Origin of the sequence: Nostoc sp. (genome assembly GCF_036916975.1) — a bacterium.
In the GTDB taxonomy this organism is placed as follows: Bacteria; Cyanobacteriota; Cyanobacteriia; order Cyanobacteriales; family Nostocaceae; genus Nostoc.
In genome coordinates this window covers 1-115,343 of the sequence record NZ_JBALFF010000069.1, presented here as the reverse complement: position 1 = coordinate 115,343, position 115,343 = coordinate 1, and the positions used below count along the sequence as shown (strand labels likewise).

The 115,343-nt window shown below is 41.8% G+C and carries 102 protein-coding genes and 2 pseudogenes (1 of these 104 running past the window's edge); 50 read left to right on the top strand and 54 right to left on the bottom strand.

All coding sequences use genetic code 11. The annotated features are described in order from the left end of the window. The 6 genes from V7K73_RS17400 to V7K73_RS17375 form a co-directional block, all read right to left on the bottom strand. Positions 1-351, bottom strand: the start of a protein-coding gene (locus V7K73_RS17400; protein WP_334881845.1) for a hypothetical protein. 477 nt of this gene lie to the left of the window's left edge; only the first 351 of its 828 coding nucleotides appear in the window; its start codon is at positions 349-351; its stop codon lies beyond the left edge, outside the window. 288 nt (positions 352-639) lie between these two features. After that, entirely contained in the window at positions 640-1,701 is a 1,062-nt protein-coding gene (locus V7K73_RS17395) for a hypothetical protein (RefSeq protein WP_334881844.1), read from the bottom strand. 176 nt (positions 1,702-1,877) lie between these two features. Then, complete coding sequence (locus tag V7K73_RS17390; protein WP_334881843.1) at positions 1,878-2,771, bottom strand: hypothetical protein; 894 nt, start codon at positions 2,769-2,771, stop codon at positions 1,878-1,880. Between the two features lie 85 nt (positions 2,772-2,856). Beyond that, positions 2,857-5,604 (bottom strand): hypothetical protein, encoded by a 2,748-nt coding sequence (locus tag V7K73_RS17385; protein ID WP_334881842.1) that lies wholly within the window; start codon positions 5,602-5,604, stop codon positions 2,857-2,859. Beyond that, positions 5,558-5,929: a hypothetical protein gene (locus V7K73_RS17380; RefSeq protein ID WP_334881841.1), complete on the bottom strand. Its 372-nt coding sequence runs from the start codon at positions 5,927-5,929 to the stop codon at positions 5,558-5,560. The genes V7K73_RS17385 and V7K73_RS17380 overlap by 47 nt, the downstream gene beginning before the upstream one ends. Positions 5,930-5,954: 25 nt before the next feature. Further along, complete coding sequence (locus tag V7K73_RS17375; RefSeq protein ID WP_334881840.1) at positions 5,955-6,572, bottom strand: hypothetical protein; 618 nt, start codon at positions 6,570-6,572, stop codon at positions 5,955-5,957. A 1,853-nt stretch (positions 6,573-8,425) separates the two neighbouring features. On the opposite strand from V7K73_RS17375, the gene V7K73_RS17370 reads away from it, so the two are divergent. The 4 genes from V7K73_RS17370 (at position 8,426) to V7K73_RS17355 (ending at position 11,290) form a co-directional block, all read left to right on the top strand. Continuing rightward, positions 8,426-9,505, top strand: a complete 1,080-nt coding sequence (locus V7K73_RS17370) for a substrate-binding domain-containing protein (RefSeq protein WP_334881839.1) — start codon at positions 8,426-8,428, stop codon at positions 9,503-9,505. Between the two features lie 302 nt (positions 9,506-9,807). Continuing rightward, positions 9,808-9,957: a hypothetical protein gene (locus tag V7K73_RS17365; protein ID WP_334881838.1), complete on the top strand. Its 150-nt coding sequence runs from the start codon at positions 9,808-9,810 to the stop codon at positions 9,955-9,957. 468 nt (positions 9,958-10,425) lie between these two features. Next, positions 10,426-10,854, top strand: coding sequence for a hypothetical protein (locus V7K73_RS17360; RefSeq protein WP_190890924.1), 429 nt, complete (start codon positions 10,426-10,428; stop codon positions 10,852-10,854). A 202-nt stretch (positions 10,855-11,056) separates the two neighbouring features. Beyond that, positions 11,057-11,290: a DUF3134 domain-containing protein gene (locus tag V7K73_RS17355; RefSeq protein WP_334881837.1), complete on the top strand. Its 234-nt coding sequence runs from the start codon at positions 11,057-11,059 to the stop codon at positions 11,288-11,290. Between the two features lie 136 nt (positions 11,291-11,426). Here the strand turns inward: V7K73_RS17355 and mltA are convergent, their stop codons facing one another. Then, positions 11,427-12,698 (bottom strand): murein transglycosylase A, encoded by a 1,272-nt coding sequence (gene mltA, locus V7K73_RS17350; RefSeq protein ID WP_334881836.1) that lies wholly within the window; start codon positions 12,696-12,698, stop codon positions 11,427-11,429. Positions 12,699-12,778: 80 nt separating this feature from the next. After that, positions 12,779-14,128, bottom strand: coding sequence for a proton extrusion protein PcxA (locus tag V7K73_RS17345; RefSeq protein ID WP_334881835.1), 1,350 nt, complete (start codon positions 14,126-14,128; stop codon positions 12,779-12,781). Between the two features lie 78 nt (positions 14,129-14,206). On the opposite strand from V7K73_RS17345, the gene V7K73_RS17340 reads away from it, so the two are divergent. From V7K73_RS17340 to V7K73_RS17330, 3 genes are all read left to right on the top strand, one after another. Further along, positions 14,207-16,387, top strand: a complete 2,181-nt coding sequence (locus V7K73_RS17340) for a recombinase family protein (protein WP_334881834.1) — start codon at positions 14,207-14,209, stop codon at positions 16,385-16,387. Between the two features lie 245 nt (positions 16,388-16,632). Continuing rightward, a complete protein-coding gene (locus V7K73_RS17335; RefSeq protein ID WP_334881833.1) occupies positions 16,633-17,469 on the top strand; it encodes a sulfite exporter TauE/SafE family protein in 837 nt (278 codons plus the stop codon). Between the two features lies 1 nt (position 17,470). After that, positions 17,471-17,860, top strand: coding sequence for a DUF1634 domain-containing protein (locus V7K73_RS17330; RefSeq protein WP_334881832.1), 390 nt, complete (start codon positions 17,471-17,473; stop codon positions 17,858-17,860). 125 nt (positions 17,861-17,985) lie between these two features. On the opposite strand, the pseudogene V7K73_RS17325 reads toward V7K73_RS17330, so the two are convergent. Continuing rightward, a pseudogene (locus tag V7K73_RS17325) lies at positions 17,986-18,417 on the bottom strand (YidH family protein); the annotation flags it as partial. 103 nt (positions 18,418-18,520) lie between these two features. Here V7K73_RS17325 and msrA point away from each other — a divergent pair. Then, the gene (gene msrA / locus V7K73_RS17320) at positions 18,521-19,189 is read left to right on the top strand and encodes a peptide-methionine (S)-S-oxide reductase MsrA (RefSeq protein ID WP_334881831.1); all 669 of its coding nucleotides are present in this window, start codon (positions 18,521-18,523) and stop codon (positions 19,187-19,189) included. 493 nt (positions 19,190-19,682) lie between these two features. On the opposite strand, the gene V7K73_RS17315 is transcribed toward msrA, so the two are convergent. Further along, positions 19,683-19,880: a hypothetical protein gene (locus V7K73_RS17315; RefSeq protein ID WP_334881830.1), complete on the bottom strand. Its 198-nt coding sequence runs from the start codon at positions 19,878-19,880 to the stop codon at positions 19,683-19,685. Then, positions 19,855-20,310 carry a hypothetical protein gene (locus V7K73_RS17310; protein ID WP_334881829.1) on the bottom strand — a complete coding sequence of 152 codons (456 nt, stop codon included), beginning with the start codon at positions 20,308-20,310 and terminating at the stop codon, positions 19,855-19,857. The genes V7K73_RS17315 and V7K73_RS17310 overlap by 26 nt, the downstream gene beginning before the upstream one ends. A 3-nt stretch (positions 20,311-20,313) precedes the next feature. On the opposite strand from V7K73_RS17310, the gene V7K73_RS17305 reads away from it, so the two are divergent. Further along, positions 20,314-20,466, top strand: coding sequence for a hypothetical protein (locus tag V7K73_RS17305; protein WP_334881828.1), 153 nt, complete (start codon positions 20,314-20,316; stop codon positions 20,464-20,466). 37 nt (positions 20,467-20,503) lie between these two features. On the opposite strand, the gene rfbB is transcribed toward V7K73_RS17305, so the two are convergent. From rfbB to V7K73_RS17280, 5 genes are all read right to left on the bottom strand, one after another. Beyond that, a complete protein-coding gene (gene rfbB, locus V7K73_RS17300) occupies positions 20,504-21,565 on the bottom strand; it encodes a dTDP-glucose 4,6-dehydratase (protein WP_334881827.1) in 1,062 nt (353 codons plus the stop codon). A 52-nt stretch (positions 21,566-21,617) separates the two neighbouring features. Further along, positions 21,618-22,613, bottom strand: a complete 996-nt coding sequence (locus V7K73_RS17295) for a glycosyltransferase (protein ID WP_334881826.1) — start codon at positions 22,611-22,613, stop codon at positions 21,618-21,620. A 31-nt stretch (positions 22,614-22,644) separates the two neighbouring features. Continuing rightward, entirely contained in the window at positions 22,645-22,881 is a 237-nt protein-coding gene (locus tag V7K73_RS17290) for a hypothetical protein (protein ID WP_334881825.1), read from the bottom strand. A gap of 4 nt (positions 22,882-22,885) precedes the next feature. Beyond that, the gene (locus tag V7K73_RS17285) at positions 22,886-23,587 is read right to left on the bottom strand and encodes a DUF6391 domain-containing protein (RefSeq protein ID WP_334881824.1); all 702 of its coding nucleotides are present in this window, start codon (positions 23,585-23,587) and stop codon (positions 22,886-22,888) included. A 283-nt stretch (positions 23,588-23,870) separates the two neighbouring features. Further along, entirely contained in the window at positions 23,871-24,134 is a 264-nt protein-coding gene (locus tag V7K73_RS17280; protein ID WP_334881908.1) for a helix-turn-helix domain-containing protein, read from the bottom strand. A 364-nt stretch (positions 24,135-24,498) separates the two neighbouring features. Here V7K73_RS17280 and V7K73_RS17275 point away from each other — a divergent pair, with 364 nt between their 5' ends. Further along, a complete protein-coding gene (locus tag V7K73_RS17275) occupies positions 24,499-25,476 on the top strand; it encodes a carbohydrate kinase family protein (RefSeq protein ID WP_334881823.1) in 978 nt (325 codons plus the stop codon). Here V7K73_RS17275 and V7K73_RS17270 read toward each other — a convergent pair. From V7K73_RS17270 to V7K73_RS17260, 3 genes are all read right to left on the bottom strand, one after another. Further along, positions 25,473-26,237 carry an HIRAN domain-containing protein gene (locus V7K73_RS17270; protein WP_334881822.1) on the bottom strand — a complete coding sequence of 255 codons (765 nt, stop codon included), beginning with the start codon at positions 26,235-26,237 and terminating at the stop codon, positions 25,473-25,475. The two genes, V7K73_RS17275 and V7K73_RS17270, sit on opposite strands and share 4 nt — an antisense overlap. Continuing rightward, positions 26,234-27,145: a HipA-like protein gene (locus tag V7K73_RS17265; protein ID WP_334881821.1), complete on the bottom strand. Its 912-nt coding sequence runs from the start codon at positions 27,143-27,145 to the stop codon at positions 26,234-26,236. Before V7K73_RS17265 ends, V7K73_RS17270 begins: the two co-directional genes overlap by 4 nt. A gap of 64 nt (positions 27,146-27,209) precedes the next feature. Then, positions 27,210-27,890 carry a polysaccharide deacetylase family protein gene (locus V7K73_RS17260; RefSeq protein WP_334881820.1) on the bottom strand — a complete coding sequence of 227 codons (681 nt, stop codon included), beginning with the start codon at positions 27,888-27,890 and terminating at the stop codon, positions 27,210-27,212. 325 nt (positions 27,891-28,215) lie between these two features. On the opposite strand from V7K73_RS17260, the gene V7K73_RS17255 reads away from it, so the two are divergent. From V7K73_RS17255 to V7K73_RS17245, 3 genes are all read left to right on the top strand, one after another. Continuing rightward, the gene (locus tag V7K73_RS17255) at positions 28,216-29,151 is read left to right on the top strand and encodes an RnfABCDGE type electron transport complex subunit D (protein ID WP_334881819.1); all 936 of its coding nucleotides are present in this window, start codon (positions 28,216-28,218) and stop codon (positions 29,149-29,151) included. Positions 29,152-29,424: 273 nt separating this feature from the next. After that, positions 29,425-30,825, top strand: coding sequence for a DUF2330 domain-containing protein (locus tag V7K73_RS17250; RefSeq protein WP_334881818.1), 1,401 nt, complete (start codon positions 29,425-29,427; stop codon positions 30,823-30,825). Between the two features lie 248 nt (positions 30,826-31,073). Next, a complete protein-coding gene (locus V7K73_RS17245) occupies positions 31,074-31,724 on the top strand; it encodes a sigma-70 family RNA polymerase sigma factor (protein ID WP_334881817.1) in 651 nt (216 codons plus the stop codon). Between the two features lie 170 nt (positions 31,725-31,894). On the opposite strand, the gene V7K73_RS17240 is transcribed toward V7K73_RS17245, so the two are convergent. Then, the gene (locus tag V7K73_RS17240) at positions 31,895-32,833 is read right to left on the bottom strand and encodes an alpha/beta fold hydrolase (RefSeq protein WP_334881816.1); all 939 of its coding nucleotides are present in this window, start codon (positions 32,831-32,833) and stop codon (positions 31,895-31,897) included. 106 nt (positions 32,834-32,939) lie between these two features. Between V7K73_RS17240 and V7K73_RS17235 the strand changes: the two genes are divergently transcribed. Together V7K73_RS17235 and V7K73_RS17230 are read left to right on the top strand one after the other, a co-directional pair. Further along, positions 32,940-33,866, top strand: a complete 927-nt coding sequence (locus V7K73_RS17235) for a shikimate dehydrogenase (RefSeq protein ID WP_334881907.1) — start codon at positions 32,940-32,942, stop codon at positions 33,864-33,866. Between the two features lie 385 nt (positions 33,867-34,251). Then, positions 34,252-35,454: an alpha/beta hydrolase gene (locus V7K73_RS17230; protein WP_334881815.1), complete on the top strand. Its 1,203-nt coding sequence runs from the start codon at positions 34,252-34,254 to the stop codon at positions 35,452-35,454. 16 nt (positions 35,455-35,470) lie between these two features. Here V7K73_RS17230 and V7K73_RS17225 read toward each other — a convergent pair whose 3' ends face one another. From V7K73_RS17225 to V7K73_RS17215, 3 genes are all read right to left on the bottom strand, one after another. Continuing rightward, positions 35,471-35,989, bottom strand: coding sequence for a GNAT family N-acetyltransferase (locus tag V7K73_RS17225; RefSeq protein ID WP_334881814.1), 519 nt, complete (start codon positions 35,987-35,989; stop codon positions 35,471-35,473). Beyond that, positions 35,973-36,272, bottom strand: a complete 300-nt coding sequence (locus tag V7K73_RS17220; protein ID WP_334881813.1) for a type II toxin-antitoxin system TacA family antitoxin — start codon at positions 36,270-36,272, stop codon at positions 35,973-35,975. Before V7K73_RS17220 ends, V7K73_RS17225 begins: the two co-directional genes overlap by 17 nt. A gap of 72 nt (positions 36,273-36,344) precedes the next feature. Further along, a complete protein-coding gene (locus V7K73_RS17215) occupies positions 36,345-36,956 on the bottom strand; it encodes a hypothetical protein (RefSeq protein ID WP_334881812.1) in 612 nt (203 codons plus the stop codon). Positions 36,957-37,091: 135 nt separating this feature from the next. Here V7K73_RS17215 and V7K73_RS17210 point away from each other — a divergent pair, with 135 nt between their 5' ends. Continuing rightward, positions 37,092-37,523: a biotin carboxylase gene (locus tag V7K73_RS17210; RefSeq protein WP_334881811.1), complete on the top strand. Its 432-nt coding sequence runs from the start codon at positions 37,092-37,094 to the stop codon at positions 37,521-37,523. Positions 37,524-37,988: 465 nt separating this feature from the next. Here the strand turns inward: V7K73_RS17210 and tnpA are convergent, their stop codons facing one another. Further along, entirely contained in the window at positions 37,989-38,396 is a 408-nt protein-coding gene (gene tnpA / locus V7K73_RS17205; RefSeq protein ID WP_334881810.1) for an IS200/IS605 family transposase, read from the bottom strand. 24 nt (positions 38,397-38,420) lie between these two features. On the opposite strand from tnpA, the gene V7K73_RS17200 reads away from it, so the two are divergent. After that, the gene (locus V7K73_RS17200) at positions 38,421-39,665 is read left to right on the top strand and encodes an RNA-guided endonuclease InsQ/TnpB family protein (protein ID WP_334881809.1); all 1,245 of its coding nucleotides are present in this window, start codon (positions 38,421-38,423) and stop codon (positions 39,663-39,665) included. 11 nt (positions 39,666-39,676) lie between these two features. Here the strand turns inward: V7K73_RS17200 and V7K73_RS17195 are convergent, their stop codons facing one another. From V7K73_RS17195 to V7K73_RS17180, 4 genes are all read right to left on the bottom strand, one after another. Next, the gene (locus V7K73_RS17195) at positions 39,677-40,126 is read right to left on the bottom strand and encodes a shikimate kinase (RefSeq protein WP_334881808.1); all 450 of its coding nucleotides are present in this window, start codon (positions 40,124-40,126) and stop codon (positions 39,677-39,679) included. A gap of 82 nt (positions 40,127-40,208) precedes the next feature. Beyond that, a complete protein-coding gene (ccmS, locus tag V7K73_RS17190; protein ID WP_334881807.1) occupies positions 40,209-40,637 on the bottom strand; it encodes a beta-carboxysome assembly chaperone CcmS in 429 nt (142 codons plus the stop codon). A gap of 55 nt (positions 40,638-40,692) precedes the next feature. Further along, the gene (locus tag V7K73_RS17185; protein WP_334881806.1) at positions 40,693-42,501 is read right to left on the bottom strand and encodes an ABC transporter ATP-binding protein; all 1,809 of its coding nucleotides are present in this window, start codon (positions 42,499-42,501) and stop codon (positions 40,693-40,695) included. Further along, complete coding sequence (locus V7K73_RS17180; RefSeq protein ID WP_334881805.1) at positions 42,458-42,658, bottom strand: hypothetical protein; 201 nt, start codon at positions 42,656-42,658, stop codon at positions 42,458-42,460. The genes V7K73_RS17185 and V7K73_RS17180 overlap by 44 nt, the downstream gene beginning before the upstream one ends. A gap of 152 nt (positions 42,659-42,810) precedes the next feature. Between V7K73_RS17180 and V7K73_RS17175 the strand changes: the two genes are divergently transcribed. Further along, on the top strand, positions 42,811-44,118 hold the full coding sequence (locus tag V7K73_RS17175; RefSeq protein WP_334881804.1) for an Nramp family divalent metal transporter: 1,308 nt from the start codon (positions 42,811-42,813) through the stop codon (positions 44,116-44,118). 699 nt (positions 44,119-44,817) lie between these two features. Here the strand turns inward: V7K73_RS17175 and V7K73_RS17170 are convergent. Beyond that, on the bottom strand, positions 44,818-44,943 hold the full coding sequence (locus V7K73_RS17170; RefSeq protein ID WP_334881803.1) for a hypothetical protein: 126 nt from the start codon (positions 44,941-44,943) through the stop codon (positions 44,818-44,820). Here V7K73_RS17170 and rbsK point away from each other — a divergent pair. After that, a complete protein-coding gene (rbsK, locus tag V7K73_RS17165) occupies positions 44,942-45,880 on the top strand; it encodes a ribokinase (RefSeq protein ID WP_334881802.1) in 939 nt (312 codons plus the stop codon). The two genes, V7K73_RS17170 and rbsK, sit on opposite strands and share 2 nt — an antisense overlap. A gap of 225 nt (positions 45,881-46,105) precedes the next feature. On the opposite strand, the gene V7K73_RS17160 is transcribed toward rbsK, so the two are convergent. Next, positions 46,106-47,281 (bottom strand): hypothetical protein, encoded by a 1,176-nt coding sequence (locus tag V7K73_RS17160; RefSeq protein WP_334881801.1) that lies wholly within the window; start codon positions 47,279-47,281, stop codon positions 46,106-46,108. 63 nt (positions 47,282-47,344) lie between these two features. Beyond that, positions 47,345-48,832 (bottom strand): galactose oxidase-like domain-containing protein, encoded by a 1,488-nt coding sequence (locus V7K73_RS17155; RefSeq protein ID WP_334881800.1) that lies wholly within the window; start codon positions 48,830-48,832, stop codon positions 47,345-47,347. A gap of 830 nt (positions 48,833-49,662) precedes the next feature. Here V7K73_RS17155 and V7K73_RS17150 point away from each other — a divergent pair. After that, entirely contained in the window at positions 49,663-50,718 is a 1,056-nt protein-coding gene (locus V7K73_RS17150) for a glutathione S-transferase family protein (RefSeq protein ID WP_334881799.1), read from the top strand. 285 nt (positions 50,719-51,003) lie between these two features. On the opposite strand, the gene V7K73_RS17145 is transcribed toward V7K73_RS17150, so the two are convergent. After that, the gene (locus V7K73_RS17145; protein ID WP_334881798.1) at positions 51,004-55,452 is read right to left on the bottom strand and encodes a nitric oxide synthase oxygenase; all 4,449 of its coding nucleotides are present in this window, start codon (positions 55,450-55,452) and stop codon (positions 51,004-51,006) included. A gap of 100 nt (positions 55,453-55,552) precedes the next feature. Continuing rightward, positions 55,553-55,768, bottom strand: coding sequence for a hypothetical protein (locus V7K73_RS17140; protein ID WP_334881915.1), 216 nt, complete (start codon positions 55,766-55,768; stop codon positions 55,553-55,555). A gap of 340 nt (positions 55,769-56,108) precedes the next feature. On the opposite strand from V7K73_RS17140, the gene V7K73_RS17135 reads away from it, so the two are divergent. The 4 genes from V7K73_RS17135 (at position 56,109) to V7K73_RS17120 (ending at position 61,018) form a co-directional block, all read left to right on the top strand. Continuing rightward, positions 56,109-56,993: an aspartoacylase gene (locus V7K73_RS17135; RefSeq protein WP_334881797.1), complete on the top strand. Its 885-nt coding sequence runs from the start codon at positions 56,109-56,111 to the stop codon at positions 56,991-56,993. 663 nt (positions 56,994-57,656) lie between these two features. Next, the gene (locus tag V7K73_RS17130) at positions 57,657-58,640 is read left to right on the top strand and encodes a polysaccharide deacetylase family protein (protein ID WP_334881796.1); all 984 of its coding nucleotides are present in this window, start codon (positions 57,657-57,659) and stop codon (positions 58,638-58,640) included. 300 nt (positions 58,641-58,940) lie between these two features. Further along, entirely contained in the window at positions 58,941-59,180 is a 240-nt protein-coding gene (locus V7K73_RS17125) for a hypothetical protein (RefSeq protein ID WP_334881795.1), read from the top strand. Between the two features lie 239 nt (positions 59,181-59,419). Further along, positions 59,420-61,018 (top strand): Hsp70 family protein, encoded by a 1,599-nt coding sequence (locus V7K73_RS17120; RefSeq protein ID WP_334881794.1) that lies wholly within the window; start codon positions 59,420-59,422, stop codon positions 61,016-61,018. 207 nt (positions 61,019-61,225) lie between these two features. Here the strand turns inward: V7K73_RS17120 and V7K73_RS17115 are convergent, their stop codons facing one another. From V7K73_RS17115 to V7K73_RS17105, 3 genes are all read right to left on the bottom strand, one after another. After that, positions 61,226-61,789: a Uma2 family endonuclease gene (locus V7K73_RS17115; protein WP_334881793.1), complete on the bottom strand. Its 564-nt coding sequence runs from the start codon at positions 61,787-61,789 to the stop codon at positions 61,226-61,228. A 295-nt stretch (positions 61,790-62,084) separates the two neighbouring features. Continuing rightward, on the bottom strand, positions 62,085-62,624 hold the full coding sequence (locus V7K73_RS17110) for a L,D-transpeptidase (protein ID WP_334881792.1): 540 nt from the start codon (positions 62,622-62,624) through the stop codon (positions 62,085-62,087). Positions 62,625-63,559: 935 nt separating this feature from the next. Beyond that, positions 63,560-65,506 carry an amino acid transporter gene (locus V7K73_RS17105; RefSeq protein WP_334881791.1) on the bottom strand — a complete coding sequence of 649 codons (1,947 nt, stop codon included), beginning with the start codon at positions 65,504-65,506 and terminating at the stop codon, positions 63,560-63,562. Positions 65,507-65,773: 267 nt separating this feature from the next. Between V7K73_RS17105 and V7K73_RS17100 the strand changes: the two genes are divergently transcribed. Further along, on the top strand, positions 65,774-66,124 hold the full coding sequence (locus V7K73_RS17100) for a histidine triad nucleotide-binding protein (RefSeq protein ID WP_334881790.1): 351 nt from the start codon (positions 65,774-65,776) through the stop codon (positions 66,122-66,124). 165 nt (positions 66,125-66,289) lie between these two features. Continuing rightward, the gene (recR, locus tag V7K73_RS17095) at positions 66,290-66,847 is read left to right on the top strand and encodes a recombination mediator RecR (RefSeq protein ID WP_334881789.1); all 558 of its coding nucleotides are present in this window, start codon (positions 66,290-66,292) and stop codon (positions 66,845-66,847) included. Between the two features lie 564 nt (positions 66,848-67,411). Here the strand turns inward: recR and V7K73_RS17090 are convergent. Continuing rightward, positions 67,412-67,735, bottom strand: coding sequence for a hypothetical protein (locus tag V7K73_RS17090; protein ID WP_334881788.1), 324 nt, complete (start codon positions 67,733-67,735; stop codon positions 67,412-67,414). Between the two features lie 35 nt (positions 67,736-67,770). Further along, positions 67,771-68,883, bottom strand: a pseudogene (locus V7K73_RS17085) (IS630 family transposase). Positions 68,884-68,933: 50 nt separating this feature from the next. On the opposite strand from V7K73_RS17085, the gene V7K73_RS17080 reads away from it, so the two are divergent. Genes V7K73_RS17080 through V7K73_RS17070 form a run of 3 tightly spaced genes read left to right on the top strand, consistent with a single transcriptional unit; the run spans position 68,934 to position 70,222 of the window. Further along, on the top strand, positions 68,934-69,464 hold the full coding sequence (locus V7K73_RS17080) for a hypothetical protein (protein WP_334881787.1): 531 nt from the start codon (positions 68,934-68,936) through the stop codon (positions 69,462-69,464). Continuing rightward, complete coding sequence (locus tag V7K73_RS17075; protein ID WP_334881786.1) at positions 69,362-69,862, top strand: tyrosine-type recombinase/integrase; 501 nt, start codon at positions 69,362-69,364, stop codon at positions 69,860-69,862. Before V7K73_RS17080 ends, V7K73_RS17075 begins: the two co-directional genes overlap by 103 nt. Positions 69,863-69,898: 36 nt before the next feature. Further along, positions 69,899-70,222 carry a tyrosine-type recombinase/integrase gene (locus V7K73_RS17070; RefSeq protein ID WP_334881785.1) on the top strand — a complete coding sequence of 108 codons (324 nt, stop codon included), beginning with the start codon at positions 69,899-69,901 and terminating at the stop codon, positions 70,220-70,222. Between the two features lie 183 nt (positions 70,223-70,405). Here V7K73_RS17070 and V7K73_RS17065 read toward each other — a convergent pair whose 3' ends face one another. Continuing rightward, positions 70,406-70,813, bottom strand: a complete 408-nt coding sequence (locus tag V7K73_RS17065; protein ID WP_334881784.1) for a hypothetical protein — start codon at positions 70,811-70,813, stop codon at positions 70,406-70,408. Between the two features lie 238 nt (positions 70,814-71,051). On the opposite strand from V7K73_RS17065, the gene V7K73_RS17060 reads away from it, so the two are divergent. The 3 genes from V7K73_RS17060 (at position 71,052) to V7K73_RS17050 (ending at position 72,656) form a co-directional block, all read left to right on the top strand. Further along, positions 71,052-71,825 carry an AIM24 family protein gene (locus tag V7K73_RS17060; protein ID WP_334881783.1) on the top strand — a complete coding sequence of 258 codons (774 nt, stop codon included), beginning with the start codon at positions 71,052-71,054 and terminating at the stop codon, positions 71,823-71,825. Position 71,826: 1 nt separating this feature from the next. Beyond that, positions 71,827-72,039 (top strand): hypothetical protein, encoded by a 213-nt coding sequence (locus V7K73_RS17055; protein ID WP_334881782.1) that lies wholly within the window; start codon positions 71,827-71,829, stop codon positions 72,037-72,039. Between the two features lie 122 nt (positions 72,040-72,161). After that, the gene (locus tag V7K73_RS17050; protein ID WP_334881781.1) at positions 72,162-72,656 is read left to right on the top strand and encodes a hypothetical protein; all 495 of its coding nucleotides are present in this window, start codon (positions 72,162-72,164) and stop codon (positions 72,654-72,656) included. 142 nt (positions 72,657-72,798) lie between these two features. Here the strand turns inward: V7K73_RS17050 and V7K73_RS17045 are convergent, their stop codons facing one another. Both V7K73_RS17045 and V7K73_RS17040 read right to left on the bottom strand, forming a co-directional pair. Next, complete coding sequence (locus tag V7K73_RS17045) at positions 72,799-76,650, bottom strand: CHAT domain-containing protein (RefSeq protein WP_334881780.1); 3,852 nt, start codon at positions 76,648-76,650, stop codon at positions 72,799-72,801. 188 nt (positions 76,651-76,838) lie between these two features. Beyond that, positions 76,839-77,528, bottom strand: coding sequence for a hypothetical protein (locus tag V7K73_RS17040; RefSeq protein WP_334881906.1), 690 nt, complete (start codon positions 77,526-77,528; stop codon positions 76,839-76,841). Between the two features lie 404 nt (positions 77,529-77,932). On the opposite strand from V7K73_RS17040, the gene dnaX reads away from it, so the two are divergent. Further along, a complete protein-coding gene (gene dnaX, locus V7K73_RS17035; protein ID WP_334881779.1) occupies positions 77,933-81,301 on the top strand; it encodes a DNA polymerase III subunit gamma/tau in 3,369 nt (1,122 codons plus the stop codon). A 138-nt stretch (positions 81,302-81,439) separates the two neighbouring features. On the opposite strand, the gene V7K73_RS17030 is transcribed toward dnaX, so the two are convergent. Continuing rightward, on the bottom strand, positions 81,440-82,870 hold the full coding sequence (locus V7K73_RS17030; RefSeq protein ID WP_334881778.1) for a glycosyltransferase: 1,431 nt from the start codon (positions 82,868-82,870) through the stop codon (positions 81,440-81,442). Positions 82,871-83,502: 632 nt separating this feature from the next. Between V7K73_RS17030 and ebsA the strand changes: the two genes are divergently transcribed. Beyond that, positions 83,503-83,883, top strand: coding sequence for a type IV pilus biogenesis protein EbsA (gene ebsA, locus V7K73_RS17025; RefSeq protein WP_334881777.1), 381 nt, complete (start codon positions 83,503-83,505; stop codon positions 83,881-83,883). Between the two features lie 167 nt (positions 83,884-84,050). On the opposite strand, the gene V7K73_RS17020 is transcribed toward ebsA, so the two are convergent. Genes V7K73_RS17020 through V7K73_RS17010 form a run of 3 tightly spaced genes read right to left on the bottom strand, consistent with a single transcriptional unit; the run spans position 84,051 to position 84,862 of the window. Next, the gene (locus tag V7K73_RS17020; protein ID WP_334881776.1) at positions 84,051-84,194 is read right to left on the bottom strand and encodes a hypothetical protein; all 144 of its coding nucleotides are present in this window, start codon (positions 84,192-84,194) and stop codon (positions 84,051-84,053) included. 55 nt (positions 84,195-84,249) lie between these two features. Beyond that, complete coding sequence (locus tag V7K73_RS17015; RefSeq protein ID WP_442936771.1) at positions 84,250-84,453, bottom strand: DNA-binding protein; 204 nt, start codon at positions 84,451-84,453, stop codon at positions 84,250-84,252. Positions 84,454-84,484: 31 nt separating this feature from the next. Then, positions 84,485-84,862, bottom strand: coding sequence for a HAMP domain-containing protein (locus V7K73_RS17010; RefSeq protein ID WP_334881774.1), 378 nt, complete (start codon positions 84,860-84,862; stop codon positions 84,485-84,487). A gap of 483 nt (positions 84,863-85,345) precedes the next feature. Here V7K73_RS17010 and V7K73_RS17005 point away from each other — a divergent pair, with 483 nt between their 5' ends. The 4 genes from V7K73_RS17005 to V7K73_RS16990 all read left to right on the top strand — a co-directional run bounded on the left by V7K73_RS17005 (position 85,346) and on the right by V7K73_RS16990 (position 89,721). After that, complete coding sequence (locus V7K73_RS17005; RefSeq protein WP_334881773.1) at positions 85,346-87,256, top strand: GTPase family protein; 1,911 nt, start codon at positions 85,346-85,348, stop codon at positions 87,254-87,256. 171 nt (positions 87,257-87,427) lie between these two features. Further along, a complete protein-coding gene (locus V7K73_RS17000; protein ID WP_334881772.1) occupies positions 87,428-87,604 on the top strand; it encodes a DUF6888 family protein in 177 nt (58 codons plus the stop codon). Then, on the top strand, positions 87,601-87,780 hold the full coding sequence (locus V7K73_RS16995; protein WP_334881771.1) for a DUF6887 family protein: 180 nt from the start codon (positions 87,601-87,603) through the stop codon (positions 87,778-87,780). The genes V7K73_RS17000 and V7K73_RS16995 overlap by 4 nt, the downstream gene beginning before the upstream one ends. A gap of 261 nt (positions 87,781-88,041) precedes the next feature. Next, entirely contained in the window at positions 88,042-89,721 is a 1,680-nt protein-coding gene (locus V7K73_RS16990) for a hybrid sensor histidine kinase/response regulator (protein WP_334881770.1), read from the top strand. 45 nt (positions 89,722-89,766) lie between these two features. Here V7K73_RS16990 and V7K73_RS16985 read toward each other — a convergent pair whose 3' ends face one another. From V7K73_RS16985 to lpdA, 3 genes are all read right to left on the bottom strand, one after another. Next, on the bottom strand, positions 89,767-90,018 hold the full coding sequence (locus V7K73_RS16985; protein ID WP_334881905.1) for a DUF5340 domain-containing protein: 252 nt from the start codon (positions 90,016-90,018) through the stop codon (positions 89,767-89,769). 246 nt (positions 90,019-90,264) lie between these two features. Further along, complete coding sequence (trpC, locus tag V7K73_RS16980) at positions 90,265-91,155, bottom strand: indole-3-glycerol phosphate synthase TrpC (protein WP_334881769.1); 891 nt, start codon at positions 91,153-91,155, stop codon at positions 90,265-90,267. 188 nt (positions 91,156-91,343) lie between these two features. Beyond that, positions 91,344-92,774, bottom strand: a complete 1,431-nt coding sequence (lpdA, locus tag V7K73_RS16975; RefSeq protein ID WP_334881768.1) for a dihydrolipoyl dehydrogenase — start codon at positions 92,772-92,774, stop codon at positions 91,344-91,346. Positions 92,775-93,475: 701 nt separating this feature from the next. Here lpdA and V7K73_RS16970 point away from each other — a divergent pair. From V7K73_RS16970 to V7K73_RS16960, 3 genes are all read left to right on the top strand, one after another. Then, a complete protein-coding gene (locus V7K73_RS16970; protein ID WP_334881767.1) occupies positions 93,476-95,251 on the top strand; it encodes an SWIM zinc finger family protein in 1,776 nt (591 codons plus the stop codon). Between the two features lie 609 nt (positions 95,252-95,860). Continuing rightward, positions 95,861-97,666: a ShlB/FhaC/HecB family hemolysin secretion/activation protein gene (locus tag V7K73_RS16965; RefSeq protein WP_334881766.1), complete on the top strand. Its 1,806-nt coding sequence runs from the start codon at positions 95,861-95,863 to the stop codon at positions 97,664-97,666. A gap of 541 nt (positions 97,667-98,207) precedes the next feature. After that, positions 98,208-100,844 carry an EAL domain-containing protein gene (locus V7K73_RS16960; protein WP_334881765.1) on the top strand — a complete coding sequence of 879 codons (2,637 nt, stop codon included), beginning with the start codon at positions 98,208-98,210 and terminating at the stop codon, positions 100,842-100,844. A gap of 25 nt (positions 100,845-100,869) precedes the next feature. Here the strand turns inward: V7K73_RS16960 and V7K73_RS16955 are convergent, their stop codons facing one another. Both V7K73_RS16955 and ctpB read right to left on the bottom strand, forming a co-directional pair. Further along, positions 100,870-101,859: a glycosyltransferase gene (locus tag V7K73_RS16955; RefSeq protein WP_334881764.1), complete on the bottom strand. Its 990-nt coding sequence runs from the start codon at positions 101,857-101,859 to the stop codon at positions 100,870-100,872. 164 nt (positions 101,860-102,023) lie between these two features. Further along, positions 102,024-103,364 carry a carboxyl-terminal processing protease CtpB gene (gene ctpB / locus V7K73_RS16950; RefSeq protein ID WP_334881763.1) on the bottom strand — a complete coding sequence of 447 codons (1,341 nt, stop codon included), beginning with the start codon at positions 103,362-103,364 and terminating at the stop codon, positions 102,024-102,026. Between the two features lie 309 nt (positions 103,365-103,673). On the opposite strand from ctpB, the gene V7K73_RS16945 reads away from it, so the two are divergent. Beyond that, complete coding sequence (locus tag V7K73_RS16945) at positions 103,674-104,372, top strand: YdcF family protein (RefSeq protein WP_334881762.1); 699 nt, start codon at positions 103,674-103,676, stop codon at positions 104,370-104,372. Position 104,373: 1 nt separating this feature from the next. Here the strand turns inward: V7K73_RS16945 and V7K73_RS16940 are convergent, their stop codons facing one another. Both V7K73_RS16940 and V7K73_RS16935 read right to left on the bottom strand, forming a co-directional pair. Beyond that, positions 104,374-104,679: a Txe/YoeB family addiction module toxin gene (locus tag V7K73_RS16940; RefSeq protein WP_334881761.1), complete on the bottom strand. Its 306-nt coding sequence runs from the start codon at positions 104,677-104,679 to the stop codon at positions 104,374-104,376. Beyond that, entirely contained in the window at positions 104,676-104,915 is a 240-nt protein-coding gene (locus tag V7K73_RS16935) for a type II toxin-antitoxin system Phd/YefM family antitoxin (protein ID WP_334881760.1), read from the bottom strand. Before V7K73_RS16935 ends, V7K73_RS16940 begins: the two co-directional genes overlap by 4 nt. A gap of 102 nt (positions 104,916-105,017) precedes the next feature. On the opposite strand from V7K73_RS16935, the gene V7K73_RS16930 reads away from it, so the two are divergent. Continuing rightward, complete coding sequence (locus V7K73_RS16930) at positions 105,018-105,311, top strand: type II toxin-antitoxin system RelE/ParE family toxin (protein WP_334881759.1); 294 nt, start codon at positions 105,018-105,020, stop codon at positions 105,309-105,311. 13 nt (positions 105,312-105,324) lie between these two features. Next, on the top strand, positions 105,325-105,630 hold the full coding sequence (locus tag V7K73_RS16925; protein WP_334881758.1) for a HigA family addiction module antitoxin: 306 nt from the start codon (positions 105,325-105,327) through the stop codon (positions 105,628-105,630). A gap of 39 nt (positions 105,631-105,669) precedes the next feature. On the opposite strand, the gene V7K73_RS16920 is transcribed toward V7K73_RS16925, so the two are convergent. Further along, a complete protein-coding gene (locus tag V7K73_RS16920) occupies positions 105,670-106,872 on the bottom strand; it encodes a 3-dehydroquinate synthase (RefSeq protein ID WP_334881757.1) in 1,203 nt (400 codons plus the stop codon). Between the two features lie 726 nt (positions 106,873-107,598). Between V7K73_RS16920 and V7K73_RS16915 the strand changes: the two genes are divergently transcribed. The 5 genes from V7K73_RS16915 (at position 107,599) to V7K73_RS16895 (ending at position 113,793) form a co-directional block, all read left to right on the top strand. Beyond that, the gene (locus V7K73_RS16915) at positions 107,599-108,525 is read left to right on the top strand and encodes an EboA family metabolite traffic protein (protein ID WP_334881756.1); all 927 of its coding nucleotides are present in this window, start codon (positions 107,599-107,601) and stop codon (positions 108,523-108,525) included. Between the two features lie 101 nt (positions 108,526-108,626). Further along, complete coding sequence (locus V7K73_RS16910) at positions 108,627-109,535, top strand: TatD family hydrolase (protein WP_334881755.1); 909 nt, start codon at positions 108,627-108,629, stop codon at positions 109,533-109,535. A 320-nt stretch (positions 109,536-109,855) separates the two neighbouring features. Continuing rightward, positions 109,856-110,788: a UbiA-like protein EboC gene (gene eboC / locus V7K73_RS16905; RefSeq protein ID WP_334881754.1), complete on the top strand. Its 933-nt coding sequence runs from the start codon at positions 109,856-109,858 to the stop codon at positions 110,786-110,788. 238 nt (positions 110,789-111,026) lie between these two features. Then, the gene (eboE, locus tag V7K73_RS16900) at positions 111,027-112,253 is read left to right on the top strand and encodes a metabolite traffic protein EboE (protein ID WP_334881753.1); all 1,227 of its coding nucleotides are present in this window, start codon (positions 111,027-111,029) and stop codon (positions 112,251-112,253) included. A 163-nt stretch (positions 112,254-112,416) separates the two neighbouring features. Next, entirely contained in the window at positions 112,417-113,793 is a 1,377-nt protein-coding gene (locus V7K73_RS16895) for an alkaline phosphatase family protein (protein WP_334881752.1), read from the top strand. Between the two features lie 142 nt (positions 113,794-113,935). Here V7K73_RS16895 and V7K73_RS16890 read toward each other — a convergent pair whose 3' ends face one another. Further along, positions 113,936-114,364 (bottom strand): hypothetical protein, encoded by a 429-nt coding sequence (locus tag V7K73_RS16890; protein WP_334881751.1) that lies wholly within the window; start codon positions 114,362-114,364, stop codon positions 113,936-113,938. Positions 114,365-114,871: 507 nt separating this feature from the next. Between V7K73_RS16890 and V7K73_RS16885 the strand changes: the two genes are divergently transcribed. Further along, positions 114,872-115,237 carry a hypothetical protein gene (locus V7K73_RS16885; protein WP_334881750.1) on the top strand — a complete coding sequence of 122 codons (366 nt, stop codon included), beginning with the start codon at positions 114,872-114,874 and terminating at the stop codon, positions 115,235-115,237. Positions 115,238-115,343 lie beyond the last annotated feature (106 nt).

Below are 115,343 nucleotides of genomic sequence, written 5' to 3'. Positions count from 1 at the left end.
ACTCCCTTGAGGTGTTTGAATCAGAACTCCTAAATCTGGTTTAGGGTTTGCAACTTCTTCGATATTTTGTGCTGGTAAGGTTCCAGACCAGCTAAACATTGATATCATCGTTTTGCTGATGAATTGGCGAATTGCTTCTGGATCTCTTGCTAAATCATCGATATTAGCTACTGGTTTACCGTCTATTAATTGCACAAAGTTTGGAGCCTTTCTCAGACTGAGTTGGCGAATATTTAGCCCTTGTAATAAGAATAAAAATAAAACTAATATATGTAAACTGAAGGTTGCGATCGCAAAAATTGTCAAAACACTTGCCGTCGTTCTTTGTCTTTTTTCTAGTAAACGCACCATTTACTCACCTCTTCTGCAAAAAACTTCAGCTATTATTATATATTAATTATAGGTTCATTTTAGACATAAACCGCCCAGAACTAAAGTTCTAGGCTAATAGCTAAAGTCCGTTAAAACGGACTATAACATGAGTCTCAGTCATCTTTAGATGAATGAGTGCTATTAGACTCAGAATTCATTCTGAGGCGGGCTAGATGAGAATGAAATAGCCCTGATATTAATTACAATTTGCATATAATTCAGCATTTATGACACTTATCAAAACTTTATTCATTTTGAATTTTGAATTTATATCCTCTCCCTTACTAAAGAAGCTGTATTACTGATCCCACTAAAGACTGCAAAACCGCCAGCAGCAGCCACAAGTAACGATAAAATTGGTGCTAAAATTCCCAGAAAAATTATGAACCACATTAAGTCGGGATCAGCAGTAGGATTTTTACCTGGCCCATTTACAATAACTGCCGCAGTCAGCACAGCAATAATATTAAATGAAATCTTGGCGATTCCAATAGAGAAAAATCCGGTCAGCCATGCAAAAATGGGTTTACCAGCTACAGGCAGTAAAGATCCACCTATAGCTATTGGCCCTAAAAGTGCTATCAGCAACATACTAGCTTCTATTAGATTCTGAAAGGCATATTGCAACGAAACTAAAAAGTTTTTGATGCTTGTTTGGACTGTAGAACCTAACAAAGAATTAAATGAGGTTTCTGATATAAAGCCTTTGTCATATTTAATATAATCTATCTTAGTTTGTAGCCTATTTATCCAAGGTTCCTTTCCGTATGTATTTCTATATTTTTGCAATAAAATGTTGATTTTATCGGCACCGCTGACAAAACATTGATTTTGTTGAACGCCAGTAAGCGATTGACAAGGACGCAGAAAAGAACCAGTTACTTCTTCTGCAATACTCATACTTAGTGCTTGCTGATACATTTTGTTCGCATCTGCTGTTACCAATACTTGCTGATTCACACTATTTAAAAAATCCCGTAATCCCAGTGTCAGATTAGAAAGCATACTTCCTTTGCCTGAATTACTTAAGAGGATCACCACCACAAAAGGCCAGATTAAAGCTGATATTGGACGACTATATTCGTAGGATATTAAGTCTTTGAGGAATTGTATCATAAAAAATAACAGGGTTCCTACCGCAAAAAAAATACCCAGAGTTGTCAGCGCTCCATACAAGTTATTACTAGTGTTATTTAGTAATAAATCCTTCCATTGATAGTTCCAACCATCGGCAATACTTCGAGAAGTTGCGGCACCATTATCGAGAACCTCATCAATGCCTACTTGGGCACCTACTTGGGCAAAAATTAGTTGAATAGCAAGTTGCATTTTGAGTTGATGGGCTGTTTTTTTAGATTTCGTAGGGTGCGTTAGGAATGTAACGCATCATCCAAGATGCTTTTGATGCGTTACGCTGTCGCTAAGACACTCTACTAAACTGTTTTTTAGACTTGTTGTTGGTTTGTAAGAAGTTTAAGGATTTTAAAAATTGATTGTATGGAAAATTAGAGTTTTTTTATCGTCAAATCCGACTTCCCAACTTTTTCTCTGCCAAACAAATCTAGTTGAGAAGTAGCTCGTAAAAGTCGCGCCGCTTCTGTAGATGTATCTACTCTGCGAGCGCGATTCGCCTCTTCTACCTGCTGAGAAATGTTTGCTAAATTTAAATTAGAATATTGTAAAGACTGATTTGTTTGTATTGTCTGAGCAAATGTTTCACCTATAATTGCTGATTGTGCGCGTTGAATCTGAATAGTTTGCAATTGATTATCACCTAGTGTTTGTCCTATTAATGATAAAGCCTGAGTAAAACCTGCTGTAGACGCAGCAGCACCAGCAGCACCAGCAGCAGCACCAGCACCAGCACCAGCTATTTGGTTAAATTTGCTGTTAATTAGGTTGTTCTTTGCTCCCGCCGTATCGCTAATTGCGTCAATATCTTTTAGTGTGTTTTCAGTATTTTCTAACTTTACTTGTGTCCGATTTTGTCCATCTTTACCAAGAATAGCTTCTGCTGCTCCACGAGTAATAAAACGATTGAGTTCATTACTAACTAAATTTGCCCGTACTGCTGCATTATTTTCAAAGCGGCTTGCTTTAGATTCTGAACGATAAGATTCGTAGATAATGTTATCACGAATATTTTGTCCGGCATCGACGGGGTTAGGTATCTTCAATTCTGTATTCCCCTTGGCACTCTCAAGAGCATTTCGACTCTGTGCTTCTACAGGCTTTAAGTTTTCGCTCACATTATTTTGAAAATATTTTCCCATATCTGTGGAATATAATTTAAAATTAGCCCAAACCTCGCCTAATCCCGCTCCCAGCTGAACTTGTGCCATTGCTGGTAGAATTGCCAGAGATAGCAACGTCAGAGTAAAAATGGTAGTTTTTCGCATACATTTGTGCCTGAAAAAGGTAATTTAGCTTTTTAACTATGATTTATAACTTGTTGAATCACTGTTAACTGCTTACATAACCCGATTAACTACTACGCAGAGTAGCCACTAACTGACGGGCAAATGCAGAAATTGCTTCATATTTATCGCTATGAAGTTGCATCATTTTAGTCCGTGCAGTTTGTTCAGCAGGGTTATTAGCAACTGCTGCCAATTGTTCGTAACCTGGATAATAACGACAGAATGTATAAATACCGTTATCATCTAACAGCCATTGGCTATAAACGCCTTCTTTTCGGGGAAAGAAGCTTTCTGAGGCATTACGAGCAATAATGTGGCGGGGATATTTTAAGATATCTGCAAAACTATCGACTGCAACCGGTTGAATGCGTCCAATTAATCGTGTTGTCAAGTTTTGCAAAATCTTAGATGCAGCTTTAGATTTGGCAATTGTATCAGGATCTTGTCCTGATAAGATGACTCTGATCCCGGCTTTAGCGCCGTTTGCACAAACTCTGCCAACTAAGTCAGAAATTTGCTCGAATTCAAATAGAATTGGTGCTTCGTCAATAAAGAATATAGAAGCTGGACTACCTAATGCGCGTCGTAATGCTGCTGAATAAGCACTCAGAGATAGTACGGCTGCATCTTCACTATCTGATAGGTTTCTCAGAGCAAAAACTAATAGTTGTGCATCGGTAGGAAAGCTAGATGGTGAAGAAATGGCTTGTCCTACGCGACTGGAAAGCCAAAACCGCAAGCGCAGCTGAATTTGACTAAGCGCGTCTTCTACTCTGCCAGTTAAAGTACTTAGCTGCAAGTGTTCTGATGAACAGAAAAACAGAAAATCTTTTAAGGTAGGGGTTTTTTGCCAAGCCGGAGTGCCAAATCCTCCCGCCATCGCTTGCCGATATCGCTCTTTTATGCCCTCATCAGCAAAGAAGGCTTCTAATGCTAAATTGAGGAGCGATCGCACGGTTTGCGATAAAATTTGACTTTCAGTGGATGATCCTAAAACCATTGTCATCAAAGCTGATTCTAGGAAGGCGGTATAATCGTTAAAGCGATCGCGCTGTTGTTCTGGATCTAGCGATCGTAAGTCTGGCTGTTCAAATAAGTTATTGGATTGTTTGGAGATATCAAAGTACGCTCCATTAGCCCCCATAAACTCTGTGTAATCAGTGAAAGTAGATGTACCATCAGGTTTAGGGAAATCTAACGCCACAACCGGAATCCCATGTGCCAAAGCCTGAGTTAAAATCCCTGATACCAACACCGATTTACCAGCACGAGTTGTCGCAAACAAAGCTAAATTTTTGTGTTGATTAAACAAATCTAAATGTACCGGTGTTCCGCCTTCTTCAGCAATCAACTCAAAGCCTTGTTTATCACCCCGTTTAGTTAAAACTAATGGCATTAATCCGGGAACTTCACTAGTTAAATATAGCTGGCGACGATTAAAAGGTGTCGCTAACAAACCTTCCCAAACTATTGGGAGAGTTTGCAGCCAAATTTTCCAAGCGTACTCAGTTTCCCTAATTAATTTTGCTGGACGTTGAAAACAGTTTTCAATATATCTTGTTGCCTCATCTAATTTATCGACAGTTGGACGATGTACCAAAATAACGATACTCGTATAAATCGGGACTGCACCTTCAAATAATTGTTCTTGTGCTGCTACCGATTTCTTCAGCTTTAATTGCGCGTTGACATCAATAGTTTTACTTTTTTCTTGAGCCATGATTGTCGTCATGTTTGACTGCTTCAAGACTCGTTGCAAAGTAGTTTTCACCATTGCCGGATTTGCCGCAGTCAACTCACAAAAAATTTCTGTATCTACTACTGTTTCTCTGGCCAACAGTTCCCATAAATAGCGCAGTTGGGTAGATTTATTGAGCCAACCTCCGGGTTTTTCCAGAAATGACAGTGCGCCAATATAACGATTGTTAACATTAACCCAACGGCGATCGGCACAAGGTACGCTAGACTCCATCAGCAAAGTTGTGCCGTGGATATTATTTAAAAGTAATTTACTACTAGCTAAATCTGAATTAACTTCCTCGTGCAGTCCTTCTTCATCTAAAGTCATCAACTGGGGAATCGGGATTGGCTGCGTATCGTTAAACCTTTTCCAGATACCCTCCCAGAGTTCGTCAGCTTTCAAAGGCTTGATATCCAATCCCATTTGATTAGATAAAATTTGTTCCCAACGCAGAAAACCCTGCTTATAAGCATTTATTATCAGGGTTTCAATGCGCTGATTTTCTACTTCTGAAAGATCCCCTTTAAATTTTAACCACCATGATTCCGCTCTAACTAAAAGCTTCTCTATCCAATCATCGGCATTTTTGGAGTTAGATTCAATGGTGTAAGTCACATAAATACGTAAGAATTTCGGCTTACGAATCCCAGAAATAGTCAGTTCTTTGACTCTGGCTCTTTCTGCCATCAACAAATATTTGATATCTCGTGATGGCGCATTTCTGATTAGCGATACTAATTCTTTTTGGCGCTCTTTGTCGGAACTAAAAGATCCCAAATGCAGTGTCATTCTTTCACCGCTAGGAATGTCTTTTAATCCGGCTTCAATGTTATTAAAGAGTGTATCGATTTGTTCGGCTCTTAAAGTGGTATGAATTCCCTTACAGTCAAAACCAAAAACAAAGCAAAACCGATCTCTTTGAGTCCCTTTTGTCAAAAGATATGCGCCAATATCACGTCCATTCATTGCGACACGTAGCATTGTCGCCAAGTGTAAGGCATCTTCAAATGGTGTTAATCTACCTTCATTTCCGGCGACGCTGACGCTTTGTTTTCCGATTTTTTGCTTCATTGTTAACTTCCAATAAGCTTTGATAACGAGCAAAGCCTCTTGTCCAAGCGGGAACGCCTATAAATTTACTTAAAAAACTCCAACTCCTACCACCAGTTAAAATCCACCAAGTTCCGACTCCCCAACCTGTCATTAGTATTGTCCACAACCACTTTTGAAATTCTTCTTGGAAAATCCCACCAAAAACTCCATTGACAATAAAGTAGGATGCTAAGGCAATTACCGTCCAAGGAAGAATTTGATCGGCAGGGATTGGCCCTAATGAGGGTTGGCTTCCTAGAACCTGATTGACTGGACGAAAATCTTGTTCCCGCTCTTGAGACATTTGAAATATGAAATATCTGAATTATTTACTGTCCTTGTGGACCAATTACAAAGCGTGTGAGTACATCAGCAATGGTAACAGCAACAACGACTAATAGGGGAGTTCTGGCAATACTTTGCCAATCCTCATCCTTACGCACTGCGTTAATCACACCAACTAGAGAAATTGCAATATAGAGTAAGTAAATTGCCCGCAACACATTAAATATCAAACTTATTGCTGTCTCACTACCACCACCAGCTGTTGATGCTCCACCTAAGTTTCTTTTGAAAAACTTTTCAGCTTCCCCAAAAAACTGTGCTTGTGCAGGGGCTGCAAACCAGTCTAACCAATACAAACTCAAAATTACGGCTGCTGCTAAAATTTGTAATAATATTAGCGATCGCCTTGGTAAATTCACCTGCTGCCCCATTTGCTGGATGATGACTGCAATTAAACTACCAACTAGTAAACAAAAAAGCAGGATAGGACTTTTTAGACTGATAACGCTTATAAGTACAGCACAAGCAATCAAAAAGGGTACGGATTCCACCAGAATCATCAAGCTGGATTCCAATCCCAGTCTTAACTTCTGAGTTCCTTTGAGGGCGCTACCAGTTAAAGCTTTGAAAAAGTTTCTCTTGTGAGAACTTTGTCTAGACATTGCTAATTTTCCTATAGTGTACTTGAGTGTTTATTGTCTAAAAATTTACAATAAATTTACAATATTTAAATCAATTTAACATGATTTAACATTTTTTTTAAGAACATTATAAATTTTCCAGAAAAATGTTACGTTGGATACAAATTATTATTCATTTAAGTTAATGAAATATTAATTTTAGTTTAAAAGGAAAATATGCAGGGTTTGAGAAACTAGGTTTCCAGCTTTAAAGCAGAACTGCGAGAGTTCTTTTAAGCTCTTTCTATCCCAGCGTTGCCTCAATTAGAGGTTGGTAAATCCGGTAGAAACGCGAGACAATGCTTGGGAGCATTGTTACAAGTTCTATAGGAAACATTTTATTACTCCAAGTCACCGTTTTGTAAGGATCAGACCTTACAAAATATACTACATTAATTGCTACAACTTTGGGGGAGTTGACAGTGTTGTGATTAAAGTATTCCATCTGCCAAGGCTTTTGGGAATAATTATCGAGATTTATTATGTTAACATTACCATTCAGATGTGATTAATTTCAGTCTACCGTCACTAGCAGGAAATAAATAACGCTTTATCCTTTTGCCTTTGATTTGGGAGAAAATACTTAAAAAGGCTTAAGTTATGTTTGCGACTAAGTGCAGGGTGAGTCATCTGGATAAAATCAATAACAAAGTTTATTGGACTTACGCATTGACAAGAAATACTAAATTAATTTTAAAAACCACATCTTTACGTAAGAGTACAGCATTGCTTATTGGTGTCAAGAAAAGCCTAGAAATAGCTTAAATGTTAGCTTATTCACCCGCCTATAACTAAAGTTAAAGGCTACAACCTTTAGTCTACTGAAGGATACTAAAGACTTTTAGGTATATTTAATCATCAACAGAAGACTTTTGTTATTAGCAAGGAACTTCAATTCCTCATAGTATGGACTATTTGCGTAGTTTACCGCCGTAGGCATAGCACGATAATTAAAAAAAGCCTGAAACAACTTATTAGCTAAATTTATCAGCTATTTTTTGTGACGCGTGGGTTGGGCTACGCCAAAGCAACTAAATAAAATGTTGAAACAAAGTATTTTCCTTCATACACATGCTGACTAATTTGTAAACTACCTAAGCGCTATAAAATACTTATTAACACCTCTAATAAAAATTTTAATTAAAAAAAACCATATACAAGCGAAAAGTTCCCATTTTTTTCTGACCAGATTAATAAAAAACGCCACAAAACCCATTTTAAAAATACTTTTATTCAGGAATATATTTAAATTTCTTAATCATTTCATAATACAATCATGACTTGGACTTTACCTTAAGATTCTATTGTTGGTTTTGTTAGCGAAATTTAATAGCTATTAGCTATAAAAATCGGAAACGATCCCTAATAATCATGACTTTCTTTACTTAGCACCTTAGTAGTAGCTTGTCGCAAACTGCTGTGCATCTACATTAAAGAAAGTGATTTTCGCAATTGAGATAAAATTGCGATCGTAAATTAAGTTAAGTGGGTAAAAATAAACATGGCTTTTTAAGGAAGAATAAAAGACTGGCAATGTGAATTGAGGCACGATTCATAATACCCAGTAATCACTCCCTGATAAAGCATCTGAATGTTTATTTATACAAGCTTACTTTAAAATGTAGAGCTTTGGACTAGCAAACAATAATATGTAATTGAGTCGATTAGCAATAGCTAAATGCGCTCTATATATTATTTGCTTTTTAATTGTTTTGCATGTTTCAGTGGTTTGTGCAAGCTTTTTATTTATAAATAACCTTGTTAAGGTCAATTATTTCTGCTTAAAGAAGGTTATTTATAATTGCCAGTTTGACACTTGATTTGGATTGGTTGGTGTGTTTAACCCTAAAATTAACTTGAAGGAGCTTGATATGGTTTTCTATAGCGATCGCAAATTGACCCAATTGGCAAGTTCAATCTCTCTATTTGCCATCACAATTGGTTTAGTAGTAGGTCAATCTGTTACTCAGCAATCTCTAGCTCAGACCTCTAAAAATCTAGGTAATGGTGAAGGTGCAAGTACTGTAACTGCTTTATTTAAAGGTATTAAAGGCTTCACATTCACATATTCTCCAGTTGGTAGTGGCGCAGGGTTAAAAGCTTTTTTCACTCAAAAACCATCACCTGGTGCTCCTAGCCCAATCAATTTTGCAGATAGTGACGACCCCGTAGCAGGAACAGAAACAGTTACTGGCGGTCGTGGTTACGTTCAAGTGCCTGTGGTAGGTATCGGAATCACATTAGCTTATAACGCTACTGGTCTTACTATACCAGCAGGTGGAATTAAGCTTTCACCAGCTAGTTACTGTGGTATTTTGAACGGTAGCATCACAAATTGGAACGATCCCAACATTACTAAAGATAACGGTGGCCAAATAGCAGGCAATGTAGCCATCAAAGTTGTACGTCGTGCTGACTCAAGTGGTAGCACTTTTGTTTTAAGCAGTCATCTCAATACTGTATGTAAGACTCCAGGTGTTTTACCAGCTAATGTATGGAAAAATGGAGTGGGTACAACTGTTAATTGGCCAAGCACTTTCCTTAGCGCTACTGGTGGCGGAAAGCTAGCCGATACGATCACAAGTACTAAAGGTGGATTTGGTTATGTGGATAATGCTACCCGTTTAACTAAAAAGCCACTACCTGCCGCACTCTTACGTAACAAAGCAGGTAATTACATTGCTCCCTCACCAGCTGCAATTACAGCGGCTATTAAAGATGGGACTGTTGTAACATACGGTACGAATAAGAAGCTGACTAGAATTGATAATTTGACCAATCCCAGCAGTGCAAGTGCTTATCCCATTTCCGGAGCAACTTATTTGTTGTATTACTCAGATGAAACCGGATTTCAAGACTTCATTAAGGCTGCAAATGCTTTAGCTGCATCTCTCGGATATGGTCCTCTTCCATAGGTTTATAAATTAACCTGACTTTTCACGGCAAGTCCTCAAGCCTCGAAAAAGCGTGACTTTTTCCACAGGCTAATTCTCAATAGCCTTAAGTTAATGAAAATAGCTAACGGAAAAATCAGGGCTTGAAAAACCCTCAGAATGGTCTTTTCCACATGCCGTGAAAAGTCAGATAAATTAACCTAGCAGACTACCAGAGAATAGCTGTTAATTATGTTGAGAGACTTTAACAGCTACCAAGGGCGTTGCTGAATTTAAGTATGAAATTTCAAAGTTAAACGCTTGGAACCTTTGTTTTTGCTCCTGTGGGCGAAACAAAATTTATACACTTAATCAGCAACGCTCTATTTTACAGTTTGCTAAAAGATGTTGCCAAGGATAGCCGGAAAAACTTTGGCTCTGGTACTAAAGGCCAATTAACGACTCTACTTTATGAGATGATGCGATCGCAATGACTATTTATCTGCTTAGTAAAAATTAAAACTACTTAATAAATATTTTTTTAAACCTAAAAATCCCAATTGAATACAACCCCACCCTTCTTGGTGAGGCAATACGTATCCGTCAGAGGAGTAAAAAAAAGTTCAACGATCAACTATGTTATGATCGGGTATGTTGAGAAATATTTTCGGTCATGTGACTGAGTATATAGACGCCTCTCCGAATCTAAATCTCTACATAATTTGATTCTAGAGGTGTTTTATGTCAGTTTATATTGCTGTATTGAAATACACTGGGTGAAACTGGTACATATAATAACACAGAGTAAACTAGAATGCGACTTCACTTAAGCTAGATTTATATATATTTTCGACTTCTTGAAGAAGCCGGGAATGTGGGCAGTAACTTTTGCTTAAGTTAAGTGGGATTGGACACTAAAGTGGATCGCAAACCCAGACAACATACGAGTAGTACTTGAACTTATGCCAACGGATATAATTACCCGTCCTGAATCCCTGACAGAAGATTGTTTCTTTACTTACGCCCTTGGTACTGATTTGCACGATACAAATTCTACTGCCCAATACTTACGCAGAATCAGGAAAGAAGATAAACCCTATATCGACATAGCTGTTTCTCCCAGGCCGGGCTATCGATTTGAGGTCTGCCTTATCCCTGTTGAAGGGTTCGCTAAAGAAACAATACTGACAAAAGATGGATTCGCTAAAGCTTTAGCGATTATTTGTGCTGTATCTAACAAAGCTAGGAAGCGATTCCCATCAGGAAATGGACAAGAAATTGTCCGGTGTCAATTTAGCAACTTAGCTGATGCAGTCGCTGTAGCTAACAGATTGTCTGCATTACCATCTAATATGTATGAAACTCTCGCCAAGCTACCAAATGCTTTGTGAGATCGCGTCCGCTTGAAAATTTATTATTAAGGCTGACGCGAAGACATTTTAGTGGTAAATAACTAGACGGACAAGAAAATAAATTACCCAATGGTTAAGATTTCATCTGTTGAGAAAAGACTTGTGATCCAAGACTTTTAACCCTAGTGGACAATTTTCTTGTTTTTGCACACTGACCGATAATTCAAAGTGAGTTTTTTTTATGCCTATAAGCCCTTTGCGTGAAGAACCTCGTAACCAGCGAGCGCCTGTAATTCGTACAAGTAATGAATTTATTCTTTTAGAATGGTTAAAGTCAACTGGTCGTTTGATAGAGCGGGAACATCAAGAATCTGAGTATTTAAATCAAGTAGAAGAAATTTCAGAAATGATCGACCTTGATGATATCCCTTACGATCATGACGATGATGATTCTGATATGGACATAGAGGCGTAATTCGTAATTCGTAATTCGTAATGACGCTTGCGTATTGGCTCATAGTGTTGCTATGGCGAAGGCGTTACGCCGAAAGGTTAAGAATCCCGACTTCTCTAAAAAGTCGGGAATGTTTAGTATTAAAATGCAAGTGTGTTTAATTGTTGGACTTGAGTAATAGATAAAATAATTGTCCATTGCTGACTGTGACACCAGCGCGATCGCCTGCTAATTTCCCAGTACCTAAAAAATAATCTACCCTACCTGCACCTTTAATTGCACCTCCGGTATCTTGGTCAAGAACATAGCGACTAACAATCCGCTCCTGCATTTTTCCGGTAGAATTAGCAAAGGGAATAGAAGCACGAATCAACGCTAAAGCACCAGGAGGCATGAGGGATTTATCTGTAGCGATAGAACGCTCTGCTGTTAGTGGTACGTTGATAGAACCTTGGGCTGGTTCACCGTGGTTTTCTTGAAAAAAAACAAAACTGCGATCGCGCGGAATATAAATATTTAATTCTTGGGGATGCTTTTGAAAATAGTCGAGAATAATTGGTAGAGTTATACCTTCTAGCGGTAATTTGCCATCATTTACTAATTCTCGCCCAATGCTTTTGTAGTTATAAGCAGTATGACCAGCATAGCCGATTGTTGTTTGAGTACCATCGGGAAGCTGAAGTCTGGCTGAACCTTCAATTTGAGCTAAATATGGTTCGAGGCGATCGCTAAACCAAAACAACTCTAATCCTCGTAATTTTCCTTTTGCAGCTTGTAAACCATCTGCTCCTTCTAATTCTTCGCGGGTAGGATGAGGTTTAGGCCAGGAGTTTAAATCAGGAGGTAATCGATAAACAGGATAACGATATTCTGGTGTGGAAACGCGATGGGCTGCATAAAGCGGTTCATAATAGGCGGTGAACAAAACGGAACCTTTGGTGTCTTTACCAACTGACTGGTAAAGAACAAATTCTCGCTCGATGGCTTGATGTAATTCTGTTGCAGAATAAGTTGTTAGTAGAAGTTCGCGGAATCTTTTCAAGCTTTTGATGACGCGATCGCGCGTAATCTGGGCCACCGGATAGTTTTGATAAGCAGCCGCAGCATTAGCCGTTTGCAGGTATTGGAGACTGCGAGCGATCGCACTCAATAGCGCCTTTTTGTCTGGTATTTCTCCATAGAGATGTTCATCAAAACAAGAGATATCACCTTGACAACAAGTGATTGGTAATCTCTGAATTAATGGTACTTTTTGCTTTTGTGCAGTCAAAGAAACTGGTATATCCCACTTTTTCAGGCGACATTCAGGTGGGCTAAGTTCCTGATGCGTTAAAGATTGCATACGCACCAGGAAAATTGACAAAACTACAGGTAAGCTGATGGCGATAACTTTGTTAAACTTTCCTAACTCAGCAAGTGTCTTTTTCATCAAAATTCAAATTTTTCATATTATCCCACTTCCCTCAAATTCAAAAACAATCTAATTATTTCTTTCCCACTCCCTACTTCTTATTCATTCATATTCCGGTAAGTTGCAACTGCTGAAGGCGATATCCGATTCAAATATCGGAATATCCAATATTTAAAAATTGTATCTAAAATCACTGGAAATGTAGCAATAAATAAGAAGATAAAATCTCGATTTGCTGGTAATCCCCAATGACGCGATACACCTTCTAAAAGTACTTCCCAGCCATGAGGAGAGTGGAAACCTACAAATATATCGGTAAACAAAATGATGATAAATGCTTTGGCACTATCACTAAGTCCATAGACAATCCGATCAAAGAAATCTTTAATCACAGCAATAGAAGACTTGCTGACAAGTAAAAGCGAGATAAAAGCACCCACCGAGAAAATATCGGCAAAAACATTTTTGATAGCATTAGAGCTTTCGTGACGAAATTCTTCAGCAAGCTCAACCGCCCTCTTTTTCATTTCAACTTCTATCTGTTCAGGTAAAAGTGGCGGAGCATTTTTAATGAAATTTTCAAAGTGGAGTTTTTCTTCAAAGCTTTGTAATTGTCCAAGGGCTTCCTCTTCCATTTCAGAATTTAGAAATACTTGCATTTGCTCAGTACCTCTAAACTTCTCAACAATGGGACCGACTACAAAAGCTTTTGCTATTTGATGTGTCAGAAGTGGTACGATAATTAATAGTAAAATAAACCTGATAGATATTATTGTTCTTCTTTGAGCTTGACGAAAACTTTGAATTACCTCTTGTTCAGAATTAGGATCTAATTCAACTTGCAAACGAGTGATAGTACTTAAAATAGAGCGGGGTAAAACGCCTGTTGTATCGACTTTACCCTTTGCTTTTGTCTCCCAGTCTTGAGTGGGGATTTTGGGTAATAACGTTGGATTATTGACGAGCAATGATTTGTCGTCAGATATCACAGGGTTAGCTGCTAAATTTGGAGGTTGAACTATTAAATCTTTAGAACTTGTTTGATCGGAAATTGTTTTGTATTTGGATATAACTTGATCGATAAAGTTTAGCTTTTCCAAAACCAAAGAAGGAGTGAGATACTCTATACCTACTTTCTGAGCAGCTTTTTGATTTTCTTCATTTAGAAACCAACGGCTTGCTTTCAACTCTGTAAGCCGCATCCGCACAGTTTTTAATAGCTTTTTTAGGTCTGACTCAAAATAATCTATGACACTGTTACTGTACATGCCTGAGCTTATGTCTATTTTATTACCATTGAAATGCTTATCTTCTATTTCCTTAATTTTTAATGCTGCATCGTAAGCTTGATATAAAGAACGTTCAGGAGTTTGTAAGTACCATCGGTAAGTATCAAGTAAGAAAGAATAGATTTTTTGGCTAAAAACAGAGTTTTTCATTGGAGACAATCATCCAGCATTATTTGGTGACTATTAACCTTAAGTTAACGCACGAGGTATACTAGCAAATCTACAAGGAGAAAGTTTGTGGTTTCTCATTCGGTTTGGATTGTTGGCACTAGCCGCAGTGGTAAGACAGCTCGTTTGGTAGAGCAATTTTCTAGTTGGGTACAACTTGAGAAGCAGTATACTGAATCATTTTATACTAAAAAACCAGGACGGAAAAAAGGCGTTCATGTACCGGAATTTTTATATCTTAAACAAACAGAGCCAGGAGTTTTAGTCTTAGGTGCTAATGATGATAATCGGCGCGAATTGGGAGATATAATTGTTACATCTACATTAGGAAAATATCCGGTGCGTGCCAAGACACCGCTAGGTTTTTTCCAGGATGAAGTTATTTTATTTTGGCCATTGCTAATTAACTCTTTGAGCCTGAAAGCCCAGTTTCCGGTAAGATTGCGCCCAGAAACAGAGCAAGAGTTAGCAACCAAACTTTGGCGTACCCAATTAGACGAAGAAATTTTACGTATTGCGGGAGTGAATGAATCTCGCTTGGTGCGTCGCATTCTAGACTTATTGCAATTAGCAGCTTACAGTGGTGTACCTTGCGAAGATATTGCCCAGATTTTGACAAGGGGTCTGGGAGAAAATACTACCACTTTAGAGCCGGAGTTTCTCGCCTCTTTGCTTCTAGATTGGCGTAACTGGTGTTTAGAAAGGGGATTACTAACTTATGGGATTATTACCGAACTGTATAGTCAGCATTTGTTAAGCGATCGCAATTACCAACAGCATCTAACTAAACGCTATCAGGCCGTACTGGCGGATGATGTAGATGATTATCCAAGCGTAGCGCGTCTTTTGTTTGACTTGCTATTAGATCGAGGCGCAGTTGGGGCGTTTAGCTACAATCCCGATGGTGCAGTGCGATTGGGATTGGGAGCAGATCCCAACTACCTAGAAGGGCTAGCAGAACGTTGTCGCGTAGAAATCTTGAGTGGGCCGCCTCCAGAGTCTCTTGGTGAGCAAGCTAAAGAGATGGTGGAATTACTCACAGAACCAATGGTACTGTTGAGCTTACCAAAGACAATACATTCAATTCAAACTACCTCCCGCGCCCAACTATTGCGACAAACAGCAGAGGTAATTGCTAATACCATCCAATCACAACAAATAGAACCAGAAGAAATAGCGATTATTGCACCAGGTTTAGATGCGATCGCTCGTTATACTCTAGTAGAAATCCTGGTTAAACAAAACATCCAAGTAGAATCGCTAAATGACCAACGTCCCCTAATTAGTTCGCCCGTGATTCGCGCCTTACTTACCATGTTGGCACTAGTTTATCCCGGCTTGGGACGAATGGTAGATCGGGATGCCGTGGCAGAAATGCTGGTTGTATTGAGCAGGAAACAGCAACCATCAGAAAACTCCTCACTCCTCACTCCTAACTCCTCATTCACCACTGACATTGATCCGGTACGTGCTGGTTTGATTGCAGATTACTGCTTTGTACCGCATCCCGATCGCCCCAACTTGCTACCAGTATCAGCCTTCGAGCGCTGGGATAGAATCGGTTATGCAGCGACTACAGCATATAATCAGATATTAGACTGGTTAGAACAGCAGCGATCGCAACAAGAATTGCGGTTAATTCCCAGCCCGATTTCCCTCTTAGACAGAGCAATTGTGCGCTTTTTGTGGAATGGTAGTAATCTCCCCTACGAACAACTAGCAGCACTGCGGGAATTATTAGAAACCGCCCAACATTACTGGGAAATTGACACCAGATTACGACAAATTGCCCCAGCTGAGATAACGCCTTACACAACTATTATCGAATTCATTCAATTACTGCGACGTGGTACAATTACCGCCAACCCTTACCCAGTGCGTCCCATTGGTGGAGCGAGAAAGGCTGTCACCTTAGCAACTATATTTCAATATCGATCTAGTAGGCGATCGCACCGTTGGCATTTTTGGCTAGATGCTGGTTCACCCCTATGGGCCAAAGGTGGTGCAGCAACTTTATTTGGTGCGCCGTTTTTCCTGCGAGACAGATTAGGCGAACCTTGGACAGCAGAAGATGAAAAATTGGCAGAAGAACAAAGATTGCAAAGGATATTGACAGATTTGTTATCTCGTGTATCCGAGAGAGTTTATTTGTGTCACAGTGATTTAGCCGTCAATGGACAAGAGCAATTAGGGCCATTGTTACCTTTAGTAAATGCCTGTGTAACAGTTACTGAGGCTACTGTTAATTGAGTATCTTCTGATTGGGGCAAAGTTTTTGTTTATTTCTAGCAACTTCTTGATCCAAAAATCTGTTCTTAAAACCTCCGCCGTCAAAAATTATTAATTAGTTTTAATTATTAATTTAACAAACAAAAATATTTGTTTCTATTAGCGAAACTTTCTAGAATATTTGGGGGTGAAATCAACCAATTAGCAATCGGGTTTAGTTTCGCTTTCTAGTCTCAAGCAAAAAAGTTTGTGGCGGAGCAAGCAATTTGAACATCCTAGAATTTTCTCTATTAGTATGGTTTGGCTCATTTGTTGCCGGATTTTTGGGGGCACTAACTGGATTAGGCGGTGGAGTAGTAATTGTTCCCTTTTTAACATTGGTGTTTGGAGTTGATATTCGTTATGCGATCGGTGCTTCATTAGTATCTGTAATTGCTACATCTAGTGGAGCAGCATCTGCTTACGTCAAAGAAGGCTACACAAATGTGCGGCTGGGGATGTTTCTAGAAGTAGCAACAACCTTTGGCGCAATAGTCGGGGCAATTATAGCAGTAAAAATTTCCACGGGATCACTTGCTGTTGTGTTTGGAATCGTTTTACTCTACTCCGCCTACTTATCCCGCCAAACCCCACCCAAACACCTCAACAATTTGTCACTAAATTCTTTAGCAATCCGTCTTCAACTGAATGGTAGTTATCCAACTCCCACAGGAGAACAGTCTTATAATGTGCGCGGAGTACCCTTCGGATTTGGATTGATGTTTGTAGCTGGCATACTTTCAGGATTGCTTGGTATTGGTTCTGGAGCGCTGAAAGTGCTAGCAATGGATCAAGTCATGCACATTCCCTTTAAAGTATCAACCACCACCAGCAATTTCATGATAGGAGTTACGGCGGCGGCTAGCGCTGGCATCTATCTGAATCGAGGTTACATTGACCCAGGATTAGCAATGCCTGTGATGTTAGGAGTACTCTTTGGTGCTTTATTAGGAGCGCGGGTATTAGTCAGAGCCAACGTGAAGCTTTTGCGAAATATTTTCAGCGTTGTGATTTTGGTGCTAGCGGTGGAAATGATTTACAAAGGGCTAACGGGGAGGCTGTAGAATGGCAAAAGGCAAGCGTAAAAAATCCGAGCAGCACTTTGAGCAATTTATCGGCAATCTGTTAAGAGTTGGGGTGATTATTGCCACCGCTTTGGTTTTGGCAGGGGGAATTTTGTATTTAATTCACCACGGAACTGAGGCTGCCAATTATCACTTTTTTCGGGGAGAACTACCAGAGTTTCGTAGTCCATCAGGGGTGATCACATCTGTTGAATCTGGTCGTCGCCGTGGCATTATTCAACTTGGTTTGCTGATATTGATTGCTACGCCAGTTGTTAGAGTAGCCTGTTCACTATTAGTTTATGTACGACAACGAGATTTTACCTATATTCTTGTGACTCTAATTGTACTGCTTGGATTGCTATACAGTCTGATTGGAGGATATTTTTAACCATTTTACTGTAGTAATTTTTAATATAAATTTCGTTACCGAGAAAGAAAAGAATACAACCGCCTAAATTTATTAATGGGCATTATTAATTTTGAATTTTCTATTTTCAATTTGGAATTCGGAGCCAAGCGACGAGACTGTGGTTGAATTGGAACAGGAGTACGAAAAGGAATTTTATCACGCCATAGGATCAAAGGAATACAGAAAAGTCCCAAAATAATTACTACTCCAGTCATTATCCAAACCATTAACCGAGTTGGTCTATAATCGCCTTGTTCAATTTGCCAGAAAACTTGATTGTATCGCCACGCAGCTAACACAACTGTGAAAATTCCCGAAATTACCAAAGCAATACCCAAATTTTCGGAATTAGATAATGGATTTACATGAGGTTCTTGTTGAGTAATGGCAAGATTAAGCTGGCGCAAAAATATACCAAATCGGGCAATAGCAATTCCAAAGCTAATTAATGCAATAGAAGTGCGTAGCCAAGCTAGAAAAGTACGTTCGTTCGCTTGATGCTCCCTTTGACGGTCAATTTTTGGTATTTTATCCATGAGTATCTTTTGAGGTCAAGTACCTTTTGATGAATAGCATTAAGCAGTGAAAGAGGAAACACTACAATAGTAAATAAGGTAAAGATATATATCATCAAAATCAATGGCACTATTCGGATTTGGCAAAAAGTCAGTTATACCCACACCTGAAGAAGCTTTGTCAGGAAGGGCGCAATCTATGTCAGTACCCGAGGCTCATTATGTCAACAAAAATCCCTTACAACCTCCTTATCCCGATGGATTAGAGAAGGCGATTTTTGGCTTGGGCTGTTTTTGGGGTGCAGAACGTAAATTCTGGCAACTTAAAGGAGTTTACACTACCGCAGTCGGTTACGCTGCTGGGTTCACACCCAACCCCACTTATGAAGAAGTATGTAGTGGGCGAACCGGTCACAATGAAGTGGTGTTGGTTGTTTTTGATCCCAAAGTAATTAGTTATTCTGAACTGCTCAAAATCTTTTGGGAAAGCCACAATCCTACTCAAGGAATGCGCCAAGGTAATGATGCTGGCACCCAATACCGTTCGGGAATTTATGTATATTCCGAAAGTCAAAAGCAGCTAGCAGAAGCATCGCGGGAAGCTTATCAGCAAGCTCTCAACGATGCAGGTTATGGCAAGATTACCACAGAAATCTTAGATGCACCTGAGTTCTACTACGCTGAAGCTTACCATCAGCAATACCTGGCTAAAAATCCTAATGGGTATTGTGGTTTAGGAGGGACAAATGTATCTTGTCCCGTGGGTGTAGTTGAATCGCAAGTTAGTAGTTAGAAATCGAGTTGGTGGGGTAGTCAACTTAATATGAGTTTGACGAACTTCTGCCTGCGTTGAACTAAAGTTCAAGTCTTTCCCTCTCTGACTCGGAGAGGGATATGTTTTGTGTAGTTTAGGACTTACGCATCAAGTACGAAATGTAGGGGCAATTCATGAATTGCCCCTACGATAAATCAAGGCTTTCAAGGCACTGAAAGCGTAAGTCCTATAGCGGTTCCTATTCAGATGCGGTACAACATTATATCGCCAGGTGTAGGGGCTTGTCTTTGCCATGCCCTTACCGATGTACCTCACATAAACGATAACCGCTATATAGTTAAGAATATTTGTAGGTTGGGTTGAGGCAATGCGAAACCCAACAAACCCCCTCAAAAGTCGTTAACTACACATTTTTAGTTAGCGATGTCTACGACGGGCTATTCGGCGTCGCCTAAAATACCAAAAGTATTGTGATGGTGCGTTAGCCAAGAGCATAACCCACCCTACAAGATTACGAATTACGAATTAAATGAGCTACGTGTTTTAACACTTTCAGGACAATATATATGTCATCACGACTATCTAAAGCAAACAAATCAGATAGAGCATATTGTCGAGTTTCAGTTTTTAGTAGTTTGATAAATCTAAATTCATTACCATTGGTGATAAACCCAAAAACAGGTTTAGCCGAAGCTGCATCTGCCAACATATAAGCCAATGCTTGTGGAATTGCTGGTACTTAAAGAATATTCTGCTCGTTTTGCCTCAATAACCAGAACCCAAAATGGAGGATGCAATACCAAAATATCAATACGTCCTCTGATAATCGTGGCTTCGTCTTCAGAAGAGATTTTTACCTCTTGTTCTGAGGCAATGTAGAAAGGCGGTTGATAAAAACCTGCGAGACGCAATAGTGGAGATAGCACCACCATTTTGACTACAGGTTCTAAAATAGGATATTTCGATAGATGCAAATATTCTGCTTTGACTTCGTTGAGGGATTGTTTTTCTAAATTACTCAACTCAGGTAAATCATGCCGCCATTCTGAAAAAAAATCTTCGTCGTCTGCAAGTTTTAGACCAAATTCATCAATCAGTTGGGCTAGGGTGATATCTTTTCCTTGAAGAATTTGAACCATTTCTTGAACCCTTATACTTATCTAAAAAACCTTTGCTTGATATTTATCCTCATACTGCCTTACGGTGACGATTTAAGTAAAGCGATCGCACTGACCCATGTCATAATATTAATCGGTCATCCAATTAGAATACTAGCGATCGCCCAGCCTCTTTGAAGACCTTTACTCGTGATTAACCCGATTTTAGGTAATTTTACAGATAATTTTTGCGATAATAAGCTTGATATTCCGCAGACAGCAAAGGTTCCCACCAATCACGATGATTGAGATACCATTCAACTGTTAAACGTAAACCCTCAGCAATCGTTAATGAAGGTGTCCAACCAAGCTGAGTTTTAATCTTGTTGGCATTAATTGCATATCTCCTATCGTGTCCCTGTCTATCCTTGACAAAAGTAATCAACTGCTTTGCTGGACGGACTGGTAAATCAGGTGCTAATTCATCCATCATCTGACACAAAAGTTGCACCAGGTTGAGATTTTCCACCTCATTGTTGCCACCAATATTGTATGTTTCCCCTGGTTTACCGTGATTGATTACCACATCTAAAGCCCGACAATGATCGCCCACATAAAGCCAATCGCGCACATTTTTACCATCACCATAAATAGGTAATGGCTTACCGATGAAAGTGTTAATGCACATGAGAGGAATTAGCTTTTCAGGAAACTGATAAGCTCCGTAATTATTAGAGCAATTTGTGATAATTGTCGGCAGGTTGTAAGTATGGTAATAAGCACGCACTAAGTGATCGCTACCGGCTTTTGAAGCTGAATAGGGACTATTGGGAGCGTAAGGTGTAGTTTCACAAAAAGCTGCATCATCTAGGTCTAAACTACCGTAAACTTCATCAGTAGAAACGTGTAGAAAACGATAATCAGATGGCTGGGCTTTAGCCTCCCAATGTTGCCGAAAAGCTTCAAGTAGGGTGAAACTTCCTACCACATTAGTTTGCACAAAAGCAGCCGGCCCAAGAATTGAACGATCAACATGAGATTCAGCAGCAAAATGGGCGATGGTATCTATATTTTCGGTTGATAATAACTCATCTATGATGGTGCGATCGCAAATATCCCCTTGCACAAACCGAAAATTCTCTCCACCCTCAACCAGCGCCAAATTCAGACGATTTCCCGCGTAGGTAAGCGCATCCAACACCACCACCCGGTCATTTGGATAAACCTGACACCAGTGATGGACAAAATTCGCCCCAATAAACCCCGCACCCCCAGTAACTAATAACCGCCGAATCATTCCATTTCCTCTCTTCTCTCTGTGATCTCTGCGCCTCTGCGGTTCGTTCCTATTACTTAAAATATTTCTTCCTCAGCTTCCCATATACCCTCTGAGCCAGTAATTTTGCCACACGTATTCTCGTTAAACTCTTAATATTAGATGGCTGCTGTATCTTATGGTCAAAAAACTCATTTAACTCATCCAGAATAACTTGGAAACGCTTAATAATATTTTCAGTTCGATATTCAGCCAAAAACTCTTCAGATAAACTAAAAGCTACTGAAGAATCAATCACCTTCAGAATCCGTTCGACATCATATTCTTGTGAATATCCAGCAATTTTATAGCAATTAAATCCAGGGTCTAAGTAATCAGCCAGTCCACCGTTGACACTAGAAAATACTTGACAACCACAAGCAAGAGCTTCCATTGGTTGTAGACCAAATCCTTCGCTAACACGCTGTTGCGCCCAATACTCAGCCGAATCATATAGGTAAACCTTAGCACGGTTGAATAGTCCAGGTAAATCCTCTATGTATGAATCAACAACCAATACTTTACAACGTTTTTGTAACGCTGGAATCAATTCTTTCATTAAATACTCAGAAGATTTTCGAGCCTGAACTAAAACATCAATATCTCGTTCCAGACCTAAATTTTGAAACTCATCAGAAATTTGATTCGGCAAATAATAAATCAGAGAATTCGGCGATTTTTCTCCCCAATATCCCATTGTATAGCGGCTAACAGTGACAATCGGAATACTTGCTCTTAGTGTAAATGGATAACCTGCACTATGTGCATGGTAAACAACATTGTATTGCTTAAGTTTCGCCACGAGTTGAGCTATATCAAATCCCCAACTGATGACAAAAATTACATCATTTAAATTTTTCTCTTTTAACAAATCATCAATAAAAAGCTTACCTTTTTCTCGTTGACGGTAAGTTACAACATCAGCACTACAGAAATTCTGAGCCAGATTAAGTGCTTTTAATTCAGCCCAAAGACCACCACAGGCAAATTTGCCATCTGTACCAGGGAGTAAGAAATAAAGTTTTCTCATAATTTTTAAGGAAATATTTAAACTTGTGTTCCTACATCCAAGGAGCATTATCCATCAAAGTATCTAACATCTTCTGAAAGTTTTGACGGAACACTACGGCTAATAAACCGCAGAACATTGTAGTTACTGCCATTACCCACCAAAAGTGAGTGACGTGCCATAAGCCGCCGAACAAGGCAAAGATGATTAGTCCAGCGCCAGCGCCCCCTGAAAACAGTAGAGTTGTTTCTTTAGCGGTTTCTTTGAAAGTACGTGGTTTTGATTCCATAAGATTACTCTTGCCAGCCCACTTTAACAAAATGTGCATCACGCCCCCAAACATCGCGTGTACGGGTAATATTTTCAACTGTTAGGTTAAAAGGAATGGCAGTTGTTAGGTAACGCTGTGCCATAGAACCTAAATCAGGTGCGAGTTCGGCGGCGGCCGTCGCTGCTAACCCCAAACCTATAAGTTGCTCGATTGGTCGAAATGGTAGTAACAGATGCACACCGACAGCTAGTCCAGCTGTTAAGAGCATTGCTACTGATAAATTTGTGCCGCAACGGGGATGTACAGCCAAATCCCCTTCTCCACTAGTGAGGCGATGTCGAGCAAGTATGACCGCACGCCGCAAATCACTAATATTCACCTCACCATAGAGGTAGAATCCTTGCTCAGTAGACAAACCGCCTAATAGTTCGTTATCTAGTTGAACGTTAACAGGTTCCCCTTTGGCAGGATAGGCACTTTTTGATTCGCTAAGAACCCAAACAGTAGCGTGTTCTAAAGCGTGAACCTGCCGTATCATCAGAATTTCTTTCAACCCTGGAATAAACGATAGTTGTCTAAGTAAGTCGGCATCTTGTGTGGGTTGCACAAACTCTGAAAATCGGTCTTCAAGATTCGGAATTTTCTCAGATACAGGTGCCGTAAAATCAAAGTTAAAAAATTTAAAGGGAGACAAGCTACCCTCAAAAGAAGCGGAAGTATTCATTGGAACACTGCTCCCAAAGGCAATGGGCAACATAGATTTCTTTCAAATGTAACGCTTGCACCACTGAACTGTTACTAATTTTTGTGCCGATCTTTTATAGTTTCCGAGTCCGAGGGTCAGCTGGCTCCACTAACATAAACTCCGGCTGAGTGAAGGACTCGGAACTTTTGGTAGAATGTTCACACTGAAAACTTAGGCGTGAAGAGGGAAATAATCACTAAACCTCAAAATTGGTTCGCCATTATACCAGATCAGAGCAATTAGGTTGCTACTAATAAATCGTTTATTCGATCTGGTTAGGCAGAGTGCAGCAATTGACATCATTCAAACAGACTTTGCCCCACTGTAAAGCCCAGCGGACAAGAGCTACTCGATTTTCTGTCTCGGTCTTGGTAAGAATATTACTGATATGGTTGTCAACTGTACGCTTGCTAATCTCCAGTTTTCCTGCAATCTCTTGGTTAGTTAAGCCAGCGGCTACTAAGTCGATAATTTGCAGTTCTCTGTCTGACAGACTAACGGGGGTCTGAGACTTGCCACCAGCCATTACTATTTCTAGCCTCCCTTGGTATATGTACTTAATCACTCTTTACTAATTCTAGAAGATTCTTTTGTTGGGGGGGGTTTCAAGTGTTAGCAGTAATCCGATTGTCAATATTTTCTTTGGATTTCAAGTTGGCAAAAATATAACCTATAAAATTAAATAGGTATTTAGTTATACGAATCATATTAAAGTATGTCGTAAAAATACTTATTAAAATTAGATGATACTCAGAAGCATATAGATGTTATGGAGTAATAAAAATTGCTATTTAATTCTATGAAGGGCTGGCGACAGATGAGCGAAAATTGTTGTAGATTTTATACTGTAAATTACTAATCGGAAATCGCAATCTAAAATCTAAAATAAAATGAGCAATCCCCGTGTTTTGTGCCTCGGTGAAGTTTTGTTTGATTGTTTAGCCGATCAATTGGGGCTAAAGCTGGAAGAAGTAAAATCCTGGACTCCCTATCCAGGAGGGGCGCCAGCTAACGTAGCCTGTGCTTTAGTCAAGCTGGGGACTAAAGCAGGATTTATCGGAGCCGTTGGTGAAGATGAACCAGGAAATGCACTGGTCAAGGTATTACAAGATGTAGGTGTGGAGACAACAGGGGTACAACGCCATCCTACAGCGCCAACGCGGCAAGTTTATGTTACACGGGATCTAGGAGGCGATCGCACCTTCGCCGGATTTGGTAAGTATGACACCGCAGAATTTGCCGATACTCGCCTGCAAGCGAAACAATTGCCCAATTCCCTGTTTCAAGACGCAGATTTTCTGGTTTTGGGTACTTTAGAATTAGCCTATCCTGAAAGTGAAGCGGCAATTCACCGCGCCCTAGAGTTAGCAGAACATTACGATTTGAAGATTGTGCTGGATGTCAACTGGCGTCCTGTATTTTGGGACGAGCCAAACATTGCTCATCAAAAAATTCCAGAATTATTTAAGCGAGTAGATTTCCTCAAACTCTCAAAAGAAGAAGCCGAATGGCTATTTGAAACCGCAGATCCCGGAGCCATTACTTACCGTCTGGCTTCAATTGAAGGAGTACTAGTAACAGATGGGGAAAACGGTTGCAGCTACTGTCTGGGTGAGAACGAAGGCAAATTACCTTCCTTTTCTATCCCCGTAGTTGATACAACTGGTGCTGGGGATAGCTTTTTAGCAGGATTCATCCACCAGTTGAGTCAGCATGGCATCCACAGCTTGCGGGATGCTGAAACCGCAAAACGCATCGTCACTTATGCCAGTGCTGTTGGAGCGCTGACTACCATTAAACCAGGTGCGATCGCTTCTCAACCTACAGATACAGAAGTCCAAGCTTTTCTAGCCACACATCAACTTTAAGAACTAGCATAAGCGATTGGGATATCAGCCACCAAAGGCTGATACTCCCCACTAGAAAATGGACGAAAATCCTCATGCCATTCTGCGGTCATATTGCACAATAAACGTAGTTGGAGAGGTGTCGGTACTGGATTAACGCGCTCAACTTTTACTTTTAGAAGTTCTGAATTTCTGTTCTTGAGTTTAAAAACATCATCCACAATATACCGAGGGCAATAACCTACAATGTAATGATCCTCAGTGCATAAGAGCAATGCATGCGGGTCATGGGGATTTTGAAATTCGTTAGCTAAATATAAGAGTTCACCCGTTTGTAATTGATTAATCCGTTCAGTTGCACAAGCAGGAAGGTGTCGCAGTCCATGTGCAAAAAAATGGATATGGTATAAACCATTTTCATCTGGTTCTGGACAGGGGAAAACTTCAAAATAATCTGTTACCTTGCGTCCACCACTCCGAGAAAGAACGCTAATTGGATCGTCTTCTCCTTCTGGAATATTTAGCGATTCAATATAATCTTTGTAGTCAGGGCGAGAGCGTCGCATTAATCGATTAGAAAACAAGGGGAACAGTTCAACTGATGCGTATTCTTTGTTCAAGTCTGGGAAGGAATATAATAGCTGAAAATTATGTTCAGTTTGAGCTTTTACAGCACCTTGCGTATATACAAATTGATATTTTTTTCCGTCAAATGTTAAGCGACCAATGGGAAGCCAAGCGCGACTTTTAGGATCTTGCCAAGCTAAAAAAAGTGTTTTCATAGTAGGGTGTCCAGCAGCTTAGTTTGATTTAACTCCAATATCTTTTGTGCAAATTCAATTGCTGTTTGCGATATGCGATTAGATGGAATACACTCAAAAAGCTCTAACGTATCATTGCTTGACACCCTTGCTAGATTATTTAACCATACCCTGGCTGCATCTGGATACCGTTGTTGCGCTTCACAAAATGCATTAAAAGTCTTGAGAGTTTTTTGATCGCCAACTCTAGCATACAACGCAGAATTACATTTTTCTACATACGCTTGGACAGAAAAGCCAGCGTCTTTTGTGGTTAGTCTGTTTTTTCTTTTAGAATCAGGCTCGTTCCTACCGAGACAGGAGGCGTGATCGTAAGTTGGTGCTAGATAAATTTTCTCTTGTAAACTGATGAATGCCCAATTTTCATGGTGTCGATCGCTATTCCCGATCCAAGCATCTAAAAGTAAATACCCAACAAAAGTTTCTGTCGCATAACTAATTCTCTCTGGTGGTGTCCAGTCGATAGGTAAATTAACTGAAGCATCTCCGATAGCATTGAATACATTATCAATTGTGTGTTGGGACAGGTCTTTAGAATCTTGTGGATAATTAGATACTAGCCGAGCCAGAATTTCATTACCAAGGGTGAGAATTGCACCTTCTTGAGGCGGCAAAAATGAGGGTGAAACAATACCATTTTCCCCATTGAATATTCCCAGTTCATAATCAGCATGGGGTAAACCTAGTAACTTGCATAACTCGGCTGCAATCTTTTCTGCCCAATCTTCTCCTGTATTTGGTCTAGCTTTCTTGAATAGACAACGACCTAAATACTGATGGCGAAACCAGAACTTTTCTTTGGTTCCCAAATCTTCATCAGCCTCTGGGGCATCTAGGGGAACCTCAATGATACGAAACTGCTCTGGCATAATTTATGCGAAAGCCTGATTTAGAGCAAATTATTAACTTCACCTATTATTAAATGTGTAACAATCAATCGTTAGTCTTAGCTTGATGCCATAGAGTATCAACAGTCACAAACTCATAGCCTTGTTGTAGCAATTGTGGAATCAGAATTTGAATTGTGGCAGCAACATCTTGTCCACCGCAAGCACCATCATGCAAGACAATCAACGAACCATTTTTGACCTGTTGCATAATTCGCTCTACCACAGTATTTACACCTGGTAGCACCCAGTCTTCTGGTACAACACTCCACATAACTGGGCGGTAATTCCACTGAAATAACAATTTTAAAGTAGCAGGTGTAAATAAACCATTGGGGGGGCGGACATCTCGCACTTGTTCAGGTTGCAGGTTGCAGCCATTGTAGATGGCAGCTTGGGTTTTTTCTAAACTGTCCTTCAGATCATTGGGGGAAAGCATGGGAAAAGAGCGATGATCGTAGCCATGTAATCCGATCCAGTGGCCGCGATCGCTCACAGATGCAGCAATGGCTGGTGAACGGTTGACGCAAACACCCAACCAAAAAAAACTCGCTGTAATCTTGTAACGGTCTAATACTGCCAAGACTTCCGGTGTGTATTGAGGATGCGGCCCATCGTCAAATGTGAGGGCGATCGCTTTAGTATGGCGATTTCCAGCCCAAAGGCAGTTGGGAAAACTCGGCTGGAGAATGCGGTAGAAAATTGGGAACAGGGGGGCTAGCTGCATAAAGTTTTTTATTTTTTGCGTAATCTTGCATAAATACACTGATTACTTAATGTTGATAACTGTTAAACGTGGGAATCATAGCTTAAATCGCTTATATCTAGAACTTACTGTACAAACAGAAAGTTCCAGATATAAGCCCTCCTTATAGGTTCCAACATCACAGCGATCGCTTGGGTATGGCAATCACCACTGCAAAATCAGTCGGTAGTCGGCTGGAAAATGTCAATGCTCTATTTTGTAAAAAATCTGTAAAAGCAATACTTTTTCACCTAGTACTTGTCTAAATTGAGGAAAAATCTCCGAATAAACACTGCATAAAAAGTTAATGTTGTTCAAAGATATACGAGATTATCAAATTTCATTTTTGGGCTTGTTCCTAGTCCTGGGAATAAGTACACGAGACTGGACGTTGCGGCCAGAGTTAATTGGGGTATTAATAGCTACTTGTTTATTAACACAATCGATATTGTCATTTGTCATTAGTCATTGGTCATTAGCAAACAACAAAGCGCAAAGTCTGAGCGCCGACTTCCGGCGATCAGAACTTTGTAAGAGAGGACAAATGACTAATAACAAAGGACAAATTACGAATCTTCGCAGTGCTTTAATTACCTCACTGGGACTGAGTTTACTATTGCGTGCCGATCACTGGACGACAATGGTAATAGCCGCAACAAGTGCGATCGCTAGTAAATTTCTCTTCCAATTCCATGATAAGCATTTCTTCAACCCTGGTAATTTTGGCATCATTTCCGCCTTAGTTCTCACTTCCGATGCCTGGGTTTCGCCGGGACAGTGGGGTGAAGAGTGGTGGTATGCGCTGTTATTTGCCGGTACTGGCGGCATGACTTTGCAGCGCATTGGTCGCTGGGACACCACAGCCGCTTTTTTGGGTAGCTATTCCTTGCTAGAAGCGATTCGCAATCTCTGGCTGGGTTGGACTTGGGATGTTTACTGGCATCGGTTGATGAGCGGCTCGTTGTTGTTGTTCGCCCTATTTATGATTACAGATCCGCGATCGATTCCCAATTCTCGAATTGGGCGGGTAGTTTGGGCAGCTTGCATCGCTGGATTAACTTTCATCCTGCGGAATTATTTCTTTGTTCCCACCGCAGTCTTCTGGGCGCTGTTCATCCTTGCGCCGTTGAGCATTCTGCTAGATGTTCTCTGGTTAGCCCCGCGATTTTCTTGGCAAAAAGCAGATGAGGGAGCCGGGGGAGCAGGGGGAGCCGGGGGAGAACTCCTCACTCCTAACTCCTAACTCCTCACTCCTAACTCCAAACTCCAAACTCCAAACTCCTAACTCCAAACTCCTAACTCCAAACTCCAAACTCCTAACTCCTAACTCCTCACTCCTCACTCCTAACTCCTCACTCCTCACTCCTCACTCCTAACTCCCAACTCCTAACTCCTAACTCCCAACTCCCAACTCCTAACTCCCAACTCCCAACTCCTAACTCCCAACTCCCAACTCCTCACTCCCAACTCCCAACTCCCAACTCCTAAATCAGCACTTAATATAGAGGTATAAAAAATGAAGATTTTTCGGTTTTTAACGCCATTACTGTTGACAATTGTCGCTATGTTATGCTTTACACCCGCAGCTTGGGCATTTTGTGGATTTTATTTAGCTAAAGCTGATACAAAGCTGTATAACAAAGCTTCTCAGGTGGTGATAGCACGCAATGGCGATCGCACCGTCCTAACAATGGCAAACGACTACCAAGGCGAAGTCAAAGATTTTGCGATCGTAGTACCAGTGCCAACAGTGGTGCAAAAAGAGCAAGTTCGTGTGACTGAACCCACGATTATCGAGCGCCTAGATGCTTTTAGTGCGCCGCGATTGGTGGAATATTTTGACCCAGATCCTTGTACCCCGCTACCACTATTTGATAGATTCATTACACAATCAGCAGCAGCAGTAAATAGTGCGGAAGTTCAGAGAAGCGATCGCAGTTTGGGTGTGACGGTAGAAGCGAGTTTCAACGTTGGCGAATACGACATCGTGATCCTCAGTGCTAAAGAATCTGGCGGATTGGAAACTTGGCTCACACAAAATGGCTACAAAATTCCTCAAGGGGCGAAACAGTTACTTCAGCCCTATATCCGTTCCTCAATGAAATTCTTTGTTGCCAAAGTCAACTTAGATAAATTTGAGGAATCTGGTTACCAGTTCCTGCGTCCGCTACAAATTTCCTATCAATCACCCAAGTTCATGCTGCCAATTCGTTTAGGCATGATCAATGCTAAGACAGAGCAAGATTTAATTGTCTATATCCTCTCGCCCCAAGGAGAGGCACAAATTACTAACTATCGGACGGTGAAAATCCCCTCCAACGTTAATATTCCCGTATTTGTCAAAAATGAATTTGGTGAATTCTACAAATCCCTGTTCCAAACCGCTTACACCAAAGAAGGCAAGAGAGTCGGCTTTTTGGAATACGCTTGGGACATGGGTAGTTGCGATCCTTGTTCTGCCGATCCCCTTACCCAAGAGGAACTCAAGGAAGCAGGCGTATTTTGGCTAAATGATAATTCTCTAAGTAAGCAAACTAAGCTGAATCAACCAATGCAGATTACACCAATCCGCAAATTTGTTCCTCCCGCTTTTAACAGTAACGTCTTCATCTCCCGTCTGCATGTTCGCTACACCCGCGACACATTCCCTGAAGACTTGACTTTCCTACAAACTGCCAACCGTGAATTATTCCAAGGGCGTTATGTTTTGCAATATCCATTTGAAGGGGAACTGAAGTGTGAGGCAGGTAAAGAATACAAACGGTCTTTGCCCAAGCGTTTTGAACAAGAAGCGCAGACTCTAGCTAGGTTAACCAACGGAAATATCCAAGATATTCGCAACAAAATGAAGCTAAGTGTCGGAAATCTCACATATTCGTTGTGGGAAAGTTTCTTGTATAACCTTGGTTTAAATTGAAATGAGGGAGTGAGGGACAAGGGGATAAGAACTAAAAACTTGCAACAAGTCTTTCCCCTTGTCCCCAATTCTCCTTGTTTCCTTGTCCTCTTTTCAATGCCCAATGACTAAAAATCTTGACGAAAATTTTTTAGCTAAAACAACAAGAAGCCTCTCACCTTCCTTTAAGTAGGTGATAAAGTGTATGTAGTTCACACTGTTGTTATACGCAATACTAAGATATTGTTGCTTTCTTCGCCAAGATTCTCATGGTTCAATTCGATGAACAGCTACGCCGCTTAGTTAGCGAAGCTTGTGAACACCCATCAGGAAGTCCTCAGCGTCAGAAGCTGCTCACGCAAATTGTTCGCTTGAGTGCAAGTAGACTCTGGAGAGAAAGTACTCCTTACTATCAAGACGCACTACAACAAACTTGGTTGTATTTTTGCCGCAATGTTTGTGAAGGTTTGACAGGTCAAACTTATGACCCCACTTATGGCACTGTCATTACCTGGCTAAATGCTTACCTTAAAAGGAGACTACAAGACTTTTACATTAACCAGAACCGGGAACAAGCCACAACAGTTCCTCTTTGGGTTCGTCAGTCTACATCGGGTGGAACAAGTGAAACCATTGATCCTGTAGATAACCTCCCTGCTACCCCCCAAGCACCTCCCATTCTGGAAGACTTGGAGATATGGGCTAAAACAGATTCTGAAGGAGAATTGTGCGCTACTTGTATTAAAGGGCGTCCAGATGTAAATTGTCAGGTATTAATTCTCAAACGTCTACCCCCGGAAGTTAGCTGGAAAGAATTATCTGAAGAATTTAAGCTTTCAATTCCGACATTAAGCAGTTTTTATCAGCGCCAGTGTTTACCACGTTTGCGTAAATTCGCCGAATTTCAGGGATTGTTATAAAAATACGTTGTTTCAGGCTTTTCTTAATTATCCTGCGATGCCTACGGCGGTAAACTACGCAAATCGACCATGCTGTGCCTCTACAAAAGATGTGGTAACTATTTGGCTCGTAGTTGCCCTAAAGCGCAAGACAGCGCAACTACAAGCCAGTGATGATTATTTGCGCCCACTTACTTAGTAATAGACAAAACCCAATCGCCTAACAGTTGGTTTACTCTATCAGGTATTTCATCATGGGGACAATGACCGGCTGTTAAAAAATGTTCTCTGAGTTCAGGATAATATTGACGAAACTTTTGCGAACGTTCTCTAGCATTCATCCAAGGGTCAGCTTCTCCCCACAACATCAACAATGGACAAGTTAATTGCTTTAGTAGCACATCAACTTTCTCCCCTTGAGGAGTGCTAAAGACTGACACAAATACTTCCATTGCACCAGGATCGTAAGCAGGGCGAGAAATTTCTTCTACTAACTGGTCTGTGATGGCGCTTTTGTCAAGATAAACTTTTTCTAAAGTTTGGCGAATTACCCAACGTTGTCGCACGTATTGAAATAACAAAGACTGGGCTAAAGGTTGTTGAAAAATCCACTTAGTGCTGTCACCAAGAAGTTTCTGTAAACTAGCGGGTTGTTTGGGAGCCTGAACTTCTGATTGTAAAGCTTCCGGCTCAGATGTCGCCTGGCTTTCGCTAAAAGGCCCTGCACTATTGAGCAAAACTAAACCAGCCGCACTGTCAAGACGTTGTGCTGCAACACATAGGCTAGCGTAGCCACCAAGGGAATTACCCGCTAATACTGCTTTTTGACCAATTACTTCACTGATAAAATCATGGAGTTGGTCGCGCCACAAGTCTGCGCTATACTGCAATTTCGGTTTTGCCGATCGCCCGAATCCCAAAAGGTCGATCGCAAATACTTCAAAATCTTGAGACAATCCTGTGATATTCTTGCGCCAGTGGTCTGTGGAAGCACCAAATCCATGTACCAAAAGCAAGGGCGGACGTTGCGCTTGCTTTTCTCCCGCACGCACATAGTAAATGTTATGCCCGCGCCACTGCCAATATTTACCAGGAATTGGGGTTGTAGAGGCGGCTGTAGTTGCCTGCATGATTTAAAGAATTGTTAAGTAGCTTTAATAATTGTAGGCTAATTCAAAGAGTGGAGGAGCAGGGAGGCTGGGGGGGGAATCACTAATGACAAATGACAAACAACAAATGACTAAAGAAAGATTAATTACAGGCAAAACTAAGCTATTAGGGGTAATTGGATATCCGGTGGAGCATTCGCTGTCGCCAGCGATGCATAATGCTGCGTTAGCGCATCTCGTCGTTCGCGTAGCGTCTCCAAGAGTTGGCATCGCTAATTTGGGATTAGATTATGTTTATCTTCCCTTTCCTATAGCACCAGAGAATTTAGAAATAGCGATCGCAGGTTTTGCGGCTATTGGTGTTGTCGGTTTTAGTGTGACAATACCTCATAAACAGGCTATAATACCTCTGCTTTCAGAAATTACCCCTGTTGCTCAAGCTATAGGCGCAGTGAATACTGTTACTCGCCAAAATAATCAATGGGTGGGGACAAACACAGATATAGAAGGATTTATCGCTCCTTTGCAGACGACGTATCAGCAAGATTGGAGTCAGAAGGTAGCAGTAATTTTAGGCAATGGTGGCGCAGCTAGAGCAGTTGTCGCAGGTTGTCACCAACTAGGTTTTGCGAAAATTCATGTTGTTGGGCGGAATGTGCAGAGATTACAGGAGTTTGGCAATAGTTGGAAGAATTCACCCATAGGTGAAAATTTACAAGTTCATCACTGGGAAGAATTGCCGAAGTTAATTCCCGAAGCTAATCTGCTGGTAAACACAACCCCCATAGGTATGTATCCCAAGGTTGATGAGTCACCTTTGAGTGGAGAGGAAATAGCAAATTTACCAAAGGGTGCGATCGCTTACGATTTAATATATATTCCGAAACCAACGCAATTTCTAAAGCAGGCAGAAAAACAAGGCGCAATTGCGATCGATGGTTTAGAAATGCTAGTTCAACAAGGGGTAGCAGCATTAAAAATTTGGTTACAGCAGGAAATAGTGCCTGTAGAAGTGATGCGCCAAGCACTGCAAAAGCATTTAGGTTTAGGTTGATGGAGAAATAATTACCCTGAGCTTGTCAGATCAGGTTCGATTGGCAATCAGTCAGCCTGGAAGGTGGAGAAAGTTAGATAATGAATTTGATTGACGCAGCCATTTTTGGTTACCCAATCCAAATAAAATAGTTCCCGCTCTTTAACCTCCAAAGTGCATGAAAATTTTGATTGATCAGGACTTACGCACAGGTAACGGAAAATCGAACCACAGAGACGCAGAGGACACGGAGGAATAAGAGTTTGAGAGGTTTTTTGCGTAAGTTCTATTGATATGAATCTTTCTAAAGTCCAATAATATGCCTCAACCTGATTAACTATTGCAAACTTTAGCATTAGCGGATAAATTGTACTTCTTTAGAGTCGTTATTACCGCTATTTTATTTATGTTATCCAAACCTAAAATAGTTTTTTCGTGGCTTGCATTATTACTCAGTTTTGCAAGCCTATTTCTTAGTTCTTGGATTCTTCTTCCGGCTCCAAATATGTTTTTACTCACTTTAGCAGTAGGAGCGCCAGAAGTCAGTCCTTGGTTATTATTATTAAATTTGCTCTCTTTCTCACTTGGTTTTTTCTACATCCGTCGCCGTAAATTACAACGTTTAGCTTGTATTTTCAGCTTAATAGGATTGCTAATTTGTGCATGGGTGCTAGTGAATATTCCACAAACTGAAATGCAGATGGCTAAAGCGATGAAACAAGGTTTGGGGGCAAATTATCTAGAGCAAATTCCAGTCCAAGTAACGGCTAAGATGCAAACCCATCCTTTTGATTTAGTTAATTCCTTCCGGGGTATTGCATTAGGTAAAACGCGTCATCAAAAAGATATTATTTTTGCTTCTCCTGCGGGAGTGCCTTTAAAAATGGAAGTTTACCAACCCTCACAGGTAGGGAAATATCCAGCAGTGGTAGTAATTTATGGGGGAGCTTGGCAATATGGCAATCCTCATGCAAACTCCGAGTTTAATCAATATATCGCTGATCAGGGATATACGGTATTTGCGATCGCTTATCGACAGGCACCTAAATATCGGTTTCCAATTCAGTTAGATGATGTGCGTACAGCCTTAAATTTTATTCGCAAACATGCAGCAGAATATGAAGCCGATGCAGAACGGATGGTACTTTTAGGGCGTTCTGCGGGAGCGCACCTAGCAATGTTAGCGGCTTATCAACTGGATGCACCACCTATTCGTGGTGTGGTAAACTATTACGGGCCTGTTAACTTAACTGAGGGATACAAAACACCACCAAATCCCGATCCTATCAACACCCGCGCTGTTTTAAAAGCATTTCTCGGTGGTTCTTTAGAAGAATTGCCTAATCAGTATGAAATTGCTTCACCGATAAATTATCTGACGCACCCTTTACCACCAACTTTATTAATTTACGGCAGTCGTGACCATTTGGTAGAAGCGCGATTTGGCAGACAGATGTATGAACGTTTACATGATTCTGGTAATACTGCGGTTTTTCTAGAAATTCCTTGGGCAGAACACGCTTTTGATGCCGTTTTCAACGGTGTGAGCAATCAATTAGCCTTATATTATACCGAGAGGTTTTTGGCTTGGGCGTTGTTCCAGCAATAATTTTATTAACTTACACTTAAATTTCAAAACGTAGACAAAGTTCCTCAATCGCTTTAACAGGTAGATAAAGCTTGAACGAATGTTCTTTAAATTGTTGAAAACCGTATTTTTGGTAAAAGTTAACTGCTTTTTCATCTATAGCTTCTACAATTACTGCAACGGATGCAACTTGCTCTGTAGCTCTTAGGACACGCTTCAAAGCATCTATCAGAATCACTCCTCCTAAACCTTGACCTTGACGACTGCTATCAACAGCAAGACGACCAAGTAAAATAGCTGGTAGCAAAGGATAGCGAGGTAAACCCTTGGTAAAGGTTTGATCTAGATTAGTAATATCTACTGTGTAAGTTGAAAGAGTGTAATAAGCAATAATATCTATGCTTGGAGAGTCAATCAAAACAAACACTGTAGCGACTTTTTTCTTTAGGTCTTGAGATGCAGATTTAACTATATAGGTGTCTAAACTATCATTTCCACAAGCAAAAATTGAGCGGTTATGCCTTTTACTATCTAGCAACTCAATCGTTAACACCATTTTTTGGGATTATTTGTTTGTAACGTAAAGCTGCTGCGATGAGAGAATCGGAAGGTTTGGGTAAGTTTTGCAGAGCTTCTACAAAAGCTTCAGCATCTTCTAAACTGAGCTTGAGTGTTTGATGCTGCTGTATAACGTTGTAAGCTGCTTCCTGAACGCTGGCGATGACAAAATCCGTCAAGGTGACTCCCTGTAAATCGGCAGCTTTTTGCCATAAAGCTTTTATCTCAGGATTGACGCGTGCTTCTAATCTAGCTGTCTGTTGCAAGGTGTTATCACTCATAAAACATAAATATAAGTCTATATTTAAAGTCTATACGGCATTATGCCGTATCTATTAAAAATATTTCAATATCTACTTTTGAGGCCAGCGCCAGTTATAGCGATTCCATTCGTAGATTCCTTGAATTTCATACTCAGCGCCGTTGAAGAAGCGGACGACGCAGTTAGTAGAGGTATGATCGCCGTTGCTAATTTCTTCGACCTTAATCACCATACAGGGAAACCATTCGCGCTTGCAAGGGCCATCTTCTTGCACCCATTCCCATAGTGCATTGGAAACTTCAATGCGATCGCCTACTCTTAGCTTTAGTGCATCCTCAAAATAAGAATATTTATCAAAATGATACGACTCTACACGATTTAGCCACTGTAAACCATAGCGTTGCCGTATAAATTGTACTGTTCCAGAGTCATTTTGCTGTAGCCAGTCGTTGAGTAATTGCACTTTCCAAGTGCGGTTGCGTTGTTCTTCATCCTTAACAAATTGTAAAAATGCTTCTAACTCCTCTGGGGTAAGTTCGTCTAAGGGATTAGCAATAGTTGATGCTCTAGAGGTCGAATTTCCCTGAATTTGCTCCACGACTTGCAGTAATATCTGTTTCTGCGTGTCAGTGAGAGGACAGCTTGCTGCATCACAATCATTAAAGGCTGCGAGCATAGATGCTTCAATCTCATCTGGAGTCATAAGTTAATAGCAATTGAGGGTTTATTTCCCTAATTATTACAAAGGTTAAATTAAAGTCTTCAATTCCTTGTACTTAAATTCAGGTAAGCTGAGGTTATAAGTTACATTTTGTTAGATTAAACCACGGAGTCTTTTATGCGCTTGCGCTCACTCACGGTCGTTTTTATTTCCTGTCTCATCACCTTTCTATCGTGGGTGAGCATTCCCCCTGCTGTAGCACTGACACAGATTAGATTATTTGATGTTTCCTATAAAGATTGTCCACCAGAACTTGCAGAAGGGGCTGTTATCAGTAGTGGTAGCGCGGCTGCTAATTGTTTTCTTGTGATTGGCAAAGCAGAAAATGGCACTTATAAAACAGTCTACGACGCAGATATTTTTGGACGCATCTATGATGCCAATAATGATTCGGTAATGCAAAACCGGACTCGCTTAGGTTCTATTGCTGAAGTACCACCAGGAATTAGCGATTTTGAATTGAGAATTTCTGTACCTGCGAATCAGCCTACTCCGTTGAAGCTGAAGCAGTTTAAAGCAGCCGGATTTAGCGGCCAAGTGCGTAAGTAATAGCTGTTTTTCAAATAAACTTGCATATACTGGGCGGGCAGGATGCCCACCCCACAAGAGTTATATTTTATAAGGGTTATGCAAATTTGATGTTTTTTAGCTTACCATTTTAGAACAAGCAATCAGTTTTAAAGTTTTACAATTTTAACTAGTTCCGTGGGTTTAAGTCCCCCGCTTCTAAAACCGGTAAGTAATGCGATTGGGGTTAAATCCCCATTACAAAACAAAATTTACGAATTACGAATTACGAATTACGAATTATTTTAAGTATCTCGTCTCGTGTTTCTTCAGGTAACTTAGCCTTTGTATAAACAACGAATTTTGCTAAATCGTAATTTGAATGATGCTTAAGAAAATGTTCGTTCAAATCAAATCCATCTAAACCTCCGGGGTACTCCCGCCACAGCGAAGCTTGGCGGTGAGGGGGATTGTCAGGTGATTGAGTGGGGGTCAATCCCTCCGAAATCAGCAATCAGGACTGCTTTGTTTCTCAACATAAGATTTAAGTTGTTCCAGGGTAACACCTCCACACGAGGCGACAAAGTATGCACCTGTCCAGAAGACTGGTTTACTGTAAAACCGATCAACGTGTTCATTGAACTCCTTGCGAATTAAACGACTAGACACTGTTTTTAGGTTGTTCACTAGCTTGCTGACTTCCACATCCGGCGGGTAACTAATAACCAGGTGAACATGGTCTGATTCTGCGTTGAATTCCGTAACTTTGCTTCTCCACTTAGTACAGGTGTTTTCAAATATTTCTTGCAGTCGTTTGAGCATTGCTTGGTTGATAACCTTCCTCCGATATTTAGTGACAAGCACTAAATGAATATTAAGGCTATAAACTGCTCTGTGTCCTATGTTGTAAGTCATGCCACCAAATGGTATTATGACTATATGCTACTAACTTATCAGTTCAAACTCAACCCTACTCCCGAACAAGTTGTCATTCTTGAGACTTGGGGCGAGTTGCTGCGTCGTCATTGGAACTACGCACTAGGGGAAAGATTGGACTGGCTAAGGCGCACAAGGTCACAAATTGACCGATGTAGCTTAGTTTCTGAACCAATTGGGGAGATACCAGACAAAGCAGATTACTATACACAAGCAAGCAACCTCAAGCGGACTAAAGAGCTATTTCCTGATTACAGAAACATCTATGCCGACTGCCAACAACAAAATTTAATGCGGTTGGACAAGGCGTGGAAACGATGGTTAACACCTGACAAAAAGGGTAAAAGGGGAGGAAGACCACGTTTTAAAAAGCGTGGTGATATAAGTTCTTTTACATTTCCTCGCGTTAATTCACCAAAAGCTGGCGCACATGTGACAGGTAATACTCTCAAGCTGTCCAAGATTGGTGAGATTGATGTTATCTTGCATCGACCAATTCCAGAAGGATTTGAGATTAAGCAAGCAACAATTTTAAGTAAAGCTGATGGGTGGTATGTGAGTTTTTCTCTTGAGGATAAAACTGTACCTGATTCTTTATCTGTTGATAAAATTAAGTCTGCCACAGGTATAGATGTCGGTCTGGAGAAATTTTTGACTACTGCTGATGGACAAAGTATTGAAGTGCCGCAGTATTACCGCGCATCTCAATCTACGTTGGCTCGTCAACAGCGCAAGCTTGCACGTAAAATTAGTGGTTCTAAGAATTACCAAAAGCAAGCTAGAAAGGTTGCACTTACTCACTTGCACGTTGCGAGACAAAGAAAAGAGTTTCACTATCATGTCGCTCATTTGTTGGTTAAATCTTATGACTTGATTGTTTTTGAACTCTTGTTCATTAGAGGTTTAGCTAGAACACGATTAGCTAAGTCGATACTTGATGTTGCCTGGGGTGCATTCCTGGAAATCATGCAAGCAGTAGCGGTAAAACGCGTCTTGCTGACACTTGGAGTTGACCCTAGAGGGACAAGTATTAATTGTTCAAATTGTGGCGAAAGAGTCGAGAAAACTTTGTCCGTCCGCGTTCATAGTTGTTCTTGTGGATTGGTCATTGACCGCGATTGGAACAGCGCAATGAATTTGTTAAAGCGTGGGTCGGTTGGACTACCGATTCCTGGCTGTGGAGGCTTAGGGGATACCCAGCCTATGAAGCAGCAAGTCTCATTTGTGAATCTGAGATGCTCCCGCTAACTGAAAAGCAGTTAGCGGTGAGAGTTGTCACTACTAATAATACCACCGTTGCGATCGTTGAGGATTTGCATAGATTCTTCTAAATCTGGAGAAGGAATAATCAAGACGACATTTATATATGGCTTTAAAACTTGTTGCACCCGCTTAAAAAGCCGGTCATCTTCATAAACAGAATGGCCTGCGCCAAAATCAATAACACAATTGCTATATTCAGAAAGTACTCTTTCAACCGCGTAGGCTTCAAAGGGTTTCCAATATCGATAAATACCTTGAAGTCCAACTTTAGCTCTTATTTGCTTTGCCAGTTTTTCATCGTAATTTATTTCCTTATAATAATCCAATCGTACATCGTCCATAGAACACTGTGGAATAGCTAGCTTCTGGGCGAGAAGTTTTCCAAGGGTGCTTTTACCTGTACTAATTGGCCCAATGAGAATAATATCTGAAATCTTATGACTCATTTTAAAAAGCCTGAAGATTAGAAACAATGCTATATAAATAAATTCCGCCTGCATCTACTACTAAACTTGAAAGCTTAGGTAGTCATAACTTCAACTCTTGATTCATCCTCTCTTCCAGCACATCCAATAACCCATCCACATCCTTCCCAACTTCCTCAAAACAAATCGGTGGCGCTGGTTCCGGTGCAAACTGAATTAACTTAACTTCCCCCTTCCCAATCCCAATCATCACAACTTCCACATCCGGCTTGTGATTCTCAACAATTCCCAAAATTTCCTGAAGCCGATTTTCAACTTGAATATTTAACTTCTCTATCTGCTCTTTCGGACAATAAACAAAATGCGGCGTTGGTTGCAAATCAATACCAACAGTACCTTGACTGTCACCATTTGCTAACCACAATCCCCAAAAAAGCGCCGCCAATTCTTGCTGATTTGCTTTGACAAACTTATCCAACTGGCGACGCCACTTAGTATCACCTGATTCTGGTTGACTATTACCAAAAAACATAAATAATTCGTAATTCGTAATTCGTAATTCGTAATTGACAAAGAATGAGTCAAACTCACCTCAAGCCTGATTGTACACGCCAGAGGCCGGAATAAATCTCGTCTTTCTCTAGCAATTGCTCATGGGTTCCTGATTCTACTAATTTCCCATGTTCCATGACATAAATGCAATCGGCATTGCGGATGGTGGAAAGACGATGAGCGATCGCAATTGTAGTTCTATCTGCTGTAATCCGGTCAAGCGATCGCTGGATTGCTGCTTCTGTCTCATTATCCACTGCTGAGGTAGCTTCATCTAAAATCAGAATCGGGGGATTTTTCAAGACTGCACGGGCGATCGCAATCCGTTGTCTTTGTCCACCAGATAACTTTTGTCCTCTTTCCCCCACAATTGTCTCATAACCTTGGGGCAATTCAATAATAAATTCGTGCGCCTCGGCTATCTTCGCCGCCGTGATAATTTCTTGCTCTGTAGTCTCAAAGCTACCATAAGCAATATTCTCTGCTATAGTGCCATGAAATAGAAAGACATCTTGACTCACCAAACCAATACATCGGCGTAAATCTTTTAAATTCAAACTTTGCAAATCAATGCCATCGAGAGTAATACTTCCCGTTTGCACTTCGTATAACCGCAACAAAAGTTTAACTAAAGTGCTTTTACCAGAACCCGTTGAACCGACAATTGCGATCGTTTTCCCCGCCGGAATATTCAAAGACAGATTTTTAATAACTGGAAATCTATCTTTATAGGCAAAATAAACATTTTTAAATTGGACTTCACCGCGCACTTCACCCACAGGTAACGATACATCACCTGTATGAATAGCAATAGGAGTATCCAACAAATTCATGACTCGATTAGTAGAAGCCATTGCTCGTTGATATTGGTCAAATGTTTCGCCTAATCTAGTTAAAGGCCACAGTAATCGCTGAATTAAAAACACTAATACGCTGTAAGTACCTACAGACATTTGTCCAGAAACTGCTGCCATCCCGCCATATAAAAGTAATGCTGTGAAACCCACCAAAATCAGCATCCGAATTAACGGGACAAAAGCAGCAGAAAGAGCAATTGCTTTAGAATTACTTTGGCGATAAGCTTCACTATCTAATTCCAAACGAGAGGCTTCATAAGTTTCGGCGGTGAAACTTTTAATAGTAGTAATTCCACTGATATTGTTTGACAAACGCGAATTCAGGAAACCTACCTTTTCGCGGACATCGGCGTAGCGAGGCGCAAGTAGTCGTTGATAAGCAAAGGAACCCCAGAGGATAAAGGGCATCGGTGATAAAGCCATCCACGCTACACTAGGAGCCAAAATAAAGAAAGCAGCGCCTATAATTAGAACAGTTGCGGAAACTTGGATAATATCATTCGCTCCTCCATCCAAAAACCGCTCTAATTGGTTAATATCATCACTGAGGATAGACATTAAACCGCCAGTGCTGCGTTCTTCAAAATAAGCCAATTCTAATTCTTGCAAATGTTTGTATGCATCTAAACGCAAGTCATGCTGAATATTTTGAGCCAAATTGCGCCAAAGTCGAGCGTAGGCGTACTCAAAAACAGATTCTAGTATCCAAATGATCACAGTCAGGAAGGAAATAATCAAAAACTGTTGAAAGACATCGCGTACCCCTAACTGAGCAATCATGGAATTCTGCTGCTTAACTACCACATCCACCGCGACACCAATTAAGCCGGGTGGTGCTAAGTCGAAAAATTTATTGAGGGTAGAATAAGTAGTCGCCAGCCAAATTTGTTTGCGATACTGGTGTCCATATTCAAGCAAACGCTGGAGAGGATGCGTTGAATGTTTACGCCTTCTTGATGTCCGATGAGATTTTAATACAGTAGCCACAGCTTTTTGCAGTTTCTTTTAATATAGCGAGAATTACTTTCACTATTAAGAATTTCCCAGAAATTAGAAGGAATTGCTGCACCATTACCAGTAGTTCTACTGCAATTCGTTCGGGCGATCGCTCGATTACCGCTTCTATTTTATTATCTATCCTCAAGGTCTTTACTAATGACCCAAAGTACTATCTAAGTGGGGCAATTGAAATATAACCAACCCAAGCGTATTGATCCTACTCGCCCAAGGGTTGATGTTTATTTTATATTTTAGAGGATTATGAAAACAATATGAGAATATTTAACGGCAAAGTAAATGATTCCACCAGAAAACAAACCTAGCTTACCAGAGGTTCACCGCAGTATTAGAATCCCTAACAGCAGAAGCTTTTGGCGCAAGATGATGGCTTATACAGGGCCAGGGTATCTGGTTTCAGTGGGATACATTGATCCTGGAAATTGGGCAACAGACATCGCCGGGGGGTCAAAATTTGGGTATACTCTATTAACAGTGATTCTGCTGTCGAACCTGATGGCGATATTACTCCAATCACTATGTGTCCGTTTGGGAGTTGCAACAGGGCGAGATTTGGCGCAGGCTTGTCGAGACTATTTCAGCCGCAGAGTAAGCTTTTGTTTGTGGGTATTGTGTGAGATTGCGATCGCAGCTTGTGACTTAGCAGAACTACTAGGAAGTGCGATCGCGCTACAACTTTTATTTGGTATTCCCTTAGTGTGGGGTGTTTGCATCACAGCACTGGATGTTCTGGTATTGTTATTCTTACAACATAAAGGCTTTCGTTATACAGAAGCCCTAGTAATAATGCTGGTAGCAACAGTAGGCATCTGTTTTACGACAGAAATTCTGTTTTCCCGTCCTGATATGGGGGGGATTTTGTTGGGATATGTACCCAAAAGAGAGATTTTACAGAATCCAGAAATGCTCTACATTGCTATCGGCATTTTAGGGGCGACAGTGATGCCTCATAACTTATATTTACACTCCTCAATTGTCCAAACGCGGGATTGGCAACCTAATACTAAAAAAAGATGGGAAGCAATTAAGTTTGGCACAATTGATTCAACTTTTGCTTTGTCATTTGCATTGTTTATCAACTCAGCAATTTTAATTGTGTCTGCGGCAACATTCCATTTTTCTGGTAATCAGAATGTGGCAGAAATTCAAGATGCTTATAAATTACTTTCACCATTGTTAGGAGTTAGTGCTGCTAGTGCTATTTTTGGCATCGCTTTACTTGCTTCTGGCCAAAGTTCAACCCTAACTGCAACTCTGGCAGGACAAATTGTTATGGAAGGCTTTTTGCAATTTCGCTTTCCGTCTTGGTTACGCCGTTTAATAACCCGTTTACTTGCGATTATTCCCGCGTTAATTGCAATCATTTTTTTTGGTGAAAAGAGTACAGGTAAACTCATAGTTCTCAGTCAAGTTATCCTCAGCTTACAGTTACCGTTTGCAGTGATTCCATTGGTGATGTTTACGAGTAATCGCCGTTTGATGGGTGAGTTTGTGAATCCCTTGTGGTTAAAATCTTTAGCTTGGTTAGTTGCGATTGTTATCCTTGGCTTAAATGTTTGGTTGCTATTACAAACTCTTTTGGGATGACTAAGTAAGTGGGCGCAAATAATTATCACTGGCTTGTAGTTGCGCTGTCTTCGCTAAAGCGCAACTACGAGCCAAATACAGAGATTTTACTTTTCGTTAGGGACTTCCAAATAAAAAAATGTTCCAAAACTGACGCAAAAACTCTCTCTATTTCTTCTCTCTGCGTTCTCTGTGCGGCAGTCGCTCATGGGGGAAACCCCCAAGACCGCGCTGCCTTGTCTCTGTGGTTCGTTTATTGGAATAATTTATTTCTTGGAAGTCCCTTACATAGTTTAGTTTTATCTTGTCTACCTACTTAAGTCAGGGCTATTTCATTCTATTTTTACGGCAGTTTTTAGGAATCTTTTTCACAAAAATAAGAATTTAAACGCGATTTAAGTTGAGAACCGTAGTTTTTGCCCTCACCCTAAATCCCTCTCCCAAGTCTGGGAGAGGGACTTTGAAAACGTCACATTTTAGAATGAAATAGCCCTGTACTTAAGTAATGTAAAATTATTGTGAATAAGTTCGTAGTAAGGACTTTAGTCCTTGATTTGAGCGCCCAAGCCCTCACTACAAACCAAGCATTGTTGACTTGTCAAACTACTATAGCGGTTCTCGTTTATGTGAGGTACATCGGTAGGGGCATGGCAGTGCCATGCCCCTACACCTGGCAATATAATGTTATACCGCATCTGAATGGGAACCGCTATAGGATTGTCAAATAAAAATCCAGCTATCCAGGATCACAAATATTTGATCTCTATCATTGGTGGAATAACAGTTGCGATCGCTGACTGTAATATTAGGCTGAATCACTTTAATATTAGCCAAAATAAGCATCATGAGTATTATCGTCTTCGGCAGCATAAATATAGACTTGGTAGCAACAGCACCCCGCTTACCAGTCGCCGGAGAAACGTTACTAGGAGAAGAATTTTTTAAAGTTTCGGGAGGTAAAGGAGCCAATCAAGCCGTAGCATTAGCAAAATTGGGAATTTCTACCCAAATGGTGGGGCGTGTAGGTGCAGACGATTTTGGTAGGGAACTTGTCAACAATTTACAAGCATCTGGTGTGCAGATTGACAATATTTTCGTGGATGATACTGTTAGTTCTGGAGTCGCCATCATCGCCGTAAATCATGCTGGTGAAAATCAAATTATTGTAATTCCTGGTGCAAATGGATGTGTTAATCAAGAAGATGTAGAACGATTGTCGTATTTATTACCAGAAGCGACAGCACTGCTTTTACAATTAGAAATTCCGATTACTGCCGTGGTTGCAGCAGCTAAAGCAGCAAGAAAAACTAAAATAACGGTAATTCTCGATCCGGCACCGGCACAATCTGATTTGCCGGATGAACTTTACCCATTAGTGGACATTATTACACCGAATGAAGTTGAAGCGTCGCAGTTAGTGGGTTTTGCTGTGGATGGAGAAGAACTTGCAGCCAAAGCAGCTGGAGTTTTATTACAACGGGGTGTGAAATGTGCGATCGTCAAACTAGGTGCTAAAGGTGTTTTTTGTGCCACTGCTGAGGAAAAGTTTTTTGTACCTGCGTTTCCAGTTCATGCACTTGACACAGTAGCTGCTGGCGATGCTTTTAATGGCGGCTTGACGGCGGCACTTTTTGAAGGACTTTCTTTACACCAAGCAGTTGTTTGGGGTGCAGCAGCCGGTGCTTTAGCGACGACAAAACCAGGCGCACAAACTTCGCTACCGGATAGGCTTACATTTGATGCATTTCTTATTGAAAGGGCAGTGGGGAGTATGCAAACATGAGGGAGAGCATCCCGTCAGGTGCAAAAACTTTGTGTTTGCCCTCATCCCCTAACCCCGAATCCCGTCATCTGGGATTCGGCGAACTAAAATTATGTCTCCCCTCTCCCAAAATTGGGAGAGGGGCTGGGGGTGAGGGAAAAGATTTAAGCCAAAATTGGGATGCTCCCAGATGAAGAATGTCAATCACATTCTTTTGCATCCCCCTTGCCTCTTCTTCAATCCCTTCTACCCACGAGCAAGGGTAATCTGGGCAGCGTCAAAGTCTTGTACCCGAGTCATGTTTCCACTATTCTTATCTATGCTATACACAGCATTAGGTGTCTCATACCTCATAGCTCCAAATGCTAGGAGTTGACCTGTTGCAGAGAAAACCAAGCTTTGTAAGCCATTATTCCATGCTTTACCATTAAGTTTCAATTGTGCCAGTCTGATCGGACTTTTTTGATTTGAGTCTAGCTGCACCAAAGTTGTATCGCCAGTTAATCCAACTAAAGAGGTATAGAGTGTTCCATCTGGTGACTGTGCTAGATTGCTGACTCGCTGATCGTTCGGGAATTTAATCTTACTAATAGAAGATATCTCTCCTGTTTGAACGTTAATATCTACCAATGTGATCGGTGGTGTACCGTTGTTCTTACCTACTAAACCGATGAGTCGCCCATCAATAGTGCCTAACAAGCTCCCAAGCTGTTGATTTTGTTTAAGTCCTGAGATTTTCAAAGTTTTTACAGGCGTACCCAAAAATGTAATGCGAGTCTGTGTCGCCTGTTTACTACCAGTGATAATAGGAGTAGCGGCTACGACAAGTGTCCCATCGCTTAAACAAGTGAAGCCACTTAATGTCTCATTAGTCTCTACTAAAGGTGTAACCTGATCGGGAACTGTGTTATTCCCTGAAGAAGTAAGGTTACTCAATAGATTATCGTCAATTATACCATCCCCTAAAGAAGGGAGGTTATTCAATATATCATCAACCTCTCCTAGAGATGTATTGAGATTGGCAATTGTGCCATCGCTTAAAACAGCGAAGCTACTCAATGTCTCATTAGATTGTACTAAAGCTGTACCGCTCTGGGCAAGTATCTGAGAAACTAGTGGACTTATAAGCTGAACCTTTCCTGTATTTAAGGATTGCAAAATAAGGGAGTCCAAAACAAGTCCTAGCCCTAGAGGCTTAATATCTGTGGGTACAATGTTTGCGGTAATGTTATTTAATTCAGTGGTATCTACCTCTGGAATAACCGTTTTGTCAGTGCTGATGATAGAGCCAGAACCTATACCAACAATTTTGAAACTTGGTGTTTGCGCCAAAGTTTTGTTGCCTAGATAACTAAGCCCAGATACTATAGTTCCACCAAGTACCAATTGGCCAAAATGCCGACGTGATAGCTTGTAATTCATATTTCCACTCCTTGAATTAATGACTTTTATTAAGTGACGGTGATTCAACGTAAACGGGTAAAGTTATGATATTCGCGTCCAGGTTGCTACTGAGGGTGTTCCATTGTTGTCACTAATAAAAAGCATGTACCAGCCTGGTACTGCTATGTTTCGATTGGTTGCTAGCGTGACATTGAGAGAATTAGCGTTCCTAGAATTAATTTGCACATCCACTAACCTTTGTTCTGTATCGCAGGAATGAGTGGTTGCCATTGGTTTAATCAGACTAACCCATTTAATATTCCCAGCCTGGGATGTCTGAATTGTAAATTGCTGTCCGTAGGTCAATACTTGAGGAGCGCTTTGAATAATTGGGCGCGATCGCGACATATACGCAGGAGTGTAGATTTCTAATCGCAGTTCATCAACAGTCCGGCTAGGGTTACCCCCAGCTGTGACTACCCTACCATCTGGTAGGAGCAAGGCTACTGAGTGATATACACGGGGGACATTTTGTTTAGCTACTACTGTCCAGGTATTTGTAGCTGGATTGTAGATTTCTGCTGGCAGCATTGATTGTCTTGCATCCTCATTAATTTTGCTACCATTACAAACAAACACTGTGCGATCGGGTAACAAAACTGCGCTGTGATGCATCCGAGCATAGTTTAAAGGCTTTGCTGCTACATAAGTTGGGTTAGTAGCTTTTAAATCTACAATATTTACCCTGTTTGTTGCCGTACTACCACTACCCCCACCGATAATCATCACTTTTTGGTCTTGTGCAGGTGGTAAAAGCACACTAGTACCTTGATCTCCGAAGGCTGAGTCTTGCAGCCCTGGTACCACTTTTTCTGTAATGGATTGTGTAAATGTCCCTGGCAGGGTTAATATAGTTGGCGCTACTCCGTTGTTACCGCCCATCTGGGCACCTGAATAAAAAATCTTTCCACTATCGAGTAGAAACAGATTTGCGTATGCCGGGAAGGAACTCGTTGTTGGAAAAGCGTTCCAACCATTTGGAAAGAAATATGAATAAATTTCTGGTTGTTTGTTGAGCTTGCCATCTTTATCGGGTCCTGATAGTGCAAAGATCCGACCACTGCCTAGTGTTAACAAAGTAGGATACCACCGGCCATTATTCATTGGTAGTATCTTCACCCATTTCTCGCCAATAGGATCAAACAAAAAAGCAGCGGGTGAACCATAAAATGGGTCATAGCGCAAAGTTCCACCCGCAACCAATAACCTACCATCAGGGCGGAAGGACTGACCAGCGCAAAAAAGATCAATAGGTTGATTATTACTATCCAATGGAGCCTTTTGCTGATTAAAGGTTCCTTGATTCACATCCCAAACCACGCTGTCATAGGGAGTATTTAAACGACTGGGATCATTACCTGAACCGCAGAAAAAGAGTATTTTACCACTACGAAGTAGAGCAGCATGTATAGGTAGGATTGGAGCATTGTAGGACAATACTTGCCATTTGTCTGTGGTAGTAGCCTGAGCAATGAAAGTCCCTAAATCCGTTTCCTCTAGAAGGTTAGGGTTGTTATGAGTTTGAGTCACTTTATTTACAATTCTTCCTACGTAAGTTTTATGTTTTTGTTCTTTGTTTCAGTAACTTATTCCTAAAAATATATCTATACTTTTTTAGGCTTATCTAATATTAAGATGTGATGTTTTTTATAAGAAGATCAGGTAAATACCGTTTACTGATTAGTAATTACGCTGTCAATTTTACCTGTTATTAAGTATCTAATTAAGCATTATACCGTATTTTTTCGGAAAGGATGAACCATGCTTTCAAATATGACGCATATACCTTTTATGGCTTGTTATTGGGCATTAATGGTTAAAATTTTGTGTTTTTGATTTTCGATTTGTGACTAGGTTAAACACATAGATGTCGCGCATTGAAGTTGCCCAACTAGGGCGCTCATGTTGCCCACCCCACAAGAGTTTTGCTTTTTATAGAATGCAAATTAAAATATTTTTATATTATTCTTTTTTGAAAGAAAAATCATGATCTAAAATTTTAACTACAGGTATAATACAATACAGATTACATAATGGATAAATAAAGAGGATAGGGAGATCCCGATTAAAGCTTTTCCTAAATAAATTGGCAATTTATTACAGGAGATAGATGGAAAAATTAAACTGGGGAAAGTAAATAGGTTTTTTAGGGAGGAATGCTTAGACTCAGTTTTAGATGTGACGATCGCTATGGAGTGCGATACCTTCGGTGGGCTTTGCCTATGCAAATTTGCTCCGATTAGCTATGATACAAAGCATAGTAAAGTAAAGTAGTAAAGTTCAGAGTGGGTTGTAAAAAGCGAAACCTACTTAGCAGAAACAGTAGTAACGTCAATCGCTCCCAAAGCCAGATTGTCGCCATGAGCAACTCAACTCCAATGAATGACGAGAAAAATCTTTCCAAGAAAAAAGGCAGGACACTCCCTCCTAAGTTGATCATCTGGCTAGGAAAGTTTGTCTGGACGAGTATGTGGCAGATGATGATGTCAAAGCTTGCTCCTAGCAATCAGTCGGGAGCTTATATTCGTCCTAATAGCCAGTTTCGCAAGTTCATTGGCACAGAAGAAGGAAATCCACACCCACCAGCCGCAGGGCGCTACAAACTCTATGTTGGGCTGGGCTGTCCTTGGGCGCACCGAACCCTAGTTGTGCGATCGCTCAAAAAACTCGAAGCGGTAATATCAGTATGTATCGTCTCTCCTTCTCCCATTGAAGGCGGTTGGATATTCAACGATGAAGTTGAAGGTTGTCGCACACTGGCTGAATTTTATCAGTTGGCAGAACCTGGCTACAGTGGACGCTCTACAGTTCCAATTTTATGGGATAATCAAACAAAAACGATCGTCAACAATGAGAGTTCAGAGATTATTGTGATGCTGAACTCTGAGTTTAACGAGTTCGCCAACAATTCCCCGCTAAATCTTTACCCAGAAAAACTAAAAGAAAAAATTGACTGGTGGAATGAAAAGATTTATCACGCGGTAAATAACGGTGTGTATCGCTGCGGCTTTGCCCAAAGCCAAGAAGCATACAATCAAGCCTGTAATGAACTGTTTGCAACTCTCGATGAGATTGACATTGCATTGCAGACTAGTCGATATCTGTGTGGAGATAATCTCAGCCTTGCAGATGTGCGTTTATTCACGACGTTATTTCGGTTTGATAGTGCCTACTATGGGTTGTTTAAGTGCAATAGGCAGCGAATTCGAGACTATCAGAACTTGGGAGCTTATTTACGTGATTTATATCAGCTTCCAGGTGTAGCTGACACCTGCGATGTCGAGAGTGTGAAGCGCGACTACTACGGGAACCTATTCCCCCTCAATCCGGGCGGGATAATTCCCGATGGGCCTGATATGTCTTATCTTTATCAACCACATGGGCGCGATCGCATCGGCAAAGTGAATACTTCATGAGGTAATCTGCTTACAAATAGTTAAAAAACTGCTTATAGCGCTTCTGGTTTACGTGAGGGACACGACAGTGCTGTATCCCTACACCCCGCGATTGTTGTACCGCATCTGAATCGGAGCCGCTATATGACATTCTTTTAAGTAGGTGGGTACAAATTAAATATAAAACCTCACCCTGCCTCCGGCTTCCCTCTCCAAAGCATCGGAGAGGGATTGAGGGTGAGGTTGTATTATATATTTAATTACGTCTACCTACTTAATTGATTTTGAAGGCGATCGCTTGGTTATTTACACAGTCAACGGTTGCCCTTTTTCAATTGCTGGTTGCTCATTGGTTGATTGCTTGACTCTATTGAGCCATTTCTCAGCCTTTGAGTAGTTATCTTTTTGTACCTCTATGCTTGCTTTTTTAAAATGTAATTGTATACCCCAAACATCTGAGTGGAAACGGTTCTCTTTCTTCATCCGCTCAAAAAATTCTACAGCTTCGATGTGGGAGAGTTCGCCAACCGTTTTAGCGATCGCTAAGAACACCTCAAACACATCATCTGCCATTTTGGCATCACCACATACGTAGTAATTACATTGCGGATGATTCAATAAATGCCAGAGTTCAATATTTTTTTCTTGCATCAAGCCTTGAACATAGACTTTTCTATCTGTTAAGCGCGAAAAGGCAACTTCCAACCCAGTCAGCACGCCTCTATGCTGCCAATTTACAAGTTGTTCACTATAGAGAAAGTCATCATGATTCCGGCAGCCGAAGTATAAGCAGGCATCTCCAAGCTGTGTTCCTTGGTTCTGTAAGGCTTCACGATATTGGAGGAAAGCAATTAGCGGTGATACTCCTGTGCCAGGCCCAACCATCAGCATTGGCGCTTGCGGATCGGCAGGAGGACGGAAGCCAGAGGTGCGAATGCCAACCCGCACCTTTGAGCCAGGTTTCAGCCCCGCTAAGTAGTTAGAGCAAAGTCCTTGACGCACTTTACCTGCGTCAGTTTGCACTTGCAGCACCCCAACTGTAATTTGAATCTGTTGGGGATGCAGAAGTGGACAGGAGGAAATTGAGTAAAGACGTGGCTTTTGCTTCGGTAGCACTTCCAGTAAGGCTTCTAGGGTGATTAAGGCGGAGGGGAATTCATCGAAGAGATCGACAACAGTCATGAAGTTGTCCGTAATCGTTTTCTTGAGCGTGATGCTGTCGGGATGATCCTCTCCTTGGCGCAGAATTTCTAACCAAATTTCCAAACGTTGTTTGTCTTGGGGATTTTCTGCTGCTGTGTACAAGTAAGCTAGTAAATCGTTCAATGGTTCCCGCAAGGCTAGATCAAGTTCTTCCAACAGAAGCTGACCAACAGTCGTAGGAATTGCAATAGGCGGCTGGTCTTCAGTTACTATCCCATCAGGTGTAGTGTATTGAGCAGTGAAGTAGACATCAGGAATAACACCGATTCGTTCGCATAAACGATTCACGAGTTCTGGCGGATTGCCAGGATGTACAGCAATGTGGTCGCCTGTTTCGTAGTGTAAATCTGTACCAGAAATATCGAAGACAAGATAGCGAGTGGAACGGCTGCCAGGAATCACTTCTTGGAGCAGTTCATCATTGGCAATTAACGGAACTTCGATGCTTCTATCACCGCTTACGGCTATAGGGGTAATGGTTGCAGCTTCTGCTGCACTCAAGAATTTCACCGTCAGTTTTGGTGTAGTGGCGTTTGTGGCATTACCAGACGTTTCATCTGTACCCAACATGCGGGAAATCAGTCCCAACCACTGTTTGAAAGTATTAGCTTGTCCCTTGATTTCATCGCCTTTGTGTAGTGGCACAACACAATTTGCCCCTGCCTTGGTAAGTGCCTTATCGACAGCAATTCCTGCCGCACAAAACTGTTCATACACGGTGCTGCCAATCCCTAAAATAGAATATTTTAAGCCATTAAGGGAACCCGCAGGCTGTTGCTTTAGCCGTTGCAGAAATTGCTTACCGTTACTTGGCATTTCACCGTTGCCGAAGGTAGATGTGACAATTAATAGCAGCTTTTCAGAAGCAAGAGTATCAATACTCATCTCATCCAATGCCATCACCCGGGGACGGAATTGTTGCAATTGTCGTGCTGCTTTGCGAGCGAACCCTTCGGCAGTGCCTGTCTCTGAGGCATACAGGATGAGAATCCGGTCTTGCTTATCTCCATCCTCATCGGCTACGGCAATGAATTGTTCTAGATTGATGCTCTCTTCCACTGCCCAGCGATCAGCAGCATGATGATAAGCAGGTTCTAGATAGAAGTCGCGCATCTGATGATGCCATACCGGACATGCACTACCACCGGCGGCGGGGACAACCCAGCCCCAGTCACCCGGACACTCACGCCCGGCTTTCTTCTCGCGCAAGTCGTGAGTTAAGAACTGACGCGAGGCTGTTTGGTGATCTACCATCGTTACCTTCGCTTTCTGGAAGGAGTAGAGGATGGCAATGTTGAGTTCGAGGGCGACGCGATCGCGCCACAGGGTTTGTTCGGAACTGGTATCTAACTTTAGGGCTTTGGCAATGTCCTCCATCCTGTTATAGCGGTACTCGTCAAGGAAATTTCGCATGATTTCTGTACACATGTACCAGCCATTGAAGGGAATACAACCATAGTTGATGCCGCCAATGTGAACGCAGAAGTTACTAATAGCCGGAATGGCGTACCACCGCATACCGAGTGACTTCAACTCTGGAATGCTGGGATGCTCGATTTCCACTTCTAGCACTTCGTCTTTGTTCCAGTGATACATCTTCGGTTGCTGATTGGCAGCTTCAATCACCAGTGGCAGAATGTCGTAAGCTGTGTGTAGTTCTGGTGGTTGCCAGCCAAATTTGATGATGGCGTTGGTCAATTCCAGGTTGGCTGGATCGCCCAAGATGCTACCATCGGGTTGCTGATATGCGGCATAGCGATACAATTGGGAATTCCAGATCCGATGTCCCCAGCGTTCCTTGGGTTGCTTAGGACGGAAGACAGTCATGGTAATTTGCAAATTACCGCCGTTAGTGGCAAAGCGGACGTGTTCTCCCAGTTCGCGGAACATTTCATCTGGGTCGGTGACGTGGCGGCGATCGCGCACTACCATATTATTCCAGGCAATTCGCCCCACACATTTGGAAGCATTGCGCCAAGCTAACTGCGCCCCGTATGCTAATTCTTCGTAAGAATGAGTATAAGTGCCTGTTGCTTTGATTTCTTCCTTAATTTCTTTCCATCGCCGTTCCTTATCCTCCAGTTCCCAAGCTTGTTCAGATGCAATTAACTCTAAAAATTGTTTGGCTTTTTTGAGCAATCGTTCTTCATTCAGCTTTGGTAACTTAATCACGTTGATCACTCGCTCCATCAACGTCACCCAACCGTGGCGCACCTCTGGCGTAAAATCTGGGATATGCCGTTCCATTAAGACAATCATGCAGTCTGTAATTGCCGGATAGGCACAGGTGGGTACATCCGCACTACCATGTACCTGCCCCAAAAAGCGTAGTTCGCGCAACATCTCATCGCTGCTGCCAGCTTTGAGGCAGTTGACCAAAAATTCTAGTGCCTGGAATAAGTGAAGCGAAAGATAATCCATGTCTGCCCGTCCAAAAATGGGCAGCACAAACGGATATTTCTCAAACAGCATTTGATAAAACTCAATTCCCATCTGCTGCTTGTTTTGGGCCATGACTTGCCAGGAATCTGCCATTTTTCGCAACAGTTCTGCTGGTAAGGCTTTTTCATAATTACGAATTGCATCTACCATCGGTAGAATCACATGGGTATTGAAGAACTTATATGATGCAGAATTTACGCTTTTTGTCAACTCCTCGCGATCGTATTCTTCCAGGTAGGGAATCGACGGTAGCATCCACATCCATACCTGCCGTGCTTTTACCCAGTGATGAGGACGCATTCCTACATCTGCAAAAAACTTGCCGTACTCTTCAACGCTCTTGAACCCATGCTCTCGCTCTGGTGGCACACCCATTAGCGGTTCGCCAACGATATTTTGAGTCTCAGGTTGAAGTTGGTGGATACAGCAGTCAAACAATTCATATAAAAAGTCTGCCATGCTGTCGATCGCTTCCCCAAACAGATATTCCAAGTCTGGTTCTTCCAGCAACAAACGCTTGAAAAACTTTTCCATCTGGAGTTCTTTCCAAGCTCGCAGTTTGTTCCATGCGTCTTTGACAAGCACTTCCTCTTGTGACGTTAGAGGAATGGATTGGGGTAGTTCAACCTCAGCCTTGGCATTATCATTACCTTGACGGCGCAGCGAACGAACACCGTTTTGTCTGCCAAATATAGTAACAGTACTGCTATCACCTTCATTTATGCTTTGCGTTAGACGTGCTTTTAACTTTAGCTGTGGTGCCTGACTCCAGGTTAGAATAGGAAACTCTAAATCCACATTTGAGTCACTCTGGAAATATTCTTGTGTTGCAAACGTAACCGTTCCAGCATCTTGCCAAGGATTAGTAATATCTCCTTCTCGGTAGCAGAGTGTGATCGAAATCGTGCAGTCACCCTTATTTTTCAACTCTACCAACCAATTGGGCTGCATTCGTGCAAACAAGTCCTTCTGCAACAAAGGCTTACCATCGTTCGATTCAAGATACACACGGCATTTGTACTTATAAGCATTGGAAGCGGGAAAGTCAGTGGCAGAGACTTCAGTTAAATGAAAAATTCGTTGATTATTATCAGACTGATTATTGTGCATGTTATGGAGATTGGAGAAGCGTTGAACTAGGCGTTTGCAAATCTGAAATAACACTGAATGTTAATTATAAGGTCAAACTAACAAAGGAGTATTCTTGACGCTAAGAGATGATTGCTTGATATCGCTTATCGCCGCACTCAATTAATGGTAAGTTGAGAATTATATCTCTTAATCCTAGTTGACGGTAGTACTTTTTTAGACTTGTAATGGCCAGTGTAAGTAATGCTTGTAGTTGCGAAACAATTACTTCCTCTTCCACCATCGGTTTTGGGATCTTTTTAGCATGGTTTCTGCTGGTTTTTCGACTGACGCTCATGGTTTCCCCCAAATGCTCAAATACCTATCTTGGCTGAGTTAAACATGATTTTTTTATATGCCAATATTCCTCACCTAATTGCTGATAATGATAATCAAATAAACTTAGTGGACAAGCTTTGCTACTCTCGTAAGTAGGTAGGCGTAATTAAACATAAGATCAAACCTCACCCTCAATCCCTCTCCGATATTTTGGAGAGGGAAGCCGGAGGCAGGGTGAGGTTTGATGTTTAATTTGACCCACTTACTTACACACCCTATTCTCATTAATATATAAATTTATTATACTCAAAAACGTATTGACATTGACTCACTTTAAACTTGTTCCAAATGGTGTAATCGTGAACCAGATAAATCGAGTTGCAATTGTCGGTGGAACTCATGGCAATGAGTTTACAGGAGCCTACTTAATCCAAAAATTTGCCCAGTTTCCCGACTTAATTACTAGACAAAGTTTTGAGACAGTCACTCTATTAGCAAATCCTAACGCTTTTGTGGCGGGGAGGCGATATCTAGAGAAGGATTTAAATCGCAGTTTTCTTAAGCAAGATTTACAAAATCTAACTCTGAGCAGTTACGAAGAATTGCAAGCTAAATCAATCCAGCATACCCTAGCGTCAAACAGCGATAAACAAGTAGATTTTATCTTAGACTTGCACAGCACTACAGCTAATATGGGTTTGACAATTATTTTGGTAAACAGTCATCCCTTAAACTTGAAATTGGCTGCTTATCGGAGCCAAATTAATCCTTTAGTTAGGGTTTATCGCTGCTCTTTTAAATCAATTGAAGAAAACCCATTTGTAAATTCTCTGTGCGAATTAGGCTTTGCGATCGAGGTTGGCCCTATTGCCCAAGGACTATTAAAAGCGAAGCTGTTCCAACAAACAGAGGAACTTGTTTATGCAGTTCTGGACTATTTAGAACGCTTTAACCAGGGGGGAATTACATCAACTAACGAAACGTTAATTCTATATGACCATTTATCAGTTGTGGAGTATCCAAAACAAGAGGATGGTAAAATATTTGGCATGATTCATCCAGAGCTTCAAGATAAAGATTATCAATCCTTAAACCCAGGAGATCCAATTTTTCTAACTTTTGATGATAAAACAATTTTTTATGAGGGAGCATCTACCGTTTGGCCGATTTTTATTAATGAGGCAGCTTACTACGAAAAGGGAATTGCAATGTGTTTGACTCAGAAGCAGCAAATAAATATCTAATACGATTTATTTGTGAGGCTGCGCGAAATTTTCTTGGCTTCTTCTTTCTTTGTTTCTTTGTGTCCTACCCTTTTCCTTCGGAGACGCTACGCGAACGGGAAGCCACTTCTTGTCTATGCGCCCTTTGTGGTTCGTTCCTTTTTCCTGTCTTCTTTGTTTAGAATCAATTCATTTGGAAATTGGAACCCCTATCGAATTGTTCCACCACCAAAAATTCTAGTTTTGTGGGGATGCAAAAACGCCGATTATTCATCCGGTTTTTCGGCTTAGTTTACCCAACTGAATTGTAACTCATGAATTCTATTTTAGAAAAATTGAGCATCCAAATACATCAATTATTTATATTAGGACTGACGCAAAATTATGAAAAAACGAACCGCAAAGGACGCAAAGGACACGAAGTAATAAGAGTTTAAGGAGTTTTTGCGTAAGTCCTATATATATCTAACGCATTGCTAAAACTTACTTATACCTTTAGTTTAAATGTGTCTTGATTATGATATATTAATGGCCAGCAATTATATATCAGGGTAAAAAGTTGTCTGACAAGCCGATCGATTCGAGATTGAAGGAACGCTGAGTCGAAGTAAAAAAGTGGATTGCTAAAGCCCAAACCTAAAATTATATTTACCGCTTAAAATTGTCTAAATAGTTGAAATAATAATGAAAATAAAGCAACAAAAAAACAAGCCAATAGCCAGCCTTTCTTTAGACTTGGATAATGTTTGGTCTTTTCTAAAAAATCAGGGCGCTCCGGGTTGGGAGACTTTCCCTTCTTACTTAGATATTGCAGTCCCTCGTTTTTTAGATATTTTTCAGCAATGGGATTTGACAATCACAGTGTTCATTGTGGGTCAGGATGCAGCGCTGGAAAAGAACACCAAGGCATTACAAGCGATCGCCATCGCCGGTCACGAAATTGGCAATCATTCATTTTACCACGATCCTTGGCTACATCTGTATTCAGAGAATGAGATTGAACAAGAGGTGGCCTTAGCCGAACAACATATCAAGCGCGTCACTCATCAACATCCTATCGGCTTCCGGGGGCCTGGATACAGTTTTTCTCCTGCGGTATTGAAAGTCTTAGCACGGCGGGGATATGAGTATGATGCTTCGACTTTTCCCACATTTTTAGGCCCCATCGCCCGAGCCTATTATTTGATGACTTGTAAACTGAGTAAGGAAGAACGCAAGAAACGGGAAGCTTTGTTTGGCGGTTTCAAAGACGGTTTGCAGCCTCTAAAACCTTACCAGTGGAAGATGGGTAAGGATAGACTCACTGAAATTCCTGTTACCACCATGCCAATTTTTAAGGTGCCAATTCACTTCAGTTACATAATGTATCTGAGTACATTTTCTTCGGAAGTGGCTTTACTCTACCTGCGAATTGCCCTATGGCTGTGTAAACTTACGCATGTCCAGCCTTCTTTGCTATTTCATCCTACAGACTTTGTAAGTCAAGAGGATGTGCCAGAGCTATCATTCTTCCCTGGAATGAGCCTTCCCACCTACAAAAAGCTGGCAATAGTGAACAAAAGTTTAGAAATTATATCCAATCAGTTTAATGTTTTGACTGTTGGACAACACGCCAAATCTGTAGCCGATGCCCGTCAACTGCCTGTATTAGTGCCTCAAAAAAGGTAAAAATATGAGCTATGCGATTGATAAGTGAATTTGTATCCTTAATTACAAATAAAATTAATCGTAAACAAATAAATTTATATTTAAAATAGTTGACTATTCCAATGTCTTTATTAAAAACTTCTGGTGATATCCCTTCCCCAGAGGTTATTTTTTAAAATTTCGATGTTTAATCAGATTTTTTAATCGTTGCTAAGTTTTCAATATCAGCAAATTATCTTGAAAACAGCTGACATTTGCTATCAAGTATGTGTAAAGTAATTGAGAGTGAATTAGTATCTCTTATTTTTGACACATCTATCTATGGTTAGAAAAACTCAACGTCTTTTGCTGCTAGTTGTTTGCTGTAGTATAACTGGTGTAATTTTAGGAGGTACTGCTGCTTGGGCAGAAAGTAGTCTCTGCTTGGAAGACAGTAAGCTTACAAGTGATTGTCTAACCCAAAATCCGATCCAAAAAACTATCCAAGGAATGAGTACCGGATTGTTAGCTGGGGCTGGGGCTGCTTTCGGTGCAGCATGGCAGTTACGGCATGAAGATTGAACAAGAGGCAAGGGAGCAGGGGAGAAGGAACAGAAAGGGGATTCGACCCAATCAATTCGAGAACCACTTAACTCTTATTGGGGGACGTAAGAACATGTTCCGCCCTTCATTCCACCGCAGGAGTCAGGGGTCATTTCCCCCGCTCCCGTTTATTATCAATTGCATTGTTGATGGCTTATAGAGAATAATCAGAGATAAAGCAGCTTTGGCCTCTTCATGCGAGATAATAAATATAAGATATGGCGATCGCAATCGATTTTGGTACTAGCAACACAGTCATTGCTCGTTGGAACCCTGTAACCCAACAGCCAGAAACCCTGAATCTACCAGGTTTATCAATTAAACAAAGTCTCAATCCGCCACTGATTCCCAGCTTGGTTTATGTCGAAGACGCAAGACAAAATCAAGTCTTAGTCGGACAAAAAGTCCGCGATCGCGGTCTTGACCTCAAGGGCGACACTAGATTTTTCCGCAGCTTCAAACGCGGTATTGGTGCAAATATCCAAGGTTTCTTACCCGAATTAGATGGGCAACTTGTCACCTTTGAGCAAGTAGGGCAATGGTTCCTCACCAAAGTAATTGAAGAACTAGCACCCCTGCAAGGTGGGTTAGATTCTCTAGTTTTAACCGTACCCGTAGACAGTTTTGAAGCTTATCGTCACTGGTTGGGGACAGTTTGTCAAGCCCTCCCCGTCGAGCAAGTGCGGATGTTGGATGAACCCACAGCCGCCGCTTTGGGTTATGGCTTGGCAGATCAAGAAATTCTTTTGGTGATTGACTTTGGCGGCGGCACTTTGGATTTATCCCTTGTCCGGTTGGATCGAGGCGTGCAAGCAACCACAAAACCGCTCGGATTTATCCTCAAATGGGGTAATAAATCTCTGGCTGAAGATTCAAAACAAAAAGTTAAAACAGCCCGTGTATTGGCGAAAGCTGGGCAAAATTTGGGCGGTACCGATATTGATAATTGGTTGGTAGATTACTTTGCCAAAACTCAAGAACTGGCGATAAGTCCGTTGACAACAAGATTGGCAGAACGGGTAAAAATTCAGCTATCAACTCAAAACCAAGCTAGTGAAGTTTATTTTGACGATGAGACATTTGAAAGCTATGAACTGGAATTAAACCGCGATACTTTTGAAAATATCCTCAAAGAACACGCGTTTTTTGAATTACTAGATGAGTCGATGACGACGCTGTTGCAGCAAGCAAGACGCCAAGGAATAGAACTTCCAGATATTAATGCAGTTTTGTTAGTTGGTGGGACAGTACAATTACCAGCTGTGCAGACATGGATAAAACAGTATTTTGAGCCAGAAAAAATCCGTTGCGAACGTCCCTTTGAAGCGATCGCTCAAGGTGCATTACAGTTAGCACAAGGTGTGAAAATCAAAGACTTTCTCTACCATAGTTATGGTATCCGCTACTGGGATCGTCGCAATCAGCGTCACAAATGGCATTCTTTAATTAAAGCTGGACAGGCATACCCGATGAGTCAACCAGTGGAATTAGTCTTAGGCGCTTCTGTAGAAAATCAGCCCAGCATTGAACTAATTATGGGAGAATTGGGAGCAGATACGGGTAGTACTGAAGTTTATTTTGATGGCGATCGCTTGATTACACGCCGGATGGACAATAGTGAAACCAGTGTAAAACCCCTCAACGATCAAGAAGGCGCGAGGACAATTGCCCAACTGACACCAGCCGGATATCCTGGAAGCGATCGCATAAAAATTCTCTTTCAAGTTGATGAGCAACGCTTTTTGCGAATCACCGTTGAAGACTTATTAACGAATGACACGCTGTTGGAAAATCAACTTGTGGCACAGTTGAGTTAGGGACTGACAAATAAAAAAATACTCAAAAAACTCTCTCCTCCTTATTCCTCTGTGTTCTCTGTGTCCTCTGTGGTTCGTTAAAAAAATTGAATTTACAAAGGATTTTAGCCTTAACTGAACCGTATTGGAGTAAAATACGCTTTATACCTGGGTCAGGGACGCGAGCTTGTGTACCTCATTTTCCTTGAAATCTGCTGTAAGTTATTTCTAACCACCCATTTTTAACCATCCAAAAACTTGATTGACGGTTAGTGCAAGTTGAATTTCTGGTAATACAGGCAAAAAATCTTCTCCCTGGAGCAACTCTGGTTGTTGTCCCAGACGGAAAACCAAAATTGAGCGATCGGTTGGATCAATTAACCATCCTAGTCCGCAACCATGCTGTAAGCAGTAAAGAATGTTGCCAATTACTCGGTTTGAACTCTGTTCTGGAGAGAGGATTTTAATTGTCCAATCTGGCCACAGCAAAAAATCGTTAGGAACTTCCCCATCAGCATCAAATGGAATTCGTGACCAGTTAAAAACTGCTACATCAGGCACAATTGAGCGGATACCAAAGCTACAGCGCAACTCTGGGAATGCATAAGCAATTTTTTGGCTTTCTGCTACTTCGTTAATGCTATTGCAGAGTCTTAGCTGCAAACGACTATGCTTCCCTTTCGGCATTGGCTTAGGAATAATCTCACCATTAATATATTCATTCGTAGGCTTTGTTTCTGGGAGCTTCAGAAACTCCTCCAGGGTAAGTAGTTGAGAAGTTGAGTAGCTCATCGCTCCTAAATCCCTCGAAGATGTGTTTTTAGTCTAGCAGTATGTATAGACAGGTGCTTAACTCCGTGAACGCAACCGTCCATACATCAAAGGCACAATTACAACTCTTACAAAACTTACGCTTTCAAGGCACTGAAAGCCTTGATTTCTCGTAGAGGCAATTCATGAATTGCCCCTACATTTCGTACTTGATGCGTAAGTCCTATCTTAATTACTAATTACGTAAAGCAAATAGGCAACGCTTGGCTTAACGCAGAGCGTGCCAGAGCCTTAATTACGAATTACGAATTACGAATTATTTCCGCACCACTACCAAAGTTCCCGTTGAAGCCCAGTTGTAAAGATTGCGAGCTTGCTTAACAGGTAAATTTACGCAACCGTGGCTGACTGGAGTTCCAAAACGGTTATGCCAGTAAGCACCGTGAATGGCATAGCCTTTGTAGAAATACATTGTGTAAGGAACATCAGGAATATTGTAATCCCTGCCTCGCATCCGGTGAGTGCGATACTTAGAATCAATCCGAAATCTACCTATGGGTGTGGGGGTCGATCGCTTGCCTCCAGAAATGCGGTATGAATAAACAAGCCTTTTACCTTCCCATGCACGTAAGCGTTGCTCTGACAAGTCAATTTCAATCCAGCGAGGTTGGGATCTTTGCCTGATATTAGATGCAGTGATGCTGTTTTCATCCACTGACGCGGCTGTTGCTGTAGTAAAGTTGGGTGTACCTGCTAAAGGTGATGACCAAGAAAATAGAGTTGCCACCATCAGCGCCACGCCTGTACAAAAAGTTCCTGAAGAACGAATTCTACCACTGCGAATCCAAGATTGCATTATGCCTCACCTTTTAAACTACGCAAAAATTATCAAGTGAAGTAATTTTCTGGAAAACTACAAATTTCCAGATAGACTACTCGCTTCCTGTTGAGGATTTACGCAATTCATCCGCTAACAATACTACGTAGGTTAAGAAAATTTGTAGGTTGGGTTGAACTTAAGTGTTACCCAACAAACCCCTAAAAATGCTGGATTTTGTTCCTCAAACCAACCTACATTCGAGTTATTTTTTAGGCAAAACCTACGCAGTATTGCATCCGCTAAGGCTTTTTAAAACAAGTCTTAAGCTAATCTGCATTAAATTTGCACATTTGTCATTTGTCCTTAACTAAATGATGAGTTCTAAATAAGTGGGTCAAATTAAATATAAAACCTCACCCTGCCTCCGGCTTCCCTCTCCGATGTTTTGGAGAGGGATTGAGGGTGAGGTTTGATCTTATATTTAATTATGCCTACCTACTTAACTAATGACCGATGACCAATGACCAATTAGAAAGGACACCTTCAGAAAAAATCTGTCATTGAAATGCCTAAATACAAACTTTCCCCAAATTTATATTTGCATTTTTAATTTCACACAGTAATTGTCAGGATTCACGCTTATTATTTTGGGCAAATCGTTAGATGCCCTCTTCTCTATTTTATTTCAAATACAGTAATTCCGACTCCGAATATTCGCAGCATAAAATATTGCTGGGAATCACTCAATTGTCTTGATTTCTTGTTATTAATGATTTTCGGTTATTGGGTCAGCCAGTATATCTGGAAATAAATCGACGACAATTCAAATCTAAAATATTTCAGAAGGCAGAAGGCAGAAGGGAACCCACGTTTTTAAACGTGGGATCAACTATAGCCCAATCCAGATAACACAAATACTCATAGGTACACGGTAATGCCGTGTCCCTAGCCGAGAATCGCTATAAATTTTCTCAGCCGCCAACATGAACGCCAGGACGCATGTGGGGATTCTTTTCAGCCCGACGGAGTACTTCACGGGTGACTACAGCAATATCACCTTCCCCAAACAAGATAAAACGCAGTAAATATTGTATGGGGTTGCCCTCAACCCAGCCGAAGTAAGCATGGGGAATCTTACCTGTTTGGTCACGAATATATAGTAGTAAAGCTGCGATCGCATTAGGTACTGCTGCACTCTCAGCCCGGAGGATGCGGTAATCACCAACTTGTACCCCTCTTACTTTGATCACATCCGCAAATTCTGAAGCATCTGATACCCGAATCTCTAGAAAAAGAATTGGATCGTTGGGTGGAATATGGTTGTCCTCGCGTACTTCTTGCTCTTTGAGAGAATACTCTAGGACATCACCCGTATTCAACCTATTAGCAATTAGCCGTATTGCTCCCTGGCTCTCTTCGGCAAGGAATTGGCTAGCAAGTTCGTCAACTTCGATCCGTTCTGTTCGCAGTTCAGTTGAACGCCAAACACGAGAAACCAGCGAGGTAAAAATGATCGCACTGATGAAAAAACCAGCGATTCTAATGCCTTCTGGTCTTTCGATGATATTAACAACAGTGGTATATAAAAATAACAGTGTGATAATGGCAAATACCAGTCTTGCCCGCTTCTGTCTGTGACGGTGGGCTGATAAGGTTACGGCAAAGGCGGCTGAGGTAATTAACACAAGCACACCAGTTGCATAAGCCCCACCTTGGGCTTCTACATTTGCTCTGAAGATAATTGTGACAACAAAGGCGATCGCTGTGTAGACTAACACTAAAGGTCGCGTTGCTCTTGCCCAATTGGGTGCCATGCCATAGCGTGGTAGGTAGCGAGGCACAATATTCAGCAACCCTGCCATTGCAGATGCACCTGCAAACCACAAAATAGAAATAGTACTTAAATCGTAAATTGTGCCAATGCCATCGCCTAGATACAGATGTGCCAGGTAAGCTAGGGCGCGTCCATTAGCTTTGCCCCCAGATACAAATTCTGCGGCTGGAATCAATAAAGTGGTGATAAAGCTGGTGGTAAGCAAAAAGAAGCTCATAATCAGAGCAGCACTGGTGAGCAGCTTGCGTGTATTCCGAATCCGCCCTTTGGGGTGGTCGGGAGTGTTATTGTTGCTACCTTTGACCAGGGGCATAACGGTTACGCCAGTCTCAAACCCTGATAATCCCAGGGCTAGCTTAGGGAATATCAAAAGAGCTATGCCAAGTAATATTAAAGGGTTGGAATGGCGGGCAAAAAGTGCAGTCTGCCAGTTAGCGATCGCTTCGGGGTGAGTTAAAATCTGATACAGCCCAAGGCTTACAATAATTAAGTTTAACAGCAGATAAACTCCCACTAAAAAGACTGCAATACCAATCGCTTCTCGGAAACCTCTCAAGAAAACTGCGCCTAGTAATGCAACTAATATCAGGGTAATTGCGATCGTCTGATTGTGAAGCCAATGTGGGATTAGCGGATTTTCGATAATATGGGCTGTGGCATCAGCAGCTGACAAGGTAATGGTAATAATAAAGTCAGTTGCCACAAAGCCGAGTAAGCATAGCACAAGTAGTTTGCCTTGCCACCAGGGGAGTAAACGCTCTAACATTGCGATCGACCCTTCACCATGAGGGCTTTCGGCAGCAATGCGCCGATAAATTGGCAATGCTCCAAAGAGTGTCAGCAAAACTAGAATTAGGGTAGCTACAGGAGAAAGAGCGCCAGCAGCCAATGCTGCAATCCCAGGTTGATAGCCAAGGGTCGAGAAATAATCTACACCAGTTAAGCACATCACCTGCCACCAAGGATGCTGCCGATGTGGTTCTTCTTTCCGGTAAGGCCCTTCTTTCTCTCCTCGATCTTCTTCAAGCAACCAGTGGATTAACTGGCTACCGAGCCGGTTTGTTGAAACAATTGATTTAGCCATCAAATACGGTTGTGTTGCAATCGGCTTTGTGATTTTTAGCCTTTGTGGTTTATTAAAATTTTCAACTACAAAGATATAGCAATATTATTGTATGTTTTGCATCTTGTCCGAAAGGCAAAATATATCGTAGCTGTTGGCAGTAGTCTGGCCTATCAAGATAAATTGCAGCTTCTAGTATATAAAAAAATTCCGTAGCCGTATATTTTGGGATTAAAGCTTTTGCACCTTCAAGGTTAAAATCTCTAGCAGATGAGTAGGTAGATTGGTATGAGTGAAACTACAGAAACGATTTTCAGCAAAATCATTCGTCGGGAAATTCCCGTTGATATTGTTTATGAGGATAATTTAGCCTTGGCATTCAAGGACATCCACCCGCAAGCGCCAATTCACATCCTCGTCATTCCCAAAAAACCCATTCCCACACTAGCTGATGCTGAACCTCAGGATCATGCTTTGTTGGGGCATCTTTTGTTAACCGTCAAACGTGTTGCAAAAGAAGCTGGACTGGAAAACGGTTATCGAGTTGTGATCAACACTGGTGATGATGGTGGCCAGACAGTCGGCCACTTACATCTGCATATTTTAGGAGGACGGCAATTGAACTGGCCGCCTGGTTGATAAAACCATAAAACCAGATGAATTGTGTCTCTAGACGCGATTCATCACTAAATCAAAAACGCTTCCTTCCAAAATTTTCTAGGAATGTCATCATAGTTATGGTAAAAACATTCTGGAGATAAAACAACGGTTTACGCACGCCCTTTAGCACGGTTAATTGAGCAATTGCAACGCCTACCGGGAGTTGGCCCCAAATCTGCCCAACGACTGGCTTTGCATATTTTGAAGCGACCAGAAGCAGAAGTAGAAGCTTTGGCACAAGCGCTGATTGAAGCAAAAAAACAGATAGGCTTGTGTTCTGTTTGCTTTCACCTATCTGCTGAACCTGTTTGTGAAATCTGCCGCAATGCCAATCGTGACAACAAAACTATTTGTGTTGTAGCAGATCCCCGCGATGTGATTGCGCTGGAAAAAACCCGCGAGTACAAAGGCAAATATCACGTTTTAGGTGGGGTGATTTCGCCAATTGATGGAATTGGCCCAGAACAATTGACTATAGTGGCTTTGCAGCGCCGGGTGAGTCAGCAAAAACCTCAAGAAGTAATTCTGGCAATTAGTCCAAGTGTAGAAGGGGAGACAACAACACTGTATATCGGTCAGCTACTGAAACCATTTACCAAGGTGACGCGGATTGCCTTTGGTTTGCCTGTAGGTGGTGATTTGGAGTATGCCGACGAAGTGACTCTGGCAAGGGCATTGGAAGGACGTAGGGAGTTAGATTAGGCTTAATTAAAATTTATAAACCAATCAATACGCTTGGGTTAAACAAAGCGCAACGCAACCTATTGGTCTATCGTATTAATATTTAATGAGTTTGTAGTAAGCACTTCAGTGCTTAAAAATCCAGGACTAAAGTCCTTACTACAAACTTTTTCACCCCTCATAACTAATGGGCCCTTCTAACAAGCGGTAAGTTTTGTGGCGGGGTCTAAATGGGTGAACGAAAAAAAGCGTGGGGAAGAGAAAAATAGTTAGCGGAGATTGTACGCTAACTAAGCTCTGACTAATATAGATGTTAACTCTTATGGGGTATCCGTCGAGATACGTGCAAATTGGGACACGTTGTAAAGTTTTGTAAAGTAAATTGTCAAAAACCTTGATTTACCGTCGTTTCAGCCTCAACCGAAACTTGACTATTCAGATGAAGACATTCCCTAAATGGGTCATTTATGGGCAAGTGTAAGGGACAAAAAGAGATGAAAGCTTGGTTTTACCGTGCAAAAGTTTGATTCGCCCTATATCATCTTTGGGCAAATTAGTAAATTAACAAGGGATTGTTTGAAATATTTATTTACAACGTGTCTCTTTTTGCAGGTATCTCGGCGGACACCCTTCTTCGCACTCAGCTTTGAAATAAGCCCAAAATTCCGTTTTAGGTTGCGATGGATCTGGTGTACCCTCGGACACTTTCATCCCAAATGCCTTGGGTAGGTGGTGAAGAAAGGTGAAGTGAGACTGAATTCGTTCCCGCGCTCCGTTGACTGTGGGTGTCCAACTACGCTCCCTGAAGTTGTCAGGCAAGACTGTTTTGAGGTGGCTAATAAATTTACTCATCCCCAAAGGCGAATAACCATGCTCCTCTAACTTCCGGATAAATTCTGGTGTTGACATTTGCCCCAAAATTTCTTTGATAAGCTATTCCACATTTAAGTTGCAATAGTAATATTGCCCTTATTCTTAACTTTTCTTCCCAATTTAATAATTAACTCTCCTTGATTTAACAGCTTATCAAGTAAGTTTTTGAGTTCATCGACTGATTTAAATAACCTGCCTGCTATATATTCTTTAGCTGAATGCCATACCAATTTGAATAAATTCATGTCTGGGCTATATGCCGGCAGAAAATCTAGTTTAATGTTTGGTAACTCTTTCTCAATCGCCTCTATAATTACTTTCTTTTTATGGCAACTAGCATTGTCCATAATAATTAAAATTAATGGGACATTCTCCGAAAAATTAGATTCTATATTTCCTGCTAAAACCCATTCTTTTTTCACAAATTCATTTAAATTTTTTAACTGCTCATAAAAAATTTCACCATTCCCTTTCTCAATGAAATAACACATTCTTTTGCTGTCGTGAAATCTTACTCCTCCCATTATATTTATACGCCCGCGACTCCTCTGACCTGTTACTTTTTTACTCGAACCTTTTTTGCTCCAATTTTTACGTCTAATTACCCTGAGACTAAAACCACTCTCATCCCAAAACCAGACTTGCAACATGAGGGACAAGACTTTGAAGCTTCTAGATATCCAAGCAGTTTTTCTTTAAAGACCTCTCTTTTTATCGGATCTTGCTTATCCTCTAGACTATATTTTGCCCTGCATGTTAGCATACTTTTTTTGCTTTAATATTCTCCTGACTTGTTCTCCACTTAACTTAATACCTGTTTTTTCTTCTAAATATGTAGCTAATCTTGCTGTTGTCCATCGTCCAAATTCATAGCCTAATTCACTTGGCTCTTTGTCAATCACTCCCATTAATAACTCAATATATTCATTTGTCGCTTTCTGGTGATTTCCTTTTCTTCTATCATCTTTTAGAGTTTCTAAATTGTCTGGATCACCGTGAACACACCAATATGCTACACTCCTATATGAACAGCCTAAAAATTCACTTATCTCCTGATAAGTTTTTCCATCATTCATCAGAAGTAACATCAATATTCTCTGTGTCAATTCATAGCGATCGCTATCTTTTAAAGCTTTTTGTAAATTGTCTTTTTGAGATTGAGCTAGAAACCCTTTGGCAGGCATAATAATGCTGAATGTACGGATATATCTAGTTTACTATTTATGCAATTGAAATGTGGAACAGCTTAAGAGTAAAAACTGCATGGGTATTGGGATGGGAACGTTTTCAATACCGTAGCCCCTTTGGAGTCATGAGCAAAGATACAGAATCCGTTGAGTTGGTTGTAGTCCAAAAATTAGAAAATGCCCTCAGTGCCAAAATTGAGGCATACTTTCCTGGCTCCATTGACTCTCCTCCCGACGTGCTTGAGGAGTTGCTTCGCTCAAAAAACAGTGAGGGAACCCGTAGAGGATACCGCCGAGACATTACGGATTTCTTTGTTCGCATGACTGGGCAACCACCACAACGCGATTCTATCTTGGAATTTTTGCATCTATCAGGTCACAAAGCTACCCAGGTAGTGACTAAATCAGGACTTACGCAAAAACTCTCTCAAACTCTTATTCCTCTGTGTTCTCTGCGTCCTCTGCGGTTCGTTTTTTGGTCATTTTGCGTAAGTCCTATAAATATAGAGCCATACTCAATGAAGCTGGGTTATCACCTAACACGATTAACCGCCGACTGGCTGCAATTAAATCTCTGATTACTTATGGGCGAAAGCTGGGTGTGTGCAACTATGCTGTGGATGTAGACAGTATCCCAGTGCAGCTCTACCGCGACACTAGCGGTGTCACCGAGCCGGAATTTTTGAGCGTGATCCGGCAGTGCGATCGCTCCTTCTTGGTAGGGAAGCGGGACTATGCTTTGTTGCTGCTACTGTGGGGCAATGCTTTGAGGAGAAATGAGATTAGCACCTTAGATATAAGACATTTTGACACATCTAGAGGGACGCTATCAATTTTGGGTAAGGGCAAGCAAGTACGAGTGAGAGTCAATCTGCCAAAAGTCACGGTCATTGCGATTACTGACTGGCTGATTGCCCGTGGTGGTTCCCAGCGCGGTCTTGTTGGTTCCCAGCAAAGAGCGACTGCTCATAAGTGAGCGTTAGCGACTTATGAGCGTCACCCGAAGGGTGATATGTCTTTGTCCCGCCCATTGTTTACCTCGGTGGACTTCCAAAATTCTGGTCACAGGTTAACTGGGGATGGCATTTATAAAATAGTCAAACGGTTGTTTAAACGGGCTGGTGTTGAAAAACACATGAGTCCGCACCGTTGCCGCCATAGTGGTATTACAGCTGTACTTGAAAAGACTGATGGCAATGTGGGGAAAGCCCAGAAACTCAGTAGACACGCTAAATTAAATACGCTCCAGATTTACGATGATAACCGCAATCGCGATCAACTGGAGATGTCTGAGCGCATATTCTTGGGGATGGGAAAAGGTTTCGGACTATGCTGATATTCGAGGCTTTGTAGTCCTACATTAAGCTACTTAGCACTACAAAAACATCTGGCAAGGAGCAACCAGCACCAATTAGCGATCGCTGCAAAATTTCCTGCATCTACTCTAACTCCAGATAAAATACAGTATAAAATGCAGTAACAATTTGCAGTAATATTTTCCCGATTGGGAAATTAGCATTTATTTTATGGGGTGATACAACCTATCTTTTGCATTCCATTCCCCTACTATGCCCCTTGGGTCACGATTACGAGTCCAACTGATAAATTCTTTATCACTCTTATTTTCTCGCTCAGTTGCGAGGCTCGACGGTGTTAAACCTAGTCGCGGTGCTAGGTTTTGGGCAGGTAATGCAAGGAGTTCAACTTGGGGCTGTTGGTATGGGTGCGCTTGTTTTCGAGGTCTAGCTTGACTGTTGTATCGAGTTGATGAAATAGCCCGTTCGATGAGTTCTAGTTTTTTGATCATTACGTCGAGCTTGGTTTCCAACTTTTTCTCCAGCTGCAAAACCGATTTGCTGCTAGGCGTAACATCGATATCAATATTGCTATCAAACCTAGAGAGCAATTCCTCTAAGCCTTGCAGCAAGGCAATTGTATGTCCCTATTTAGATGAGAAAGCCAAGGAACTCAATGCTGATTTTGAAGTAAATGAGGATGGTAATGTTTTGTATCGGTTCTCTTTGTAAGACTAATTTGAGCGAATCTTTCTCGCCTACCCCCTGCCCCCTGCTCAAGAGCCTATAAAGGTCAAACTCATATCCGCGTAAAACAATTGGAGAATGGGAGAAAATGATTTATAAAACAACCATCGAAAAGTAAAGACTATGCCAGACTTCAGTAGTGAACCGATACCTGAATTAAAAAATCCGAAAGATTTCTTTCATTCTGGTGACTTGACCTTAAGAATCGAAGGAGAAGTAGTACCTGTAGTAGATGTCCATCTGGGACAACAGCAATCGATTTACTTTGAGCATCATATTTTACTGTGGAAACATCCGAATGTTCGCCTTGGTATCAAAGGTTTAAAAGGGGCAGCCAAGCGTTTCTTTGCCGGACTGCAAATTTTTATCAGTGAAGCACATGGCCCAGGGAATATTGCTTTCTCTCGTGAGGCTCCAGGACAGATTGTGGTGCTGCAATTAGAGCGTGGACAGACAGTGGACGTGCGCGAACATCAGTTTTTACTCGCTACGAGTAATATTGAGTACAGTTTCTTTTTTCAGCGAGGGCTGGCAAACCTCTTTTTTAGTCGCAGTGGCGGCTTATTTATTGACCGCTTCATTGGTCAGCAACAGGGAGGGCTGCTTTTAATCCACGGTTACGGTAATGTCTTTGAAAAGTATCTTGCTCCTGGGGAAGTACTCGATGTTGAGCCAGGAGCATGGTTATGGAAAGACTCATCAGTGAAGATGGAGACAGTAACGGCGCTGCAATCTAGTGGCGGCATCTTCGGAGCAATTGGAGTAATGCTTGGCGGTATTTCATTTACTCTCAACCGTTTTATTGGCCCTGGTCGTTTGGGGTTACAGTCTATGACTTACCACCCACCAGCACCAGAGGGCGCAGCCCAAGTCGGTGGCAGCAGTAATTTGAGTTAAAGTGGCAGAGAATTGCGCGGGTGCATTGCGATCGCACTGGTGGATTTTCATAGTGCCAGTGTACTGCCACAAAACAGCGATGCCTGCGGCGGTAAACTACGCTCCTCAAGTGTGCAACTTTGACTCTAAGAATTTTATGGAGGGCGATCGCCTACGGTGGGCGGTTACGCCATCGCTTGGGTTGAAAACGGCTCATCAATTTCTTAGCGCGTAACTTTCGGTATCACTGCTCATTTCACCCCCCAAGCTGCATACGCCTACCAGGCAAACCCTATGCTTTAGTGTCCGTTGCAGTTAATCTTGATTGGACACACTAATTCACGCTTGGAGAATTGAATGCGCTTTGGTTTTTTTACTTTATGTGTTCTGGCACTAGCGACAACTTCTGGACACGCCGCTCAGTCTCCCAAGATCCCAGCATTGGTGATGACCAGCCCGGATTCAGCTGAAGCCAACTACGAAGATAAATGCAGCAACGGCGGCAACCTTGACCAGTTTAATCGCAATCAGTATCTTTTACTTATGCTTGCTGATAAAAAATCAAAGCTTTCTCAACTGAAAGTAGCTCTCCTCAATGAAATTAAACAAAGTGGTGATGAGCCACGAGGCGAGGGTGTCCATATTGGTGAATGGAATCAAACCTTTCATGACCGAAGTGGTTGTAGCACAAGCACTAACAGTTACTCAGCATTTGTTGTCACCGTGACTGGTGGAAATGCAAACCATACGGTCGTGAAATACCTGGTCACGATTGATGACGACGATACCTCCGGTAAAAGAACCCTCAAGATCCGCGACATCCGCCCAATTAACCTACTATTTGATAACTGAAAGCCCAATAGGGTTCAGTTAGCACCAAAAACCTTCTCTACCAGAGAAACGAGCGTCATTACGAATTACGAATTACGTACAGCCCAAAGGGCCATGAAAACAGCGTAGCGGTAGCGACGTAGGAGCGTCATTACGAATTATTCTAATTCGGTTTACCTGTAATCGTGAATGCTGCCCAGTAGTAAGGATGATTATAAAGATTTTTATCTGATGCCATTTTACTATTTCTATATAGTTGTGTGGCTAAATAAGTTTGAATTCGTAATTCTTCAGAATGCAGATTATTCAAGACATCTTCATACCATTTTGTTAGTTCTCCAGCAGTTAGTTCTTTCAGCCATCGGGTTGCTTCAGCTAAGGCTGTAACTGCTGATTTATTGGGCTGTAATCGTCGGTAAAACTCTATCATTACCAAGGCACTAGCTGAAGATTCTACACTCCACAGAGTACTCACTACATGAGGAACGCCTTGACTCACCAAACCAGTCACTAAACTCACATATTCGCTGCTGATAGTGTGGTTGCTAGTAGTTAAATTTTCACAAGCAGAGAGGGTAATAAGATTGTAACTTGCTAGATTGTGTTGAGAGATTTCATCGAGAGTAAGTTTGTCTTCACGGGCTAATAGTAATTCTGATTTTTTGGGTTCAGCCAAATTATTAATGACATGACCTGTAAAATGAAAGATGTTATAATTATCAAATAAGGCGTTTTCAATAATATTTTTCGTAGCTTGTGAACCTTGAATTTGCTGGGTATTATTGAACATCTGGCTAATAACTTCAGATTCAAGTTTGGCAAATTTAAGTGTGGGAGAACCTGTATTTTCGGGATGTTCAACACTAAGTAACAATTTATTTTGCCACTGCCAGATATCTTCAGTTCTTATTGACAAACCTATTTGGGCGCTAGGTAGATAGGTAACGCTGAAATTTGACTCGACATTCGGCAATGCTTCCGACGATGGCGAAGAAAAATGGAAAAGTGTATGAATGGGCAATCTGTACAAGTCACGGTGAGGAATTAAAACTAGTTGGGTTATGCCTTCGAGTTCTTGTGCAATTGTCGGAATATTTAGAATTTCATACAGATGCAACAGCTTTTCTTCCATATCAACCCGCCAAGAATGCTGGCTTTTACTTTCTTTGTCTTGGGCTGTGCTGCGATATTCTTGGTATTGTTGATGCCAATCTTCTAGCCAAGTTTCAAATTCAATTAAGCGTTGTACTGCTTCGGGTAGAGGTAATTCATTTAGACGGATAGCGTCTTCTCCTAAAGGTATTGCCCCAGTATCTTGCATGGGTGTAAATAGGAGGATGGGTGATGGCGCTTGGTCTTTGAGAATAAATGTGTGTAGGGCGACTGGACTAATATGCCAGTAAATAATTGCTGTTGTAGGATTGAATAGTTGTTGAATTGCGCCATGATGGGGCGAGTAAATATTATCATTCCAGCCATAAAGCAGCCAGTTTAAACAAGCATTTTTGCCTTGTTCGGCAATTTCCCAGGCTTCAACTAAATCACCGGACTCTACGGCTAAGTCAACTGCCAATTGGTCAAAGCCTGCAAATTTCAGGGCTAACTGTTTTTTACTTTCGTCTGAGCGAGTTTCTTCACTCAATAATTGTCGCAATAAATCTGTACCGCGTTGCAGCAATTCTTGAACTTGTGTTGTTTGTCCCAAACCCATTAAAACTTTGCTTAGAGATTGTAAAACCTCTAGGTGCATCTGGGGAAAATATTCTAGTGTCAGGGTTAACAGCGCTTGATGGTACTCAGATGCGGCTTTGCGCCAATAATCGCGGGGATTAGTATTTTTTTTGCCTTGATCGTAGTAAGTATTAGCGATCGCAAAATGCAATTTACCCCAACCTTCTGGATGGGTATCTGTCCGCAGATGTTTTAACCCTTCCTCGTAGCTGGCTAATTTCCCTTCGTAGCCGCCCTGTTGTAAGGCGGGATTTATCGCTGTGATACTACTCGACATTAGCAATCTGTCAGAGTTCACTAAATGACCGATCGCAGTTCCTCGACCTATCCAAGCTTCCCAATAATCTTGTTTAATTTGCAAAGCGTTGTCATAACAGCCGATCGCTTCGACAAATTGTTCTAAATAAAACAATGCTACTGCCTGATTATACCAAGCTAAGTGAAAGTCGGGTTTAATGGCGATCGTTTGTTGATAGGAGGCGATCGCTTCTTGTCTCCGTCCTAAGTTGTCTAACGCTATACCCCGGTTGTACCAAGCTAAGTAGAAGTCGGATTGAACTGACAGTGCTTTATCCCAGGAGGCGATCGCTTCTGACCATCTTCCTAAATTAAATAGTACTACACCCCGGTCTATCCAAACTTCGTGATACTCTGGGTTAATTTCTAGCGCTTTGTCGTAAGATATAATCGCTTCTGTAAATTGTTCGCCGACAGCTAGAGCTATGCCACGGTGATACCAGTTTTCTTGGTCTTCTGGTTCCAAATGTAGCGCTTGGTCATAGCTAGAAATAGCTTCGGGTAGCCAACCTAATTTCAGCAGTGCCAAACCCTTGCTAGACCATGCTTCTTGGTAGTCTGGTTTGATTTCTATGGCTTTGTCAAAAGAAGCGATCGCTTCTTCAAAATATCCTAATTCTCCGAGAGTTCCACCCCGATTGTACCAAGCTTTGTAGAAGTCGGGTTTTAGTTGTGTGGCGGTTTCGTAAGATGCGATCGCTTCATCAAAACGTTCTAAATGGAACAGCGTCAAGCCTCGGTTAAACCAATACTCTGAGAACTCTGCTTGAAGTTCAATGGCTTTGTCATAAGATGCGATCGCGCCTAACAAATTGCCTGTTTTCGCTTGGCTTAGACCTTGATAAAACCACGCTTGAGCCTGGGTAACAGGATCATCACCATGTCGCTCAATTATACCAGGAGAATTGCTGCTTTGAACTGCTAAATTAGAAGCAAGTTGCTGGACTAAATTGGTACTTTGATCCAATCTCACCCACAACTCATCTAATGTATTAGCCACATTTGGCTCTAAATTGGTCAAAGTGTTATCCCAGGTTTCCACTGAGGGAGAAGTTGTTAATTCATTTCTTTGTCTAGTAGAAAGGAGATTTGCTGCTGTTCTACTTTGAACAACTTCATCATCATCGAACCTGAGTTGTGCTAATGAGGTGATTGAATCTTCTGCGGCAGGGAGAGGGAAATTTTCGGGTATTGTGGTTTGGGCTTCTTCCCTTTGATCATCTAATACCAGTTCCTCTAAATTCGCGGTGAATGTTTCCTCCCTAGAGGTGTTTTCAGGCGCTGACGTTATTGGTGCAACATCTGGCTCATCATACTCCCATAATTGCTCACCTAAACTGCGGATTAACTCTTGCCCAGGCGAAGTTGGGATAATTTCTTCATCGGTTGTGATTTCTACCACATTTGGTTCATCATACTCCCATAACTGCTCCCCTAAATTGCGGATCAGTTCAAGCCCTGGAGTAGTTTCTATTACATCTGGTTGATCATACTCCCATAACTGCTCGCCTAAATTGCCGATCAGTTCTTCCCCAGGAGTGATTTCTAAATCCTCTTCTGGATAATTCTCCTCATAGTCTATCTGTGAAGGTGAGTTTTGCATCAATCGGATGCCAATGTCATAAGCAACATCTCCAATTCTGCCAACACCAAGTTCCCCTAATTGCACCATCTTTGTTGCTAAAAGCGGATTTGGTGCCGATGAAGCTAGCAAGCTTTCGCCAAACATCACCAACCAGTCTATCCAGCGTTCAGCCGGAATGCGATTTTCTACTCGTTGCAGATACCTCAATGCCCACTGTCGTCCTCGTGCTTGATGCACGCCTTCTAACAATTGGATAAACAATTGTTCCAGATCCGCATTGGTTAGTTCTGGTAGTATATCCACCAGATTGTGTTCTCTTGCCCCCTTGAGAGAACTAGCCTGCTTACTTTCAATGAGGCGCTTTATAAACCTTCTAAGCGACTGCGATATCCGCCTGAGCATCTGCCACACTATTGGATTTTCTTTTTCTAGATTGTAGCCATCGTTGTGTTAAAAAAATCATCAATTTCGTAAAAATCCATTAGATCAAGACAGGGCTTCCGTCGCACGTTAGCAAAAAATATACAAAACTTCAAGAGTAGAGTATTACAACGTTACAATTCCTAGATTCGACTCTTGATGCCAAGTGGTTAATTTTCTGTTTGCTCTGTAGTCGATTGACCGGCAGGATATAATTGATTGATTAATGCCTGGACAAGCAATTCTGGATCATCTGTCTCAACGGCAAGCTGTTGAGCAATTTGCTGGCGTAAGTTTTCATCTTGCTGCAACATCACAAGCAACTCTTCTAGGGTGACAGTTTGGTATTCTCCCTCTGGGGGGTTCTCTGGGGTATCTATTGACTCTGACTCTGATATGGGGACGGTTGGCTCAGATGGTATCGTGGTAAAAGCATCTGGCCCTTCATATTCCCAAATTGGTTCGCCTTGATTGCGTGTCAACAACTGCATCCCGATAGTATAGGCAACATCTCCGATTTCTCCGATGCTCAACTCACCCAATTGGACTAACCGTGCAGCTATTTCATTATTGGGTGTAGGTGATGCTAGCAATCTGTCGCCAAAGCGCCTTAACCACTCAACCCAGTCTTCAGTTGAAATGCGATGTTCAACATTATGCAGCCACTTTTGCGCCCACACTTCCCCTCGTGCTTGATGTACTCCTTGCAAAAGTTCGTTGAAGAGAAATTCCAGATCGGTATCGGTTAGGGGTGGCGCTGGTTCTTTTGGCACATTTCCTCTAGATTTTGAGGCAGTCTGTTTTCCACCGAACAAGCTCTGAAAAAGCTTTTTGAGCCATTGAAATAGCCGCTTGAGCATCTGCTGCACCATCGAGTTTTGCTTTATCCTAAGATTGTAGCGATCGCACTGGACTATGACGCTAGTTCAGTCATTAAAATTCTTTTGTCATTTGTCATTTGTCATTTGTCATTTCCCTCACTCCCTCGCTCCCTCACTCCCTCATCCCCACTCCCCACTCGCAAGATAGAACAAATGTACTAAATGGTATGCTATAATTCCAATACTTTGATATTGAAATCATAGTAGAGGATAAGCTTTGGTTACTTGCTTTCTTTGATGCCAAAATTCACGGCATTAGGAATCGCGCAAGGGCTATGGCAATATGTACAAACCAAGCAGGTACAAGAGTCTAAAATAATTGAATCCTAAACTCGACTCAGTGCTACTAATTAACTTTGAAAGGCATTGAAGTCTATATTTCCATGTCTTACGAACCCCTGCATCACAAATATCGCCCCAAAAGTTTTGCTGAACTGGTGGGCCAAGAGGCGATCGCTACCACCCTCACGAATGCGATCGGCACATCCAAAATCGCCCCCGCCTATTTATTCACTGGGCCAAGAGGTACGGGGAAAACTTCTAGTGCGCGGATTCTGGCTAAATCTCTCAATTGTCTCAAAAGTGACTTGCCCACTGCTGAACCCTGTGGCGTGTGTGAAGTTTGTCAAGGAATCACCAAGGGCTACGCCTTAGACATAATTGAAATCGATGCCGCCAGTAACACTGGTGTTGATAATATCCGCGAGTTGATTGAAAAAGCCCAGTTTGCTCCTGTGCAGTGTCGCTACAAGGTTTATGTAATCGATGAATGCTTAACTGGAGATTCTCTGGTCTTGACTGATGAGGGACTTCAAAGAATCGATGACCCCAAAATCAAAGATAAGAGGGTTCTGAGTTACAACGACTCATCTCTTAAGTGGGAATTCAAGAAAGTTGTCAACTGGTTAGACCAAGGAGAACGGCAAACCTTGGTTATCAAAACAACTCAGCGAGAAATTAGATGTACGGGTAATCATTTAATTAGGACAAACCAGGGATGGCTACAAGCATTGGACGTAAAAGAAGGAATGAAGATACTATCCCCTGTGAATGTGGATGCGGCATCCTCATTTACAAATTTGGTATCGATGGACGCACCCGGAGATTTGCTAGCGGACACCAGTTTAAAGGCAATACATCTGGGCAAAAATCATCCGACCTGGAATCTATCCTTAAACAAGCCGAGTTATTGCGACCTTTCTGTGCTTGCGGGTGTGAAGAAAAGCTTGATATCCCAACGTTTTTACAAAAAAAAGGCCGAGGGATCATCAGCATCCAGTCTCGCTGGAAAAAACATCCATATAAAAAAGGACACGGAATTTGGGAACTTAGAACAGAAAAGTTCCTTGCCAATGCGGCAGTTATCCAGCCAAATGCACTTGGGCTTATCTACGGAACCTTACTTGGAGATTGCTCTATCAGTTATCCCAATAAATACAGTAGATTCCCCAGATTGTGTTGGACACACTCAGAAAAGCAGCAAGAATGGTTGGAATACAAAGCCTATCGCCTTGAAGAATTGCGTCCAAAACTGCGAACTACAGTTAACAAAGGATACGGAAACATATCAGTTATCTGTAACACAGGTTGTCATCCCCAACTCAAAGATGTCTTTGACATCGTTAAACCGAATAGGGATAAAAAACTCGTCTCTATGGACTGGCTTAATCGAATTACCCCAGAAGGACTTGCTTGGTGGTTTTGCGATGATGGCTCACTTGCCATCAGTCCCGAAGGAAGTCCACAAATTCAGCTACATACAGAAGGATTCTCTGCCGCAGAAAACCAACTCATTGCTACTTGGCTTACAGCAATGGGATACTCAGCAACAACAAAATTTTACACCAGAAGTAGTAACGGCAAGACATACTACTATATACGGTTGGGAGCAAGCACCAGTAGAAAATGGCTGGCAGACCTTAAACAATATTCCATCCCCTCAATGGATTACAAGTTTGGAGACAGTCGAATCTGTTCACCTCGCTGGGGTTGAGCGAGTTTATGACATTGAAGTGGCAGATAATCATAACTTTGTGGCAAATATGCTCTTGGTACACAATTGCCACATGCTTAGTACCCAGGCATTCAATGCGCTATTAAAGACGTTAGAAGAACCACCGAGACACGTAGTTTTTGTGTTGGCGACAACAGACCCACAACGGGTTTTACCAACGATTATTTCGCGCTGTCAAAGGTTTGATTTTAGACGTATTCATTTAGAGGCGATGGTAAAGCATTTAAGTGCGATCGCATCTAAAGAAAATATTCATATTTCGCCCGACGCTGTAACCCTGGTAGGCCAACTTGCTCAGGGAGGATTACGAGATGCTGAAAGTCTACTCGATCAATTGGGTTTATTAGCGGGTGAAGTGACACCGGATAGAGTTTGGGATTTGGTGGGGACAGTAAGCGAACAAGACTTGCTGGGGCTGTTAAATGCGATCGCTCAAGATAAACCCGAAGCAGTTCTAGACTGTATTCACTACATTCTAGATCGTGGTCGAGAACCGCTAACTCTTCTGCAAAATCTCGCCGCCTTCTACCGCGATTTACTCATTGCTAAAACTGCACCCAATCGCCACGATTTGGTTGCTTGTACTCAGCAAACCTGGGCAGCCTTGGTTGAGTTTGCTCAATACTTCGATATGAGCGTGATTTTGGCAGGACAAAAACATTTGCGAGAAGCTGAAGTGCAAATTAAAAATACCACCCAGCCGCGTTTGTGGTTGGAAGTAACATTACTAGGATTGTTACCCAGTGCGACGATTATTCAGCCACAATCCCCAAGTGTCACGCCGCGAGTTAACACCCCTGCTATATCTCCAAGCTATCCTCTAGCAGTTGCCCAAAATCACCCAGTCTCTTCTTTACCTGTAGCTGAACCGCAAACAAATCATAATTCTGCAAACCATCATGTAGCGCCTACCCAAAATCAGCCTGTAATTTCATCTCCCCCAGTAGAAGGGGAAACAAATCATAATTCTGGTGCTAACTCAGTTTCACCACCAACCCCAGAACCAGTATCAGTTCCCGTACCACCTGCGAACGTTGAACCAGTAACTTCAGAAGTTGTTGATGAAGCAGAATATGACTTAACTCAGGTTTGGCAACAAGTGCGTGCTAATTTTCCCATGCCTTCTAGGCAAGCTTTACTGGGGCAAATGTGCCAGCTAATAGAGTTTAACGGTACTGTAGCGCGTATTGCCGTTAAAGGGGCTAAATGGTATGAAACACTTAAATCTGATCTTCCAATGATGAAAGCAGCTTTCCAGCAGACTTTTCAATGTGAAGTTCAGGTAACTCTGGAACAAGTCAGTTCTGCAATTCCTACCTCAGCCAAAAAAAATCCACCCCCAAAAGACTCTACTCGCGTTCAGCAAGCACCGACAGCCAGTTATAACCAGCAAATTTCGTCTCCAGGTTTAGCACCACAGCCAACCACTCCACCATCAGCACTGACAGCAGCAAAAAATGGAAATGGCGTAAATGGAAATGGCGTAAATGGAAATGGCGTAAATAGAAATGGCGCAAATAGAAATGGCGTAAATGGAAATGGGGTGCAAGCTTTGCCTCCAAGTCCAAAACTAACACCCGCACCTGATTGGGAACCTGACGAAGTAGCGATCGCAGCTCAACGTTTTGCAGAATTTTTCAATGGACAAATTATCCGTTTTGCAGATGATTTCCCAGAATCCTCCGATTCCATAACTACACCTGAGTGGGTAGAAGAATCAGAACTTGATGATGAATAAAAAATTGGGCATTGCGAGAGAATTCCCAACTCCCAACTCCCAACTCCTAACTCCCAACTCCTAACTCCTAACTCCAAACTCCTAACTCCCAACTCCTAACTCCTAACTCCCAACTCCCAACTCCTAACTCCTAACTCCCTACTCCCCATTCCCAGTATGCAAAGTTTTCACCCATTTCAGCCGCTTTGGTCTTACCGACATGCGGGCAGTAGTACTGCTCATGACGACTAACCAGTGCAACATATATAAACTGCCACGCAGGGTTTGCACCAGCATCGTAAGATATGTAGAAAGTGGGAATTTTTGATCTTGACGTACCCGCCTTAAACCTGTAAACATTCCTACCATCGACATACAAATGGACAAGCCTGTGATCGGACTTAACATTGGTGGACGATGACGAGCGATCGCCATTAATAAATCTGGGATTGTTGCTGTGGGTAAGATATACATAATCAGCATAAAAATCAGCAAATCCCAGGTTTTGCGCCCTCCCATGCGGTTTTTGACAATTAAATCCCAATAATCCAAATAGCGTTGATAACCACCTTCTGCCCAACGGTTGCGCTGATGCCAGAGTGAAACTGCACTTGTCACTCCTTCTTCTTGCACCGCGGGATGGAAAACACACTCAATATCCCATTTATCCAAATGTAAGCGGATTGTCAAATCCAAATCATCGGTAATGGTTTCTTCATTCCAGCCACCGCAGCTTTCCAAGGCTCTCCGCCGGACAAATTGACCATTCCCGCGTAGTTCGCCAATGCCACCAAGGGCGGTTCGCTGTTGCTGAAACCAAGTATCAAGAGCCATTTCGGCCATTTGACCCTTAGTCCAAAAGTTTTCTTTGGCGTTGGCGTTCGCGTTAGCGTCTGCTTGTAGAATCGCTTTTCGCACCTGCACCGCCCCCACCTTTTCTCTTTGAAATAAAGGTATTACCTGTTGTAGCAAGTCTGGTGTTACTTGGGCATCAGCATCAAATACTGCTATAATATCGCCCTTTGTCAGAGGCAATACCTGATTTAACGCCCCCGATTTGCCACCACTAGCTTCTGCTGAACGCCTTAGTACTTTCAGTTGCTCGTGTTTCTGTTGGAGTTCTGCTAATAAACGTGGCGTGCTATCACTGCTGTGATCGTCAATTATCCATACTTCGTATTGCCCACCTGGATATTCCAGATTACAAAGATTTTTAACTAATTTAGCAATTACCGCTTCCTCATTTTTCGCAGCCACTAACACAGATACAGAGGGTAAATCTCCCTGTATTTCTTTTGGATAACGACGGGATTTAGTAAACACTACCACCAAGGCATGAAATCCTAGAATGGTGGTCAGTCCTAGAATAAATATAGAAGCCCAAGAAACTAAATGTAGAGCGATCGTGCCACTCCAGACGATAGTCAAGACTAGAGCCGCTTTGCGTCTACGACCTTGAAACCGGGGTGTTAGAGACACAGGATCAGCCTCTAACACTGACTCCTCATTTGCTGATAGGTCAGACAACAAGGAGTTGAGCGGATCAAGCTCTTGATAAGAATCTTCTTCGGGCCAGGAATTCGCTGGCATAGGTTAGGTTGCTTGATTCAAAAACCAGTATTTGTCTACAGTTAGTAATTTTACGGACAAATATCCCTAAGCTACTTTTCCCGATATTAATCGGAATGGGCAAACTGCAATACCCACTATCCCTAAGCCAAAAGCTGCTGGGACTACCTTTGTTGTCACTGCAACTTTGCGTAATTACCTCGCATTAACCACTTTTGCTACTCTTAGACAGAGGCTTGATTCCTTTGATAGCCATTTAGGCAGGAAGCTTGTAGAGTGGGACTTTCTTCAATGAGAACTCTGGTTTGGGCAAAGTAATAACAAGGTACTAGCAGCTCGTTGTTGGGAGAAACAGCAATAATAACATCCACAACTTTACAGTGGGGATTTTTAGTGTTATTTTCCCCAGCTTCGATAAAAGTTAATGCAGCCCTATTCTAACCGAAATTTTAATATTTCTTAGCAGTAACTTCATTTTTGAGCATGGGGCAAGGGGGAGATGAGGGAGTAGGGGGAGATGAGGGAGTAAAAAGAGACAAATTATCCCCCTCATCCCCCTCATCCCCACTATGTGCTTTAGACACATCTTTTGGGAATACTACTAACATCCACTAATATCCCCAATTGCCAACTAATTTGAGGAATATTTAAGAATGTCTATTGACCAACTTCAACTCCAGCCTGCTACTCAACAACAAGCTAGTGTTTACTTACCTTACGTTCAGGGCGCTAGGCGCAATTTCTTACCCTATGCCATCAGTCTTTATCAAAAAGGGGTCTTGGAGGGACACCGGAAGATAGAAGCCAGTGAACATGTTCCCTTTGTTGCCTCCTGGAATGTTGGGACTTTACCCTCAGACTTAACCCGTTGCCGAATCCAGTTTGATGGCAATGCTGAACTGAGTTACGAACTGATGATGGCTAGTTTCGAGTTTATTAATTTTTTAATTGAAGTTATGGAGAACTATAAACGTTATCGTGCGACCGATTTTTCACAACCGTTTTATCGCAAACTACTGCGTATAGACGATTGAATGAACTCAGCCGGACTTTTGTAAGTTCGGCTTCTCTTTAAAACTCAAAATTTCAGAAGCCTAGCCCCCATTCCAATGCAGCTATTTTTATTCTTGCGTTTACGGTGCGTGTTGGAGACAATCGCATCATGACCCAATTTGAATTTCGTTTTGTTTTGAGAAGATGTTTAAATTGTTCTAAGGTTTAGCCTGAGCCACTCCGTAAATTCTTCACGCCCTAAATCACCAGCCGCTAACAGCAGGACAATACGCTCCTGTTCTTCGATCAAAGCATCAATTTCCATCCTATTTAAAACAAGAAATATTTCCATAGCTGCGTGACCTGACGATGCAGATTTAGGACTTCCACCACCGTCAGGTAACGTATCATGCTAAACGTCGGTACAATTCGGCATTTTTCTTCAGCACATAGTTGGCTGCTTGAGCAAAATCGCTCGTCGGGTGACTGAGCCAGTCTTCTATCCTGGCACGTAACAAATCTTCAAGTGAGATACCAGTCTCTTGTGCTATTGCTTGCAGCTTTTGCAATTGTTCATCGGAAAAGTCGAGCGTGATGGAAGCCACAGCCATTACTCCTTGATGCTAGGAAAGTGTAGCATTATTAGTATTTTAAGTTTCTCTGACAGGCGATCGCTTCAAAGGTTGCCTCTGCCAATAGCCGAAATCGCGCCTCACTTTCTAGAAGCGCTACTTCTACCTGCTTGCGTTCAGCGATTTCTCGTTGTAGTTCCAGAGTCCGTTTAGCAACCTGCTGCTCTAAAATCGAATTATAATCAGTCAGGATTTTATCAACTTTTTTGCGTTCAGTAATATCAATACAAATATTAAATGATTTGGCTAATTCCCCCAATTCATCAGAACGATTTATTTTTATTGTTTTTTCCCATTCATCTTGAGTCAGTGCTAAAGCTGATTTTTGTAAGGCTAGAACTGGTTGAATAATCCACCGTAAAATAAAAGATGAGAAAGTCCTGTACATCTAATTGACCAAATTTAATAGCAGTAGCATTATTAAAAATTTGGGTCGAAAACCCTGTCGTTCTACGACGGCTTTTGGTAGAATAACGGTTGTGGAAGCGTAATCAACCACTTAAAAAACCCGATTGCTGCCTAATATGCAGACGCTGTACCTTGACAATTGAATCTAGGGGGTTCTACTTCATAGTTCTAGTATCACCTGGAAGTAGGTAAAAGATTTACAGGTACTAGACAACCGGCATTAAAGCTTACGAGGTCGCTCGGCTTTAACATCAAACAAATTTTGCACTATGAGCAACTAGGGTAGGGCATACCCAAAGTTAACGCTTGAAGAGAGAACCACCTCTGAATTAGATAACGCAAGGAATCTAATTGAAGTGGACTCGTTGAATCAAGAATCCTCAGCCGTCATGCTGAGGAGTGTCAAAAGAGTATTTTTTACAAAAACTCGAATTTCCCAACATTTCAAAGCAGGTATGGGGCAATGGTGCGATTAAAACTGTGGCAGTGGGTCGTCTTAGCAATCCCGATCGCGTTTATCATCATTTTCTTACTAGTATCCGCTGGTTTACAAATCCATGCGTGGGGCATTAATTGGATTTGGGGTGTATTCACCCTTCTATTCGTTGGTTGGCGTTGGCTATTGGTGAAATTGACTCTACCTGCTGTTAACCAGGTAGAAGCTGTATTAGCCCAAGTTCAAGAAGAACTGGAATCGACAGCAGAGGATACAGTAGGGTTACCAGTGGGAACTGATGTCACAAAGCTTGCAGAAGCCGCCCTTCAAGAGATTTTGCAAGCAGCACAAAGCGATCGCCCGATTTGGGAAGACTGGCAAACTTTTTGGACGCGATGCCAAGATTTGGTTGTAGCGATCGCTCATATCTACAATCCTCAAATTCAATATCCGCTACTGAACATTTACGTCCCCCAAGCTTACGGGTTGATTCGGGGAACGGTGGATGATATGGATCGGTGGATGCAAAAGTTATCCCCTGTCCTGAATCAGGTAACGGTTGGGCAAGCATACCAAGGCTACGAAGTCTACCGGAAGTTAGAGCCATCGGCTCGGAAATTTTGGAAAGCTTGGAGTTGGGCCCAGTGGCTTTTAAATCCGGTGGCGGCGGTGGCAAAACAAGTCAGTCAGGGTTCTAGTAACCAGGCAACTCAGCAATTGTTGGGGAATTTGAGCCAGTTATTTCGAGAAGCTGCCCTAAGAAACTTATGTCGGCAGGCGATCGCTCTTTACGGACGTACTACATTACCAGTTTCCGCAACCGTAGTATCCACGACTTTACCCAAGGCAAAAACCCAAACCCTCCGAGAAATCCTCACTTTTGCTCAACCCGCCGATGCCGTTGAGCAAAAACCCGTGAATATTCTGCTGGTAGGGCGTACCGGTTCGGGAAAAAGTAGCCTGATTAACACGCTATTTCAGGCGGATCTCGCAGCCGTTGATGTTTTACCCAGTACCGATCGCATTCAAAATTATCAATGGCAGACTGAAAGTGGGGAAACCCTAACGCTTTTGGATACACCTGGTTACGAACAAGTCAACCGTGCCGATCTCAGAAATTTGGTGCTTGATTATGCCATCAACGCAGATTTGCTGTTATTAGTCACCCCTGCCCTCGATCCTGCCCTGCAAATGGATGTAGACTTTTTGCAAGACATCAAAGCAGAAGTTGCAGATTTACCTGCTATAGCGATCGTTACTCAAGTAGATCGTCTGCGTCCGATCCGCGAATGGCAACCCCCTTATGATTGGGAATGGGGCGATCGCCCCAAAGAAATTGCTATTCGCGGATCTACTGAGTATCGTGCAAAACTGCTGGGATGTGATCTAGTTGTGCCTGTGGTTACAGGTGAGAGCAAAACAAATCGAATCGCTTGGGGAGTAGAGGGGCTATCGTTAGGATTAATAGATGCGATCGCACCATCCAAACAACTCCGTCTCGCCCGCTTTTTGCGTAACCTCGAAGCCCGCACCGTCGCTGCTGCCAAAATCATCGACGATTACACCTTCCAAATGGCCACAACACAGGGACTAACGGCATTGCTCAAAAGTCCCGTTCTCCAGTTTGTTTCTACGCTCTCAACCGGATCTCCAGCCTTAGCATATATGCTGGCACAACAAATTCCCGTGGAACAGTTGCCGATTGTGATTGGTAAACTCCAAATGGGATATGAGCTTTTCTCGCTCTTGAATACAGCTAACCCTAACCCGCTCAACTTTGAATTGCTATCCCTCTGGCCGCTATTGCTGGAAAATTCCGCTTCACCCGATCGCAACGCCTGGGCTTTTGGTCACGCCTTAGTGGAATACTGGACTCAAAATTTGACGGTTGAACAACTCCGAAAGCGATTTGAGTATTATTTGGCGATCGCTAAATAATTAGGACTTACGCACTGTACAAAAATATTATCTTGTGCATTAACGGAGTTTGGTCATTTCAAGCTTTTGACGACCAACTTCAGATAAAGAGCGATCTCTAAAAAATCCTCACAGTATGACATACACCGAAATCTCTCCTAACCGATTTAATTTTATTCAATGGTAAGAGGTATGGAACCGACCATCGAACAACTTAAAGCATTCTTTGACTTTTGCGTTCGGGCTAGTAATTTGCTTAGAGATATAGCATTAGTTAGATTTGATCACAGGACAAGCCGAATCGTGATTTTGATAGGCGAAACCATCCAAGTAGAAATTCTTAGTAATGGGGAGAACATTATCCGATGACAGACTATTTAACTCTTAATGAGCAACAATTAAGACAATATGTGATATCAAACCCCCAGCATGAAGAGGCATTTCAGCATTACCTCAGTATCATGAGAGCGAAACCGGGGGTAGTGGTCAGCACTCCAGAACAATTAGAGGCTGAGTTAAAACGGCGTATTAATCAAGCTACTTAACATAGAACCCGTTACTGACATTCCAGTAACGGGGCCTACACATCTTCCATTCCACAAGTTGAATTAGCCCTGAGAGTATATTTCCAAGGAATCATCTGTAAATCCAACGTATTTATACCAAAAAAAATCAAAACAAAAATGCGGTGATGGATCGTATTCCTAACATCAAAGTTAAGATTACGATTATAGAGTAGGTGTCTGCTGAACCTACCAGCCTTACCTGAGTTTTTGCACAGACATCCCTTTGATTCCGAGTGGTTTATGAAAAATATATTAGACATCTCCATCTCTCAAGAACAGAATTCACATCAGAGCTATAGTATTCCGTCTTACAATAGGTTGCTTTCGGTCGTGAAGGATTTGGCTTGTGTGCGGTCTATTGAAGAAATTATTGAGATTGTGCGGTTGGCTGCTCGCGATCTGACTAATGCTGATGGAGTAACTTTTGTCCTGCGAGATGGTGAATGTTGCCACTACGTCGATGAAAACGCCATCGGGCCACTTTGGAAAGGGATGCGTTTTCCGCTTAAGTCTTGCATCTCCGGTTGGGCAATGCTCAATAAACAAGCAGCCGTAATTGAAGACATTTACCAGGATGCTCGAATTCCTCTTGATGCTTATAAAGTAACTTTTGTCAAGAGTTTAGTGATGGTTCCCATACGGATTTCAGATCCACTGGGTGCGATCGGAGCTTACTGGAGTACACAACACCGAGCCACGTCCGAAGAGATAGAACTGCTTGAGATTTTGACAGATACTACAGCAGTTGCGATCGCTAACGTTCAACTTTACCAGAAATTGACGAACCAAAACGCCCTGAAAGACAAATTTATTGCGATGCTAGCTCACGAGTTGAGGAATCCCGTTGCTCCCATCTCAAACGGGGTTCAGCTTCTCAAGTTGAAGCTAGGCGAGACTGGTGCAGTCGGACAAACAGTTTTAATGATGCAACACCAGATTAAGCACCTCTCGAAATTGATCGATGAGTTACTTGACGTATCGTCGATTACTTATGGGAAAATTTCATTAAACCTGGAGAAGGTTAATTTGGTGGAATTGGTTCGCCAGAGTCTCAATGACCATGCAGAAGCAATAAAGAGATCGAACCTTAATGTAGTACAAGACTTACCAAACAAGCCTTTGTGGGCTTATGTTGATCCGACGCGGTTCTTCCAAGTCTTTGGGAACCTTCTTGATAACGCCTTAAAATTTTCCAAGCCAGATGGGACAATCTGGGTGGATCTCTCATGTATTCTGGGTGAAAATGGCTCAGGCAGTGTAGGGGTATTATCTGTAAGAGATTCAGGTATTGGGATAGACCCGACAATTTTACCAGAACTATTCGAGCCGTTTACCCAAGCCGATCGCAGTTTAGATCGTTCGAGGGGCGGGCTAGGTTTGGGATTATCGGTAGTAAAAAGTTTGGTAGAACTTCATGGTGGTAATGTTGAAGCCTCAAGTAGAGGGGTTAATTTGGGAGCAGAATTCAAAGTCACTCTTCCTGTATGCGAAGAGATTCCAGCTTGGGATAATGACCCGGAGATTATAGAAGCGGCTAAAAAATCGTTGAAGATTTTAGTCATCGAAGATAACGAAGATTCAGCCCTAACATTAAAAGCAGTGCTTGAGTACTTCGGACATGAAGTTTCTGTTGCTAACAATGGAATTTCAGGGATAAAAACTGCAAGAGAGTTTGAGCCTCATGTGATTATTTGTGACATCGGACTTCCCGAAATGGATGGATTCGCCGTTGCACAAGAATTGAGTAAAGACTCAAAATTTACTCGCTCAATTCTGATTGCACTCACCGGCTACGGTAGCCAGGAGGATCGGCAGCTTGCGCTTCAGGCTGGTTTCAAATGCCATTTGACCAAGCCTGTAGACTTTGACATACTGACAGCAGAAATTGATCGATACTTTGATGGAGTATTATCAAGCTAACGAATTTTGCTATTTTCTCATCCTTGCTTTATTAAGTTATCAGCTTCAATCGGGGGCAACAATTTTATTATCGTGATCATGGTTGATTGACCAACGGTGATCGACAGTCATAGAGGAAAACTCGCAAATTTCTTCTAGGCGCTTTTGCTGCACGGCAGCTTTACGCAGAGTAATAATTAGTTGATTTACCTGATGCCGTAAATCTGGGTTATCATTTACAGCTAACATAGTTTGTCTTTCTAAAAGTTGAAGTATAAGTTCGTAGTGAATAGGAGAAGGTAGAGGAATTTGCTCCATGAAGTTAACTTTTGATTTCATATTTGAGATTTTGTATGAGTCAGATTTTGGCTTTTGTTAATAAATTGTTACATAAGAAATAACTAGTTGCTTATGGCTTTGATTTGATTAGCAATGAAGATTTGGCAAAGATATGATGATATTTGATGGCAATGTGCTGCCTGTCCACGCATAGTGTACCCAATTGACCGACTATTGTATGCAGTTAGTTGCCCCATGCTAAAAGGCGTGGGGGAGGTGTTTATTTCAGAAATTTCTCGGCAATATATGGGCGATCGCAGCGCCGGGATCTGGTTGTTTTACTAAAGATTCTCCAATGAGTACAGCAGATGCACCGGCTGTCAGCACCAAGCTCAAATCATCTGGGTTGTATAGTCCTGACTCGCTGACAACAAAGATGTTTTTCTCTTGCAATTGGCTACCCCTTGCAGCTAAAAGTTGGCAAGTAGTTTGCAGGTCAACAGAGAAATCTTCCAAATTGCGATTATTGATTCCTACTAGGGAGACGCCATCTAAGGCTAACACACGGTCAAGTTCTGCCAAACTATGGACTTCAACCAAGGTTGCCATTTTCAGGTTGTTAGCAATTTTAAGGAAGTATTTCAAATCTTGATCGCTCAAAATAGCCGCAATCAACAAAATCGCATCTGCACCCTGAACCCGCGCCAAGTATATCTGATAAGCATAAACGATAAACTCTTTGCACAGTAGGGGCAAATCTACAGCAGCCCGAACTTTGGCTAAGTTCTCAAAACTACCTTGAAAGAACTTGACATCCGTTAGCACAGAAAGACAACTAGCGCCACCTTGCTGATAAGACAGGGCGATCGCTACTGGGTCAAAATCTTCTCGGAAAACGCCTTTGCTAGGTGAAGCTTTTTTAACTTCGGCAATCAATGCTGGCTTTGTCTTACCTTGACGCAAAGCGGCGACAAAATCACGGGTTGGCGGTGCAGTCAGTACCCGCTTCCGTAATTCTTGCAAAGGAACTTTTTCCCGCATTTGGTCATATTCTAGTTCTTTCTGCCAGACAATTTCCTCCAAAATGTTGTTTGGCGCTGCATCAGGTACGACAGCCTGGTAACGCAATATCGATACATTAATAGCTGGGTTAGGGGAACGGCGACGGATTTGCATAATTGGTACGGAGTTGGGAGTTGGGAGTTAGGAGTTAGGAGTTAGGAGTTGGGAGGTGGGAGTTAGGAGTTAGGAGTTAGGAGTTAGGAGTTAGGAGTTAGGAGTTGGGAGTAGAGACGCGATTAATCGCGTCTGTACAGGAGTTAGAGATTATTAATTCCTCACTCCTAACTTTTCACTTCTAACTTTTAGATGGCGATCGCTCGTTTATAAGCTTCGTCTAGCACTTCCGAAAGTGTCGGGTGGGCGTGAACTAGATGTGCGAGACTTTGGACGGATTGACGGTTTGCGATCGCAGCTGAGGCTTCATGAATTAAGTCTGAGGCGTGCAGTCCGAAAATGTGAACGCCCAAGACTTCTCCGGTGTCTTTGCGATATATCACTTTGGCAATACCGTCGGCTTCATTTTCTGCCAACGCTTTGGAATTCCCTTTGTAGTAACTCCGACTTGTGGCGATTTCAAACCCTTCGGTTTGTCCTAACTCTTTAGCTGCGGTTTCTGTTAAGCCCACATAGCTAACTTCTGGGTGGGTAAACGCCGCGGCCGGGATGCTGCGATAGTCTACTATTCTTTCCCTCCCAACTATATTTTCTACGGCGATGATGCCTTGAGCAGATGCCGCATGTGCCAACATCATCTTTCCATTAGCGTCGCCAATTGCCCACAAATGCGGCACTATTTCACCGGCTGATAGCACTGCCATGCGATCGTCAACTGGAATAAAATTCCGCCGATCCAATTCCACGCCCACAGATTCCAAACCGAGATTTTTGGTCGCTGGGATGCGTCCTGTAGCCACCAAGCAAGCATCTACTTCGATGACTTCTACATCTTCTTTGGTTTTGAAATCTGCTAATTCAATCACCACTGGTGAACCGGGGATGACTTTTTTAGCGTATATCCCCACTTTCGTTTCAATATCGCGGGGAGTAATCAGTACCCGTTCGGCAAGTTTGGCAATATCTCGGTCAAATCCTGGCATTAACTGATCTAGGGCTTCAATCAAGGTGATTTCGCAACCTAAAGCTGAGTAAATATCAGAAAATTCTAAGCCGATGTAACCACTGCCAATAATCGCTATCCAGTCTGGTAGCGACTCCAACTTAACGCCTTGATCGCTGGTAAAGACAGTTTTGCCGTCTACTTCAATCCCTGGAGGCACAAAAGGAATTGAACCAGGGGAAAGGATGATGTCTTTGGCTGTGATGATTTTTTCGCCACCGTCTCCGGTAATAGAGACTTTTTGCGCCCCAGCGATTTTTCCCCAACCGTTGATAATATCGACTTTTAGACGTTTGAGGCTGTTGGTTAAGTCGCCTTGAATTTTCGAGACGAGATTATTAGCATGATTAGCGATCGCTTGGCGATCAAATTCCACGCTACCAATTTGAATTCCCAATGACTTCAAGTGGTGGGCATTACGTAACTCGCGCACACGTCCAGATGCTGCCAGCAACGCCTTAGAAGGAATACAGCCCCGATTAACACAGGTTCCTCCCATATCAGCAGCTTCAATAATCGCTGTTTTCAAACCGCAACTTACGGCGTGTAAGGCTGCGCCATGCCCGCCTACACCAGCGCCGATAATTACTAAATCGTAATCAAATCCTTGACTCACGTTAGTTTCCCCGTGTGCTTCGCCTATTTATTCTCAACTTGACCGGCAATCAGCGCAACCCTTTTAACAGTTATCAGTTATCAGTTATCAGCTATCAGTTTTCTTGCTTGATTTTAAATGCCTCACCATAGACCATCAGAACTGTTCACTGTTGACTGTTTACTAATTTCAGGTTCGGGTGTTGCTTCAAATTATGATTCACTCGCTTTTGACGAAGATATGGATGTTTCCAGTAATTATAGTCAAATCTATATAGCTCAGTTCTGTATAGTCCAGGACTTACGCACAGCTAACGGAAAATCGGGGAGCATCCCAATCCCTCACCCCCAGCCCCTCTCCCACCTGAAGGGAGAGGGGAGACATAATTCTATTTCCCCGAATCCCATATTTGGGATTTGGGGTTAGGGGATGAGGGCAAACACAAGGTTTTTGCACCTGACGGGATGCTCCCGAAAATCGAACCTTATTAGGCGCATCCACGGAGGAATAAGAGTTTGAGAGGTTTTTTGCGTAAGTTCTATAGTCAAATGAAGTTCAAGTGCCGATTTTTGTTGAAACTTCAAGTTCTAATTCTCCCCTGCCTAATGCGCTGTTTGGCCAATGCCCATAACGCATAACGCCTGAATTTCTTTACAGCGCGTTAGCCTAACACTAAGCTGGATTTAGGATTCATCCAAAAGATTTACGCAGGCGATCGCTCGATGTCTATTCCCCAAATTAGTGAATTTACTATCCGCCGTCATGCCAACGCCAAATCTTTCCAACGGGGCGAGGCATACTATGAGGCTGGTGCTGTCAATACAGTTACCCAACGTGGCGATCTCCTTCAGGCAGATGTTGTTGGCAGTGAAGCTAAACCAAATCATGTCAATCTGAGTTTCGATAGCAGTGGCTTAACCTCAGTAAACTGCACCTGTGCCTACAACTTTGACGGGTGGTGCAAACACATTGTAGCGACGATGCTTGTCTGTGCGCGTAACCCAGAAAACATTGAGCAGCGCCCCACCCTAGAAGAACTACTTAATCGCCTAGATTATATCGAAACTCAAAGACTGCTGCAAGAGTTGGTAACAGAACACCCACCACTAATTGAGGCGATTGACCGCCATGTAAGTTGGATGACTAATCCTGCTACCCAGCAAACAACCACAAAACCCTTGCTCTACATTACTATTGATCCGGCTCCCTTTCGGCGGCAAGTGCGGCAGATTCTCAAAGATACCGTGCGCTACTTTGAGGAAGGGTGCGAAGAAGACCCAATTGGTGAAGAATTATTGAGTGTAGTGCAAACTGCGGTAGATTTTAGCGAACGGGGAGAAGGTGAAAATGCGATCGCTATTTTAGAAGCGATTACCTCTACCTGTGTGGAAAATTGGGATGATGTTGCAGAATACGGCGCTGAAAATGATCAACTTATCGAAGAATTAAATAATGCCTGGTGTGAAGCAATTCTCAGTGCAGAACTCACCCCAGAAGAAAAAGTTGATATTCAAATAAATTTAGAAGCTTGGCAAGATGAGTGGAATGTTGATTTTAGCATGATTATGGAGGCTTTACGCCAAGGTTGGGATTATCCACCACTGGTGCAAGTTCTCCAAGGTAATATTACCGAAAGGGGAGCTTGGGAAGAAGAGGTGCCAGATTATGCGGATGATTTGGCACTAATTCGGCTAAAAATCCTCGAACGTCAAGAACGTTACCAAGAATACTTATATTTAGCAGAAGCGGAAGGACAAACCCAGCATTATCTGACAATGCTAGGGCGTTTAGGCAGGGTAGAAGAAGCAATTGATGCTGCTCAAACCCAGATGAACTCAATGAAAGAGGCTTTTGCCCTAGCGAAAACACTAAGCTCTCAAGGGGCATTACAGCAAGCACTAGATATAGCCCAGAGTGGATTAAATTTACCGGGTAATTGTCAGTACGAATTGGGAATTTGGACAAGTGATTTGGCTATTGAGTTGGGTAATAGTGAAGCTGCTTTATTAGCAATCAAGGCGGCTTTTCAAGTGAAACCCTCTTTTGTTGACTACCAAAAGATGGCAGAATTGGCTGGGGAAAACTGGGAGAGTGTCAAAACAGACTTTTTAAGAATTATTCGTACTGATAATGGTGGGGGAACAGAATCAGCCAAGGTGGATATATTCTTATATGAGGGGCTAATTGATGATGCAATTGCGATCGCTAATGAAATCAGTTCTGATAATTCAGAATTGATTCACCGAGTCATGGATGCTGCTATCCCTTACAATCCTAATTGGGTGATTGCTAATGCTCGTCGCCGTGCCGAAAAGATTATGGATGCAGGTAAAGCCGAATACTACTACTACGCAGTTGAATGGTTGAAAAAGGTACGTAACGCCTACTTGGAATCTGGAAATAAAGCTGACTGGTTAAGCTATCGCCAAAACTTGATGCAAACCCACGCTCGTAAACGTAAATTGATGCGAATGTTTCAGCAAAGGGATATGCAATAACCCTAAACCCTAACAAAACGCAAGTTTGCCTACTTTTAACAAGGGAATTTTGCCCAAGTCTTGTTAATTGAGATACTAAGTAAGTGAATCAAATTAAATATAAAACCTCACCCTGCCTCCGGCTTCCCCCGACAATAATAAGGAGAGGGATTGAGGGTGAGGTTTTATCTTAATATTTAATTACGCCTACCTACTTAATATAATAGTTTGGATTAGTCTCACCGATTTACTTAAGTAAGTGGGCGCAAATAATCATCACTGGCTCGTAGTTGCGCTTTAGCGCTAAAGCGTAACTACAAGCCAAATACAGAGATTTTACTTTTTGTTACATAGTTTGGTTTTATCTTGCCTACCTACTTATATCAAATCCGGTAGCATCTGAATGATTAAAAAACCGCTCCAGACGCAGAGGGCGCGAAGGATATATCTGCTTGCTTATGCAGCTTGAACACCATCAATGCTTTTAAGTCTGCAATAACCAGTTGATTTAGCTTTTAAATTGAGATTTACCCAAGATATCAAATTTAGTGACAAAAGATGAAGTAAGATTCACATCTGAAACACTCCCCGAATAATCCCATAGTTTCTAACAAAAAATAGTCCAGTGCGATGATTGATAAATATCCTCAAAATCTTATAGTGTCCTGCTTACCACTGAGTATGCTTCTATTACTTGGCAACATAACTTATAGTCCACTGAAAGCTCAGGCTGTTGATAATACACAATTACCAACTAGTAATTTCATCCTGTCACAACAACAACTCCCACCACCACAGGATGTCCAACCACCCTTACCTTCGCCAGTTCCCTCACCTGAACTGCCACAACCACTCCCCCCACCAGCAGAACTATTTCCACCCTCTATCCCAACTCCCACACCTGATGAACCACCCCCTGGCAACTTTCCTCAAACTATTGTTGTTGAACGGTTTGAAGTTGTTGGTAGCACAGTCTTCAGTCCCGAAGAGTTGGCTCTGGCCACTGCTGAATTTACCAAACGACCGATATCAATGACTCAAGTGTATCAAGCACGTTCTAAAATTACTGATTTATACCTCCAAAATGGTTACATTACTTCTGGTGCTTATATCCCGCCCCAAACAATCAAATCCGGTGTTATAAAAATTCAGGTGGTCGAAGGTAAATTAGAAGATATCCAGGTAACTGGAACTCGGCGGTTGAACCCGAATTATGTCCGCAGCCGACTAGCAATAGCGACATCAGCGCCTCTGAATCGGAAACGTATACTAGAGGCACTGCAAGTTTTGCAACTTAATCCTTTAATTAAAAACGTCTCTGCTGAACTCACCGCAGGATCGCGCAGTGGTACGAGTTTGTTGCAAGTGAATATCAGCGAGGCAAAAACCTTTAGTAGCCCAATAATTCTTGATAATGGGCGATCGCCTAGTGTTGGCAGTTTCCGCCGGGGATTACGATTGAATGAAGCCAACTTACTCGGATTGGGAGATGGTCTAAGTTTAGGATACACCAACACTGATGGTAGCAACTCCTTTGACGCTAGCTACACATTGCCTCTCAATCCCCGCAACGGGACACTTAGCTTCAACTATGGCACTACGTCGAGTAATGTCATTGAACCTGCCTTTAAATCTTTAGATATCAAATCGGCATCTCGCTACTACGAATTGACATTCCGTCAGCCTATAGTCCAAACTCCCACACAAGAATTCGCCCTTGGGTTAACAGCTTCCCGACGCGAAAGTGATATCTCGTGGAAACTACAAAAAGAGAGCGAAGGAGGGTTTCCTCCCTCTGTACTTTCGCCTGGTGCTGATGAACAGGGACGCACCAAGGTATCTGCCTTGCGATTTTTTCAAGAATGGACGAATCGTAATAGTCGTGAAGTCATCGCCCTACGCTCTCAATTCAGTTTGGGCATAGATGTGTTGAATCCCACGATTAATCAAAATCCTCCCGATAGCCGTTTTTTTGCTTGGCAAGGACAAGCGCAGCTGGCACGCCTTTTAGCTCCTGAAACTTTACTTTTACTTCGTTTAAATACGCAACTAGCATCTAGAACACTCTTACCTATAGAGCAAATTGGCTTAGGTGGACAGGATAGCGTTCGGGGTTACCGTCAAGATTATTTGCTGACAGATAATGGCACTTTTGTTTCTGCGGAAGTTCAAATACCGATTCTGCGCTTACCCCAGATAGGTAGCAGGTTACAGGTTATCCCGTTTGTGGATTTTGGTGTTGGCTGGAACAGTTCTGGTAGAGAGAACCCCGACCCTAATACTTTAGCTGCTGTTGGTCTGGGGTTGCGTTGGTCACAAGGCGATCGCTTCACCGTTCGTCTTGACTGGGGCATTCCTTTAGTATCTATTAACTCGAATGATAGAACATTGCAAGAAAACGGACTGTATTTTAGTTTATTCTATAATCCTTTTTAAATAGGGGTTCATTCTCCTTTATTGTCTGAAAAGTTCTTGAATTTTGAATGCGTAAATTTTGAATTGTTAATTAATTTCGAGTTTCCCCACCACTCAGAATCAAAATCCGTAAATATACCATGTCTTCTATTCAGTGTTTGATTTTATTTTGGGTATCCTAAGAAAGACAAGGTTAGATGATATGGGCAAAGGGGGAAAGTTTATAACTTACGTAAAACTAGACGCGCTCAGGGGCAATTCATCAATTGCCCCTACCTAAAAACCATTCTTTTCGGCTATTGTTTGCGTAAGTCCTGTTAGTGATACTTTACCCCAAAAGATCCCCCCAATACGGAGCGGATAAGCTCTTGAGGCAGGGGAGGCGAGGCTGTTGAGGAAAGAGGAAGAGGGTTTTTGTGCAGTAATTCTTCTCTTCCCGAACTCCCCCAACCTGCTTCAACCAAGAAATTCCTTAACCGAACGGCATTGAAAGGTATTGGAACTTGTGGGAGTAGGATTTTTTAGACTAAGACATAAAAATATGAGAATTTGAGGAACAGCCATGTTAGGAAACGAGCGGGAAAAAATACGCCATCTGTTGGTCATTCAAGACCTGCAAGGCCAGCGAACTGTCCACTTGCAAGAGACTACTTATTCTCTAGGGCGGCATCCCGCAAACACTATTATCTTGTCTTCCCGGTCAGTATCAATGCAACATGCAATTTTATTGCGAGTAACTGTTCCAGAGACTGATCAATATGGCTTTCAAATTATTGATGGCAACTATAAAGGAAAAGGGAGTACTAATGGTTTATTTGTCAATGGCACTAAAAGCTTTTCCCATAATCTCAGAAATGGAGATGTCATTGCCTTTGGCAGTAATCAAGCTCAAGCTAAATATTATGCTATTTCTAACATTTCAGAACAAGCATTTTCTGAATCTTTTGATGTTGAAGACTTATCTGCTTTCCTCTCAGAGCAAGGCAGTCCTGCCAATCCTTTTCAAACCTTAGCTATCGATCCTGGCGTTGAATTAGCTAGTGAGTCTGCCCTCGCTCGCCTAGCATCCTTCCCTGAACTCATCCCCAATCCAATCATTGAGATGGATTTCGAGGGAACAGTTACTTATCTCAATCCAGCCGCAGCTTTGAAGTTTCCCAAACTTAGGGAAATTGGAACAAAACACCCGATTTTAACAGGACTCCTGAATACAGTTAAGAATCTAGAAAAAAATTCTTTTGTGCGGGAGGTGGAAGTAGGTACAGAAGTTTTTGAACAATCCGTTCTCTACCTTCCTGAAAGTGATTTAATTAGAACATTTATTATTAGGGATATTACAGAGCAAAAACAAGCCATAGCCGAACTATGTCAGCGCGATCGCTTGCTACAGGCAGTCGCAGAAGCTACCAATTATTTGCTAGGGGAAATGAATTATGAAACTGGTATTGATCTAGCTCTAGCTGTATTGGGTGAAGCTGCCAAAGCAGATCGTGCCTATCTTTTTCAGAACCATCCCCATCCTGCTACAGGAGAAATAGTAGTTAGCCTACGGTTTGAATGGACACATCCTTCTATTGAATCTACTTATGAATATTGGCAGAATCAGCCTTATCAAGGTTGTGGATTAGCTCGTTGGTATGCTGTTCTCTCTAGCGGCAAGTCGATTAGTGGACTCACCCAAGAATTTCCTGCCGCCGAACAAGAATTCCTGATTAGAGATGGTATTCAATCTCTTCTCCTAGTACCTCTTTGCTTGGAAAAAGATTTCTGGGGTTACCTTGGCTTGGCAGACTGTACCTTTGAGCGTCATTGGTCAAAGCACGAAGAATCTACGCTTTTGACGATGGCTGCCAGTATCATTGGTGCGCGGCAGCGTCAGCAAGCAGAAGAAAAGATTCGCTATCAAGCCCTACATGACATGCTGACAGGGTTGCCTAATCGCTTCCTATTTAATGAACTGCTTAATAAAACTCTCCCCAACGCCACTCGCAATCGTGAAAGTTTAGCTGTGATCTTTCTCGACCTAGATCGCTTCAAGGTGATTAATGACACTTTGGGACACACTCTGGGAGACAAATTGTTACAAAACGTCGCTCAAAGATTACAAGACTCACTCAGAGGCGGAGACACTATAGCCCGTTGGGGAGGTGATGAATTCACTATCTTACTCCCGCGAATCAATGATATTGAAGAGGTAACACTGGTGGCATATAGAATATTACAAGCATTGGAGGAGGCTTTCCATCTCCAAGGGCATGAACTTTATGTGACTGCCAGCCTTGGTATTGCCTTGCTTGATAACAACAGTCCTGACGCTGAAACATTAATCCAGCACGCAGATGCAGCTTTGTACTACGCCAAGGACAAAGGGCGGAATAACTACCAATTCTATAGTGTTTCCCTGAGTGCTAAAAATCCTGAACTCCTGACTTTAGAAAAGAGCTTGCGCTATGCCCTAGAACGCAATGAATTTACCCTGTACTATCAACCTCGCGTAAATATTGCTACAGAAGAAATTAATAGTATGGAGGCTCTATTGCGTTGGCAGCATCCAGAGATGGGATTGGTCGCACCCAGTGTTTTCATTCCCCTAGTCGAAGAAAGTGGCTTAATTGTCCCCATCGGCGAATGGGTGCTGCGGACAGCCTGTATTCAAAATAAAATCTGGCAAGATGCAGGATTACCACCTATAACGATCGCTGTTAATCTTTCTCTTAAGCAGTTTTGCCAACCCAAATTGATGGAGACTATAGCTACAGTTTTAGAAGAAACGGGTCTGGAGCCGCACTTTTTAGAATTAGAAATTATGGAAACCACAGCTATTGAGGATTTAGATTTTACCAGAACGGTGTTAAAGGATCTACAGCAGATGGGTGTTTATCTCTCCATTGATGATTTTGGTACGGGTCATTCCTCGCTCTCGCGTCTACAGCTTTTGCCACTGCACAATCTGAAAATAGATAAATCTTTTATTCAATATTTGACGCAAGATGTTAAAGTAGCTCATATTATCAAGGCGATAGTTACCTTGGGACACAGCTTGGGATTGAGGTTGATAGCCGAAGGGGTAGAAAAAGAAGAGGAACTGGAGTTCTTGAAATCTATTAATTGTGATGATGTACAAGGCTATTTATTCTACCGACCACTTTCTGCCCAGAAAGCAACAGAAATCCTCGAAAGTAAACGACCAACGCTTTAGTACGGCTTCTAGCGCCCTAATATTGTTACAGTCGATCAATTATTTTGGCATTTTCTGGCAACTTTGCGTCTCGTTGCCCAGCAGCCCGCGCCCTAGCAGTGAACAAACCAATGGGAGTATTTAATAAATCTACAAGAGTGGCTTTACCTGCGATGCCTGCTCTAGGCTGCGCCAACGCCTTTTTCATATCCCTTGGTATTTCCTTGACTAACCAACGTGCCAAACGATAGCCGCATTCTTTGAGTGTAATATCTCGCATCAAATCGACACCGTGTAGTTCGTGTAGATAGCGATTTGAGCGTCCATAGCGCCGCCATTGACTTCGCAGTTCTTGAAGTGTAGCGCGGTGGCGGTGCTTAACGATCGCATTTGGGGCAAATTCCAAACGCCCGATGTTTTGGGCTAAAATCCGCCAGCAAATATCGGCGTCGCCACCAGTGGTAAGATAGGGACGAAATAAACCCGCTTTTTCTAAGGCAATGCGTCGAATCGCTAAATTAGCGGTTTGACCATAGGGACGAAAGGAATGGTTAAGGGTATGCTTTTGCGACAAAGTTTCTTGACGCTCTGCGTGCTGTTCTAACAGAGTTGTACCTGGTAGTGCCAAAATTTCACCAGCGACAATTACCACTTCTTTGTTGACAAAAGGCTCAATTAATGCAGATAACCATTGTGGTTGTGGACGACAATCAGCATCGGTAAAAACGATAATTTCACCCGTAGCGGCGCGAATCCCAGTATTACGAGCAGCGTAAGAGCTTTGAATTTGGTTTTCGCCCAATGGGCGGATTGTAATTGGGCAATTTTCGGCAGATGTTTTGAGGATGGTGAGAGTGCGATCGCTACTATTATTGTCCACCAACAAGTACTCTACCTGGTCTTTCGGGTAAGTTTGCGACAACAAACAATTGATTAACTCTGGTAAATCCGCCTCACCGTTATAAATAGGAACAACCACCGACACCATTGGTAAAAAACTGGTGGCGGTGGTTGCATCAACTGGCTGATGATTCATAAATCTGAGATTTTAGAGATGGGATTACTAGCTAGTATTCCCAATCCAAAATCCTAGAAGGGTAATATAGCTTTTCCTACTTTTCCTAATCAAAGGAGGTACATCATAGCCCCCTCCCTGCTTGCGGGGAGGGGGTTGGGGGTGGGGTTCTTGATTTGTTAAATCTAAAATTTTAGTTTATCGGCGCGGCTCATGGGTCGATTGGGCTGATTTGCTGGCGGCTGGGCAAAGTTGTTATTTGATAAAATTGCGATCGCCCGGGCATATTGCGGATCGCTCTTAGTTCCGATTAAATCTGGATTAGAAGCCAACTGCCGCTCTTGTGCCTCTGTCAAGTCTAGCTTGATATCTGGGGCAATCCCTTTATGGTTAATATCAGTTCCTGCCGGGGTGTAGTAATGGGCTATGGTGACAGCCAAGCCTGAACCATCTGCGAGTTCATGAACTGACTGCACTAAAGCTTTACCAAAGGTTTGACCACCTACGACTACCGCCCGCTTATTATCCTTGAGTGCGCCTGTGAGGATTTCGCTAGCACTAGCTGAATTACCATCCACTAAGACCGCCAAAGGACGATTTGTTAGAGCAGTGCGATTGGCTTTAGTTTCTTCAGTGCCGCCCACACGGTCTACTGTCTTGACAATGCCGCCGTCATTATACCACATCCGGGCAATTTCAATGCTCGCCTGTAACAACCCGCCAGGATTTCCCCGCAAATCCAAGACATAAGAATCAACTTTCTTAGTGTTCAAATCGCGGATGGCTCGTTGCATTTGGTCTGCGGCGTGAGCGCTAAATTCCCGCAAACGGATATAGCCAACGCGGCGATTCCCTTCTTGTCTAAGGGTATAACGTACCGTTGGCACTTCAATACTTGCCCTTGTCAGCTTCAAATCAAAGGCACTTAGCCCCGCCCGTCCCACCTTTAGCTTGATGGGAGTACCCGCTTTGCCACGAATTAGCTTAGAAGCATCATCCACTTTCATTTTGAGAGTGGGTTTGCCATCAATTGCCAAAATTTCATCGCCTGATTTGATCCCAGCTTTCAGCGCTGGAGAATTTTCTATGGCTTCGATAACAGTGAGGCGCTGAGTTTTTTGGTTGACTTCCATCCGAATGCCAATACCAGAGACTTCCCCAGATGTTTGGCTAGTCAGGGCTTCAAACTGTTTGGGGTCCATGAATCGAGTGTAAGGATCTCCCAACTTTTGTAAAGCTTCGCGGATGGCAGTGTATGCTTCTTCCCGAGAAGAATAGTCTTTGCTCAACAGGCTTTGCCTGGTTGCTTGCCAATCTTGTTGATTAAATTTGCCATCAACATATTCATGATTCACCAGTTGCCATACTTGGTCAACTATCACTTTCGGGCTGTCTTGTAGGGCTAGAGCGGCCCGGACACCACGAGTCCAAGCGGGGCCGAAGACGGATATAGTAGCAGTAGTGGCGATCGCTCCACCAATCAAGGCTACTTGGAGCGGTGAGTAACTTTTCGCAGATTGGTTCATGTATATTAGCTGGAACAATTGTGTTATTGACAGTTTAGCAATCAGCCTTTCAAGAAACTTTTAAGTTTTTATACCCCAAACTAAGCTCTGCTCCCTTCATCATTTTTATCGTTGAATGATGCCGAAAATACTGCATTATTAACAACCATTTCTCAGTTTGTTAGTCTTCTTGGGAAGGCTATACTGAACATGTGACACTTTAATCAGTGTCATTTTTGTACTTATTCATTACTTTTATAAGATAGCACTTTGATCACTGAATTGCAGTACTGTTAGACAGCCATTAAATCAGCTTTTTTTACCTAAGTCATGAAACGTAAATTTACCATCAAATCGTTAATTTCTATTAAAAAAGTTTTTACTAATCTGTGGCAATCGTTACAAAAACTAACTAGTGGATTGTACTTTGTTTTGGGCGCTTGGCTGATTTTTACCACTATAACCTTAGTTTTTGCTTCTTCGCAGCCAGTAGATGCCTTCTTTGTGCTTGGTGGGAGTATTCGTCGAGAAACTTATGTTGCAGGGCAAGCAAAACAATACCCGCAAACCCCAATTTTAATTTCTCATGGTTCCCCAGACCCCTGTATATGGTTAATTTTTCAGGCGGAATTAGCAAGGTTACAAAACGTTTGGTTAGAAAACTGCGCGAATTCTACCTTTGAAAATTTTTATTATGGTATTCCAATTTTGCGACGTTGGGGAGTGCATAAAGTCATGTTGATTACCTCGCCAAGCCATTTACCCAGAGCCAAATGGATGGCACAGATTCTCTTGGGCGCTCATGGTATTTGGGTAGAGACAGAGATTGTTGAGGAGTTGGGTGTTCCTGGTAATAATGAATCTTGGTCAAAAACTGGATTAGATGTAACACGCAGCTTATTGTGGGCGATTTTAAGTCAAATTATTCAACCGCAATGCTCAAATGTAACAAGGCTTACCGAAGTAAATATGCAAGTTTGGGATAATCGAGGTTTTCATTGTGAACACCAAGGGGGGTTGAGAAGATAACTTACTCGTAATGCGTCCACATGCGAATTATCTTAACTACTTGCTCGGATTCGATGACCTCATATACCAACCGATGCTGTATATTTATCCTACGAGAATAAGCACCTGATAAGTCACCAACCAGCTTTTCATAAGGTGGACGATTTTGAAAAGGATTGTCTTGAAGGACTGCGAGTAATTCCTGGGCCTTTTCTTTTAAGTTACTAAAAGCTAATTTCTTCGCGTCTTGCGCTTGTTTTGTGTAAATCAACCTCCAACTTGCACCTTCGGGGTTTGGAAGTGGCTCCTCAGACGTTGGCTGATTCACCAATCCAACTCTCGATCACATTCTTGAATCGGGGTTGCTAGTCCTTCTTTTATAGATTCTCTCATTCCAGGGATAGCTAATAAGTAAAGAGTCTCCTGAATTGCAGTCCCATCTTTTTCCGCAACCAAAATTGCATTAGTGCGATCGCCCCGAATGATCACAGGTTTACCCTGTGCAACTTGGTCGATGATCTCTTGCAAATTATTTTGAGCGTCGTTGACGGGAAGCGAGGACATCGTAACTTTTTTAACTCACGATAACTTTAATTTGCTTTACTCTTCCTACAAAAAATCACTTTGTTTTTTTGCTAGCATGATAACCGTGTCATTATGTTAATTATGATAGTATCATTTAAGGATAAAGGAACCGAAGATATTTTTGATGGCAATGACTCAAAGGAAGCTCGAAAGCAATGTCCTATATACTGTTGGGAAGTTGCGCGTAGAAAATTAGATCAACTTAATGCAGCGTTATCTCTAGATGACATTAAAGTTCCACCGGGTAACAGGTTAGAAGTACTAAAAGGCGCTCGTAAAGGTCAGCATAGCATTCGGATTAATGACCAATACCGAATTTGCTTTATATGGACACTCCAGGGTGCATCAGAAGTTGAAATAGTCGATTACCATTAGGAGATAACAATAGATGAGAGTTCCAAAGTATAGACCCCCATCACATCCAGGTGAAATATTACTTAAAGATTTTCTAGACCCAATGGGAATAACGCAAAGAGAACTTGCAGATGCACTTCACGTTCCTTATCAGCGAATAAATGAGCTTGTAAATCAAAAGCGAGGTATTACACCTAGTACGGCAATAAGGTTATCAAAATTTTTTGGAAATAGTTCAGAGTTTTGGTTAAACCTCCAACAAAATTGGGAACTTTATCACGTTCTTAAGTCAGAAGAAGAGGAACTAAAAAGTATTTTGCAATTTAGAACGACGAAGTAGCGATCGCCTGGAAAATTGAGTGATACATCCAAAGTAAAATTAATGCATAAATTCCCAATTTTGCAGCATCAAAATAGCATCTTTATACAAAGACAAATCCACCTGATGAACTTCTATTCCCTGCCCGATTCCTTGTAGAAGAGTAATTGTTAATTTTCCTCCTAAGTGTTCACGAAACTCGGTAAGACCCCTAAATAGACAATCTGGATGGTCTAGTTGATCTAATTGTTCTGTTAATGCTGATACATACAAAGTAAAGCCTAATTTCTTGAGTGTAGTTAGAACCCTTTGCCACTCAGATTGTAAGAGTTGCCCTGTTAAATATGAATAGGTGCTATCTAAAGCAATACCGATCGCTACAGATTCACCATGACGTAGGCTGTAATTAGTTAAATGTTCTAGTTTGTGAGCAGCCCAGTGTCCAAAATCCAAAGGACGCGATGAACCCATTTCAAAGGGATCGCCGCTACCTGCAATATGCTCTAAGTGCAACTGAGAACAGCGATAGATCAGCCTTTCCATTATGTCCATGTCTCGATTAGCCAATTTATCGGCATTAGTCATAATGAAATCGAAGAAATCTGCATCTTTAATCAGGGCTACTTTCACCGCTTCTGCAATACCCGATCGCCAATCTCGATCGTTAAGGCTAGTAAGAAAATCAAAGTCATTCAAGACAGCATAAGGTGGCATGAATGTACCCAAAAAGTTTTTTTTGCCGAAGGCATTGATTCCGTTCTTTACCCCTACGCCCGAATCGTTTTGCCCTAATACTGTTGTCGGTACTCGTAGCAGCCGAATTCCTCGGTGAGCCGTTGTTGCTGCGTATCCTGCCATGTCTAGGACGGCTCCACCTCCAATTGCTAAGACGTAGGAGTGACGGCACAATCCAGATACATTTATCTGCTGATGAATTTGCTCTATAAATCTAGAATCGTTTTTGACTGCTTCTCCACCTGGAACTATTATCGGCTCACCAGTCAGTGTTAGTATATCTCCATAATATTGAGCATAGGCTGATAATTTTTTTAGCAACCCATCCTGATACTGTAAAAATCCTGCATCTACCACTGCTAGCACTTGTTTTGGGGCTGTCTCTCCATCTGCGGCGATCGCTTGTGCGAGTAAAGGATTATCTAACTCAAACAGACCTCTAGTAAAGTGAACATCATAGTTAAAGGTCACGCGAATACATTGGTTAATTGGTTGCAAATTAAGAGCGGTTTTTTGTTGGATAACCATTGGGTATTACTTATTAATTAAGTGTAAATAATTCGTAATTCGTAATTCGTAATTCGTAATTCGTAAATTTTGTTTTGTAATGAAGAGAAGTTTGTGGGGACGGTTTCCGTCCACAAAACTTCGGGGGATTTAACGCCAACACAAAACTTGCTTATTTTTTGAACCGGGGGACTTAAACCCACGGACAGCAGTTAAATATAAGATCAAACCTCACCCTCAATCCCTCTCCTTATTATTGTCGGGGGAAGCCGGAGGCAGGGTGAGGTTTTATATTTAATTTGACCCACTTACTTATATATAAGATTGCAATTAAATATTAAAAGATACAAAAAAAGAATTTAAAAGCTCAAATAAAAATAATTAATTATAAGAATTGAGCTAAGAACCCAATCCTAATTATGAGCTATTTATCGATGATTTAGAACTTCAAGATAACATTATTTTCCGATTTTATCGATGCCTAGACTTTATATTTATGATTGCCTCTAGATATCATTATTACATTAAATTCTAATTTTATTCCGTAAGAGAATTATCTAATTTATCTAATTTAAATAATATCTTTACAGTATCTTATTGAAAGTCGGGAGATTATTATAGATTCAATGAAGTTACGATCTCAGTAGTATATTTTCTAGCTGCTTGAATTCCAAAGTATCAAGTTTAGTGCTAGATTTTATACTTGGTTGTCATAAAAAAGTTGGGCAACTTCTCCTGAAATTCATCATGAGTAAAGTAAACAAGTTACTGCATCACTGGCTGTTAAAATCTGTTTCAGAGAAAGCTTTTGCTTGGCTGGAAGAGAAGCAGGCACAGATTGCTAGCGGCGCTGCTGAGAGAGTGTTTTTTACAGCTTTTAGTGCTGTGCCGCGTTATCTAGGTAAACAGGATTTGCAGCTAACATTCCAGGACTTGGAAGCAGCAGAGGATGTGATTCCCGGTTGGTATCCTGGTCATTGGAGTGTAGATCAAGCAGGTCGTACACTCTTGCTTCTAGCTTTGCCCGAAAATGATGCTGAGGGCTATGTGGGAGTCTCCTCTGGAGAGGCTGCGCCAACGCTTGATAAATTGTTCTCCACTGCCGATATGGGGGAGTTAGTTGTCCTTTATCAAAGTTTGCCGTTATTACCACATCCAGAGTTACATCGCCATCGTGCTGCTGAGGGAATTCGTAGCAATATGAGTAATGTATTCCAAGCGATCGCATTACGAAACCCTTATCCAGCAGATTATTTAGATAATGCTGCTTGGAATCAGATGGTGCTTAAGGCTGTGTTTGTTAATAGTCCGTTGCATCTAATTTGGGGTTTAGATCGGCGTGCTAACCCAGAATTAGCGAGGATGTTAGCAGACTATGCCCATGAACGTTGGGCAGCTAAACGCTCAGTTACGCCAGAACTTTGGCGACCGGTAGGGCGGTTTGCGGATAGCGCAATCATCACAGATTTGGAAAAAGTACTGGTTAATGGGGATATACACGAGCAAGAAGCAGCAGCCTTAGCTTGTGCTGAATCTCCTTTACCCCAAGCACAAGAATTACTTTCCCGTTACCCAGATTTACAGTCATCCATTCAAAAAGGTAATCTGACTTGGAGCAGTTTTAGCCGCGATGCCTGCGGCGGGCTAGGCCAACGCCTCTTTGTTTACAAATAAAAAAGTAGAGACGCGATTAATCGCGTCTGCACAATTAAGAATAATTTCTTCCCAATGACAAATGACAAATGACAAATGACAAATGACAAATTATTAAAACTATGATGTTTATCGATCCTCACATTCACATGTGTTCGCGTACTACTTACGATTACTTAGTAATGCGAGAATATGGCATTGTCGCCGTTATTGAACCAGCCTTTTGGTTAGGACAACCGCGAACGAATGCTGGCACATTTAAAGACTATTTCAGTAGTCTTGTGGGCTGGGAACGGTTTCGTGCTAGTCAATTTGGCATCCAACATTACTGCACAATCGGACTCAATCCGAAAGAAGCTAACAATGAGGCACTAGCAGCAGAAGTTATAGAACTGCTACCACTTTATGCTTGTAAAGAAGGTGTTGTTGCTATTGGCGAAATTGGCTACGACGATATGACAGAAGCAGAAGATAAGTACTTTTGTCAACAGTTAGCATTAGCCAAAGAACTCGATATGTTGGTGCTAATTCATACGCCTCATCGCAATAAAAAGGCGGGTGCTAGTCGGAGTATGGATCGCTGTATTGAATATGGCTTAGATCCCTCACAAGTAATTATTGACCACAACAACGAGGAAACGGTTGAGGAAGTATTAGGACGGGGCTTTTGGGCAGCTTTTACAATTTACCCACAGACGAAAATGGGTAACGCCAGAATGGTGGAAGTTGTCCGTAGATATGGACGCGATCGCATCATTGTAGATAGTAGTGCTGATTGGGGTATTAGCGATCCTTTGGCAGTTCCAAAAACGGCTCAGTTGATGTTAGATAGGGGCATTCCTGAAGAACATGTGCGAGCAGTTTGTTATGAAAACGCCTTAGCTGCTTATAGTCAAACTGGACAGATGCAAGCATCAGACTGGCTGAATCCCCAATCTGTTGATCAGCGTCAATTGTTCAGTGGTAATTCTGTGTTGCGGGGACAAGAACCAGGAATCAAATCAGTTTCAGATTTTGTGTTGATTGAGTAAAAATGGAAAGTGGAGAGTGGGGAGCATCCCAATGCTTTTCCCTCACCCCCAGCCCCTCTCCCAAAGATGTGAGAGTGGAGACATAATTCTAGTTCCCGCTTTTCCCCCAGCCCCTCTCCCATCTTTGGGAGAGGGGAGACATAATTCTAGTTCCCCGAATCCCATCTTTGGGAGAAGGGGTTAGGGGATGAGGGCTATCAAGGGAATGGCACCTGACGGGATGCTCCCGTAGGGAGTGGGGAAGAGGGATTGCATAAAATCTGAATTCATTTGTAATATGGAATTTATGTTGATAAATTATTAGGAACGGAGGCAGATAAGTGAATGTTGCAAGCTTAAATTTTCAAAGCTGGCGGGGCTATTTAGAATTGATGCGTCCTGCTAATATTGTTACTGCTTGGGCGGATATTCTTGTTGGTTTTGCTGCTTCTGGCTCTGGGATTATTTTTGCTCAATTAATCAATGGAGAGGCGAGTTTTACTGCACTAATTCCATTAGCTTGGTTGTTATTGGCTACAACTGGTTTATATGGCGGTGGGATAGTTTTTAATGATGTTTTCGATGCTCAATTAGATGCAAAAGAGCGTCCAAATAGAGCAATTCCCAGTGGGCGTGTATCTCGTGAAAATGCTACTTTATTAGGGAGTATATTGTTTGCGATCGGGATGATCGCTGCTTTTCAAGTATCGTTGTTGAGTGGTGCGATCGCTATATTTATCACTCTTTCATGTCTTTTATATAACTCACTCGCCAAACATCATCCTTTTTTTGGCCCTTTAAATATGGGTTTGTGTCGTGGCAGTAACTTATTATTAGGTGTAAGTGCTGTTCCGGCAATAGTAGGAGAACGTTGGTATTTAGCGCTGATTCCTGTTATTTACATTGCTGCTATCACCGCAATTAGTCAGGGTGAAGTTCACGGTGGTAAGAAGATTACAGGAGTACTCGCATTACTGCTGATTGCAATAGTTTTGACGGCAGTTTTAGCTTTAGGATTATTAGAAGAGTATACAGCGATCGCAGCATTACCATTTGCTATTTTATTAGCTATCAGAGTTTTGCCTAATTTTATTAAAGCTGCGCGCGAACCAGTAGCCGAAAACATCCGAAATGCCGTGAAAATAGGCGTATTATCTCTAATAGTTTTAGATGCGACTGTTGCATCTGGGTTTGCTGGTTTGTATTACGGTTTATTCGTTCTAATTTTGCTACCATTTTCGATGAAGTTAGCAAAAGTATTTGCTGTTACTTAAATTTGGATGTATACACCCAGTAATACATGAATTGGCTGTATGGGCGCATAGATGTGCGCCCATACCAATGAATATATGATATCACCGATAGCATTTGAATGATTAAAAAACCGCTCCAGACGCAGAGGAGAGGAAAGAGCAATAATTTCTATACAAAGGGATTTGATATGACAGATATTTTGTGAAATAGTATAAACCAAAGAAAATAGATTACATATACAAGGGATAAATCTAGAAAATGAAAATTACAAAAGACAGCAACTTTCATTTAACTTATTGCAGCAATATTCATCCTGGCGAAAGTTGGCTAGAGGTTTTCGCCAATTTAGAAAAATATGTTCTCAATCTCAAATCACGTTTATCACCGACAGCACCTTTTGGTATTGGTTTGAGGTTAGCAGATGCAGCTGCTAAAGAACTGTTACAAAATAATAACTTGGCTCAATTCCAAGCCTGGCTTAGTCAAGAAGATTTATACGTTTTTACCTTAAATGGATTTCCTTATGGCGGATTCCATCGACAGGTAGTGAAAGACCAAGTTTATGCGCCAGATTGGTCTACACAAGAACGAGTAGATTATACATTAAATTTGGCACAAATTTTAGCTACTCTATTACCAGAAGAACTTGATGGCGGAATTTCTACGCTACCATTATCTTATAAACCTTGGTGGCAAAAAGACCAAGCAAGTTTCGAGACAGTTCTTAAAAAAAGTTGTTTAAACATAGCGTCAGTAGTTGTAGAAATGATTCGCATCTGCGAAAAAACAGGAAAGATATTGCATATTGATTTAGAACCTGAGCCTGATGGTTTAATTGAAAATACCTCAGAAGTAATTGATTTTTATCAAAATTGGTTATTGCCAATTGGCGGTAATTATTTATCAGAAAAATTAAATATTGAGCAGAGTTTAGCAGAGATTAAATTACTAGAACACGTTCGGGTTTGCTATGATACCTGCCATTTTTCTGTTGAATATGAGGAACCGCAATCTGTATTTGGGCGTTTACAATCCGCAGGAATTAAGATTGGCAAAATTCAAATCAGCGCCGCAATTAAAGTAAAAATCCCTGCTGATGTTGAAAAACGTAGCTTGATAGTTGAACGCTTACGTCCTTTTGCTGAATCTACTTATCTTCACCAAGTAATAGAACGTCGCAGTGATGGTACACTCCATCACTATCCTGATTTAATAACTGCATTACCACATTTAGAACAATCTCTAGCCCAAGAATGGCGGACTCATTTCCATGTACCAATTTTTATTCATGATTATCAAATTTTGCAGTCTACCCAAGATGATATTGCTACTGTATTACATCTACTTCAAACAAACAATGCTTGCTCACATTTAGAAATTGAGACTTACACTTGGGATGTATTACCATCAGAAATGAAGATAGATTTACTGACTTCTATTCAAAGGGAATATGAATGGGTATTAGAATTAATTCGTAATTCGTAATTCGTAATAGAGCCTCCGGCATGCTCCGCGGTTTTCATGCCCAAAGGGCTGTACGTAATTCGTAATTAAAAAAATTAGATTTAAGCTGAGTGTTTTGGTTTAAATCTGTAGGGTTATGGTGCGTATTTATTTTTTCAAATTTATATAAGAGAGGATTAAGTTTATGCAAAAAACGGTTGTTATAAATGTGGTGGGATTAACGCCGAGTTTAATCGGAGAAAATACGCCGTTTTTATCTTCTTGGGCTGCTAAAGGCGAAGTAGTTCCAATAAAAACTGTGTTACCTGCTGTAACTTGTTCGGTTCAAGCTACTTATTTAACCGGAAAATTGCCTGATGAACATGGAATTGTCGCTAATGGTTGGTACTTCCGCGATGAATGTGAAGTGAAGTTTTGGCGACAATCTAATAAACTAGTACAGGCTCCCAAAGTTTGGGAAATAGCTAAATCTATTGATCCAAATTTCACTTGTGCCAACCTTTTTTGGTGGTACAATATGTATTCTTCAGTAGATTATGCGATTACCCCGCGCCCGATGTATCCCGCAGATGGCAGAAAATTACCTGATATTTATACACATCCTAGTGATGTGCGATCGCAAATTCAATCTGATTTAGGTAATTTCCCTCTGTTCGATTTTTGGGGTCCAAAAACTACCATTAGTTCTAGTCAATGGATTGCTAATTCAGCAAAATGGATTGAGGAACGTTACAGCCCTACATTATCACTAGTTTATCTACCACATTTAGATTACTGTCTACAAAAATTTGGTAACAATCAAAAACATATCCAAACAGATTTGCAAGAAATTGATGCTGTTTGTGGTGATCTAATTAAATATTATCAAGCACGTAATACTCAAATAATTATTCTTTCTGAGTATGGTATTACCCCAGTTTCTAAAGCAGTCGATTTGAACCGGATATTACGAGAAAATGGTTTAATTGCGGTGCGGGAAGAATTGGGGCGAGAACTGCTCGATTTTGGTGCTAGCATTGCTTTTGCTGTGGCCGATCACCAAATTGCTCATGTGTATGTGAATGATCCGGCGTACATCCCAAAAGTGCGATCGCTTTTAGAAACGACTGAAGGCGTAGCTCAGGTATTGGATGAAGAGGGTAAAAAAGCCTACCATCTTAATCATCCTAGATCAGGGGAATTAGTGGCGATCGCTAGCCCTGACGCTTGGTTTACCTATTATTATTGGCTCGATGATGCAAAAGCGCCTGATTTTGCCAAAACTGTAGATATCCACCGCAAACCGGGTTACGATCCTGTAGAACTTTTCCTCGATCCGCAAATTAAATTTCCTCAAGGAAAAATTGCTCTCAAGCTACTTAAGAAACAACTCGGTTTTCGCTACTTAATGGATGTGATTCCTCTTGATGCTTCGCTTGTACGCGGTTCTCACGGTCACATTAGCACTTCTGTTGATGAAGGTCCTCTATTTATCACCCATCAAACTCACCTAGTTGGTGAAAATCGAATTGAGGCGACAGATGTTTGCTCGTTGATTCTCAAACATTTGAATAGGGAGTAGGGAGTGGGGTTTGTTGGGTTTCGTTCCTCAACCCAACCTACTTTGAATCGGGAGCAATGCGATAAGTATCTAGTACAAAAACACACCAGAAGTAGAGATGTTGCAATGCAACGTCTCTACATGCATGAAATCTGTAAAAACTTCAATCAGTTGATTTATTAAAAACTTCTAAAATTTGTCGGCAAATCTGTTTGAGCTTATCCTGAATTTCACCAGAAGGCGAAGATGCGCCGACAACACTCCAGTTATCTACCGTAGAAAGTCGCCACGCCTCACCGCGATGATCGAATCCAGCTACCTCTACGCCGATCGCCCGGCGGGAATTATTGATCGGATCTTGATAAAATCGGATTTGAATTAAAATACTGCGACTTCGCCAAGATTTGCTGATACCAGGAAAGTGAAAGCCAATATCTATAGAATCTGGATCGACTAACTCTCTGGTTTCCGGGTCATTCTTCCAGGGTTTGAGATCGGATTTGGCATCAGGAAACTGGAATTTGAACAAATTAACCACTGTCGCAATGTTGCTGGCGAGTTCAAGGTTCGTTGCCTGTTCAGCTGCGTTCACTAAAAAATACTCCTATTTTGCGTCGGCATCTTCCGGGATGTGAAGACAGAAAAACCGCCAGAAGGCTTATAGTATTGGTGTTTCAGCTTATCAAGACCTTTGATATTTAGCAACTCTAAATCATATTTCCCTAACAATCCTGGTTACTAAGCTGATGCGCGTCTAGATTGTACATTGCAATCGTTAATACTGTCCTAAGTCAATTGGTCATCTGTCCTTTGAAATACAAATGACTAATTGACTTAGGACTAATGACAACCCTTACGAGTAAATATCCAATCTTTTATGCGTAAGAGCTTAGACAGATGCCAAAAATCGCTTCTTGTTGGGACTGGCTAACACCTTTTAAGTAATTATACTTAAAAAGCAGATGAAACTCTGCCGTTTGGAAAAAAATATCGAGATTTTCTGTAAAATCCTTGGCTGATAAGAATCCCCAGAGAGTTTACTACTGACAAATTAAAATAACGAGTATAAGATTGATTCGTTTTTAGTGGTGTAGTCAAAATGTCAAACTTCAGCCTTCAACAAATTTCCGGCGATAATGCCGTACAAGACAGCGACTCAATCACGATAGCGAAAGCGGATCTTACTCAAAATACTGGATTCATTGCCAGCGATGAAGACGATGGAGAATCTATTTTGGCAGCGTTGGTAATACAAGCCGAAGCGCTGGGACTTGACACTCTTCATAGAGACGGGACTGATGAGATAGACGCAAATTTCAATCAGCAAGTAGCAGTCAATCCACCGGTGACAACCTTTGTAACCCGCCAAGATGATGAAGGTAACAGTATTTGGTTTAAGCGTGACTCTTACACGGTTGACTTCGACTTGCCGCTTGCCTCAAGCGTAAACCCTAGCGACTATTAAAAGATTTGTTATTTTTTTATTGAACTTTCAGATAATTCTTGAGTGATTGGGCCCGACGTAGCCAGCCATGAAGAAATACTGATTGGCTACCTACTCCCCATCGGCG

What these genes read in the sequence shown, in the direction of transcription:
- V7K73_RS17395 (WP_334881844.1), bottom strand. Translation starts at nt 1,701, where the DNA reads ATGCAACTTGCTATTCAACTAATTTTTGCCCAAGTAGGTGCCCAAGTA.
- V7K73_RS17390 (WP_334881843.1), bottom strand. Translation starts at nt 2,771, where the DNA reads ATGCGAAAAACTACCATTTTTACTCTGACGTTGCTATCTCTGGCAATT.
- V7K73_RS17385 (WP_334881842.1), bottom strand. Translation starts at nt 5,604, where the DNA reads ATGAAGCAAAAAATCGGAAAACAAAGCGTCAGCGTCGCCGGAAATGAA.
- V7K73_RS17380 (WP_334881841.1), bottom strand. Translation starts at nt 5,929, where the DNA reads ATGTCTCAAGAGCGGGAACAAGATTTTCGTCCAGTCAATCAGGTTCTA.
- V7K73_RS17375 (WP_334881840.1), bottom strand. Translation starts at nt 6,572, where the DNA reads ATGTCTAGACAAAGTTCTCACAAGAGAAACTTTTTCAAAGCTTTAACT.
- V7K73_RS17360 (WP_190890924.1), top strand. Translation starts at nt 10,426, where the DNA reads ATGCCAACGGATATAATTACCCGTCCTGAATCCCTGACAGAAGATTGT.
- V7K73_RS17355 (WP_334881837.1), top strand. Translation starts at nt 11,057, where the DNA reads ATGCCTATAAGCCCTTTGCGTGAAGAACCTCGTAACCAGCGAGCGCCT.
- mltA (WP_334881836.1), bottom strand. Translation starts at nt 12,698, where the DNA reads ATGAAAAAGACACTTGCTGAGTTAGGAAAGTTTAACAAAGTTATCGCC.
- V7K73_RS17330 (WP_334881832.1), top strand. Translation starts at nt 17,471, where the DNA reads ATGGCAAAAGGCAAGCGTAAAAAATCCGAGCAGCACTTTGAGCAATTT.
- msrA (WP_334881831.1), top strand. Translation starts at nt 18,521, where the DNA reads ATGGCACTATTCGGATTTGGCAAAAAGTCAGTTATACCCACACCTGAA.
- V7K73_RS17315 (WP_334881830.1), bottom strand. Translation starts at nt 19,880, where the DNA reads ATGTTGGCAGATGCAGCTTCGGCTAAACCTGTTTTTGGGTTTATCACC.
- V7K73_RS17310 (WP_334881829.1), bottom strand. Translation starts at nt 20,310, where the DNA reads ATGGTTCAAATTCTTCAAGGAAAAGATATCACCCTAGCCCAACTGATT.
- rfbB (WP_334881827.1), bottom strand. Translation starts at nt 21,565, where the DNA reads ATGATTCGGCGGTTATTAGTTACTGGGGGTGCGGGGTTTATTGGGGCG.
- V7K73_RS17295 (WP_334881826.1), bottom strand. Translation starts at nt 22,613, where the DNA reads ATGAGAAAACTTTATTTCTTACTCCCTGGTACAGATGGCAAATTTGCC.
- V7K73_RS17290 (WP_334881825.1), bottom strand. Translation starts at nt 22,881, where the DNA reads ATGGAATCAAAACCACGTACTTTCAAAGAAACCGCTAAAGAAACAACT.
- V7K73_RS17285 (WP_334881824.1), bottom strand. Translation starts at nt 23,587, where the DNA reads ATGAATACTTCCGCTTCTTTTGAGGGTAGCTTGTCTCCCTTTAAATTT.
- V7K73_RS17280 (WP_334881908.1), bottom strand. Translation starts at nt 24,134, where the DNA reads ATGGCTGGTGGCAAGTCTCAGACCCCCGTTAGTCTGTCAGACAGAGAA.
- V7K73_RS17275 (WP_334881823.1), top strand. Translation starts at nt 24,499, where the DNA reads ATGAGCAATCCCCGTGTTTTGTGCCTCGGTGAAGTTTTGTTTGATTGT.
- V7K73_RS17270 (WP_334881822.1), bottom strand. Translation starts at nt 26,237, where the DNA reads ATGAAAACACTTTTTTTAGCTTGGCAAGATCCTAAAAGTCGCGCTTGG.
- V7K73_RS17265 (WP_334881821.1), bottom strand. Translation starts at nt 27,145, where the DNA reads ATGCCAGAGCAGTTTCGTATCATTGAGGTTCCCCTAGATGCCCCAGAG.
- V7K73_RS17260 (WP_334881820.1), bottom strand. Translation starts at nt 27,890, where the DNA reads ATGCAGCTAGCCCCCCTGTTCCCAATTTTCTACCGCATTCTCCAGCCG.
- V7K73_RS17255 (WP_334881819.1), top strand. Translation starts at nt 28,216, where the DNA reads ATGTTGTTCAAAGATATACGAGATTATCAAATTTCATTTTTGGGCTTG.
- V7K73_RS17250 (WP_334881818.1), top strand. Translation starts at nt 29,425, where the DNA reads ATGAAGATTTTTCGGTTTTTAACGCCATTACTGTTGACAATTGTCGCT.
- V7K73_RS17245 (WP_334881817.1), top strand. Translation starts at nt 31,074, where the DNA reads ATGGTTCAATTCGATGAACAGCTACGCCGCTTAGTTAGCGAAGCTTGT.
- V7K73_RS17240 (WP_334881816.1), bottom strand. Translation starts at nt 32,833, where the DNA reads ATGCAGGCAACTACAGCCGCCTCTACAACCCCAATTCCTGGTAAATAT.
- V7K73_RS17235 (WP_334881907.1), top strand. Translation starts at nt 32,940, where the DNA reads ATGACTAAAGAAAGATTAATTACAGGCAAAACTAAGCTATTAGGGGTA.
- V7K73_RS17230 (WP_334881815.1), top strand. Translation starts at nt 34,252, where the DNA reads ATGTTATCCAAACCTAAAATAGTTTTTTCGTGGCTTGCATTATTACTC.
- V7K73_RS17225 (WP_334881814.1), bottom strand. Translation starts at nt 35,989, where the DNA reads ATGGTGTTAACGATTGAGTTGCTAGATAGTAAAAGGCATAACCGCTCA.
- V7K73_RS17220 (WP_334881813.1), bottom strand. Translation starts at nt 36,272, where the DNA reads ATGAGTGATAACACCTTGCAACAGACAGCTAGATTAGAAGCACGCGTC.
- V7K73_RS17215 (WP_334881812.1), bottom strand. Translation starts at nt 36,956, where the DNA reads ATGACTCCAGATGAGATTGAAGCATCTATGCTCGCAGCCTTTAATGAT.
- V7K73_RS17210 (WP_334881811.1), top strand. Translation starts at nt 37,092, where the DNA reads ATGCGCTTGCGCTCACTCACGGTCGTTTTTATTTCCTGTCTCATCACC.
- tnpA (WP_334881810.1), bottom strand. Translation starts at nt 38,396, where the DNA reads ATGACTTACAACATAGGACACAGAGCAGTTTATAGCCTTAATATTCAT.
- V7K73_RS17200 (WP_334881809.1), top strand. Translation starts at nt 38,421, where the DNA reads ATGCTACTAACTTATCAGTTCAAACTCAACCCTACTCCCGAACAAGTT.
- V7K73_RS17195 (WP_334881808.1), bottom strand. Translation starts at nt 40,126, where the DNA reads ATGAGTCATAAGATTTCAGATATTATTCTCATTGGGCCAATTAGTACA.
- ccmS (WP_334881807.1), bottom strand. Translation starts at nt 40,637, where the DNA reads ATGTTTTTTGGTAATAGTCAACCAGAATCAGGTGATACTAAGTGGCGT.
- V7K73_RS17175 (WP_334881804.1), top strand. Translation starts at nt 42,811, where the DNA reads ATGATTCCACCAGAAAACAAACCTAGCTTACCAGAGGTTCACCGCAGT.
- rbsK (WP_334881802.1), top strand. Translation starts at nt 44,942, where the DNA reads ATGAGTATTATCGTCTTCGGCAGCATAAATATAGACTTGGTAGCAACA.
- V7K73_RS17170 (WP_334881803.1), bottom strand. Translation starts at nt 44,943, where the DNA reads ATGATGCTTATTTTGGCTAATATTAAAGTGATTCAGCCTAATATTACA.
- V7K73_RS17160 (WP_334881801.1), bottom strand. Translation starts at nt 47,281, where the DNA reads ATGAATTACAAGCTATCACGTCGGCATTTTGGCCAATTGGTACTTGGT.
- V7K73_RS17150 (WP_334881799.1), top strand. Translation starts at nt 49,663, where the DNA reads ATGAGCAACTCAACTCCAATGAATGACGAGAAAAATCTTTCCAAGAAA.
- V7K73_RS17145 (WP_334881798.1), bottom strand. Translation starts at nt 55,452, where the DNA reads ATGCACAATAATCAGTCTGATAATAATCAACGAATTTTTCATTTAACT.
- V7K73_RS17140 (WP_334881915.1), bottom strand. Translation starts at nt 55,768, where the DNA reads ATGAGCGTCAGTCGAAAAACCAGCAGAAACCATGCTAAAAAGATCCCA.
- V7K73_RS17130 (WP_334881796.1), top strand. Translation starts at nt 57,657, where the DNA reads ATGAAAATAAAGCAACAAAAAAACAAGCCAATAGCCAGCCTTTCTTTA.
- V7K73_RS17125 (WP_334881795.1), top strand. Translation starts at nt 58,941, where the DNA reads ATGGTTAGAAAAACTCAACGTCTTTTGCTGCTAGTTGTTTGCTGTAGT.
- V7K73_RS17120 (WP_334881794.1), top strand. Translation starts at nt 59,420, where the DNA reads ATGGCGATCGCAATCGATTTTGGTACTAGCAACACAGTCATTGCTCGT.
- V7K73_RS17115 (WP_334881793.1), bottom strand. Translation starts at nt 61,789, where the DNA reads ATGAGCTACTCAACTTCTCAACTACTTACCCTGGAGGAGTTTCTGAAG.
- V7K73_RS17110 (WP_334881792.1), bottom strand. Translation starts at nt 62,624, where the DNA reads ATGCAATCTTGGATTCGCAGTGGTAGAATTCGTTCTTCAGGAACTTTT.
- V7K73_RS17105 (WP_334881791.1), bottom strand. Translation starts at nt 65,506, where the DNA reads ATGGCTAAATCAATTGTTTCAACAAACCGGCTCGGTAGCCAGTTAATC.
- V7K73_RS17100 (WP_334881790.1), top strand. Translation starts at nt 65,774, where the DNA reads ATGAGTGAAACTACAGAAACGATTTTCAGCAAAATCATTCGTCGGGAA.
- V7K73_RS17090 (WP_334881788.1), bottom strand. Translation starts at nt 67,735, where the DNA reads ATGTCAACACCAGAATTTATCCGGAAGTTAGAGGAGCATGGTTATTCG.
- V7K73_RS17080 (WP_334881787.1), top strand. Translation starts at nt 68,934, where the DNA reads ATGTGGAACAGCTTAAGAGTAAAAACTGCATGGGTATTGGGATGGGAA.
- V7K73_RS17070 (WP_334881785.1), top strand. Translation starts at nt 69,899, where the DNA reads ATGTCTTTGTCCCGCCCATTGTTTACCTCGGTGGACTTCCAAAATTCT.
- V7K73_RS17060 (WP_334881783.1), top strand. Translation starts at nt 71,052, where the DNA reads ATGCCAGACTTCAGTAGTGAACCGATACCTGAATTAAAAAATCCGAAA.
- V7K73_RS17050 (WP_334881781.1), top strand. Translation starts at nt 72,162, where the DNA reads ATGCGCTTTGGTTTTTTTACTTTATGTGTTCTGGCACTAGCGACAACT.
- V7K73_RS17045 (WP_334881780.1), bottom strand. Translation starts at nt 76,650, where the DNA reads ATGCTCAGGCGGATATCGCAGTCGCTTAGAAGGTTTATAAAGCGCCTC.
- V7K73_RS17040 (WP_334881906.1), bottom strand. Translation starts at nt 77,528, where the DNA reads ATGCTCAAGCGGCTATTTCAATGGCTCAAAAAGCTTTTTCAGAGCTTG.
- dnaX (WP_334881779.1), top strand. Translation starts at nt 77,933, where the DNA reads ATGTCTTACGAACCCCTGCATCACAAATATCGCCCCAAAAGTTTTGCT.
- V7K73_RS17030 (WP_334881778.1), bottom strand. Translation starts at nt 82,870, where the DNA reads ATGCCAGCGAATTCCTGGCCCGAAGAAGATTCTTATCAAGAGCTTGAT.
- ebsA (WP_334881777.1), top strand. Translation starts at nt 83,503, where the DNA reads ATGTCTATTGACCAACTTCAACTCCAGCCTGCTACTCAACAACAAGCT.
- V7K73_RS17020 (WP_334881776.1), bottom strand. Translation starts at nt 84,194, where the DNA reads ATGGAAATATTTCTTGTTTTAAATAGGATGGAAATTGATGCTTTGATC.
- V7K73_RS17015 (WP_442936771.1), bottom strand. Translation starts at nt 84,453, where the DNA reads ATGGCTGTGGCTTCCATCACGCTCGACTTTTCCGATGAACAATTGCAA.
- V7K73_RS17010 (WP_334881774.1), bottom strand. Translation starts at nt 84,862, where the DNA reads ATGTACAGGACTTTCTCATCTTTTATTTTACGGTGGATTATTCAACCA.
- V7K73_RS17005 (WP_334881773.1), top strand. Translation starts at nt 85,346, where the DNA reads ATGGTGCGATTAAAACTGTGGCAGTGGGTCGTCTTAGCAATCCCGATC.
- V7K73_RS17000 (WP_334881772.1), top strand. Translation starts at nt 87,428, where the DNA reads ATGGAACCGACCATCGAACAACTTAAAGCATTCTTTGACTTTTGCGTT.
- V7K73_RS16995 (WP_334881771.1), top strand. Translation starts at nt 87,601, where the DNA reads ATGACAGACTATTTAACTCTTAATGAGCAACAATTAAGACAATATGTG.
- V7K73_RS16990 (WP_334881770.1), top strand. Translation starts at nt 88,042, where the DNA reads ATGAAAAATATATTAGACATCTCCATCTCTCAAGAACAGAATTCACAT.
- V7K73_RS16985 (WP_334881905.1), bottom strand. Translation starts at nt 90,018, where the DNA reads ATGGAGCAAATTCCTCTACCTTCTCCTATTCACTACGAACTTATACTT.
- trpC (WP_334881769.1), bottom strand. Translation starts at nt 91,155, where the DNA reads ATGCAAATCCGTCGCCGTTCCCCTAACCCAGCTATTAATGTATCGATA.
- V7K73_RS16970 (WP_334881767.1), top strand. Translation starts at nt 93,476, where the DNA reads ATGTCTATTCCCCAAATTAGTGAATTTACTATCCGCCGTCATGCCAAC.
- V7K73_RS16965 (WP_334881766.1), top strand. Translation starts at nt 95,861, where the DNA reads ATGATTGATAAATATCCTCAAAATCTTATAGTGTCCTGCTTACCACTG.
- V7K73_RS16960 (WP_334881765.1), top strand. Translation starts at nt 98,208, where the DNA reads ATGTTAGGAAACGAGCGGGAAAAAATACGCCATCTGTTGGTCATTCAA.
- V7K73_RS16955 (WP_334881764.1), bottom strand. Translation starts at nt 101,859, where the DNA reads ATGAATCATCAGCCAGTTGATGCAACCACCGCCACCAGTTTTTTACCA.
- ctpB (WP_334881763.1), bottom strand. Translation starts at nt 103,364, where the DNA reads ATGAACCAATCTGCGAAAAGTTACTCACCGCTCCAAGTAGCCTTGATT.
- V7K73_RS16945 (WP_334881762.1), top strand. Translation starts at nt 103,674, where the DNA reads ATGAAACGTAAATTTACCATCAAATCGTTAATTTCTATTAAAAAAGTT.
- V7K73_RS16935 (WP_334881760.1), bottom strand. Translation starts at nt 104,915, where the DNA reads ATGTCCTCGCTTCCCGTCAACGACGCTCAAAATAATTTGCAAGAGATC.
- V7K73_RS16930 (WP_334881759.1), top strand. Translation starts at nt 105,018, where the DNA reads ATGATAGTATCATTTAAGGATAAAGGAACCGAAGATATTTTTGATGGC.
- V7K73_RS16925 (WP_334881758.1), top strand. Translation starts at nt 105,325, where the DNA reads ATGAGAGTTCCAAAGTATAGACCCCCATCACATCCAGGTGAAATATTA.
- V7K73_RS16920 (WP_334881757.1), bottom strand. Translation starts at nt 106,872, where the DNA reads ATGGTTATCCAACAAAAAACCGCTCTTAATTTGCAACCAATTAACCAA.
- V7K73_RS16915 (WP_334881756.1), top strand. Translation starts at nt 107,599, where the DNA reads ATGAGTAAAGTAAACAAGTTACTGCATCACTGGCTGTTAAAATCTGTT.
- V7K73_RS16910 (WP_334881755.1), top strand. Translation starts at nt 108,627, where the DNA reads ATGATGTTTATCGATCCTCACATTCACATGTGTTCGCGTACTACTTAC.
- eboE (WP_334881753.1), top strand. Translation starts at nt 111,027, where the DNA reads ATGAAAATTACAAAAGACAGCAACTTTCATTTAACTTATTGCAGCAAT.
- V7K73_RS16895 (WP_334881752.1), top strand. Translation starts at nt 112,417, where the DNA reads ATGCAAAAAACGGTTGTTATAAATGTGGTGGGATTAACGCCGAGTTTA.
- V7K73_RS16885 (WP_334881750.1), top strand. Translation starts at nt 114,872, where the DNA reads ATGTCAAACTTCAGCCTTCAACAAATTTCCGGCGATAATGCCGTACAA.